Origin of the sequence: Pseudomonas sp. NPDC088429, assembly GCF_044753305.1 — a bacterium.
In the GTDB taxonomy this organism is placed as follows: Bacteria; Pseudomonadota; Gammaproteobacteria; order Pseudomonadales; family Pseudomonadaceae; genus Aquipseudomonas; species Aquipseudomonas rustica.
In genome coordinates this window covers 1-102,394 of the sequence record NZ_JBIVMX010000016.1, presented here as the reverse complement: position 1 = coordinate 102,394, position 102,394 = coordinate 1, and the positions used below count along the sequence as shown (strand labels likewise).

The window sequence follows — 102,394 nt, the reverse complement described above, 5'->3', positions numbered from 1 at the left end:
TATCAAGCGCGCCCGCGGCCTGGCCCTGCTGGCCTCCACCGCCAGCCACGGCCGCAGAGACCCGGCAGACGACAAGTAGCAAAGGATTGAATGCATGCGTGCCTTAGCTGAGTTCATCATGCGCGGCCGCATGCAGGCCACTCTCGTAGTGGCCGGATGTGCAACATTGCCGTTGTTGTATTGGTTGGGTGCCGCCGCCGGGAGCCTTGTGCTGCTGCGGCGCGGATTGACAGACGCCCTCGGTGTTCTGTTGCTGGGACTGCTGCCGGCCTTGGTCTGGTGGTTGTACGCCGATGATCCACGGGCACTTCTGGTGCTGCTGGGGTCTTCGGGGCTTGCGTTGATTTTGCGCGCAAGTGAGTCCTGGGTTCGTACGCTGCTGGCCAGCGTGGCAATAGGAGTGGTGTTTTCGGTGGTGCTCGGGGCGGCGTTTGCTGCCCAGATCGAGATGCTCGCGCAGGCCCTTATCAAGGTAATGCCCGCGCTTCTCGGTGAGACCTACAAGCAATTGTCGGTCGATGAGCAAGCGCGTTTCGCGTCCCTGATTGCACCAGTCCTGACCGGACTGATTGCGGCGTTGTTGCAGATCGTCAGCGTGCTGAGCCTGATTGTCGGGCGTCATTGGCAGGCGTTGTTGTACAACTCGGGTGGTTTTGGTCGCGAGTTTCGCGCCATACGGATCCCGCTGGGGCCGGCGATGTTACTGCTGGCGTTGATGCTTCTGGGCCCGAATCTCGGTGCACAGATGGCCATGTTGACGCCGTTGTGCAGTGTACCGCTGGTGTTCGCCGGACTTGCCTTGATTCACGGGCTGGTCGGGCAGAAGCGACTGGCCGGTTTCTGGCTGGTGGGGTTGTACGTCACGCTGTTGCTGTTCATGCAGCTGATCTATCCGTTGCTCGTGGTTTTGGCCATTGTCGACAGCCTGATTGATTTTCGCGGTCGTCACGTGTCGAAAGACACCGACAGCGCGAACGGTGAAGGTTAAAAGTTAGAGGATTTTCACATGCAACTGATCCTTCTGGAAAAAGTCACCAACCTGGGCAACCTGGGTGACAAAGTAAACGTTAAGGCCGGTTACGGTCGTAACTACCTGCTGCCTTACGGCAAAGCTACCGCCGCGACCCCAGCGAACATCGCTGCGTTCGAAGAGCGTCGTGCCGAGCTGGAAAAAGCTGCTGCAGACCGTAAAGCATCGGCTGAAAGCCGTGCTGCCCAACTGGCCGAGCTGGAAGTGACCATCACTGCCACCGCTGGCGACGAAGGCAAGCTGTTCGGTTCGATCGGGACTCACGACATCGCTGACGCACTGACCGCCTCCGGCGTTGAAGTGCAGAAGAGCGAAGTTCGTCTGCCGAACGGCACCATCCGCAACGTAGGTGAATTCGACGTGGCTGTGCACCTGCACGCCGAAGTTGAAGCCACCGTACGCGTTGTCGTGGTAGCAGCTTAAGCAACACCTGATCGGCTGGCGGCTTGCCCGTCAGACGGTTAACATCGGGCACGATCCTGTTTACAGGTCGTGCCCTTTGTCTTTCTGCAATTCCTGATTTTCAACCAAACTCAAGTGGCCATGAACGATATCTCCGCTCCCGAGCAATACGATCTGCAAACCGCTGCCCTGAAGGTGCCGCCGCATTCCATCGAAGCCGAACAGGCTGTACTCGGTGGTCTGATGCTGGACAACAACGCCTGGGAACGCGTGCTCGATCAAGTCTCCGACGGTGATTTCTATCGACATGACCACCGCCTGATCTTCCGTGCGATCGCCAAACTGGCCGATCAGAACTCGCCGATCGACGTCGTGACCCTTGCCGAGCAATTGGACAAGGAAGGTCAGACCTCGCAGGTGGGCGGCCTCGGTTACCTTGGCGAACTGGCGAAAAACACACCGTCCGTCGCCAACATCAAGGCGTATGCGCAGATCGTCCGCCAGCGTGCGACGTTGCGCCAACTGATCGGCATCAGCACCGAGATCGCCGACAGCGCCTTCAACCCGGAAGGGCGCACCGCCGAGGAAATCCTCGACGAAGCCGAGCGTCAGATCTTTGCAATTGCCGAGGCCCGGCCGAAAACCGGTGGCCCGGTAGGCGTGAACGATTTGCTGACCAAGGCAATCGACCGCATCGACACACTGTTCAACACCGACAACGCGATTACCGGCCTGTCCACCGGCTACACCGACCTCGACGAGAAGACCAGCGGCCTGCAGCCAGCTGACTTGATCATCGTTGCCGGCCGTCCGTCGATGGGTAAAACCACCTTCGCGATGAACCTGGTGGAAAACGCCGTACTGCGCAGCGACAAGGCCGTGCTGGTGTACTCCCTCGAGATGCCAGGCGAATCGCTGGTCATGCGTATGCTCTCGTCGCTGGGCCGCATCGACCAGACCAAGGTGCGTTCCGGTCAGCTAGAAGATGACGACTGGCCGCGCCTGACCTCGGCGGTCAACCTGCTCAATGACCGCAAGCTGTTCATCGACGACACCGCCGGTATCAGTCCGTCGGAAATGCGTGCGCGAACCCGGCGTCTGGCGCGTGAGCACGGTGACATCGGTCTGATCATGATCGACTACCTGCAATTGATGCAGATTCCGGGTTCCGGCGGCGACAACCGCACCAACGAGATTTCTGAAATCTCGCGTTCCTTGAAAGCCCTGGCCAAAGAATTCAACTGCCCGGTGGTGGCGCTGTCGCAGCTCAACCGTTCCCTCGAGCAGCGGCCGAACAAACGCCCGATCAACTCCGACCTCCGGGAATCCGGAGCGATCGAGCAGGATGCTGACGTGATCATGTTCGTGTACCGCGACGAGGTGTATCACCCGGAGACCGAGCATAAAGGCATCGCCGAAATCATTATCGGTAAGCAACGGAACGGGCCAATCGGCTTTATCCGCCTGGCGTTTATCGGTAAGTACACCCGTTTCGAAAACCTTGCGCCGGGCAGCTATAACTTCGACGACGACGAGTAATCTTCGGCGCCTGATCTGGCCTCTTCGCGAGCAGGCTCGCTCCCACATTTGGAATGCGTTCAAATGTGGGAGCGAGCCTGCTCGCGAATGGCGTCGGCACAATTTCCGACCACAGCCGTCGGAATTGGTCAAAATTTGTGCTATATTCCGCGCCCGCGAAATTCAATGAAAGCCAACACCGGTTATCGACATGCAAGCAGCCAAGCCGTTATTTGACTATCCAAAGTACTGGGCCGAATGTTTCGGGCCAGCGCCATTCCTGCCGATGAGCAGGGAGGAGATGGATGAGCTTGGCTGGGATTCCTGCGACATCATCATCGTCACCGGTGATGCCTACGTCGATCACCCGTCGTTCGGCATGGCGATCATCGGCCGGCTGCTGGAGTCGCAAGGCTTCCGCGTCGGGATCATCGCCCAGCCAAACTGGCAGTCCAAAGACGACTTCAAGAAGCTCGGCGAGCCGAACCTGTTCTTCGGCGTCGCGGCCGGCAACATGGACTCGATGATCAACCGCTACACCGCCGACAAAAAAATCCGTTCCGACGACGCCTATACACCGGGCGGTATGGCCGGCAAACGTCCGGATCGCGCGAGCCTGGTTTACAGCCAGCGCTGCAAAGAAGCCTACAAAAATGTGCCGATCGTTCTCGGTGGCATCGAAGCCTCCCTGCGCCGCATCGCCCATTACGATTATTGGCAGGATCGCGTGCGTAACTCGATCCTGATCGACGCCTGCGCCGACATTCTGCTGTACGGCAACGCCGAGCGCGCGATTGTCGAAGTCGCCCAGCGTCTGTCCTACGGCCACAAGATCGAAGACATCACCGACGTGCGTGGCACCGCGTTCATCCGTCGTGACACGCCGCAAGGCTGGTACGAAGTGGACTCGACGCGCATCGACCGTCCGGGCAAGGTCGACAAGATCATCAACCCGTACGTGAACACCCAGGACACCCAGGCCTGCGCCATTGAACAGGAAAAGGGCCCGGTCGACGATCCGCAGGAAGCCAAGGTTGTACAGATTCTGGCCAGCCCGCGCATGACTCGTGACAAGACCGTGATCCGCCTGCCGTCGATGGAAAAAGTCCGCGGTGATGCGGTGCTTTATGCCCACGCCAACCGCGTGCTGCACCTCGAAACCAACCCGGGCAACGCCCGCGCGCTGGTACAGAAGCATGGCGAAGTCGACGTCTGGTTCAACCCGCCGCCGATTCCGATGACCACCGAAGAAATGGACTACGTGTTCGGCATGCCTTACGCACGTGTTCCGCACCCGGCGTACGGCAAGGAGAAGATCCCTGCCTACGACATGATCCGTTTCTCGGTGAACATCATGCGCGGCTGCTTCGGTGGCTGCACCTTCTGCTCGATCACCGAGCACGAAGGCCGGATCATCCAGAACCGTTCCGAAGAGTCGATCATTCGCGAGATCGAAGAGATCCGCGACAAGGTGCCAGGCTTCACCGGCGTCATCTCCGACCTCGGTGGCCCGACCGCGAACATGTACCGCATCGCCTGCAAAACGCCGGAAATCGAATCCGCGTGCCGCAAGCCGTCCTGCGTATTCCCGGGCATCTGCCCGAACCTGAACACCGACCACTCGTCGCTGATTCAGCTTTACCGCAGCGCCCGTGCCTTGCCGGGTGTGAAAAAGATTCTGATTGCCTCCGGCCTGCGCTACGACCTCGCGGTCGAGTCGCCGGAGTACGTCAAAGAGCTGGTGACCCACCACGTCGGCGGTTACCTGAAGATCGCCCCGGAACACACCGAGGAAGGTCCGCTCAACCAGATGATGAAACCGGGCATCGGCAGCTATGACAAGTTCAAGCGCATGTTCGAGAAGTACACCAAGGAAGCGGGCAAAGAGCAGTACCTGATTCCGTACTTCATCGCCGCCCACCCGGGCACCACCGACGAAGACATGATGAACTTGGCCCTGTGGCTCAAGGGCAACGGCTTCCGCGCCGACCAGGTGCAAGCGTTCTACCCGTCGCCGATGGCCACCGCCACCGCGATGTATCACTCGGGCAAGAACCCGCTGCGCAAGGTCACTTACAAGAGTGACGGCGTGAATATCGTCAAGAGCGAAGAGCAGCGTCGTCTGCACAAGGCGTTCTTGCGTTATCACGACCCGAAAGGCTGGCCGATGCTGCGTGAAGCGCTGATCCGCATGGGTCGCGGCGACCTGATCGGTTCGGGCAAGGATCAACTGATCCCGACGCACCAGCCGACCACCGACAGCTACCAGAGCGCCCGTCGCAAGAACTCGACGCCGGCTGGCAGCCATAAAGTGGCGAAAGAAGGCAAAGAGAAGACCACCAAGATCCTCACCCAGCACACCGGTCTGCCGCCGCGTGCCAGTGACGGTGGTAATCCTTGGGACAAGCGAGAGCAGGCCAAGGCGGCGGCATTTGCCCGCAACCAACAGGCTGCGAAAGAGCGTAAAGACGCCGCGAAAGGCAAAGGGCCGAAACCGACCCGCAAGCCGGTCGTACCGCGCTAAAGCAAACGCCAACCTTCGGGTTGGCGTTTTTTTTGAGTCAAAAGATCGCAGCCTGCGGCAGCTCCTACAGTGGGATTCGCGTTTCCCTGTAGGAGCTGCCGCAGGCTGCGATCTTTTGATCTTCGCCACATTTAGGCGCAACTTCGCCTAACCATTTCCCCGCATCGCCCGATTTTGGTGCTGTACTGCCCTAAGCATTCCGGGAAAGCGCCCAGGCCTCTGCATGGCATAAGTCTTGCGCGCTTTCGAATACGCTTAGGCTCGCAGGAGGCACGCCGTGTCGATTCATGTCGCATTGCATCACGTCACGCATTACCGCTACGACCGCGCTGTCGAACTCGGCCCGCAGATCGTTCGCCTGCGCCCGGCTGCCCACAGTCGCACGCGGATTTTGTCGTATGCGCTGAAAGTCTCGCCCGAGCAGCATTTCATCAACTGGCAGCAAGACCCGCAGGGCAACTACCTCGCGCGGCTGGTCTTCCCGGAAAAAACCGACGAGTTGCGCATCGAGGTCGATCTGCTGGCCGAAATGGCCGTGTTCAATCCCTTCGATTTTTTCCTTGAGCCCTACGCCGAGAAAATCCCTTTCGCCTACGCCCCGGACGAACGCAAAGAGTTAGCGCCGTATCTCGAAACCCTGCCACTGACGCCGAAATTCAGAGCCTATCTGGACGCCATCGACCGCACGCCGCTGCCAGCGGTGGACTTCCTCGTCGCACTCAACCAGCGCCTCAGCGAAGACATCGGCTACCTGATCCGCATGGAACCGGGCGTGCAAACCCCGGAGCACACCCTCGAACACGCCTCAGGCTCTTGCCGCGACTCGGCGTGGTTGCTGGTGCAACTGCTGCGCAACCTCGGGCTGGCCGCGAGGTTTGTATCCGGTTATCTGATTCAACTGACCGCCGATGTGAAAAGCCTCGACGGCCCGTCCGGCACTGAAGTGGATTTCACCGACCTGCACGCCTGGTGCGAAGTGTATTTGCCGGGCGCCGGCTGGATCGGCCTTGATGCGACGTCAGGGTTGTTCGCCGGTGAAGGGCATATCCCGTTGGCCTGTAGTCCCGATCCGTCCTCGGCGGCGCCAATCAGTGGTTTGGTCGAACCCTGCGAATGCGTGTTCAGCCACGAAATGTCGGTGGAGCGGATCTGGGAGGCGCCGCGCGTCACCAAGCCTTACACCGATGAGCAATGGCTGGCGATTCAAGCGCTGGGCCGGCAGATCGATGCTGACCTGTTAGCCGATGACGTGCGCCTGACCATGGGCGGCGAGCCGACGTTCGTGTCCATCGATGACCCGGACGGCGCCGAGTGGAACACCGCTGCATTGGGCGAGGACAAGCGCCGTCTCTCTGCGGAATTGTTCCAGCGCATGCGCAAACACTACGCACCGAAGGGCCTGGTGCATTTCGGTCAGGGCAAGTGGTATCCGGGCGAACAACTGCCGCGCTGGTCGCTCAACTGCTACTGGCGCCGCGACGGCGTGCCGGTCTGGCACAACGATGCGCTGATCGCTGACGAGCAGCAGGATTACGGCGCCACAGGTGAATTGGCCGGGCGTTTCCTCGCCAGTGTCGCCGAACGCCTGAAATTGCCTACACGTTTTGTGTTCCCGGCCTACGAAGATAACTTCTATTACCTCTGGCGCGAGGGCACGTTGCCGAGCAACGTCAGCGCCGAAGACTCGCGTCTGGAGGAGCCGCTGGAGCGCGCACGCCTGCGCAAAGTCTTCAGTCAGGGCCTGAACAAGGTGATCGGCCAAGTGCTGCCGTTAGCGCGTACAGCCAAGGGTGATCAATGGCAGAGCGGGCGTTGGTACCTGCGCGATGATCATTGCCGTCTGGTGCCGGGTGATTCACCGCTGGGTTATCGCCTGCCGCTCGGTTCGCAGCCGTGGGTGAAAGCCGCCGAGTACCCGTTTATTCATCCACAGGATCCAAATCAGGATTTTCCCGAGCTGCCGCAAACCACCCAACTCAACCTTCACGGCGAACCGGCGACGTCTGATGAGCGCACGCCAAAAATCGACGAATCCGCCGATTGGCTGACCCGCACCGCGTTCTGTGCCGAAGCCCGCGAAGGGCGTTTGTACCTGTTCATGCCACCGCTGGAACGGGTCGAAGATTATCTGGAACTGGTCGCGGCCATCGAAGCCACCGCCGAAGAACTGCATTGTCCGGTCTTGCTGGAAGGCTACGAGCCGCCTAGCGATCAACGCCTGAGCAACTTCCGCATCACCCCCGATCCGGGCGTGATCGAGGTCAACGTGCAGCCATCGGCGACATGGGACGAGTTGGTCGAGCGCACCGAGTTCCTTTATGAGGAAGCGCGGCAAACCCGCCTGACCACCGAGAAATTCATGATCGACGGCCGCCACACCGGTACCGGCGGCGGCAATCACTTTGTGCTCGGCGGCGCGACGCCGGCGGATTCACCGTTCCTGCGTCGTCCGGATCTGCTGCGCAGCCTGATCAGTTACTGGCACAACCATCCATCGCTGTCGTACCTGTTTTCCGGATTGTTCATCGGCCCGACCTCACAGGCGCCACGCGTCGATGAGGCTCGCAATGATGCTTTGTACGAACTGGAAATCGCTTTCGCGCAGATGCCGGAGCCGGGCGAGGAATGCGCACCGTGGCTGGTCGATCGATTGCTGCGCAACTTGCTGATCGACGTCACCGGCAACACTCATCGTGCCGAGTTCTGCATCGACAAACTGTATTCGCCGGATGGCGCCACCGGGCGTCTCGGCTTGTTGGAGTTGCGCGCCTTTGAAATGCCGCCCCACGCACGCATGAGCCTCGCTCAACAATTATTACTGCGGGCGCTGGTCGCACGATTCTGGCGCGAACCGTATGCGCCGCCGAAACTGGCGCGCTGGGGCACTGAGTTGCACGATCGCTTCCTGTTGCCGCACTTTATCGAGCAGGACTTCGCCGACGTCATCGTCGAACTGAACAACGCCGGTTATCCACTGCGGGCGGAATGGTTCGCGGCGCATCTGGAGTTTCGTTTTCCCAAGGTCGGCGATTACGCCGTCAATGGCATCGAACTGGAACTGCGCCAGGCGCTGGAACCGTGGCATGTGCTGGGCGAGGAGGGCGCGGCGGGCGGCACGGTGCGTTATGTCGATTCATCGCTGGAGCGTTTGCAGGTCAAGGTAAAAGGCTTGCCGCCGCAGCGTTATCTGCTGACCTGTAATGGCATCGCGGTGCCGTTGCACCCGACCGGGCGCGTCGGCGAATTTGTCGCCGGTGTGCGTTACCGCGCCTGGCAACCGGCCAACTGCCTGCAACCGACGATACCCGTACATGCACCGCTGGTATTCGACCTGCTCGACACCTGGATGGGTCGATCACTGGGCGGTTGTCAGTACCACGTCGCGCATCCCGGCGGGCGTAATTACGAGACGCTGCCGGTTAACGCTAACGAAGCGGAGAGCCGGCGTATGGCGCGATTCTTCCGCGTCGGACACACGCCGGGGAAACTTCCTATACCGAAGGTGGAAATCACTGACGAGCTACCGATGACAATCGATTTACGACGTTTCCAAATCGTACGCGACGCTTAGATTTTTCGTATATCCGGGCGTCATGTGCCTGCGTTAGTCTGACCGTTCCTTGCTGTCTGCCGAGCTTTCCATGCCTGACCTGCTAGACCGCTACCCGCTCACGGCGGGCACTTATCACGAACTGCTCGACGGCAGTGGAGCGGTGCGCCCGCATTGGCAGCGGCTGTTCGATCAGTTGCAGCGCAGCAGCCCGGCGCAATTGCTGCAGCGGCAAGCGTTGCTGGCGCGGCAAATTCAGGAAAACGGCGTCACCTATAACGTCTATGCCGACCCCAAAGGCGCAGATCGGCCGTGGGAACTGGATCTGCTGCCCCATGTGATTGCGGCGGATGAATGGCAGCAGTTGTCGGCCGGGATCGCTCAGCGTGCGCGTCTGCTCAATGCTGTGCTGGCGGATCTTTATGGCCCACAAAAGCTGATCAGTGAGGGGTTGCTGCCGGCGGAACTGGTCTTCGGCCACAACAATTTTCTCTGGCCGTGCCAGGGCATTGCGCCACCGGAAGGGGCTTTCCTGCATCTCTACGCGGTGGATCTGGCGCGCACGCCGGACGGCCGCTGGTGGGTCACGGCCGATCGCACTCAGGCGCCATCGGGTGCCGGTTATGCGCTGGAAAACCGCACCATCGTTTCCCGTGCTTTCCCCGAGTTGTACCGCGACCTGAAGGTGCAGCATCTGGCCGGTTTTTTTCGTACGTTGCAGGAAACCATGGCCCGTCAGGCGCCCTGCGACGATGACGCGCCGCTGATCGTGTTGCTGACGCCTGGGCGTTTCAACGAAAGCTATTTCGAACATTTGTACCTGGCTCGCCAGCTCGGTTATCCACTGGTCGAGGGCGGCGACCTGACCGTGCGCGATGCCACGGTCTACCTGAAAACCCTCAGCGGCCTGCGTCGGGTACACGCGATCATGCGCCGGCTCGACGACGATTTCTGCGACCCGCTGGAGCTGCGCACGGACTCGGCACTCGGCGTGCCCGGATTGCTTGAAGCCGTGCGTCAGGGCCGTGTGCTGGTGACTAATGCGTTGGGTAGCGGCGTACTGGAATCGCCGGGGTTGCTGGGGTTTCTGCCGAAGATCAATCAATACCTGTTCGGCGAAGAACTGATCCTGCCATCGATTGCCACGTGGTGGTGCGGCGAGGCGCCGGTGTTGGCGCAGGCGTTGGAGAAACTTCCGGAACTGTTGATCAAACCGGCATTCCCCTCGCAAACCTTCACACCCGTGTTTGGTCGTGATCTGAGTGAAAAACAGCGTCATGCGCTGGCCGAGCGCATGCAGGCGCGACCTTACGCCTACGTCGCGCAAGAATTGGCTCAGCTGTCCCACGCGCCTATCTGGCAGGCTGAAAACGGTCAGTTGCAACCTCGGGCGATCGGCATGCGCATGTATACCGTGGCCAGTCGCGACGGTTATCGCGTGCTGCCCGGTGGCCTGACCCGAGTGGCCGCCGAGGCCGATGCCGAAGTGGTGTCGATGCAGCGCGGCGGCGCGAGCAAGGACACCTGGGTGCTGGGCGAACGACCGCCGAGCGGTGAGCAGTGGAAAACTCAGCGTAGTGTCGGCGTACATGACCTCGTCCGCCGCGATCCCTATTTGCCGTCGCGGGTGGTGGAAAACCTGTTCTGGTTCGGCCGTTATTGCGAGCGCTGCGACGACAGTGCGCGCTTGCTGCGCATCATGCTCGCGCGATATGTCGACGGCGATGACCCGCAAGCGTTGCAGGCTGCGGTCGATCTGGGTGAACGGCTGGCGCTATTGCCGGACGAAGGCGAATTGCCTGAACGCCTTTTGGCGGCATTGCTCGGCGAAGATTGGTCATTCAGCCTGCGCTCCAACCTGCAACGCTTGCAGTGGGCGGCTTCGCAGGTGCGCGGCAAACTTTCGCGGGAGAACTGGCAGGCGCTGGTCGAGTTGCAGCGCGAAGCGATGGAGCTGGATACCGACGAGCCGGACTTCGGCGAGTTGCTGGATTTTCTCAACCGACTGGTGATGTCGCTGGCGGCGCTGTCTGGGTTTGCCCTCGACGACATGACCCGCGATGAGGGTTGGCGATTTCTGATGATTGGCCGGCGCATCGAACGTCTGCAATTCCTCAGCAGCAGTCTCGCGGCATTTTTGCGCGGCGCCGGCGCTTTCGATCAGTCGGGGCTGGAATGGCTACTGGAACTGGGTAACAGCAGCATCACCTATCGCTCACGGTATCTGGCGGTGGCGCAATTGATCCCGGTGCTGGATCTGTTGCTGCTGGATGAGCAGAACCCGCACGCGGTGTTGTTCCAGCTGAAACTGGTGACGCGCACGTTGAAGCGCCTGAACGAGGATTTCGGTGCGCCGCGGGAGGCTGGGCTGCCGCAATTGGTCGAGCGGCTGGCGCGTTTCGATCTGAGCTGTCTGGAAAATCCGCTGTTCGGTGAAACCAGCGTGCGCGCCGCGCTCAATGGTCTGGCGGATCTGCTCCAAGAGATTGCCGAGGCCAGCGGGCAAGTGTCGGATCGTCTGGCGCTGCGCCATTTCGCTCACGTCGATGATGTCAGCCAACGCACGGTGTCCGTCTGATGAGCGCGCATTACCAGATCCTCCACGACACCTGTTATCACTACGACAGCCCGGTGTCGCTGGCGCAGCAATTGGCACATCTATGGCCGCGCGAGTGCACTTGGCAGCGCTGCACCGAACAAAAATTGCTGATCAGTCCGGAGCCGACGGCGCGCCGCGATGAACTGGATGTGTTCGGTAATCCGCTAACCCGACTGGCGTTCGAGCGCCCGCATGATGAATTGCAGGTGAACGCGCGGCTGACGGTGGAAGTGCTGGCGCGGCCGGTGCTGGATTTTAAGCAGTCGCCGGCGTGGGAGCAGACCCGCGATGCGCTGACCTACAGCAGCCTGCCGTTGTCCGCGGAGATACTTGAGGCGTGTCGATACCGCTTCCAGTCACCGTATGTGCATTTGAAACGCAGCTTCGTCGAGTTCTCGCAAAGTTGTTTCCCTGCGGGGCAGCCATTGATGCTCGGTGTGCAGGCGTTGATGCAGAAGATTTTCAGCGAATTCACCTTCGATGCCGAAGCGACCCAAGTGGCGACGCCGCTGGTAGAAGTGCTGGAGCGGCGGCGCGGGGTGTGTCAGGACTTCGCGCACTTGATGCTGGCGTGTGTGCGCTCGCGAGGTTTGGCTGCGCGTTATGTCAGTGGTTATCTGCTGACTCAGCCGCCACCGGGGCAGCCACGCCTGATCGGCGCCGATGCCTCGCATGCTTGGGTGTCGGTGTTTTGTCCGGTGCTGGGCTGGGTGGATTTCGATCCGACCAATAACGTGCAGCCGGCGCTGGAGCACATCACGCTGGCGTGGGGCAGGGACTTTTCAGATGTTTCGCCGCTACGCGGGGTGATCCTCGGCGGCGGCAACCACGATCCGGAAGTGCGCGTCACCGTAATGCCACTGGATTAACGCAGATCAAACTGTAGGAGTGAGCCTGCTCGCGATATCGGTGTGTCAGCAGCAAATATTTCAACTGGCACACCGCTATCGCGAGCAGGCTCACTCCTACAAGGGGAATTGGGGTGTTTCGGCAAGTGGGGCTGTGAGGGCCGGCAGTGAAACCGCCAGCCCCGTCACAAATCCGCAGGGTCTGATTCGATCATCAAACCCGGTGGGGTTCAGGCGTCAGGCGCCTGATCTTTCGGTGCTTCGGTTGCATCAACATCATCTTCCGGTGCCACTTCACCCTCAGGGTTCAGTGCTGCTTCTTCAGCGGTTTGCTTCTTGCGCTGAAGCTTTTCCTCTTTCTTCTGTTCCTTTGCCAAGTCGCGTTGACGTTTGGCGAAGGAGTAATTGGGTTTGGCCATGGGCGTTCCTCTAGGTCGAAGGTGAGGTTGAGCGGCGCGTATTCTGCCCTGTATCGACGTCCGAGGGTTAACCGGGTTTTTGATCGACCCACTTTGGCGTGACGGTCGGCTTCCAGTTATCCAGGGCGTCGAGCAGCGTTTGCGGCGATTCGCTCACTTGCAGCATGTCACGGTGTGGCGCGCGAACGAAGCCTTCGCCGACGATGTGGTCAAGAAAAGCAGTGAGTTTGCTGTAAAAACCGTTCACTTCGAGCAGACCCAGCGGTTTGCCGTGATAGCCGAGCTGGCCCCAGGTCCAGACTTCAAACAATTCTTCCAGCGTGCCGAGGCCGCCGGGCAGGGCGATGAACGCATCACTGAGCTCCGCCATCCGCGCCTTGCGCGCATGCATGCCGTCGACCACTTCCAGACGTGTCAGGCTTTTGTGACCGATTTCCTTGTCCATCAGGCTCTGCGGAATGATGCCGATCACTTCGCCACCAGCGGCCAGCGCGGCGTCGGCGACAATCCCCATCAAACCCACGGCGCCACCGCCGTAAACCAGCGTCAGTTTACGCTCGGCGAGGGCTCTGCCTAATGCAACGGCCGCTTCGGTGTAAGCCGGATCAGTACCGGCGTTGGCACCGCAAAATACACAAACGGATTTCAGAGACATGCTTTTCTCCTGGGTCAATCCGACACAGGGTAATGGCTGGCACGCCTCGATCCAAGGGCTAAACTTCGCGTTCCGGTGTTTCAAAGGTACCGCTGGCGCCACAGGCGTAGGCGGCGAGCAAACTGCACAACAGACCGTTAAAGAACATGACAGGCACTCCGTTTCAGTAGATGCGCCGATCATAGGGCGGGGCGGGAATTCTGGCCGTTAGATTGTGTCGATGAGTGTCATAGCCTGAAAGTTGTATACAATTTTTGACGCAAGTCATAGGAACTTGCGAAGATTTCAGGCAGTCTTTCCACCATTAGTGTTTTTGTTAACCCTGCCTTGGAGATTCACCATGTTTTCCAAAGTTGTTGCGGTATCCCTGCTGGCGCTGGCCAGCAGCCAATTGATGGCTGCCGAGTGCAAAACCACCGTTGACTCCACCGATCAGATGTCCTTCAACACCAAGGAAATCGTGATCGACAAGAGCTGCAAAACCTTCACCGTCGAACTGACCCACTCCGGCAGCCTGCCGAAGAACGTCATGGGCCATAACCTGGTGATCAGCAAAGAAGCTGACATGCAGCCAATCGCCACCGACGGCCTGGCCGCCGGCATCGACAAGAACTACCTGAAAGACGGCGACGCTCGCGTAATCGCCCACACCAAAATCATCGGCGCCAAAGAAACCGATTCGCTGACCTTCGACGTATCGAAGCTGGACGCCGCTGAAAAATACGGCTTCTTCTGCTCGTTCCCAGGCCACATCTCGATGATGAAAGGCACTGTGACGCTGAAGTAATCAGCCGCTTAAGCTTTAAAAAAACGCCGCTGCGAGGTTATCGCCGCGGCGTTTTTTTGTGGCTGGACTGGGTGTTTTTAGTGAAACATCAAGCATGGCCCACTGGTCGGAAAAGCATCGATACCTGTAATTTCTGACAGTAGACACAAATCTTGATCCTGAGTCTGATGGGTACGCACTCGCATCACCGGGCGCATCCATTCCGAAAAAGGAGTTTTCGTATGACCGATCAAGAGAAATTTCCCCACCCGCGTACTTCGATTAGCTCGCTGGATAAGATCGCGAAAGTGAGCTCGACTCGAATTGAAAGCATCACCAATGGTAAGGGCGAGCCCATCGACAATGGTGGCGTAACCGATAATTCTGATTTGTCATTCGTTGGATCGGCTCAACCAAGCCAGTACGCGCAAATTCTTGATAACGGAGTTGGGACGCACCCCGCCGTATGGGTGGACGAATACTGCCATTTCAGTGCCTTTTTACCCGATGAGGCAGCGGGGGAGCATGCATATACCGTTCAAACAATGGATGGTCATAAGTCGGATGTCTGGCGTGTTTACATTGGCAAGGCCACGGAAGCAGACATTGATTGGGTTAACGACAGCAATGGCAATCCAATCGAAAGAGGCGGGTTCACACGTGATACCGAGTTGAACTTCGTTGGCTTTGGGAGGAGCCACACGGAAGTGAAACTTTTCGATAACGGGAATTATCTTCAAACGCTTGCAGTGGGCGGTAACAGCCATTGGAGCGCCTTGGTTCAGCACCTGGTGACAGGGCTCCACCAGTTTACCGTGCTTGGGCCTGATGAAGTTTTATCCCGACCTTGGGTTATCGAGGTCAAAGAGTCAGCTCCGCTTGCGATCCAGTTCGTCATCGATTCAAATTTGAAGCTGCTTGGAAACCAGGAAAAAACAACCGCTAAGACGGTGACGTTTGTTGGCACGGCAAATCCGAATGAAAAAGGGTTTCTCTCTGACTACGACAATGACGTGGCTTCGATCCATGCAGACTCGAATGGAGTTTTCACAGTGACGGCTTATGATTTGGCAGAGAAGGTTCATACCTTCAGGATCAAGTCTGATAATGGTCGATTATCCGACCCTTGGACTGTTCGAGTTGTCGCGTCCTGAATTCAACAGAGGTTATCGAGTCAATAAAAAAGCGTCCCTTGGGACGCTTTTTGCTTTCTGTAGGAGCTGCCGAAGGCTGCGATCTTTTGATCTGGTTTTGAAGATCAGGATCAAAAGATCGCAGCCTCGTTTCACTCGACAGCTCCTACAGGCTCCGCCGCGACTTATGGGGCGAATGGCATCACACGTTTGTGATGGGTTTTGTTGTAGGTGTCGACAATGATTTTGATGGCTTCCTCGCGCACCGGCTCGCCGTGCAGGAACGCATCAATCTCGGCATACGTCACGCCATGCGACGCTTCGTCCGGTTTGCCCGGCGACAAATCTTCAAGATCCGCCGTTGGGACTTTCTCGACCAGCGATTCCGGCGCGCCGAAGCTGCGGGCAATCGCGCGCACCTGATTTTTCACCAGACCGCTCAGCGGTGCCAGATCGCAGGCGCCGTCGCCGAATTTGGTGAAGAAGCCCATCACCGCTTCCGCCGCGTGGTCAGTGCCGATCACCAGGCCGTGCGCTGCGCCGGCGATGGTGTATTGAGCGACCATGCGCATCCGCGCCTTGGTGTTGCCGAGCACGAAGTCCACCGATACTGCGTGTTTGCCTTCGAACGCGGCGACTTCGCTGGCCAGCGACTTCACGGCCGGGCCGATGTTGACGGTGTGGCGTTCGTCCGGGGCGATGAAATCCACCGAGGCTTGGGCGTCATGCTCGTCGAACTGAGTTTCGTACGGCAGGCGCACGGCGATGAATTTGTAGCTGTTATCGCCGGTCTGGTCGCGCAGCTCACGCATCGCGCGCTGGGCCAACAGGCCTGCGGTCAGCGAATCGACGCCGCCGCTGATGCCGAGCACCAGCGTCTTGAGCCCGGAATTGACCAGACAATCCTGAATAAAGGCGATGCGCCGGGCGACTTCGGCCTGCAGGGCTTTGTAGTCAGCGAACGGCGGTTGCACTTTGAGCTGTTCAGCAATCTCACGCTGTACGGCTTGCATGAATTCACTCCTTGCTAGATGAACTGGAATCGGCAGGAACCTGGAACACGTGTCGCAAGTAGGCGACGAAATTCGGGTCTTTGCAGTGGGACTTGCCTGGCTCGTCGGAGATCTTCGCCACCGGTTGGCCGTTGCAGGCAGTCATTTTAAGCACGATGCTCATCGGTTCGACACCCGGAATGTCACAGGTGAGGTTAGTGCCAATGCCGAAGCTGACGTTGATCCGACCGTGCAGCGCGCGGAAGATCTGCAGCGACTTGGGCAGGGTCAGGCTGTCGGAGAACACCAGCGTCTTGCTCATCGGGTCGATGCCGAGCTTGTGGTAATGCGCGATGCATTTTTCGCCCCACACCACCGGATCCCCGGAGTCGTGGCGTAAACCGTCGAACAGCTTGGCGAAGAACAGATCGAAATCGCCGAGAAACGCATCGGTGGTAATGCAGTCGGTGAGGGCGATCCCCAGCAAACCCCGGTACTCACGCACCCAACAGTCGAGCGCGGCGATCTGGCTGTCGATCAACCGTGGGCCGAGTTGCTGGTGGGCCATGATCCATTCGTGGGCCATGGTGCCCAGTGGTTTCATGTCGAGTTCGCGCGACAGGTGTACGTTGCTGGTGCCGACGAAACGCCCGGGGAAATCGTGCTTGAGCACGTTCACCACTTCTTCCTGCACGCGGTATGAAAACCGGCGGCGGGTGCCGAAATCGGCTACTTGCAGTTGCGACAATTCGTCGGCCGAGGCGTTGGCGGTCAGCCAGTCGAATTTGCGATAGAGCTGCTCGCGCGCCTGTTCGAGCACGGTTTCGCGGTAGCGATAGCGGTTGCGCACTTCGCTGACGATCGCCAGCAGCGGCACTTCGTAGAGGATCACATGCAGCCACGGCCCGCGCAGGCGGATGAACAGCTCGCCGTTCTCGATGCCGGTGTGCACGTAGCGCAGGTTGAAGCGGAACAGACCGAGGAATCGCAGGAAGTCCGGTTTCAGGAAAGAGATACGCTCAAGGAAATTCAGTTGATCGGCGCTCAGGCTCAGTTCGGCCAGACGCTCGATCTGATAGCGGATCTCGGCCAGGTACGGGCGCAGATCCTCGCTGTTGCGGCAACGGAATTCCCATTCGACTTCAACGTTGGGGTAGTTGTGCAGCACCGCCTGCATCATCGTCAGTTTGTAGAAGTCGGTGTCGAGCAGGTTCTGCACGATGCGATCGGCAAACACACTCTCGCTCATAAACGGTCTCCAGGTGCGCCGCGCTGTGGCGCGGTAAAAATCAATGGCGCTAGTGGCGCATATCAGTGGTGGGGATTGCCAGCGCTTTTTTGCTCTCGGGTGAAAGATCCTCTGAGGCCATGCATCTCAGTCCACAAAATTTAGCTATTTTCGGTTGCGCCTCAAGTGCAGCTTGAATGACTTGTTCGAGTTGTGCCCCGCTTTTTAAATAATCGGCCAGCAGGGAGTGTTTGGGTATCAGATTGATTTCAACTGCTTTAACCAAAGCAGCTCTGAGCATTTCTTGGGTTACGATTTTATACATGAATGACGCCTCCTTTGAAGGTGATCTGTTCCAGTGTGTCGACGCCGTCCTGAAGTAGCACGTACGCTGGAAGTATTAGTTTATAAAAATCAGAATCGTTAGTGCCCTTGAGGGTGACTAATGTGAAGGCCTCCAAAAGACCTGCGGAAGCGCGGATTCTGAAACAGGCATCTTCAAATAACTGATGGGGTGTGGCATGTGAGTCTATAAAGTATGTCGGCGTATCAGTTGCATTTGCTTTGAGGGGGTAAAAGCGATTCATGGGATAAACTCCTTCTGTTTGTTCTGGGCGTGACGGCTCGAAGAAAGCAGGGTTCTTGAGATTTTATTTTTAGGTGGATTTGATGTAGTAGCTGCAAAGCCATTAATTGATTTAATGACTTTGCATGTTCTGTTTAACGTTTGGCAGTCTGTTTACTGGTGCTCGAAGAAATAACGTTCTCGCTATGAGTATTTATGTCTGGGCAGCTATATCCCGGCGGCCAGGCCAAAAGATCGATATCCAGATCCGGGAATTTACTTGAGTCGAAAATGGGCTTCTTGATTCCGGCACGGCGTTGTTCGTCGTAGTCGCGCACAACACGCATGCTGATGTTGAAGAGCAAGAACATTGCTATCAGGTTAACAAGCGCGAGCAGCGTCATGGTGATGTCTGCAAACGCCAGAACAGTGGACAGGTCTTCGACGGAGCCCCAGTACACTAAAATCAATACCAGCGCACGGTACAAAAGCAGCGTCTTTCGAGGCTCACCCAAGATGAACCGCAAGCTGTTTTCTCCCAGGTAATAGTTGTAAAGCATCGCCGTGAATACGAAGAGCGCAAGCACGACGCTGATAAACATCCGTCCCCATTCCCCAACGACGGCGGCGAGCGAATTTTGTGCCAGCGCAATCCCGTCACCTTCAAATCCTGGTGTGTAGAAACCCGATAGCAAAATCAGTAGCGCGGTACAGGTGCAGATTATGAATGTATCGATGAAGACACTCAGGGCTTGTACGACGCCTTGTGCAACCGGGTGGCCGATCTTCGCTACTGATGCGACATTGGGAGCGCTTCCCAGTCCGGCCTCGTTGGAGAACACTCCGCGTCTCACCCCCATGATGATTGCGCTGCCCACCAGCCCGCCAAAGGCCTCATCCAGCCCGAACGCGCTGTTGATAATGGTCATGAGCATCGCCGGAACCTGGTCGAACTGCAGAACCATTACGTAGGCCGTCACGCTGATGTAGGCGAGAACTTTAATAGGTACCAGAAGGTCAGCAACTGCCGCTATGCGCTTTATCCCGCCAATGAAAACGACCCCCAGCAACAGCGCAAGTCCGAGCCCTGACCAGATCGGCGCCACGCCAAACGCATCTTTTAGTGAATGCGATACCGCATGCGATTCGAGGCCGTTGATCGCAAACCCAAAAGTCACCAGCAATAGTACGGCTGCGATCATGCCGAGCCAGCGCTTGTCCAGACCGTGCTGGATGTACCAGGACGGGCCCCCTCGGTAGAGGCCTTTGCCATCGCTACGCTTATAGAGTTGTCCCAGCGTACATTCGAAGAAACTGCTCGACATACCCAGAAGAGCAGTCATCCACATCCAGAACACTGCGCCGGGCCCGCCCATGCTTACCGCGATCCCGACACCGACGATATTTCCCGTGCCGACTCGCCCGGCAAGGCTGAGCATAAGCGCCTGAAATGAACTCAAGTGATGGCTGTTGCCGCGCCAACTGCCGAGTAATACGCCAAACATATGGGGGAAATACCTCAACTGAACAAATCCGGATCGGACAGTGAAGTAGCTTCCCAGGCCAAGCACTAAAGGTATTAATACCTTACCTGACAGAAAGTCGTTGATGATGTCTAGCATTCCAAGCTCCTTGCTTTGTTAGTGCTGGCGAATTAATGGTGTCGCCAGTCCTGAAGCCTTTCAGGAGTCGTAATATCCAGCCATATTTCATCCGATGCAATTTCGCAAGTTGCTCAAATGTGATGCTAGTTGCTGCTATGGTGAGTTCTCCTGGGTTCCTTGCTGAGTGATTTATGTGTGAATTTTTTTCCGCAAACTTGAGGTTTCTGTGTAGTCACTACAGATCTGTCGCAGAGGTCTGTAGGAAGGTTCGTATTAATCGTGGGCAATTTAATAAGTATCTTTGTGGGAATAGTATGCCCGCACCTTTTAACCTCAAGCGGATTTGCGATTTTTTTGGTGTGGAAGAATTTGAAATGCGCCTGCCAAGCGAGCAGTTCATTGCATTGATTGGCGTAAAAACCAGCAAAGCCAGGCTCTTCTTTGAAGAAACAGTGTCACAAAGAGTTTTGAAACACCTGCGCAAACAATCCTCACCAGAACTGAAGGCTCACACGGGGTATTACCACGAGTACTACTATGCGATGACTGAACCGGGTTCCATTCTGTGTTCACTTGTGCATGTGCGGGAAGAAGGCGATGACATAGTGTATGAACGAAATGAGCAGTTACAGATGTCTGGGGTAGAAGGTGGATTTGAACGATATCGATATAAAGGTGTTGCTTATTACCTGCGAGATCGCCTTTTTTTCGTAGATTATGAATCGCTGACTTCAAACGAAATCAGTCAAACTATTCTCATCCCAAGTTTCAAAAGCTGCATTACACGGTTAAATGGATTGAAGCTTGGCGTTTCGGCTGCTGATCATCGCGCGCCTTCCTGTTCAAGGGTGGTCTGGGAATATTTGGGACAGGAAATTGATCGGGCCGCAGCCTATCGTCGTGTCCGGTTGTACAACCCTGATGATTGCGCCATTGATGCCGATCTGCGTGCGCGTCTCGCCCAGGCTCAGGTTGTGGATGGCCTGTTTGTGATCGTATGACAAATTTTCGTGGGAGCTGCCGAAGGCTGCGATCTTTTGATGTTGGTTTTGAAGATCAAAAGATCGCAGCCTTCGGCAGCTCCTACAGGGGATTGTCGATCTGTTCGAGCATCCATTTGACGAAGTCGCGTACTTTGGGCACTTCCGCCGCATGTTCCGGGTACGCCAGGTAATAGGCGTCAGTGCTCGGCATCGCATGCTGCCAGGGAATGACCAGTTTGCCGTCGGCCAATTCCTCTTCCACCAGAAACCTTGGCAACAGCGCCACACCGCATCCCACTTGGGCGGCGCGAATGCACATATAAAAGGTTTCAAAACGTGGGCCGTGATAGCTGTGTTCGGTCTGGTAGCCCTGACTGTCGAACCAGTCGTGCCATGCCTGTGGGCGCGAGGCGTTTTGCAGCAGTACCAGATCGGTGAGTTGCGTCGGATCAGTGAACGGTTTCTCCGGCAGACTGCTCGGCGCGCACACCGGCACCAGTTCTTCGCTGAACAACTTCAGGCACTCAGTGCCCGGTCGCGAGCCTTGACCGTAATAGAAAGCCAGATCACTGCGCCCTTGCAGCAAATCATCGGCCTCTTGCTCGTTGCACAAATCCAGATGAATTGAAGGATGGCGCAAACGCCAGCCTTTCAGGCGCGGCACCAGCCAACGCGCGCCGAAGGTCGACGGGGTCGATACGCGTAGGACTTCGGTCTCGCCGCCGTAGGAACGCAGGTAATGCGTCGACATCTCCACCTGCGTGAGGATTTTTCGTACTTCCACCAAGTACAAATCCCCGGCCGGGGTCATCTGCAAACGTCGGCGCACGCGGAGGAACAACAAGTGTTGTAACAATTCCTCAAGCTGCGCGACCTGCTTGCTCACCGCACTCTGGGTCAGGTTCAGTTCCTCGGCGGCGCGGGTGAAGCTCAGGTGCCGGGTCACGGCCTCGAAGCATTGCAGGGCGGTGATCGAGGGCAAGTGGCGTTTGTTCAGCATGGCCGATCCTTTTCTTGTCTTTCTATGCTCAGCATGAATAAACGGAATGATATCTCGCGTAAAGGTCGTTTGTTGCCTCGCCATTGTGAAGCTACAACTAATGGCCTGCCCGGTCGTGAAATGGCGACCGCACACATTCAGTTTTTTGCTTGAGGAGTGACCCATGGTTGCCGCATTGCTTGATCGTCTTGGTGTGAACCCGGCCCTTTATCAGAACGGCAAAGTGCCGGTGCATTCGCCGATTGATGGCAGCCGCATTGCCGCCGTGAACTGGGAAGGACCGGCCGAAGTCGAGCAGCACATCAGTCGCGCAGATCATGCGTTCGAGCAATGGCGCAAGATTCCGGCCCCGCGTCGCGGCGAGCTGGTGCGTCAGTTCGGCGAGGTGTTGCGTGAATACAAGGCTGACCTCGGCGAACTGGTTTCGTGGGAGGCGGGCAAGATCACTCAGGAAGGTTTGGGTGAAGTGCAGGAGATGATCGACATCTGCGATTTCGCCGTCGGCCTGTCCCGTCAGTTGTACGGTTTGACCATCGCTTCCGAGCGTCCGGGCCACCACATGCGTGAAACCTGGCATCCGCTGGGCGTGGTCGGTGTGATCAGCGCGTTCAACTTCCCGGTCGCGGTGTGGGCGTGGAACACCACGCTGGCGCTGGTCTGCGGCAACCCGGTGGTGTGGAAGCCGTCGGAGAAAACCCCGCTGACCGCACTGGCCTGCCAAGCGCTGTTCGACCGTGTGGTGAAGAATTTTACCGATGCACCGGCGAATCTTTGCCAAGTGATCATCGGTGGTCGCGATGCCGGCGAAGCGTTGGTCGATGACCCGCGTGTCGCCCTGATCAGCGCCACCGGCAGCACGCGCATGGGCCGCGAAGTGGCGCCGAAAGTCGCCGCGCGTTTTGCCCGCAGCATTCTGGAGTTGGGCGGCAACAACGCGATGATCCTTGGCCCAAGCGCCGATCTCGACATGGCGGTGCGCGCGATTCTGTTCAGCGCCGTCGGTACCGCCGGCCAGCGTTGCACCACGTTGCGTCGCTTGATCGCCCATGAGTCGGTCAAAGAAGAAATCGTCACCCGCCTGAAAGCCGCGTACTCGAAAGTGCGCATCGGCCATCCGCTGGAAGGCAATCTGGTCGGCCCGTTGATCGACAAGCACAGTTTCGAAAACATGCAGGACGCGCTGGAGCAGGCGTTGAGCGAGGGCGGTCGGGTGTTTGGCGGCAAGCGCCAATTGGAAGATCAGTTCCCGAATGCTTACTACGTGTCGCCGGCGATTGTTGAAATGCCGGAGCAGAGCGATGTGGTGTGCAGCGAAACCTTCGCGCCGATTCTGTACGTGGTTGGTTACAAAGATTTCCAGGAAGCACTGCGCCTGAACAACGCGGTGCCGCAAGGGTTGTCGTCGTGCATCTTCACCACTGATGTGCGTGAGGCTGAGCAATTCATGTCGGCGGTGGGCAGTGATTGCGGGATCGCCAACGTCAACATCGGCCCGAGCGGTGCGGAGATTGGTGGTGCGTTTGGTGGTGAGAAGGAGACCGGTGGTGGGCGTGAATCGGGTTCGGATGCCTGGCGCGGGTACATGCGCCGCCAGACCAACACCGTGAACTATTCGCTGGAGTTGCCGCTGGCGCAGGGCATTACGTTCGACTGAGGATGGAGGAAAAGCTGAAAAGATCGCAGCCTTCGGCAGCTCCTACATAGGTGGCGCCAGGCTGCGGTTTTGTAGGAGCTGCCGAAGGCTGCGATCTTTTGGCGGCCCCACAAGCGCATTTGGTTAGGTTTCTGTTGGAGTCTGGCAATGCCGTTACGCGAAGAATGTCTGTGGGAAAAACTCACGCCGCAAAGGCCGGATAACACGGCGCTCAAGGGTGAAGTCAAAGTCGATGTCTGCGTGATCGGCGCCGGGTTTACCGGGTTGTCGGCGGCGCTGCATCTGTTGGAACAGGGCAAAAGCGTCTGCGTGCTGGAAGCGCATCGCGCCGGCCACGGCGGTTCCGGGCGCAACGTCGGATTGGTCAACGCCGGCATGTGGATTCCACCGGACGAGATCGAAGCCGGTTTCGGCGAAGCGGTCGGCAGTCAGCTCAATCGCATGCTCGGGGCCGCGCCCGCGCTGGTGTTCAGCCTTGTGGACAAGTACAACATCGATTGCCAGTTGCGCCGCGAAGGCACGCTGCACATGGCGCATAACGCCAAGGGCGAGGCCGATCTACGCAGTCGCGAGCAACAATGGAAACGTCGCGGCGCACCGGTCGAGCTACTCACCGGCAAGGCTTGCGAACAAGCCACCGGCACGCAAAAAATCGCCGCCGCACTGCTCGATCGTCGCGCCGGCACGCTCAATCCGATGGCTTATGTCACCGGGCTGGCGAACGCGATGCTCGGCCTCGGCGGGCAGATGTTCGACCATTCACCGGTCACTCGACTCGAGCGTCAGGGCGCGAAATGGTCGGTGCAAACAGAGCACGGTTCGGTGCTCGCCGAACAAGTGGTCATCGCCTCCAACGCCTACACCGAGGGCGACTGGACTGAACTCAAACGCAATTTCTTCCCCGGTTATTACTATCAGGTCGCTTCGGTGCCGCTGACCGAAGACGCTGCGCAGGAGATTCTTCCGGGTGGGCAAGGCTCGTGGGATACCCGCCAGGTGTTGAGCAGCATCCGCCGCGATAAAGAAGGGCGGTTATTGCTCGGCAGCCTTGGCAACGGTAATCAAAAACCGGCCTGGTTTCTCAAGGCCTGGGCCGACCGGGTGCAGCAGCATTACTTCCCGCAACTGAAACCCGTCGAATGGGAATGCACCTGGACCGGGCGCATCGCGTTTACGCCCGATCACCTGATGCGTCTGTTCGAACCGGCACCGGGGCTGGTCGCTGTCACGGGCTATAACGGCCGTGGCGTCACCACTGGCACGGTGGTCGGCAAAGCCTTCGCCGATTACTTGTGCAACGGCAATGCCGAGGCCCTGCCAATACCCTTTGCACCGATGCAGCCCTTGGCGGGCGTGGGCTTGCGCAGTTGCCTGTACGAGGCCGGGTTCTCGCTGTATCACGCGGGCCAGTGCCTGCGCATCGTGATTTGAGTGTTGAATTATGTTGCCGGAAGCGGCGCTTTTCGATGCAGCGACTAGCCTGTAATGGTGCGGGTTGTAGCAGTCCCGCACCAGCAGTGTGCAGTTCGGTGACGCGGGCTGTTACAGGCTGGTTGCACGTCGTTTGGTGCCGCGGTTGCAATGATGGCGCATGCGGGTTGCGCCTGAAAAAATAAATGGTTTCACCTTCCGCGGTTTAGACGGTTGCACGCCCAATGAAAATGGGAACGAAACAGTCGAAATAACAAGAAAGCAGCGACTTTTTGAAGAATAAAAAACCGATGGCACGGCCCTTGCTCTGCGCATTCAGTGAAGTGAAGTCGCAGTGCCAACTAAAAAAAACCTTGGAGCACCACCTCATGTCCCAGACGTTTTACAAGAAAGGCTTTCTGGCCCTCGCAGTGGCTACTGCGTTGGGTGTTTCTGCGTTTGCTCAGGCTGATATCAAAATCGGTGTAGCGGGTCCAATGACGGGCGCCAACGCGGCATTTGGCGAGCAGTACATGAAGGGTGCACAAGCGGCGGCCGATTCGGTCAACGCGGCAGGTGGCGTCAACGGGGAAAAAATCGTTCTGGTCAAAGGCGATGACGCCTGCGAACCGAAACAAGCGGTAACGGTCGCCAAGGATCTGGTCAATCAGAAAGTCGCTGGCGTGGTCGGCCACTTCTGCTCGTCTTCCACCATTCCAGCCTCGGAAATCTACGACGAAGCCGGCGTAATCGCGATCACCCCGGGTTCCACCAACCCGCAAGTGACCGAGCGCGGCCTCAGCGCCATGTTCCGTATGTGCGGGCGTGACGACCAGCAAGGCATCGTTGCCGGCGACTACATTGTCGACGTGCTCAAGGGTAAAAAAGTCGCGGTCATTCACGACAAAGACACCTACGGCCAAGGCCTGGCAGATGCCACCAAGGCTCAGTTGACCAAGCGTGGCGTGACCCCGGTCATCTACGAAGGCCTGACCCGTGGCGAGAAAGACTTCAGCGCCCTGGTCACCAAAATCCGCGCCGCCGGTGCCGACGTTGTTTACTTCGGCGGTCTGCACCCGGAAGCCGGTCCACTGGTTAAACAGCTGCGTACCGAAGGCCTGAAAGACGTGAAGTTCATGTCTGACGACGGCATCGTGACCGACGAACTGGTGACCACCGCTGGTGGCCCGCAATACGTTGACGGCGTGCTGATGACCTTCGGCGCCGACCCACGCATGCTGCCAGAAAGTAAAACCGTGGTAGATGCCTTCCGCAAAGCAGGCACCGAGCCAGAAGGCTACACCCTGTACGCCTACGCTTCGATCCAGACCCTGGCCGCTGCTTTCAACGGCGCCAAATCCAACAAGGGCGAAGACGCTGCCAAATGGCTGAAAGCCAACCCGGTGAAAACCGTTATGGGCGACAAAGCTTGGGACTCCAAGGGTGACCTGAAAGTCTCCGACTACGTGGTTTACCAGTGGGATGCGACCGGCAAATACCACCAGCTGGAAAAACAGAAGTAAGGGCTGACGCGATCAGTTGATCCCCACCGTTCCTTGTAGGAGCCGGGCTTGCCCGCGAAGACGGACTGACAGGCGACAACTTTGTTGAATGTTGAAATGCTTTCGCGGGCAAGCCTTGCTCCTACAGGGGGCGGTGGTGGTCAGGCTGATCGTGGCTGACATTGCTCCGACGTAAATCTGTATTTTCCCTAGAAGAGCCGCACGTCCACAGGCGTGCAGGTTCTCACTGCGTGAGATTGCGTTATGGATGGTATTTTCCTGCAGCAACTGGTCAACGGTCTGACCCTCGGGTCGGTCTATGGCCTGATCGCCATCGGCTACACAATGGTCTACGGCATCATCGGCATGATCAACTTCGCCCACGGCGAGGTTTACATGATTTCTGCTTACCTGGCGGCAATCAGTCTGGCTCTGCTGGCTTACTTCGGTATCGAATCTTTCCCGCTGCTGATGCTCGGCACACTGATCTTCACCATCGTCGTCACGGCGGTGTATGGCTGGGTCATTGAACGAGTCGCTTACAAACCCCTGCGCAACTCCACCCGACTGGCACCGCTGATCAGCGCCATCGGTATCTCTCTGATTCTGCAAAACTACGCACAGATCGCTCAAGGCGCGAAACAACAAGGCGTGCCAACCTTGCTGACTGGCGCGTGGCGTGTCGACATCGGCACCGGTTTCGTCCAGCTCACCTACACCAAGGTGTTCATCCTGGTCGCCGCGTTCCTCGGCATGGGCGTGCTGACCTATGTCATCAAGTACACCAAGCTCGGGCGCATGTGCCGTGCGACTCAGCAAGACCGCAAAATGGCCTCGATTCTGGGGATCAACACCGACCGCGTGATCTCTTACGTGTTCATCATCGGTGCCGCCATGGCGGCGTTGGCCGGCGTGCTGATCACCATGAACTACGGCACGTTCGACTTCTATGCAGGCTTCGTCATCGGCATCAAAGCGTTCACCGCAGCGGTACTCGGCGGGATCGGTTCGCTGCCGGGCGCTATGTTGGGCGGGATCATTCTCGGCATCTCCGAGTCGCTGTTCTCCGGTCTGGTCAACTCCGACTACAAAGACGTGTTCAGCTTCTCGCTGCTCGTACTTGTTCTGGTCTTCCGGCCGCAGGGCCTGTTGGGCCGTCCTCTTGTGTCGAAGGTGTAAGCGATGTCTTCAACCACCAAAAAAACCATCGATATCAAAAAAAGTCTGGTTGAGGCGATTCTTGCCGGCCTGATTGCCCTGATCGTATTTGGCCCGATTGTCGGCGTTGTGCTGGAGGGTTACAGCTTCAACCTCGAACCAACCCGCGTGGCGTGGCTGATCGGCATTGTCATGATTGGCCGCTTTGTCATTAGCCTGTTCCTGCAAACCCCCAAAGGCCTGAAAATTCTCGACAGCTTCGAGAGCACCGGGTCGGGTGTGCATGTGCTGCCCGCCGATCACAAATCGAGCCTGCGCTGGATCATCCCGCTGCTGATTGTGCTGGCTGTCATCGTGCCGTTTGTTTCCAACTCCTATTTGCTGGGCGTGGTCATCCTCGGGTTGATCTACGTGCTGCTGGGGTTGGGGCTGAACATCGTGGTCGGTCTGGCCGGTCTGCTCGACCTCGGTTACGTGGCGTTTTATGCCATCGGCGCCTACGGTCTGGCGCTGGGTTATCAGTACCTCGGTCTGGGCTTCTGGACGGTGCTGCCGCTGGCAGCGATCACCGCAGGCCTTGCCGGCTGCATCCTCGGTTTTCCGGTACTGCGCCTGCACGGCGACTATCTGGCGATCGTGACCCTGGGCTTCGGTGAAATCATTCGCCTGATCCTCAACAACTGGTTGTCGCTGACTGGCGGCCCGAACGGCATGCCGGCGCCACTGCCGACGTTCTTCGGTCTGGAGTTCGGCAAACGGGCGAAGGATGGCGGGGTGCCGTTCCATGAGTTCTTCGGCATCGCCTACAACCCGGACGTGAAGTACTACTTCATCTACGCGGTGTTGTTCCTCGTGGTATTGGCTGTGCTGTACATCAAACACCGTTTGGTGAAGATGCCGGTCGGCCGTGCCTGGGAAGCCTTGCGTGAAGACGAAATCGCCTGCCGTTCGATGGGCCTCAACCACGTGCTGGTCAAGCTTTCCGCGTTCACCATTGGCGCGTCGACGGCGGGTCTGGCCGGTGTGTTTTTCGCTACCTATCAAGGTTTCGTTAACCCGACCTCGTTCACGTTCTTCGAATCGGCACTGATCCTGGCCATCGTCGTCCTCGGCGGCATGGGCTCGACCATCGGCGTAGTGATCGCAGCCTTCGTACTCACCGTCGCCCCGGAACTGCTGCGCGGCTTCGCTGAATATCGCGTGCTGCTGTTCGGCATCCTGATGGTGTTGATGATGATCTGGCGACCACGCGGGCTGATCCGCATCAGCCGTACCGGGGTCACTCCACGCAAAGGTGCCATTCACTATGAGTGGACTGCGCCATGAGTGAAGTCGTACTCTCTGTTGAAAAACTGATGATGCATTTCGGTGGCATCAAGGCCTTGAGCGATGTCAGCCTGAAGGTCAAACGCAACTCGATCTTCGCCTTGATCGGCCCTAACGGCGCTGGCAAAACCACGGTGTTCAACTGCCTGACCGGTTTCTACAAAGCCTCCGGCGGCAAGATCGAGCTCAACGTGCGCGGCCAGCAGACCAACGTCATCCAGTTGTTGGGCGAGTCGTTCAAAGCGTCGGATTTCGTTTCGCCGAAATCCTTCCTCAGTCGCATGTACTACAAGATGTTCGGTGGCACGCACCTGGTGAACCGTGCGGGGCTGGCGCGGACATTCCAGAACATTCGTCTGTTCAAGGAAATGTCGGTGCTGGAAAACCTGCTGGTGGCCCAACACATGTGGGTCAACCGCAACATGCTCGCCGGCATCCTCAACACCAAGGGCTACCGCAAGGCTGAAAGCGACGCACTGGATGTTGCGTTCTACTGGCTGGAAGTGGTCGACCTGGTCGACTGCGCCAACCGTCTCGCCGGTGAACTTTCCTACGGCCAACAACGCCGTCTGGAGATCGCCCGGGCCATGTGCACGCGGCCGCAGATCATCTGCCTCGACGAACCGGCCGCCGGCCTCAACCCACAGGAAACCGAAGCGCTGAGCGCGATGATCCGGCTGCTGCGCGACGAGCACGATCTGACCGTGGTGCTGATCGAACACGACATGGGCATGGTAATGAGCATTTCTGACCACATCGTGGTGCTGGATCACGGCATCGTCATCGCCGAAGGCGGGCCTGAAGCGATTCGTAATGATCCGAAAGTGATTGCGGCGTATCTCGGCGCCGACGAAGAGGAACTGGTATGACGCAACCGATCCTCGAACTCAAAAACCTCGACGTGTTCTACGGACCGATCCAGGCGCTCAAAGGTGTTTCGCTGCAGATCAACGAGGGGGAAACCGTCAGCCTGATCGGCTCTAACGGGGCCGGTAAATCGACGCTGCTGATGTCGATTTTCGGCCAGCCGCGTGCAGCCGGCGGGCAGATCATTTATCAAGGCGTCGACATCACCCAGAAGTCCTCGCACTACATCGCTTCCAATGGCATCGCGCAGTCGCCGGAAGGACGGCGGGTGTTCCCTGACATGACCGTCGAGGAAAACCTGTTGATGGGCACCATCCCGATTGGCGACAAGTACGCCAAAGAGGACATGCAGCGCATGTTCGCGCTGTTCCCGCGACTGGAAGAGCGGCGGACGCAGCGGGCGATGACCATGTCCGGTGGTGAGCAACAGATGCTCGCGATTGCCCGGGCGTTGATGAGCCGGCCGAAGTTGTTGCTGCTCGATGAACCGAGCCTGGGCCTCGCGCCGATCGTGGTGAAGCAGATTTTTGCGACCCTGCGGGAGTTGGCGAAAACCGGGATGACGATTTTCCTGGTCGAGCAGAACGCCAACCATGCGCTGAAGCTGTCGGATCGGGCGTATGTGATGGTTAACGGCGAGATTCGCCTGACCGGTACCGGCAAAGAGTTGCTGGTGAATGAGGAGGTGCGTAACGCCTATCTGGGCGGGCACTGATTCTTCGCACGTTATACACAGCCCCGGCGACGCAAGTCCCGGGGCTTCTTATTACCCGCAATTCCCTGTAGGAGCTGCCGCAGGCTGCGATCTTTTGATCTTAAAAAACAACATCAAAAGATCGCAGCCTGCGGCAGCTCCTACAGGGAAAACGATTGCTCCGTCAAATTGTGGAAAACAAATCCGGCAAGCTACCAAAGCGCGACATAAAGACGCTGCAAATGGCTGTTTTTCCACAGTTTTGACTTGTCCCCGTTTGCTGTGGAGCTGGCTGTGAATAACGTGGGTGTATCTGGCTGCAGGCCTTGTAATCCGTGCCTTGCAAGGGTGTGGTTGTTTTTTGATCAGACGCTTTTGCCTGAGCGAGAGGCGCCAATGTCAACCTTTTTATAAGGCTGATAACGCAGTCGATATGCAGTGCGCCTGCCTGTGGATAAGTCTGTGATTAAACTCTGGAAAGACCTCGCTAAGCAGCGTAATTGCTGGCCTCGCGCAATCACTGTGTCGACCGCTTGGTCGTGCAAAATGCCCTGTCCCGCACATCTGCCGCTTCAGGGTCAAGCAAAAAACTTTCTGTTTCCCCCGCAAAGCCTTGTGCGGCGCGGCTTTGCGCGTTTCCACTTGCCCCCGGAAACTGTGGAAGGGACTGTGGATAACATGCGCGCACGTGGCTACAGGCCACGCCCTGTATAGCGCTGCCGCGGTTGATCATTTTTTGAGCTGAATCCGTCCGTGTAGGAGCTGCCGAAGGCTGCGATCTTTTGATTCTGGTTTTTAAGATCAAAAGATCGCAGCCTCGTTGCACTCGTCAGCTCCTACACATGGGTGGGTGTTGCCCGTGAGTGCAGGGCCGGGCATGCTGCTGGCTGATTTTCTATTCCAAGGGCTGCCTCGGTGGCCGAAGCAAGGAGAACACGATGTCCAACACCCTGTTTATCACCGGCGCAACGTCCGGTTTTGGTGAAGCCTGCGCCCGCCGTTTTGCCGAGGCTGGCTGGAAACTGGTGCTGACCGGTCGTCGTGAAGAACGCCTTAATGCGCTGTGCGCAGAATTGTCGAAGCAGACCGAAGTGCATGGACTGGTGCTCGACGTGCGTGATCGCAAGGCGATGGAGGAGGCGATAGCCAATCTCCCGCCATCGTTCGCCAAGCTGCGTGGCCTGATCAACAACGCCGGTCTGGCGCTGGGCGTTGATCCTGCGCCGAAGTGCGATCTGGACGATTGGGACACCATGGTCGACACCAACGTCAAAGGCCTGATGTACGCCACGCGCTTGCTGCTGCCGCGTTTGATCGCCCATGGCCGTGGCGCCGGTATCGTTAACCTCGGTTCGATCGCTGGTAACTACCCGTACCCGGGCAGCCATATCTACGGCGCGACCAAGGCGTTCGTTAAGCAGTTTTCGTTGAACCTGCGTTGCGACCTGCAGGGCACCGGCGTGCGCGTCAGCAACATCGAGCCGGGTCTGTGCGAGAGCGAGTTTTCGCTGGTGCGTTTTGCCGGCGATCAGGAGCGTTACAACGCGACATACGCCGGTGCCGAGCCGATCCAGCCGCAGGACATCGCCGAAACGATTTTCTGGGTGATGAATGCGCCGGCGCACATCAACATCAACAGCCTGGAATTGATGCCGGTGAGCCAGACCTGGGCTGGCTTTACGATTGAGCGGAACAAGGCCTGACACCGCGTTGAAGCCATTCGCGAGCAAGCTCGCTCCCACATTTGATCGCGGTCTCATGTGGGAGCGAGCTTGCTCGCGAAGGGGCCGTCACAGGCAATAAATCCCGATAAGGTAAACTCCCCTCGCAACAACCCAACCGCACCCCGCGGTTTTCAAGGTTTTTCGAGGAGTCAAAGTGAGTAACCGAGGTGAGCAGTCGCTGCTCAAACAATCGACCATTCTGATGTTCGCCGTGGCGATCGCCGGGATCGTCACCGGTTTTGTTTCTGGTTCGCAATCCATCCTTTTTGATGGTTTTTTCTCGCTGATCGCCACCTTCATCAAAGTCCTGATGCTGATCACTGCCAAGTTGATCGCCAAGGAAAGCAATCACCGCTTCCAGTTCGGTTTCTGGCATCTGGAGCCGATGGTGCTGCTGATCGAAGGCAGTTTCCTGCTGTTGATCGCGATCTATGCGTTTCTCAACGGTGTGTTTGGCATCATCAACGGCGGTCGTGAGATCGAGTTGGGCTTGGTGATCATCTACGCCGCGGTGTTTACCGTGGTCGAGTTCGCCTATTTCTTCTACGTCCGACAGCGTAACCGCAAGCTCAAATCGACCCTGATCCAGTTCGACAACATCAGCTGGCTGGTGGACGCGATGCTGTCCGTAGGCCTGTTGATCAGTTTCCTCGCGGCACTGCTGCTCAAATCCCAGGGTTATGGGCAGTGGGCGGTGTATGTCGACCCGCTGATCCTGATCGTGCTGGCGCTGACCATGTTGCCGCCGGCGTTCAAGATTCTTGGGCCGGCGTTACGCGATGTATTGGGCATCGCCCCGGACACGCTGGATGATCAGGTGCGTCAGGTGATGGAAGAGGCGAAGGCTGAGCATGGTTTCGACGATTACGTGTCGTACGTGCAGAAGCACGGCCGGGCGCGGTTTATCGAGATTCATGTGGTGTTGCTGGCGGACTATGCGCTGAACCATGTCGGGCAGCTGGATGCGTTGCGCGAGGAAATTTCGGCGAAGCTGGGCAAGCCGGATGCGGCGCGGTGGCTGACTATCAGCTTTACCGGTGACAAGAAGTGGATTGCCTGATGTAAACCTGATTGCTGTTGAGAACAGATTTGTGATGCAGGGGATTTAGGTAGAGAAGGGATTTACTGTAGAGAAGGGATTTATTGTGGCTAGGGGATTTATTGTGGCGAGGGGATTTATTGTGGCGAGGGGATTTATCCCCGTTGGGCTGCGCAGCGGCCCCGCTTTTTATCAGGGCCGCTTCGCGCCCCAACGGGGATAAATCCCCTCGCCACAGTAGATCTCCTCAGCACATTGGACTACGTTTGCCATGAGATCAGCGCAAATATTCAGCCAGACCGTGATAGCAAGTCGCAAGGTGATACGGCGTAGTCGAAGGCATGTCCTTGCGACTCACCTCACCCAGCTCATCCCGGCATTCATGCCAGCCACCGGCATGCAGAAACCGTTGCTGCAATGCCTGCAACTGACGCAACACCACCGCCTCGCTACCCTGACGCAACGTCAGCGCGCGCAAATATTCCGCCTGCGCCCAGATTCGTTGAGTCGAATCCTTCGGCTGGCCATCCTGTCGCAGATCGAGCATCGCCCGCACCGCGCCTGACGGCTGTTCCACGCCATGCTGCTCAGTAAACGCAAACGCCCGATCCAGCGCCGCGTGCAGTTTCGAACCGCGCAACAACGGCGACGACTCGAGCAGGAAATACCATTCGAACTGATGCCCCGGCTCGTACCAGTTATCCACAGCCCCCAGCGGTTTCTCCATCAACACGCCATATTGCGGATCGACGAAGCGCTTGTGCATGGCTGTGCATAACTCCAGCAACGCGGTTTGGGTCTGGGCATCTTCGCGAACGGCGAGCGTGGCGAGGAAGGCTTCGGCCAGGTGCATCAACGGGTTTTGCAGCGGGCCGGTTTCCAGGGTGATCCAATCGCGATCCAGGCACGCCTCGTATAAACCATCACCGGTGGCAAAGCGTCGACCAATGATTTCCAGCGCCGCATTCAACGTCGATTCGACCAGCGGATCGCCGGATTTGCCCCAGTAGTGCGCGCAGGCAAAAAGGATGAAGGCGTGGGTGTAGAGATCCTTGCGCTGATCCAGCGGTTTGCCCTGCGCATCGATGCTGTAGAACCAGCCGCCGTGGTCGGCATCGTGGAAGTGCCGTTGCAACGAGCGGAACAGCGACGCCGCGCGAACCTCAGCGTTATCCACAACCCCGATCAGACTGGAAAACAGATACAACTGCCGCGCGCACGCCATCGCGCGATAGCGTTGCGGTGGCAGGGGTTGATGCACGGCGTCCAGCGCCTCGTACGGCAGCGCCATGTCGGCGTTCCAGCCCGGGCCTTGCCAGAGTGGCACGATCACGTTGACGAAGTGCTGTTGCACAGCGCCGAACAGGGCGGTCAATTCAGGCAGGGAGGTGGAGCGGGAAGCGTGGGGCATGGGCGGGCGTCGTCACGGGCTGGGGCGATTGCGCGACATGGTAGCAGAGAGCATCAGTCGGGTGACGAACCTGTAGGAGCTGCCGCAGGCTGCGATCTGTTGATCTGGCTTTATAAAGTCAAAAGATCGCAGCCTGCGGCAGCTCCTACAGAAGATCAGGCGTTTAGCCGGCCAGCAGCCAGGCGCCGGTGATTGCCGAAGCCGCGCCTGCAACGCGCACCAACGGTGCAGCAGTTTGAGGCAGGAAACGCACTACGGCATAACCCGCCGCATGCAGTGCAGCCGTCGCCGCTACAAAACCAGCCGCATACGCCCACGGGCTAGTCATATCCGGCAATTCCAAGCCATGCGCGACACCATGGAACAACGCAAACACCGCTGTCGCCAGCACCGCCATCACCAGCGGCGGACGCACCGCCAATGCCACCGCCAGACCCAGCGCCAGTACCGACGCAGCAATCCCGCTTTCCAGCGCCGGCAGTTCCAGCCCTTCAAACCCGAGCAGGCCGCCCATCAGCATGGTGCCGACAAACGTGCACGGCAGCGCCCAACGCGCCGCGCCTTGTTGCTGCGCCGCCCACAAACCGACGGCAACCATTGCCAACAAATGGTCGAGGCCACCAATCGGGTGGCTGATGCCGGCGATCAAACCACTGTCGCCGTGGCCCGGGTGGGCGAAGGCCAGCGCCGGGGTCAGCAGCAGTGCCATGGCGCCCAGAATGCGTTTAAGTGTCATGAATAAGCTTCCTTGTTGATAAATAAATCAGGCTGCGGTCAGCAGGCCCTGGCGTTCGATGAAGGCGATGATGGCTTCCAGACCCTGACCGGTTTTCTGGTTGCTGAAGACGAACGGCTTGCCGTTGCGCATGCGTTTGGTGTCGCTGTCCATCATTTCCAACGAGGCGCCCACCAGCGGCGCCAAGTCGATCTTGTTGATCACCAGCAGATCGGATTTGCAGATCCCCGGTCCGCCCTTGCGCGGCAGCTTGTCGCCGGCGGAAACGTCGATCACATAGATAGTCAGGTCGGACAGTTCCGGGCTGAACGTCGCCGAAAGGTTATCGCCGCCCGACTCGACGAGAATCAGATCCAGCCCCGGGAAGCGCCGATTGAGTTGATCCACCGCTTCAAGGTTGATCGAGGCGTCTTCGCGGATTGCCGTGTGCGGGCAGCCGCCGGTTTCCACGCCGATGATCCGCTCCGGCGCGAGGGCTTCATTGCGCACGAGGAAATCGGCATCTTCGCGGGTGTAGATATCGTTGGTGACCACGGCGAGGTTGTAGCGCTCACGCAGGGCCAGACACAGGGCCAGGGTCAACGCGGTTTTGCCGGAACCGACCGGGCCGCCGATGCCGACGCGCAGAGGTTGTGTGTTCATTAATGGTTCTCCTAGGAGCGAAATAGGCGGCTGTACTGGCGCTCGTGGGCCATGCACGCCAGGGACAGGCCGAACGCGGCGCTGCCGATGTGTTCGGGATTGATTCGGGTCGCGTCCTGCTGCGCCTGTTGCAGTAATGGCAGCAATTCGCTGGTCAGGCGCTGGGCGGCTTGCTGGCCCAGCGGCAGGGTTTTCATCAGCACCGCGAGCTGGTTTTCCAGCCAACTCCACAGCCACGCGGCGAGGGCGTCTTGCGGGGCGATGCCCCAGGCGCGTGCAGCCAGCGCCCAGCACAAGGCCAGATGCGGTTCAGTGCATTGATCGAGAAAATCACGGGCAGGCGCGTCGAGCTCCGGCAAACCGTTGAGCAATTGCTGCAACGAATAGCCCATCTGCCGGCTTTCCAGATGCAACTCGCGGGTCTCGCGGCTGGCGCGATGTCTTTCGCAGAGGATCAGCAACTCGCTCCAGTTTTCATCCGCCGCCGCCTGGCAATGCGCAAGCAACAACGGCGCCTCAAAGCGCGACAGGTTCAACAGCAACTGATCGCTGATCCAGCGGCGGGCGTCGTCCGGGTTTTTCACCCGTTCGTTATCCACAGCCATCTCCAGACCTTGCGAATAGCTGTAGCCGCCAATCGGCAACTGCGGACTGGCCAGGCGCAGCAGCGCCCAGGCCGGATTCACAGGCGTACGCCGAACTGATGGAGTTTCGGCGCGTAGTTGAAGTCTTCGTCGCCGTGTCGTGAATGATGATGGCCGCCGCCATAAGCACCATGTTCCGGCTGGAACGGTGCTTCGATGGCTGAAACCTGCGCGCCCAATTGTTCGAGCATCGCCTTGAGTACGTAATCGTCGAGCAGACGCAGCCAGCCGTCACCGACCTGCAGGGCGACATGGCGGTTACCGAGGTGATAAGCGGCGCGGGTCAGTTCGAAGGCGCTGGCGCAGGTGACGTGCAGCAACTGCTCGGGGCGGGCGCAGACGCGGACGATGCGGCCATCTTCAGCCTGTAGGCATTCGCCGTCATACAGCGGCGGTTGGCCACGCTCCAAAAACAACCCGACGTCTTCACCTTCAGCACTGAAACAGCGCAGACGGCTTTTGCTCCGCGCTTCGAAGGTCAGGTGCAACTCGGCGGCCCAGACGGGTTGAGGGTCGATTCTGCGGTGAATCACCAGCATCGGAAAACTTCCAACTATGGACAATGGTTGCTCTAGAGCAAGGGGCTTGCCAATCGGACGAGATGTAGGAAATCCCTGTCGGAGCGTAGTGGATGTTTCAAGATGTTGCGGGGATTTGGAAGGTTTTGGTGCATGAAGGTTTTTACATGCACCAATTTGCAGCGGGCAAAAAAAGATCGCAGCCTTCGGCAGCTCCTACATGAAACGCAATCTCTGTAGGAGCTGCCGAAGGCTGCGATCTCTTGATCTTTACTCGGTACTGCCCAGACCCTGCCAGTGCTTCAGCCCGATAAAGATAAAACGCAGCTGCTGAGTGATCTTCGCCTGTGGCGTCAGATGCTCCGGCAGTGCTTCAGCGGGCGGGTCGATGATGTCGGGGAGGGTGGCGAACACCGATTTGACGATCAGATCAGCCATCACGCTCAGGCCGGCGGCATCGAGATGCTGAAGTTTGGGCATCATCGTCAGATCCGATGCAAGGTCGGAGCTGATGTTCTCGCGCAACCGACCAATGGCATGCCGTACCGGCAGCGAACCACCGTATTGCTCGCGGGCGAGAAACAGAAATTGCGAGCGATTAGCGCTGACCACATCGAGAAAGATCCGCACCGAGGCATCGATAATGCCGCCCATGACGAATTCGTTGTGGCGCACCAGGCGGATGGTTTCGCGGAAGGTCTGACCGACTTCACTGACCAGCACCAAACCCAGTTCGTCCATATCGGCAAAATGCCGGTAGAAACCGGTGGGCACGATCCCGGCGGTTTTGGTCACTTCGCGCAGGCTCAGGCTGCCGAATCCTCGGCCGCTTTCCATCAGGTGGCGGGCAGCGTCCATCAGGGCGTTGCGGGTCTGTTGCTTCTGTTCGGCGCGGGGCAGCATCGCAGGGTGTGTTCTTCGGCGGGACAAGCGCCGCACTCTAGCAAATCGGCTTTATCGGCGTCGAACGGCAGGACGGTGCAGCGGGGATTTTTGCGGGATGTTTTACCGGGGCCTGAAAAGTCAAAAGCCCAATCCGTCGATTGGGCTTTTTTTCTGGGCCACCATGGGCTCAGCTCACAGCGCTGTTGCGTTCGATCACACGATCACCACCACCTTCGGCAACAGCCTGGCCTTGTGGGGTTTTGTCGTAGCCGTCTTCAACCAGGCCTTTTTCTTCGAGGCGGTTGCGACCGTTTTCGGCGACAGCCTGACCTTGAGGGGTTTTGTCGTAGCCATCTTCGACCAGACCTTTTTCTTCCAGGCGATCACGGCCGCCTTCTGCTACAGCTTGACCCTGTGGAGTTTTGTCGTAGCCGTCTTCAGCGAGGGTGCCTTTGGTGTGGTCGGAGCCGTCGGCAGCAACGGTCTGGCTGAACACCGAGTAGCTGGTTTTTACTTGTGGAGTGGCTTGTTCGGCGGCAGGCAGAGCGAAAGCCGTGCTGGCCAGCATCGAGAGGGTAAGGCTAAGCAGTAATTGGCGTTTCATGATGGGTTGCTCCTTGGGAGGGCGATAAAGTGGGTACGAGGGCAATGCTACTCTCGATAAGTCGATATAAAAGTTCATAAACGCAATGGTAATAATCAACAGAATTGATTGTTCTGGCGGGAGGCTCTAGATCGGGCCTTTCAGAGCATCGGTTTTGCACCGAGGTGGGTATTTTCGACCCACTCGCGCCTCGCAAAAGTGCGGGTCGCGGTAACGCTGTTCGACTGATCGGTCAGAATCCACCCGGGTTTTTCCGTCTTAATCGGCTTTTCGGTTAAACCTGCGGGCCTTTTGCCAGTCACAGTTTTCATAGGGGCCGCTTTGGCCCGCCGTTTCAGCCTTTCACCGTGTTTTGGGTGAGGGGTCGTGATCAGGAGTTTTGTGCATGACGCGCACTGGAAAAATCTTCAGCTGGATCTTCGCCACCCTCGTGCTGCTACTGGCCGTGCTGGTATTGATCATCGTGTTCTTCGACTGGAACCGGATCAAACCGCCGCTCAACGCCAAAGTCTCGGAAGAACTGCACCGACCGTTTGCCATCAATGGCAACCTCGCGGTGATCTGGCAGCGCGAGCCGGATGAGGGTGGCTGGCGCGCCTGGGTGCCGTGGCCGCATGTGGTTGCCGAGGATTTGAGCCTGGGCAATCCGGACTGGTCGAAGAAACCGCAGATGGTCACCCTCAAACGTGTCGAACTGCGCATCTCGCCACTGGCGCTGCTGGCGCAACGCGTGGTGATTCCGCGAATCGACCTGACCGAGCCCAACGCCGATCTGCAACGACTGGCGGACGGCCGCGCCAACTGGGTGTTCAAGTTTGATCCCAAGGATCCGAATGCTGAACCGTCGAGCTGGGTGGTCGACATCGGCGCCATCGGTTTCGACAAGGGTCACGTCACCCTCGATGACCAGACCCTGAAAACCAATCTCGATGTGCTGATCGATCCGCTGGGCAAGCCGATTCCGTACAGCGACATCGTTGGCGACAAAGCGGCGAAAACCGCGCAGGACAAGGGCGGCGCGCCGCAGGACTACGCGTTTGCGCTCAAGGTCAAAGGCCAATACCACGGCCAGAACCTTACTGGCCAGGGCAAGATCGGCGGATTGCTGGCCTTGCAGGACGCGAGCAAACCGTTTCCGCTGCAAGCCCAGGCGAAGATCGGCGACACCCGCATCGAACTGGCCGGCACCCTGACCGACCCGATGAATCTCGGTGCCCTTGATCTGCGCCTGAAACTGGCCGGCGACAGCCTCGGCAATCTCTATCCGCTGACCGGCGTCACGTTGCCCGATACGCCACCGTATTCCACCGACGGTCATTTGATCGCCAAGCTGCATGACGCCGCTGGCGCGAAATTCACCTACGAAAAATTCAACGGCAAGATCGGCAACAGCGACATCCATGGCGACCTGACTTACGCCGCTAGCCAGCCGCGACCAAAACTCAGCGGTGCGCTGGTTTCCAATCAACTGCTATTCGCCGACCTTGCGCCGCTGATCGGCGCCGATTCGAATGACAAGCAAAAGGCCCGTGGCGGCGACAGCAAGCAACCGGCGGATAAAGTGCTGCCGGTCGAGGAGTTCAAGACCGACCGCTGGCGCGCGATGGACGCCGATGTCGAGTTCACCGGTAAACGCATCGTCCACAGCGAGAAGCTACCGTTCAATGACCTCTATACGCATCTAGTGCTCAACGACGGCGAACTGAGCTTGCAGCCGCTGCGCTTCGGCGTCGCTGGCGGCAATCTCGATGCACAAATCCGTCTCAACGGCCGCACCGAACCGATGGAAGGCCAGGCCAAACTCACCGCGCGCCGCTTCAAGCTCAAAGAGTTGTTCCCGACCTTTGAACCGATGAAGACCAGTTTCGGTGAGCTGAATGGCGACGCCGATATCAGCGGTCGCGGCAACTCTGTGGCGAAATTGCTGGGCGGCGCCAACGGCAAGTTGAAGATGTTGATCAACGACGGCGCGATCAGCCGTGAATTGATGGAGCTGGCCGGGCTTAACGTCGGTAACTACGTGGTCGGCAAAATCTTTGGCGACAAGGAAGTGAAGATCAACTGCGCGGCGGCGGATTTCGATATCAAAACCGGTCTGGCGGCCACGCAGCTGTTTGTCTTCGATACCGAGAACGCGATCATTTATATCGATGGCACGGCGAACATGGCCACCGAGCAACTAGATCTGACGGTGACGCCGGAATCGAAGGGCTGGCGTTTGATTTCCCTGCGTTCGCCGCTGTACGTGCGCGGCAAGTTCATCAAGCCGGACGCCGGTGTTAAACCAGTGCCGTTGCTGTTGCGCGGTGCGGGGATGGTGGCGTTGGGCGTGATTGCGGCGCCGGCGGCGGGGTTGCTGGCGTTGGTGGCACCAAGTGGCGGCGAGCCGAATCAGTGCGCGCCCCTGCTGGAGCAGATGAAGGAAGGGAAAGCGCCGGTAACGGTTAAACCTACCAAGTAATCGGGCAAGATCAAAGGATCGCAGCCTTCGGCAGCTCCTACGCCGATCGTTCCCACGCTCTGCGTGGGAATGCCTCTACAGACGCTCCGCGTTGGCATTAAAAAGGCACGCAGAGCGTGCCGGGCTGCATTCCCACGCGGAGCGTGGGAACGATCAGTTAATGCATTCTCATGTAGGAGCTGCCGAAGGCTGCGATCTTTGTGCTTTTGTTGCGGCCTCTTCGCGAGCAGGCTCGCTCCCACATTGGAATGCATTTCAAATGTGGGAGCGAGCCTGCTCGCGAAGGCGATTTATCAGGGTTTAGAGGTCGTTCAGGATGTCGGCCATGTCATCGGCGTGCTCTTCTTCTTGCGCGAGGATGTCTTCGAAGATGCGCCGTGTGGTCGGGTCTTTCTCGCCGATGTACTGAATGATCTCGCGGTAGCTGTCGATGGCAATCCGCTCAGCGACCAGATCCTCGTAAACCATCTCTTTGAGGGTGTTCCCGGCCACGTATTGCGCGTGGGACATTTTCGACAGCAGGTCGGGATTGAACTCAGGCTCGCCGCCCAATTGCACGATGCGCTCGGCCAGACGGTCGGCGTGCTGGGCTTCCTGGGTGGCGTGTTCGAGAAATTCTTCGGCGGCCACATGGGCTTTGACGCCGTTGGCCATGAAATAGTGGCGCTTGTAGCGCAACACGCAGACCAGTTCGGTGGCCAGCGATTCGTTGAGCAAGCGCAGCACCTCCTCACGGTCAGCGCTGTAGCCTTCAGTTACAGCACCGTTCTCGACGTGTTGGCGCGCACGTTCGCGCAGTGTTTGAACATCTGACAGATGCAGGTCGTCGCTCATTTCGATCTCCAGGAGGCTAATCCGATGGGCGCCACGTTCTGCGGCCGTGGTCGCTACCCAAGTTGTGAGTCATGAGCGAAGCAAAAAGTTTTATGCAATTTGCGCAGGCCTCGGCGTCAACCCCGACAACGCCGCCTCCTCGCGCAACCACGCAAAAAATGCGCGCACCGGCGGATGTCGTTCGCGGCCCGGCACACACAACGCGCTGTACCCGGCGCCATCGACCACAACGTCGGCTTTGTAAGGCACCAGCAGACCACTGGCGACACTTTCCGAGACCAGAATATTGCTTGCCAGCACCAGGCCTTGCCCGGCGATCGCCGCTTGCAGGGCGTAATGTTCTTCGTCGTACTCGCGGTTCGCCGGCGACTGTTTGAGCCAGTTTTCGCCAGCCTTTGCGCACCACGCTTGCCAGCCATGGGCGTAGAGCTTGGAGTTATGCCAATGCACGCTGATCAATGTTGGCGTGCGCCGCGCGGCCAGTGCCACTTGCTCCGTCGAGCCGTAGACGCCGAAGGATTCATCGAACAGGCACAAGCCATACAGGTTCGGATAGTCGTCGAGGCTGTAGCGCAGCACCAGATCGACGCTGGCGTCCTGATGCAAATCGATAACTTCGCAATGGGTATCCAGGCGCACGTTGATGTTCGGATGCTGTGCATAAAAACGTCCGAGACGCGGCACCAGCCATAACGCCGCGAAGGCTGCGGTGGTCGACAGCGTCAGGCTGCTGACGCTGCGTTGCGGGCGCAGGGTGTCGACGCTTTGCGCCACTTCCAGCAGCGCCCCGTGCAGGCTGCGAAACAATCGCTCGCCACCCTCGGTCAGGCGTACCTGGCGCGGCAGGCGTTCGAACAGAGCAAGCCCGAGCCAGTCCTCCAGCGCACGAATCTGATGGGAAATCGCCGTCGGCGTCACCGACAACTCTTCGGCGGCCGCTTTAAAGCTCAACAAACGTGAAGCAGATTCGAAAGCGCGCAGGGCGGTCAGCGGCAGCGAGGCGAACATTGAAAACTCCACGGATGAAAACAATTCATCCCGACTGATTTTTGCTCATTTGTTTAGACGTCATGGCGAGCTTCAAGCTGCAAGCCACAAGCTGTTTGATTCTAGTCCGGAGAATGTACAGATGAGCAATATTCTTGTGCTGCATGCCAGTCCACGTGGTGATCGTTCCACTTCGCGCCGTCTGGCGGAAAGTTTTCTCAGCGCCTGGCAGGTGCGCCATCCGCAGGCTCAAGTCACTCGCCGTGAAGTCGGGCGGGCATTGATTCCGGCAGTCAACGAAGCGTTCGTCGCCGCAGCGTTTTACCCCGAGCCCGACAACCGGCCTCTGTCGATGCAGGCCGATCTGGCGCTCAGCGATCAACTGGTCGGCGAATTGTTCGATCATGATCTGCTGCTGATTTCCACGCCGATGTACAACTTCAACGTACCCAGCGGGCTCAAGGCCTGGGTCGATCAGATCGTGCGGCTGGGCCTGACCTTCGATCACACGCTGGACAACGGCGTCGCCCAATACACGCCGCTGTTACAGGGCAAGAAAGCCTTGATCGTCACCAGTCGCGGCGGATTCGGCTTCGGCCCCGGTGGCGAACTGGAAGCGCTGAACCACGCCGATCCATGGCTGCGCACGGCGCTGGGTTTCATCGGCATCAACGATGTCAGCGTGGTCGCCGCCGAAGGTGAAGAATCCGCCGAACGCAACTTCGCGGTGTCGGTGGCCGAGGCCGAGCAGCGTTTGCTCGACCTTGCCCGGGAGTTCTAGGTGGCCTGGGTGTTCCTGCTGATCGCTGCCGGTTTTGAAGTCACCTTCGCCATGGGCATGAAGTACGCCGAAGGTTTCACCCGGCTGTGGCCGTCGCTGATCACGGTGATCGCGGCGATCGGCGGGATTTACTTTCTGACTTTGGCGATGCGCGAGTTGCCGGTGAGTATTGCTTATCCGATCTGGACGGCCATCGGCTCGCTGGGCACGGTGTTCCTCGGTTTTGCCTTGCTCGGCGAGAGCCTGACGCTGGTCAAACTGCTGTCGGTGGGGCTGATTGTGGCGGGGGTAGTGGGCCTGAAGTAGGCTGGTCGATGAGTTGTCATCATCAGGGAGGATGCTTGGCGGGCGTTTTGCAGGCCTTGCATCCACTCACCGACCACAAGGATGTTTGCCCATGTCCACGCGTTATCCGCTGGTGCTGGTTCCGGGCATGCTCGGGTTTGTACGTTTAGTGCTCTATCCGTATTGGTACGGAATCGTCAAAGCCTTGCGCCGTGGTGGTGCGACGGTGTTTGCGGTTCAGGTGTCGCCGCTCAATTCGACTGAGGTGCGGGGCGAGCAACTGCTCGCGCGTATCGATGAGATTCTGCGCGAGACCGGCGCGCAGAAGGTCAACCTGTTCGGCCACAGTCAGGGCTCGTTGACGGCGCGCTATGCCGCGGCGAAACGCCCGGATCTGGTGGCGTCGGTCACGTCGGTGGCGGGGCCCAATCATGGTTCGGAGCTGGCGGATTATCTGGAAAAACATTACCCGGCGGACAGCGCCAAGGGGCGTCTGCTTGAGGCGTTGTTGCGTTTTTTCGGGTGGCTGATGGCGGTGCTGGAGACCGGTTATCGCGGGCCGGGATTTCCGGTGGATGTCCATGCTTCGCACCATTCGCTGACCACGGCGGGCGTGGCGCTGTTCAACCAACGTTATCCACAGGGCTTGCCGCAAACCTGGGGCGGGCATGGGCCGGAGGAGGTTAACGGCGTGCGTTATTACTCGTGGTCGGGGACGTTGCAGCCGGGCAAGACCGATCGCGGCGGCAATCTGTTTGACGGGACCAATCGCAGTTGTCGCTTGTTCGCGAAAACCTTTGTGCGCGAGCCGGGGCAGTGCGACGGGATGGTCGGGCGGTACAGCTCGCACCTCGGGACGGTGATTGGCGATGATTATCCGCTGGATCATTTCGACATTGTTAACCAGTCGCTGGGGCTGGTGGGCAAGGGCGCGGATCCGGTGCGGTTGTTTGTTGAGCACGCGGCACGCCTTGAGGCAGCGGGGCTTTAGGGGCGAACAACAAGATCAAAAGATCGCAGCCTGCGGCAGCTCCTACATGATGTTGAGGCGTTCACATAATTTGTGTCCGACACCCAACCTGTAGGAGCTTCCGCAGGCTGCGATCTTTTCCATCAGGCAACGCTGATTCGACGACCCAACACCGTCGTCCAACGCTCAGAAAGTATCACCCCACCCAACGTCAGCAATCCGCCCACCAAGTGATACATCGCCAACTGCTCCTTCAACACCACCGCCGCAATCAGCGCAGTAATCAATGGCAGCAAATTAAAGAACAATGTCGTCCGGCTCGGCCCCAGGCGTTGCACCGCCTGCATCCACGCCAACGGCGCAACCATCGAAGCCAGCAGGCACGCATACAACACCAGCGGAGTGTTCTGCAGGGTCAAACCGGTTTTCGGCGAAGCGACATACAGCGGAAACAACACGACAATCGCCACCAGCACCTGCAAATACAGCAACACCAGCGGCGGTAAGCGCAGCTGCCATTTCTTCAGCAGCGTGCTGTAAATCGCGTAAGCCAGCGTCGCGATTAACATCATCGCATCGCCCATGTTCAGGCCGTGTTGCAGCAACGCGCCAAGGCTGCCCGACGACACCACCACCAGCACGCCAGCAAACGACAGCACCGCGCCGACCAGCGCACCGGCGGTCAGACGTTGACCGAGGCTGATGATTGCCATGGCCAGCGACATCAACGGCATCAGCGACAAAATGATGCCCATGTTGGTCGCGGTGGTCAGGGTCGCCGCGAAGTAAGCGAGGCTCTGATACACCGCCATGCCGAGTACGCCGAGGACGAAGATCTTGCCCAGATTCGGGCGGATCTGCGGCCAGTGCGCGATCACCGCTTTGAGCATGAACGGGGTGAACAGCAAACCGGCGAGCAGCCAGCGATAGAAACCGATCTCGGCGGGGAAAATCGCCCCGACCGCCAGTTTGTTGATCACGGTATTGCCGGCCCAGATAAAAATCGCCAGCAGCGGAAACGCGTATTGCATGAGTTGAAACCAGTACGTTGATGAGTCGCAATTATCCCTTGTCTGGATGCAGGCCTATACTTCGAACCGGACAACCTGCCTCTGAAACCGGACAGCATGAACAGTAAACACATCGATCTGCTGGATTTCAGCGAGCTGCCGTCGGCGGTGTACTTCCGTTATGCCGATTTCAACGCCCACGAATTCGCCGCGCCGCACCGCCATCCGTGGGGCACGCTGGAATACGCTGCGCACGGCGTGCTGCACATGGACGTCGACGGCAGTCGCTTCATGTCGCCGCCGCAATACGCGGTGTGGGTGCCGCCGCAGGTCGAGCACAGTTTTTACAGCCATCAACCGGTCAACTATCGCGCGGTGTGTCTGGATCCCAAGGTCTGCGCCGATCTGCCCCGACGCGCCTGCACGCTGGCGATCAGCGACATTCTCAAAGCGATCCTCAAGGACTTCGCCGCGCGCGATGTGAAAATTCCTCAACTCGATGCCGATCAACGACTGGCGCAGGTGTTGGTTGATCAACTGCAACAGGCGCCGGTGCACGAGTGTTATCTGCCCTACGCGAGCAGTCCGGGTTTGCTGGCGATCCTCGAAGCGTTGCAGGCCGAGCCTAGCAACAACCAGCCGCTGGCGCATTGGGCGGCGCAAGTGCATGTCAGTGAGCGCACGTTGGCGCGTCAGTTTGTACGGGAGTTGGGGATGAGTTTCGGCGAGTGGCGTCAGCGTCTGCGTTACCTTGCGGCGATCGAAGCGTTGGAGGGTCAGCGTAGCGTTCAGGAAATAGCCTTTGATCTTGGCTATAGCAGTGGCTCGGCGTTTATCGCCATGTTTGCGCGACAGGCGGGCTGCACGCCGGAGCAGTATCGACGCAGCCACTGGGAAGGCAGGAAGGTGTAACAAGCTTTGACTACACTCCTGCAGAGGCCGCACCCATCGGTGCGGCGACAAGGAGAAAACTCCATGAAGATGTTGCGTGTGCCTTTGTTGATGATTGGTTTGCTCCTGTGTTCCCAGGGCTTCGCCGCCACGGCGCAGCAAAACAAGATGACCACCTGCAATGCCGATGCGACCGCCAAGAGTCTGAAAGGCGATGAGCGCAAAACCTTCATGAGCACTTGCCTCAAGGCAACGCCTGCGGCTAACGACGGCAAGCAACTGACCCCGCAGCAGCAAAAAATGACCACCTGTAACGCCGATGCGAAAACCAAAGCGCTGACCGGCGATGCGCGCAAGGCGTTTATGAGTGATTGCCTGAAGAAAAAATAAGAGCAAAAGATCGCAGCCTGCGGCAGCTCCTACCTGAGACCGCGATCCTGTAGGAGCTGCCGCAGGCTGCGATCTTTTCGGCGCGACGAGGCACCCGGGCCTGTGCTCGCTTCGGCGCCGGAACGCTGGCAGACTGCCCATCCTTTTACGCCGTTCGTTTTGAGGCTGTATGCCAACGTTTTCTGAGCGTCATGTAGTGTTCTGGGTCAGTTGCATCATCATTTTCGGCGGTTTGCTGCTGGTGCTGCCGCTGCGCTTGTTGCCGAGCCTGCTCGCCGGCTTGTTGGTGTTCGAGCTGGTCAACATGCTCACCCCGCAACTGCAACGGTTGATTGAAGGTCGACGTGCGCGCTGGCTGGCAGTGGCGTTGCTGGGGACGTTGGTGGTCAGTGTGCTGGCGCTGCTCTTTGCCGGCGCGATCAGTTTCCTGTTGCACGAAGCGGAAAACCCGGGCGCCTCACTGGATAAATTCATGGGCGTGGTGGATCGTGCGCGCGGGCAACTGCCGCCGTTCATCGACGCTTATCTGCCCGCCAGCGCCGGTGAATTCCGCGTGGCGATTGGCGAATGGATGAGCAAGCATCTCTCCGAGCTGCAACTGGTCGGCAAGGATGCAGCGCACATGTTCGTGACGCTGCTGATCGGCATGGTGCTCGGCGCGATCATCGCCCTGCAGCGCGTGCCGGACGTCACCAAACGCAAACCGCTGGCGGCGGCGCTGTTCGACCGTCTGCACCTGCTGGTTCAAGCGTTTCGCAATATCGTTTTCGCGCAGATCAAAATTGCCTTGCTCAACACCTTCTTCACCGGGATCTTCCTCGCGGTGATCCTGCCGATGTTCGGCGTGAAGCTGCCGTTGACCAAAACCCTGATCGTGCTGACCTTCTTGCTCGGTCTGCTGCCGGTAATCGGCAATCTGATATCCAACACGCTGATCACCATCGTCGGCCTGTCGCTGTCGATCTGGGTGGCGGTGGCGGCGTTGGGTTATCTGATCGTTATCCACAAACTTGAATACTTCCTGAATGCGCGCATTGTCGGCGGGCAGATCAGTGCCAAGTCGTGGGAGTTGCTGCTGGCGATGCTGGTGTTCGAGGCCGCGTTCGGCCTGCCGGGGGTGGTGGCGGGGCCGATTTACTACGCGTATTTGAAGAGTGAGTTGAAGCTGGGAGGAATGGTTTAACAGCAGCTTCGAGTTGCAAGCTTCAAGCTACAAGTAAAAGCAGAAGCCAGAGCCGCAGAGGCTCTTGCTTTTGCTCTTACTTGCCGCTTGCCGCTTGCCGCTTAAAGCTTGCAGCTGCCGTTAAACGCCATAGCGTTTGCGGGCTTCAATCGCCAAACCACTACCAATGCTGCCAAAGATATTCCCTTCAACATGCCGCGCATTCGGCAGCATCGCCGAGACGCTGTTGCGCAGCGCCGGAATCCCGCTCGAACCACCCGTGAAGAACACCGTGTCGACCTGATCGACCGCCACACCGGCATCGTTCAACAGCTGCGTAACACTGCCGCGTACCCGCTCCAGCAGCGCATCGATCGCCGATTCAAACAGCGCGCGGCTCAATTCCACGCTCAACCCGGCCTCGATCCGATCCAGCGGCACATGGCGACTGTCGGTGTGGGTCAGCTGGATTTTGGTTTCTTCGACTTCCATCGCCAACCAGTGGCCGGCGCGTTGTTCGATCAACTTGAACAGGCGATCGATACCGCCGGTGTCTTCGATGTCGTAACGCATGCTGCCCAGCGCCAGGCTGGATTTCTGCGAATACACCGAGTTGATGGTGTGCCAGGTCGCCAGGTTCATGTGGTGGCTGGTCGGCATGTAGGCGCCGCTCTTCATGCGGCTGCCGTAGCCGAACAGCGGCATCAGGCCTTGCAGGCTCAGTTGTTTGTCGAAGTCGGTACCGCCGATGTGCACGCCGCCGGTGGCGAGGATGTCATCGTGACGGTTGTCGACACCGCGACGCTCGGGCGACAGGCGCACCAGCGAGAAGTCAGAGGTACCACCGCCGATGTCGACGATCAGCACCAGCTCTTCTTTTTCGATGGTCGACTCGTAATCGAAGGCCGCAGCGATTGGTTCGTACTGGAACGACACTTCCTTGAAACCGATCTTTTTGGCTACGTCGACCAAAGTGTCTTCAGCTTCCTGGTCAGCCAGAGGATCGTCATCGACGAAGAACACCGGACGACCCAGCACCACTTGCTCGAATTCCCGACCGGCGGCGGTTTCGGCGCGGCTCTTCAACTGGCCGATAAACAGGCCGAGCAAGTCCTTGAACGGCATCGCCGTGCCGAGAACGCTGGTGTCGTGCTTGATCAGCTTGGAACCGAGCAGGCTTTTCAACGAGCGCATCAGTCGGCCTTCATAGCCTTCCAGGTACTCGTGCAGCGCCAGACGACCGTAAACCGGGCGGCGTTCCTCGATGTTGAAGAAGACCACCGACGGCAGGGTGATCTTGTCGTCTTCCAGCGCGATCATCGTTTCCATGCCGGGGCGCAGCCAGCCGACGGTGGAGTTGGACGTGCCGAAGTCGATGCCGCAGGCACGGGCTGGAGAGGCGTCTTTCATGTCTTTCGGTTCCGGTCAAAAAAACGGCCGCGCAGTGTATGTCAGTGCGCGCCAGAATCGAAGGCCGGTCATCAGCTATTTCGCGACTAAACTGGTTGAAAATCGCAGCTTCGCCCCAAACTTGCTGGCATGGGCCGGCAGAACCACCGGCGGTCACAAGAACCGCCGTCCACTGCCGATAAACTTCTGCTGCGCCACCCGGTCACAACTTTGAGATCGGTCAACCTGGCACGCGCGAATCGGCGCATGCTTGGCAACGGCGCGAAATCGATAACGGATGGTGATTCCTTCAATGGACTTCAAAGACTATTACAAGATCCTCGGCGTGGAGCCGACAGCAGACGACAAGGCAATCAAGGCGGCCTATCGCAAGCTGGCGCGCAAATACCACCCCGATGTCAGCAAGGAAAAAGACGCCGAAGAGAAATTCAAGGACGCGTCGGAAGCCTATGAAGCGCTGAAAAGCGCCGACAAACGTGCCGAGTACGACGAGTTGCGCCGTTATGGCCAGCACGGTCAGCCGTTCCAGGGGCCACCGGGCTGGCAGAGCCGTGGCGGCTTTGGTGGCGGCGGTCAGGACACCGGCGACTTCTCGGACTTTTTCAGTTCGATCTTCGGCAATCGCGGCCCCGGTTTCGGTGGCGGTGAAGGTCGGCAACAACGCAGTGCAGGGCGCCGAGGGCAAGACGTGGAAATGGAACTGCCGATCTTCCTCGAGGAGACGCTGTCGAACGAATCGAAGAAAGTCACCTTCCAGGTGCCGCAATACAACGCCAACGGCCAGCACGTCAGCAACACCACGAAAAGCCTGAATGTGAAGATTCCGGCGGGCGTGACCGACGGCGAGCGCATCCGTCTCAAAGGCCAGGGCGCACCGGGCGTCGGTGGCGGGGCGAATGGCGATCTGTACCTGACCATTCGTTTTGCGCCGCACCCGAAATTCGATGTCGAAGGCGACAACCTGATCATCACGCTGCCGCTGGCACCGTGGGAGCTGGCGCTGGGCACCGAAGTGGCCGTGCCGACCCTGACCGGCAAGATCAACCTCAAAGTGCCGGCCGGCAGTCAGAATGGCCAGCGCATGCGCGCCAAAGGACACGGTCTGAAAAACAAGGCTGGCGAACGCGGTTTCCTGTTCGTGCAGCTTAAAGCGGTGATGCCGAAAGCGTCCGACGACGAAGTCAAAGCGCTGTGGCAGGAACTGGCGAACAAAGCCGCCTTCAATCCGCGAGAGAACTTCTAAATTCGACGACGGAGTAGCCCATCATGAGCAGCCCCCTGATCGTTCAACTGGACCTGGCAGAATTCTGTGAGGCGGCCGATCTGTCGGACGTCTACGTGATCGAAATCGTCGAACACGGCATCCTCGAACCTCAGGGCGCGCAGCCCCGGGAATGGCGCTTCACCGACTACGAACTGGCCCTGGCCAAGCGCGCCGCCAAGTTGCGGCGCGATCTGGAGCTGGAGTGGGAAGGCGTCGCGCTGGCGCTGGATCTGCTGGAAGAGGTTCGCGAATTGCGCGCCGAGAACCGCATGCTCAAACAACGCCTGGCACGCCTGGTAATCGAATAACCCCCCTGTAGGAGCTGCCGAAGGCTGCGATCTTTTGATTTTGTTTTTAAAGACAAGATCAAAAGATCGCAGCCTTCGGCAGCTCCTACAGGGTTCGCGGTAACACTACGCTAAACCGCGTGCCGTCAGCCTCATTCGAGCTGACTTCAATCGTCCCGCCATGGGCATTAACCACTTCCCTGACAATAAACAGGCCCAATCCGAGACTGGTCGAAGGCTGCCCCAGTTCTTCATCGGCGCTGCGCACCAGCGGATCGAAAATTGTCCCTAAGGCATCCTCCGGAATCGGCGTGCCGAAGTTATGCACCGACAGGCACACCGCGTCCGCCTCATCCTGCAGGGTCAGCGTCACCTGTTGCGTGTTCGATCCATGCTGCAGCGCATTGCCGATCAGGTTTTGCAGCAGTTGATCAATGCGCCCCGCGTCCCACACACCTCGCGTATCACCGTCAATGTGCAACACCGGTGAGCAATTCGGGTTGCCGGCACACGCCTCGGCAATCGCCGCCCGCGCCGCCTCGGCCAGATCCATCGGCGCCGGTTCGATCGGCAGACTCTTGCCGAGGCGACTGCGCACCAGCTCCAGCAAATCACTGACCATCGCCGCCATGTGCCGGGCGCCGCGCTTGATGTTGTGGGCGCAGACCAGCGCATCGTCTTGCAGCGCCGCTTTGCGCAACAACAATTCGGTGGACATGCTCACCGCTTGCAGCGGCGCGCGCAGGTCGTGGCCGAGAATCGCCAGAAAGATGTCCCGCGAACGATTGACCTGTTCTGCGTAGGCCGCCGTCGATTCGGCCAATGCTTCATCGATGGCTTCATTGAAACGAATCATGTCCTGAAAGTAGGTCATGTCCGGCGCTTCGAGGCTGTCGACCCAGCGGCGGATCACGCAGGCGCGCAAATGACGAAACTCCGAGGTCATCTGCACCAGATCAAAACCGACGGTGTGGCGCAATTCACCATGGCTGGCGCCGGCCTGATCGAGGCTTGGGGTTTTCTCCGGGCCGTCGCCCTTGGCTTTGGCAGCCTGTTCGTCGGGACTTTGCGGTTTGTTCATGTCGCGAGCGGCGGCCAGCAAAATGGCTTTGGCGTGGTCACGCAAGCCTTCGGCGTCCATGTACTCGGCAGCGGGCGTGATGGTGGCGGCGAACTGCTCCCACTCCGCGACGATGGGATCCACGTTGCACACGATGAACTCGGAAAGACGCATGAGCGGTTACCTGAGCATGAATCGATGGACGGCGATTCGAATATTAGCCCCTCTGGCGAGAAATACACGACCGCTGGTGCCCGGCTCCCGGGGAATTTTTTTGGGTGCGGTACATATGTATTTTCGGCTCTTCAATTACTGCGGGATTAAGGGGGTTTCAGCGTTTTGTTGAGCAGTATTTTGGTTTTTTGTTTTTTCTCGTCATCCGTAATCTGAGCCCAGGTTAATGGATGACGAGATTGTGAAAATGGATGCTCCAACGAATAATTTGCCGATAAATAATGGCCCGCACCACGCCGTAATAACCGCGCTTATCCCCGATGCGATAACACAAGCGCCGCCCCATCGACTTCAAGCACTTGAAGCAAATCTGAATGTTGCAGTGTCGTTGGCGTCATGGCCGCTGGCGGGGCGCAAACTTTTGAAACAACAGGTCGATGCACATTGGCGAAATCAGCGTGAAGTCGATTCGACGTTGAATACGCTCCAACAGAGCATCGAAGACTTCGCCCGACCTTTGCTGACCCAGGCACTGAAAAACCAGATGAACATTGATCTGGATGTCGACCAGGCGATGCTCAGGCTGTACGTCCCGGACAAAATTATCTTCGGCATCGACCGCGGTGCAACGCGATCTCGACACTCGTCCTTGCTTGCCGCGGCGCTGCATAATTTCGAGCAGGCCGAGACGGTTGCCGGATACTTTCGCAGCGGCTCCGGTGTGTACGTCGCTGACGCTGATGGCGCACCGGTGCAGCACGCGATTACGGTCGGCGAGTTCGCCAGCCTTTGTCGCTCGCTGGACATCGGCGCGCAGTACCAGCGACATCTCAAGGCATTGTTGCTGCCTGACGAGGCGGACAAGCGATCGACGCTGAGGATGCAATCGGTGGCGGCCGAGAAATCGGCATTTGAAGTGGCTGCGTCGATTGCCGGCATGAACGGCGATCTGAGCATTCATGGTCAAGCGGTCGTCAGCGATGTGCTCAATGGGCAACCCCGCATCAACTTTCACGATCGCCCGCTGCAAACCCATCGCCTGCGGCTGATGGGCATGGAGTTGTCAGGGATTGTACTTTTCAGCGCCGTGGCGGAAAAAAGCGAAACAGAAAAGTTTCTGTTGGGGTTAATCCCGGAAGAGCTTCAGTTCCTGTTCGATTGGTCGAGACGTATCCCCGGGTTAAACGACAACCTGTATGAGAAATATAAAGTTCTAAGTGATGTATTTGCCAATGGGCCGGGCGCTCTGACCGATGAGATTTCACGGCGTAATGATTTCTATGATCAAAGTATTCTGACCGGGCCGTTGATTGCCTACATTCCCGAAGATCCGGTCAACCCGCTAAAAGAATATGCTTCGCTGACGGTCTTCATGAAAGCGTTGGCGACGCAACTGCTTGGTCAATCGTATCAGCAGTTTTTCAGCAGATTTGTCGCACAAAAAGACCAGCCGAAATTCTTCAGGCGCGTCAATGAGCGTCTCAAGGAAATCACCTGGCACCAGCGCGAACCTCTGGACATGGGGCCGTGGTGGCGGGAAACAGCGGTTGAAAATCCCGATGCCGAGCCCATTACCGTGCCGATTCAGGACGATATTTGGGAGCATCTGTTCCTTCGCAAGCGTGACAAGGCGATCAGTGATGCACGCGTGGTCGCGGTGCCGACGGGCGACGAAGACGCGAAAACCCGCTGGAACCGACTGCTCAGTTACCTGGACGTCGGCTGGAACGTTTTCAACTTCGCCGTAATGTTAGTGCCCGGCGTGGGCGAGGTGATGCTCGGCGTGATGGTCGCGCAATTGTTGGCAGAGTTTGCCGAGGGCATCGAAGACTGGAGTCATGGCGACAAAGAAGAGGCTTGCGCGCACATCAACAGCGTCATCCTCAACTTTGCGCAATTGGCGCTGATGAGTGCCGGGCATGTTTTGCCCAAAAGCCCAGTCGCGATCAAACCCTCGCCGTTTATCGACAAGCTCAAAGCAGTTGCTTTGGCAGATGGCAGCAAAAAAATGTGGAACCCTGATCTCGCGCCTTACGAGCACAAGCTCGCGTTGGCTGAGGGAAACTTTGCTGATGAATCGGGTTTGTATCCACATCAAGGCAAGCGGGTTCTGCACCTGGAGGGTAAGCAATATGTGGTGAAAGAAGATCCGCTGAATGGCCGTTTCCGTCTGCAACACCCGACCCGCGCCGACGCTTATGCGCCGACGATTGAACACAATGGTGCGGGTGCCTGGAAAAGCGAAGTGGAGCAGCCCCTCGAATGGGAAAAAGCACAACTATTGCGCCGACTCAACCCGCTGGCCGCGACGTTCAGCGAGCCGGCGCTGGAGCAAGTTATAAAGGTCAGCGGCATCGAAGAAGACGTGCTGCGCCGGCTGCATGTAGAGCACGAGCTGCCACCCGCATTGTTGACCGATACTCTGAATCGTTTCGATCTTTACGTCTCGATCAGTCGGTTTGGCGAGCAGATCCGCAGTGGCCATGTCAGCAACCATCTGACCGGTTATTTGCCGGGGTTGATGACGGAACTCCCGCACTGGCCCGAGACAAAAGCCATCACGCTGAAAGACCCGTTGCCGACTGACCGGGCAGCGGTCACCTATGGCAGTTCCACCGCCACGCCAACCGACACACTGACTGTCACTCAAGAAGAATTGCAGACTGGTAGATTTGAAACTCGGGTGCTGGATTTTCTGAGCGAAACGGAAACAGAAGCATTACTTGGCCGTGCCATCTCCACCAACAAGATCGTACGCGTTCAGGCATTGCGCGAAGCATTGGCGCTGCGAGCGAGCAAACGCAGTTCGCGGGTGTTCGAGTCGCAGTACAAAACGTCTGATGTCTCTGCTGATTTCCGTGCGCGCAGGTTGCAAAGCGATTATCCCGACCTGCCGTGCATTGTGATCGAACAAGTGCTCAAGGAGGCGGATCCGCAAAATGTGCGGGTCTTTGAAGAGAGCGGGCAAATTACGCTCAAGCTGCGTCAGCAACTGCGTGCCGCAGGCGGCAGGGTTCGACTGAATCGTGCCTACGAAGGCCTTTATCTCGAACACCTGGAAAATGCCGACAGCCGTCGATTGGCGTTGTGCTCGATGGAGAGCCTGCCGGGCTGGTCGTCAGAGGTGCGCATTGAAGTTCGTGAGCTGTCGTTCACTGGCCCGCTTCAATCCAGCGTTGGAGCGCCGGATGCACCAATCCGCAAAGTATTGATCGTTGATGAGAGCGGTCTGTTCAGTGCGCGCGATGACCAGGGGCTGCATTTGCACGGCGCAGAAAATATCTACAGCGCTGTACTGCATGCGTTGCCCGATGCGCAGCGTCAGGCACTGGGTTACGAAATCACTCAGGGTGAATTGCTCAAACAGGCCATTCAGCGTTCACCGCTGAGCCATGCACAGTTCGAGAAAGTTCTGTTGGACAACCCGCTGCGCAAGCCGGCTTACGATCCGGAAAACATGCGCCTGCGTGGCGGCATGCAGGGTTATCCGATGCGCCCTCAAGGGGGGTCGGGTTTCCAGCGGCGCATTGGCTCGTTGTATCCCGCCTTCACCGATGCAGAGGTGGAAACGATGCTCAACAGTTTTGGCGAAAACGTAGTGGGCCAGCGTATTGCGGCGCTCGAGCGCGAGTTCAGCACGTTCAACCTGGCCTTTCAGCGCTGGTTGAATGATATGAGCCTTGCCTACCGTTTCAGCCCCGAAGGCGTGGCGGAGTGGACGTCGCGCAACAAGGTCTACCACCTGCTTCGTCAATGTTGGCAACGTTCCGGGCCACTCGGGCCCCCGGCCCCCGGGATCATCCGGGCGCAGGCGTTGAACCTGAGCGGCGTGCCAATGGATCGTCATTTACTGCGCATGCCCCGGCTCAGCGCCAGTTTCGACCATGTCACCTCATTGAGCTTGCAAAATGGCCAGCTATTAAGTGATCAGCAAGATTTTCTGGGTAGCTTCCGCCAGTTGCGCGATCTCGATCTGTGGAAGAACCGCTTGAGCGACTTGCCCGAAGTCATCAGCCACATGCCTTACTTGCGTGTGCTGACGCTCTCGGATAACCAGATCGCATTGACGGCCGAAAGTGCTGCGCGGCTGCGGGCGATGAGCCGGTTGCATGTGCTGAAACTGGATGGCAATCCGCTTGGACGGGTGCCGGACATCAGTCAGATGCCGGCGTTGTTGATACTGACGCTGGACAGCACTGGCATCGATACCTGGCCCATCGGCCTGTTTGCCAGACAACGCCCGCGTAACCTGTATCTGGATTTGCGCTTTAACCAGATCAGCGAGCTTCCAGAGGTCGCGCCGGGTTCGGTGTATGCCGAATTGATCGCGCGCACGAATGTCAGTCGTGACGCTTTCCATTTGTCTGCGGAGAATCTCGAAAAGCTCAAACAGTACATTGAGTCTGTCGGGCTCGACCCCGACCGCCCGTATCCGTCGCGGGGTACCATTGACAGCTCGCTCTGGGATGTCGGTATCACCGAGGCGCAATGGAATGCCTATCAGCCATTCTGGGACGAGGTTGAGGACGAGTTCGGCTCGGAACCCTTTTTTAACGAGTTGCGCAAACTGACCGCTTCCGCCGATTTCCGAGCCGCCGATCTCGGCTACAGAACCGACCTTACCGCCAAGGTCTGGCGAATGATCTTCGCCATGAACGAGAACACCCTGCTGCGCGAGAAGATTTTCGCCGAGGCCGTTGCATCCACTACCTGTGCCGATGCCGGCGCGCAGTTTTTCAATGCTATGGGCGTCGAGGTACTGATTCACGAAGCGTACGGGCTGATCAATACCGATCTGGTGGAGGCCGAACTCGTCGCGTTGGCCCGTGGCAAATCACGGCTCGATGAATTGGCTCAGATCGCCCGACAACGGGTGGCGGATCGTTTGAAAGCGGGGGAGACCTTCCGTCGCGAAAACGCTGACGGTGTTACCGGCACCATCGATGAAGTAGAGGTTCATCTGGCCTATATGACCGATCTGGCGGAACGACTGGATTTACCGTGGCAATCACGCGGAATGTTGTTCCGAAAAATCGCCGGGGTCACTGAGCAGATGATCGAGGACGCTTATCAGCGAGTGATCGCCTTGGAGGAAGGTGAACTGCTGGCGCCACGGATTCTTGAACAGCCCTTGTGGCAGCGCTTCCTCAAGCGTACTTATCGCAAAGAGTTCGATGAACTGCTGCTGTCGCTCAAGGATGAGGACGATATGGCGCAATTTGAAGCGTTGCAAACGCTGGAGAAGACCCTGACGCAAAAAGCGATAGATCGCGCGAAGCTGCAGACGGTTTATCCGCCGTTCACGGTGAAACCGTAAACAGGCCTGGAGGCGCGATAACGCCTCCAGGCTTTTTTTTGCTGCTGTGGCTTAAAACAGAAAGTAACGCTGCGCCATCGGCAGCGTTTCCGCCGGTTCACACCATAGCAATACACCGTCGGCCTTGACCTGATACGTCTGCGGGTCGACGTCGATGTTCGGCAGGTAATCGTTGTGGATCAGATCGGTTTTCTGCACATCGCGACAACCTTTGACCACGGCGATTTTTTTCTTCAAGCCCAGCGTTTCGGGCAACCCGGCGTCGTGCGCAGCCTGGCTGATGAAGGTCAGGCTGGTGGCGTGGAGCGAGCCACCGTAACTGGCGAACATCGGGCGGTAGTGCACCGGTTGTGGGGTTGGAATCGAAGCGTTGGCGTCGCCCATCAAACTGGCGGCAATCGCACCACCCTTGAGAATCAGCGTCGGTTTCACGCCGAAAAACGCCGGACGCCAAAGCACCAGGTCGGCCCATTTGCCGACTTCGATCGAGCCGACTTCGTGGCTGATGCCATGGGTGATCGCCGGGTTGATCGTGTACTTGGCGATGTAGCGTTTGGCGCGGAAGTTATCGTTGCCTGCGCCGTCCTGCGGCAGTGGGCCGCGCTGTTTTTTCATTTTGTCGGCGGTCTGCCAGGTGCGCGTGATGACTTCGCCGACGCGGCCCATGGCTTGACTGTCGGAGCTGATCATCGAGAACGCGCCGAGGTCATGAAGGATGTCTTCGGCGGCAATCGTTTCGCGACGGATGCGGCTTTCGGCGAACGCGACGTCTTCGGCAATGCTCGGGTCGAGGTGGTGGCAGACCATCAACATGTCGAGGTGTTCGTCGATGGTGTTGCGCGTAAACGGTCGGGTCGGGTTGGTCGAGCTCGGCAGCACGTTGGGGAAACCGCAGGCCTTGATGATGTCCGGCGCGTGACCGCCACCGGCACCTTCGGTGTGGTAGGTGTGGATGGTGCGACCCTTGAATGCGCCAAGGGTGGTTTCGACGAAACCGGATTCGTTGAGGGTGTCGGTGTGGATCGCCACCTGCACGTCGAACTGGTCTGCGACAGTCAGGCAGTTATCGATGCTCGCCGGGGTGGTGCCCCAGTCTTCGTGCAGCTTGAGGCCGATGGCGCCGGCCTTGACCTGCTCGATCAGCGGTTCCGGCAGGCTGGCGTTGCCCTTGCCGGTGAGGCCGATGTTCATCGGGAAGGCGTCGGCGGCCTGAAGCATGCGCGCCAGGTGCCAAGGGCCCGACGTGCACGTTGTGGCGTTGGTGCCCGTGGCCGGGCCGGTGCCGCCGCCGATCATGGTGGTGACGCCGCTCATCAGCGCCTCTTCAATCTGCTGCGGGCAGATGAAGTGGATGTGCGTGTCGATGCCACCGGCGGTGAGGATCATGCCTTCACCGGCGATGACTTCGGTGCCGGCGCCGATGGCGATGGTCACGTTGGGCTGCACGTCCGGGTTACCGGCCTTGCCGATGGCGGCGATGCGACCGTCCTTGAGGCCGACGTCGGCTTTGACGATGCCCCAGTGGTCGATGATCAGCGCGTTGGTGATCAGCGTGTCGACGACTTCGGCGGCCAATAGCTGGCTCTGGCCCTGACCGTCGCGGATGACTTTGCCGCCACCGAATTTCACTTCTTCGCCGTAGGTGGTGAAGTCTTTTTCGACCTCGATCCACAGCTCTGTGTCGGCCAGGCGCACCTTGTCGCCGACGGTGGGGCCGAACATGTCGGCGTAGGCTTGACGGGAAATCTTCATGCGGAGTCCTTCAGGAAAATAGTGGTGAGCCATAGACCCTCACCCTAGCCCTCTCCCAGAGGGAGAGGGGACTGTTCGCGGTGGGTCGGCTATCGGTGATCGGCTCCCTCTCCCTCGGGAGAGGGCTGGGGTGAGGGGCAGCGGTGCACGCAGATGTCAGAGATCACCCATCACTCTTCCGGCAAACCCAAACACCCGCCGATGCCCGGCGTAATCCACCAACTCAACTTCACGACTCTGCCCCGGCTCAAAACGCACCGCCGTCCCCGCCGGAATATTCAGGCGCATGCCACGGCTGGCTGCGCGGTCAAACGCCAGCGCGTCGTTGGTTTCAAAAAAGTGATAGTGCGACCCCACCTGAATCGGCCGGTCGCCGCTGTTGGCGACTTTCAGGCTGATGGTGCGGCGATCAACGTTGAGTTCGATATCGCCGGGCTGGATCTGATACTCGCCAGGAATCATCACTGGGCTCCTTGCAGAATCTTGTAATAGAGGGCGGTCGGCCGATAGGTGCCGTTCGGGTCGCAGGCGTAATCGGGGATGGCACCCGCGCGGGTGTAACCCAATGCCTGATAGAAATTTTCGGCGGGCGAGCCCGCTTCGGTGTCGAGGTAGAGCATGCCGCGCTTGTGCTTCGGCGCTTCGAGTTCCAGCGCGCTCATCAATTGCTGACCGAGGCCGCGACGCCGCGCGTCTTCGCGCACCAGCAGTTTCTGCACCTCGGCGCGGTTCAAACCGTTGGCCTTCTGACACAGACCCAACTGCACACTGGCCAGCACTTCTTCGTCTTTGACCACCACCCAGAGCAGCACGCTGCCCTTGTTGACGTTGTCCTGAACCTCATCGAAATATGCGCGCGCCTGCACCGCATCGAGGTCGGCCATGAAACCGACGCTGGCGCCATAACCCACTGCGTCGAGCAGCAAATCGATCAGGCCCTGACGGTAGTGGGCAAAACTTTCAGCATTGACGCGGCGCAGTTGGGCGGCGTTCATCGGTGTCACTCCTTGATGGCTTCAGGCGGCTCCGCGCCAGGATTGAGGGTCAGTTGCATGAATGTCAGGTCGAGCCAGCGGCCGAACTTGGTGCCGACTTGCGGCATCTGCCCGGTGGTGATGAAACCGGCGCGCTCGTGCAGACGAATCGAAGCAGCGTTGCCGCTTTCGATGGCGGCGACCATCACGTGCTTGTCGCAGGTCTTCGCCCGTTCGATCAGCACAGTCATCAGTTGCGGGCCGAGGCCGTTGCCGCGTTGGTCGCTGCGCACATACACCGAGTGCTCGACGGTGTGGCGGAAACCGTCGAACGGCCGCCAGTCACCGAACGAAGCGTAGCCGAGCACAGTGTTGTCGGCGTCGACGATCACCAGAATCGGATAGGCCTGTGCCTGACGCGCGCTGAACCACGCCTGGCGGTTGCCGAGGTCGACGGCTTGTTCATTCCAGATCGCCGTGGTGTTGAGCACGGCGTCGTTGTAGATGTCGCGGATCGCCGGCAGATCGGCGTGAACGGCATCGCGAATGGAGTAAGTCATGGCGCGGCCTCAGACGATCGGTTGGTGGACGGTGACCAGTTTGGTGCCGTCGGGGAACGTCGCTTCGACCTGAATCTCCGGGATCATTTCCGGGATGCCTTCCATCACTTGTTCGCGGCTGAGCAGGGTAGTGCCGAAGTGCATCAACTCGGCGACGGTCCGACCGTCACGCGCGCCTTCGAGCAGCGCAGCGGAGATGTAGGCCATGGCTTCCGGGTAATTGAGTTTCACGCCGCGCGCCAAACGCCGCTCGGCGACGAGGCCGGCGGTGAAGATCAGCAGCTTGTCTTTTTCGCGTGGGGTCAGGTCCATTGTGGGAATCCAATATCGGCAGTTAAAAATGATGTCGTACACCCTGCAGGAGCTGCCGCAGGCTGCGATCTTTTGATCTTGATCTTTAAAAACAAAATCAAAAGATCGCAGCCTGCGGCAGCTCCTACAGGGGAATGCATTTCAGGTGTTCCAGATTCGGGGTGGCTGGGCTTCGCGGCCCAGCAGCACCGGGCGTAGCAAGCGCCATAAATCGATCAGCCACGCACGGGCGAGCAATGCTTCGTTAGCCAGACACCGGGCAACCAACAGCCCCGGCAATTGCGTCAAATCCCCGCGCACGTCATGCCCCAGCGAACGACAACGCTCCAGCAACTCAGCATCAATCTCACCGGTGACCAACAACGTCGCAAACACCGGATGACCATCCAGCCCGATCGGCGAATCAAGCAAACCGTCGTCACCGACAATGCGCTGGCGCTCATGCCAGAGCAATCGGCCGTCGCGGCGGATATCCAGATGCGCCTGAAAATGCCCGCGATCAAAACGCTCGCCACTGGCCGGACGACCCAACGCCACCACGTCCCAATAAAACAACCGCGCGTCACCTTCAAGATCAATCGAAGTGCTCAGTTCAGCCTGGGCGGCGCTGTAGACGATGGTTTCCTGCGGCAGCCATTCCAGCGTCGCGCCGGCCGCCACTTTAAAGTCGAGTTTCTGATAAGCCGGGCCACCGGCGCGATACCACTTGGCCGCGCCGGGGCTGGTGATCTGCGCCCAGGCCTGTTGCTCGACGCGCACGCTGATGTCGAGGCGATCACCGCCGGCAATTCCGCCTGGCGGATGGACGATGATGTGCTGGCAGACCTCGGGGCCTTCGGCGTACAGGTGCTTTTGCACCCGCAGCGGGCCGAGGTGCCGGCGCTGAACCGGACGTGTGCAATCGCCGAAACGCGCGTAAGCGAGTTCCAGCTCGGCGTGCCAGCTCGGGGTAAACAGGGCAGGTGAAACAGTCGAATTCATGGTTTGTAATTATCGTTAGGAAGCTACAGATTAGATCGTTGCCTTAGATCGTGACCAGCCCGCGCACGCCTTCGGCCTCCATATTTTCGCCGCGACCCTGCTGCACGATCTCGCCCCGGGACATCACCAGGTACTGATCGGCCAGCTCCGCCGCGAAGTCGTAGAACTGCTCGACCAGCAAAATCGCCATGTCGCCGCGCGCCGCGAGTTTCTTGATCACCGCGCCGATCTCCTTGATCACCGAGGGTTGAATGCCTTCGGTGGGCTCATCGAGGATCAATAAACGCGGACGGCTGGCCAATGCGCGACCAATCGCCAATTGCTGTTGCTGACCGCCGGAGAGGTCACCGCCGCGCCGCTGCTTCATTTGTAGCAGCACCGGGAACAATTCATAAATGAAACTTGGCACTTCTTTGGCTTCACTGCTGGGAAACCGCGACAGGCCCATCAACAGATTTTCCTCAACGGTCAGGCGGCCGAAGATTTCCCGACCTTGCGGCACGTAAGCGATTCCGGCGTGAACCCGTTGATGCGGCTTGAACGTGGTGATCGGTTTGCCTTCCCAGTTCACTGCGCCTTCTTTGGCGGGCAGCAGGCCCATCAGGCATTTGAGCAGGGTGGTTTTGCCGACGCCGTTGCGCCCGAGCAGGCAGGTGACGTCGCCGACTTTCACGTCGAACGAGAGACCGCGCAGGATGTGGCTACCGCCGTAGTACTGGTGCAGCTTGTCGACTTGCAGCATGTCCAAAATCTCCCCGGTGATCGTTCCCACGCTCTGCGTGGGAACGCATCCCGTGACGCTCCGCGTCACATAACGGCGGACGCAGAGCGTCCATGGCGGCATTCCCACGCAGAGCGTGGGAACGATCTATTCGCAAACCTTAGCGGCCGAGGTAAACCTCGATCACGCGCTCGTTTTCCTGCACTTGCTCAAGCGAGCCTTCCGCCAGCACGCTGCCCTGGTGCAACACGGTCACATGGTCGGCAATCGAGCCAACAAAGCCCATGTCATGCTCCACCACCATCAGCGAATGCTTGCCCGCCAGGCTCTTGAACAACTCAGCGGTGAACTCGGTTTCCGCATCGGTCATCCCCGCCACCGGCTCATCGAGCAGGAGCAATTGCGGATCCTGCATCAGCAACATGCCGATCTCGAGAAACTGCTTCTGCCCGTGGGACAACAACCCTGCCGGGCGATTGACCGAGGTGGTCAGGCGAATCGTCTCCAGCACTTCGCTGATGCGATCCTTCTGCTCACCACTTAACCGCGCACGCAAACTGGCCCAGACCGACTTGTCGGTTTTCTGCGCCAGTTCGAGGTTTTCAAACACGCTCAAAGCCTCGAACACTGTCGGCTTCTGAAACTTGCGACCGATGCCGGCCTGAGCAATTTGCACTTCGCTCATTTGCGTCAGATCCAGCGTTTCGCCGAACCACGCCTTGCCGTGACTCGGGCGGGTCTTGCCGGTGATCACGTCCATCAGCGTGGTCTTGCCCGCACCGTTGGGGCCGATGATGCAGCGCAATTCGCCGACGCCGATGTACAGATTCAGATTGTTCAGTGCGCGAAAGCCATCGAAGCTGACGCTGATGTCTTCGAGTGTGAGAATGGTGCCGTGACGTGTGTCGAGGCCCGGGCCGACGCGTTGACCGAGGCCGATCGAGTCGCGGCTGGTGCCGGCGTCCTTGTTCGGCTCGACAGGAAAAAAGGCTGGTTCCAACATGAATTCAGCGCTCGCTGTGACTCTCATTGTTCACCTCGTTTCTTCAGCAGGCCGATCACGCCTTTGGGCAAGTACAGCGTCACGACGATGAACAGCGCGCCGAGGAAAAACAGCCAGTATTCCGGGAACGCCACGGTGAACCAGCTCTTCATGCCGTTGACCACCCCGGCACCGAGCAACGGGCCGATCAGCGTGCCGCGCCCGCCAAGGGCAACCCAAACCGCCGCTTCAATCGAGTTGGTCGGCGACATTTCGCTCGGGTTGATGATCCCGACTTGCGGCACATACAACGCACCGGCCAGACCACACAACACCGCACTCAAGACCCACACGAACAACTTGAAACCGCGCGGGTCGTAGCCACAGAACATCAAGCGGTTTTCCGCATCACGCAATGCGGTCAGCACGCGGCCAAACTTGCTCTGCGCCAGGCGCCAGCCGATGAACAGGCTCGCCACCAGCAACAACACCGTGGCCAGAAACAGCACCGCGCGGGTGCCCGGTTCAGTGATGCCGAAACCGAGAATCGTGCGGAAATTGGTGAAACCATTGTTGCCACCAAACCCGGTCTCGTTGCGGAAAAACAGGAGCATGCCGGCGAAGGTCAGGGCCTGGGTCATGATCGAGAAATACACGCCTTTGATCCGCGAACGGAAGGCGAAGAAACCGAACACCAGCGCCAGCAATCCCGGCGCCAACACCACCAGACACATCGCCCAGACGAAGCTGCTGGTGCCGCTCCAGTACCACGGCAATTCGCTCCACGACAGGAAGGTCATGAACGCCGGCAGACCATCGCCGGCAGCCTGACGCATCAGGTACATGCCCATCGCATAACCGCCAAGGGCGAAGAACAGACCGTGGCCTAGCGAAAGCAAACCGGCGTAACCCCAGACCAGATCCAGCGCCAAAGCGACGATGGCGTAACAGAGGATTTTGCCGACCAGCGTCAGGGTATACGCCGAGATGTGCAGCGCATTGTCGGGCGACAACAACGACAGCAGCGGCAGGGCGATTAGCAGGGCGAGGATTACCGCACCGATGGCAATGGTGACTTTCGGCCCGGCCTTTTGCGTGGCCGTGACTAACAGAGGCTGGTTCATCAGTCGATCACCCGTCCTTTCAGTGCGAAGAGGCCTTGCGGACGTTTCTGGATAAACAGAATGATCAGCGCGAGGATCAGGATCTTGCCGAGCACCGCACCGATCTGCGGTTCGAGAATCTTGTTGGCGATGCCCAAGCCAAATGCCGCGAGCACGCTACCGGCCAACTGGCCGACGCCGCCGAGCACCACGACGAGGAACGAGTCGATGATGTAGCTCTGGCCGAGGTCCGGGCCGACGTTGCCGATCTGGCTCAGCGCCACACCGCCGAGGCCGGCAATGCCCGAGCCGAGGCCGAAGGCGAGCATGTCGACACGACCGGTCGGCACGCCGCAGCAAGCCGCCATGTTGCGGTTCTGGGTGACGGCGCGGACGTTGAGGCCGAGGCGGGTTTTGTTCAGCAGCAGCCACGTCAGCACCACCACGAACAGTGCGAAAGCGATGATGACGATGCGGTTGTACGGCAGCACCAGATTCGGCAGCACTTGAATACCGCCGGACAGCCACGCCGGGTTGGCGACTTCAACGTTCTGCGCGCCGAACAGCAGGCGCACCAGTTGAATCAGCATCAGGCTGATGCCCCAGGTGGCGAGCAGGGTTTCCAGTGGTCGGCCATAGAGGTGACGAATCACCGTGCGTTCCAGCGCCATGCCGATCGCGGCGGTAACGAAGAACGCCACTGGCAATGCGATCAACGGATAAAACTCGATGGCTTGCGGTGCGTAGCGCTGGAACATCAACTGCACCACATACGTCGAGTAGGCGCCGAGCATCAACATCTCGCCGTGGGCCATGTTGATCACGCCGAGCAGGCCGAACGTGATCGCCAGACCGAGTGCCGCCAACAGCAGGATCGAGCCGAGGGACATGCCGCTGAAGGCCTGACCGAGGATCTCGCCGATCAGCAGTTTGCGTTTGACTTGAGCAAGGCTGGTTTCGGCGGCGGTGCGCACCGTGGCATCGGCTTCGACGCCGGGTTCGAGCAAACCTTCGAGGCGCGTACGGGCCAGTGGATCGCCGGTTTCGCCGAGCAATCTCACCGCCGCGAGGCGCACGGCGGGGTCAGTGTCGACCAGTTGCAGATTGGCCAGCGCCAGGCTCAGGGCGGCATGGACGCTGTCATCTTTTTCGCCAGCGAGTTGCTGGTCGAGGAATTTCAGCTGCGCGGGTTTCGCGCTTTTCTGCAATTGCTGCGCGGCAGTCAGACGGATTTTGGCGTCGGCGGCGAGCAATTGATGGCTGGCCATGGCGGTGTCGATCAGACCCCGCAGGCGATTGTTCAGGCGCAGGGTTTTTGGCTGGCCATCGATGGTCAACTCGCCTTGTTGCAGGGCGTTGATCAGTTCGATACGCGCCGGATCGGGCTGCGCGGCCCAGGTTTCCAGAAGCTTGGCCTGTTGCACGGGATTGGCCGCGACGAAGTCTTCGGCATCGCCGGCGTGGGCGAGCATTGGCAGCAACAGTGCGATGGCACAGATAAAGCGGTAGAGAGCAGTGGGCATTGGTGGTGTCCTGTTCAACCGCCCCTCACCCTAACCCTCTCCCGGAGGGAGAGGGGACTGACCGAGGTGTATGGACGATATTTTGCGACCTGCGAATTCGAGTCGAACTCAAGCTTTGAAAAGCATGAAGATCGGCTCCCTTTCCCCCTCTACCCCTTGGGGGAGAGGGTTGGGGTGAGGGGGAAAAGATCTCCGCCTCACCACAAAACCCAAGTCAGACTCAGTTGCTCTTCACCGCATAATCCGGCTTCTTGTCGTTGCCCTGAATGAACGGGCTCCACGGTTGCGCACGGATCGGCCCTTCGGTCTGCCACACGACGTTGAACTGACCATCGGCCTGAATCTCGCCGATCATCACCGGTTTGTGCAGGTGGTGGTTGGTCTTGTCCATGGTCAGTGTGTAGCCCGATGGCGCCGCAAAGGTCTGCCCGGCCAGCGCTTCACGTACCTTGTCGACGTCAGTGGATTTGGCTTTCTCAACCGCCTGAGCCCACATGTGGATACCGACGTAAGTGGCTTCCATCGGGTCGTTGGTCACGGCTTTGTCCGCGCCTGGCAGGTTGTGTTTCTTCGCGTAGGCTTTCCAGTCAGCGACGAATTTCTTGTTCGCCGGGTTCTCGACGGATTCGAAGTAGTTCCACGCCGCGAGGTTGCCCACCAGTGGTTTGGTGTCGATGCCGCGCAGTTCTTCTTCGCCGACCGAGAACGCCACGACTGGTACGTCGGTGGCTTTCAAACCCTGGTTGGCCAGTTCTTTATAGAACGGCACGTTGGAGTCGCCGTTGACGGTCGAGATGACCGCAGTCTTGCCACCGGCGGAGAATTTTTTGATGTTGGCGACGATGGTTTGATAGTCGCTGTGACCGAACGGCGTGTAGACCTCTTCGATGTCCTTGTCGGCCACACCTTTGGAATGCAGGAACGAACGCAGGATTTTGTTGGTGGTGCGCGGATAAACGTAATCGGTGCCGAGGAGGAAGTAGCGTTTGGCGCTGCCGCCTTCTTCGCTCATCAGATATTCCACCGCCGGGATCGCTTGCTGGTTCGGCGCGGCGCCGGTGTAGAAGACGTTCGGCGACATCTCTTCGCCTTCGTATTGCACCGGGTAGAACAGCAGACCGTTGAGCTCTTCGAACACCGGCAGCACCGATTTACGTGACACGGAAGTCCAGCAGCCGAACACCACGGCGACCTTGTCCTGAGTCAGCAACTGCCGGCCTTTCTCGGCGAACAGCGGCCAGTTCGACGCAGGATCAACCACCACCGGCTCAAGCATCTTGCCGTTGACGCCGCCCTTGGCGTTGATCTCGTCGATGGTCATCAGCGCCATGTCTTTGAGCGACGTTTCGGAGATCGCCATGGTGCCGGACAACGAATGCAGAATCCCGACCTTGATGGTCTCGGCGGCCTGGACAGTCCAGGTCATGCCCATCGCGGCAATCGATGCCGTGAGTGTGAAAGCCTTGATCAAACTGCGACGCTTCATTGTGCGATCTCCATGAACATTTGAAGTTTTTTTGGTTGGCAGATGCGGACGACTGAAGGCTGTTTTGCAAGGGCTGTGCCCGGTCGGGTTCAGGCAGGAAAATGTCGTGTTAGAGCGCTTGCGCGGTTTTGCGCTGCACCACGAAGGGACGCGCAGGGCGCGTTGGTGCATGCGGTCGCGCCACTTTGGGGCGAGATCTGCTGGCCGACAAAAAACAAATGTCTTGATCGTTCCTACGCTCTGCGTGGGAATGCAGCCGTGGACGCTCCGCGTCCAAAGATCAAAAGATCGCAGCCTTCGGCAGCTCCTACAGGGAGGAGAAATCTGTGGAGGGTCAGCGGCGGCGCATCAGGCCGATGAAGAAGAGGCCGCCGATGGCAGCAGTGGCGATGCCGATCGGCAAGTCTTCCGGCGCGATCAACGTGCGCGCTGCGACATCGACCCAGACCAGAAAGATACTGCCAAGCAGCACGCACGCCGGCAGCAAACGCCGATGCTCGGCACCGACCAGACGCCGCGCGATGTGCGGCACCATCAGCCCGACAAAACCGATCGAGCCACTGATCGATACCAGCACACCGGTCATCAACGAGGCGATGACGAACACACGCAAACGCACCGCGCGCGCATTCAAGCCAAGGGTCACGGCGGTCTGCTCGCCGGCCATCAATGCATTCAACGGTCGCGCCATGCCCAGCAGCAACATCAAACCGAGCAGCACGCTGGCCGCTGGCACCGCGAGCAATTCCCAGCGCGCCAGCCCGAGGCCGCCGAGCATCCAGAACATCACCGCCGAACTGGCGCGATGGTCGCCCATGAACAGCAGCAGATTGGCGATCGCCATCATCACGAACGACACCGCCACGCCACACAGCAGCAGGCGGTCACTGTCGAGTCGGCCATGGCGACTGGCAATCGCCAGCACCACCAGCATGCTCAACAGCGCGCCGATGAACGCGGCGATCGGCAAGGTCAGCAGCCCGACAATTTCGCCGACGTGCAGCACCACGATCACCGCGCCCAGCGTGGCCCCAGAGGTGACGCCGAGCAGATGCGGATCGGCCAGCGGATTGCGCGTCACCGCTTGCAGCACCGCGCCAATCAGCGCCAGCCCGGCACCGACCAGCGCACCGAGGAGCATGCGCGGCACGCGAATCAGCCAGACGATATGTTCCTGTCCGGCGCTCCAGTTCACCTCGCCAACACCGAAGGCCTTGTGCAGCAAAATCCGCCACACCACGTCCACCGGCACCCGCGCCGGGCCGAAGCCGAGCGAGACCACGCACGACACCAGCAACACGGCGCCGAGGGCGATCAGCAGCAAGGCATAGCGACGGTTGATCATTCGCCGTGGAAACCTTTGGCCAGGGTTTCAACGGCCAACACGTTGTCGATGCCCGGCGTGGCTTGCACATACGGAATAACGATGAAGCGCTGGTTCTTTATCGCATCGACCGATTGCAGCGCTTGGTTATCGAGCAGGAACTGGATCTTCTGCTCCGCGGTAATTTCGCTGTAGTCGACGATCACGATTACCTGCGGATTGTGCTCGACCACGGTTTCCCAGTTGACCCGCGTCCAGCTCGCGTCGACGTCATCGAGAATATTGCGCCCGCCCGCCGCTTCGATCAGTGCTTGCGGCATGCCGAGGCGGCCAGAGGTCATCGCGCGGTCTTCGCCGCTGTCATAAAGGAACACGCGCGGCTTTTCCGCCGGCAGGTCTTTGCGCACGGCAGCGACTTGCGCCTGCATGTCGGCGATCAAGGCATTGGCGCGATCCTGCACGTCGAAGATTTTGCCGAGGTTGCGCAGGTCGTTGTAAGTGTCCTCCAGCGTCGCCGCCGGGCGCTTCATCACGAAAGCGCAGGACTCGGTCAACTCGTAGACATTGATACCCAGCGGTTGCAGGGTTTGCGGCGTCAGGTCGCCGCCGACGCGCATGCCGTAATCCCAGCCGGCGAAGAAGAAATCGACGTTGGCATTGAGCAGGGTTTCCACCGACGGGTACTTCGCCGCGAGCTCCGGCAGTCCGTCGAGCAGCGATTGCATCTCGGGTGTCACCGACTTCCAGCCACTAACGCCGCTGTAGCCGGCCATCCGCGATTTGAGGCCGAGGGCGAGCATCATCTGGGTCATGTTGATGTCGTGGCTGACTGCGTGTTTCGGCGCTTCCTTGAAGGTCACTTGGCGGTTGCAACTGTGCACGGTCAGCGGGTATTTCGTCGATTCGGCCAAAGCCTCGGCACTGCACAACAGAAGAGCGACGCAAAGCAGGGAACGCAGGGTCATGGTCGGGTTATCCAGGTGATTCGCGGGTAGCCGTGGAGGGGATGCGCGTCGATCAACGCCTCGACGCCGAATACCTCGCGCAGCAATTGTTCAGTGAGGACTTCTTGCGGCGTGCCGCTGGCGACGATGCGGCCGTGATCGATCACGTACAAACGGTCGCAGAACGCTGCGGCCAGATTCAGGTCGTGGATGCTGGCGAGGGTGCCGATCTTCAGGCGTTTGACCAGTTGCAGCAGTTCGAGCTGATAGCGCGGGTCGAGGTGATTGGTCGGCTCGTCGAGGATCAGCAGTTGCGGTTGTTGAGTCAGGGCGCGGGCAAGAATCACCCGCTGCTTTTCGCCGCCGGAGAGGGTGGCGAAAGCGTGGTCTTCGAAGCCTTCGAGGCCGACGGATTTCAGCGCTTGAGTGGCCAGATCGCGGTCTTCCCGGGTGTCGCCGTCGAACAGACGTTTGTGCGGCGAGCGGCCCATGGCGACGACCTCCTCGACGGTCAGGCCGAAGGCATCGGGGAATTCCTGCAAGACCACGGCGATGCGTTGCGCACACCAGCGTGAGGACTGTTTCCAGACGTTGTGGTGATCGAGTTTTACCTCACCGCTTTCCGGCGGGCTGAAGCGATAGGCGCAGCGCAGCAGACTGGTTTTGCCGCTGCCGTTGGGGCCGATCAACCCGACGAACTCACCGGCGGCCACCTGCAACGAGGCGTCACGCAGCTGGAACTGGTGATGACAGTGGCCGTGGCCCAGCGGTGTCCAGGCGAGGTCGGTGAGGGTGAGTGAGGTCATGCGGATCCGCTGTGATGTCGATGATTGTGGTGGTTCAGTGAGATTTTTTCCCCCTCACCCCAACCCTCTCCCCCAAGGGGTAGAGGGGGAAAGGGGGCCGATCTTCATGCTTTTCAAAGCTTCAGTTCGACTCGGTATTTCAAGTCGGTGCAACTTGCCCAAACACCTCGGTCAGTCCCCTCTACCTCTGGGAGAGGGCTAGGGTGAGGGCAAGGCCTTTCAATCAAAAGGTGTAATCAGCGCTGACAAAAAACGAGCGCGGTTCGCCAAGGATCCACTGCTGCCCCTCATTGTATTGGCTTTGCGCATACCGGCGGTCAAACAGGTTGTTCACCTGCAAGCCCAGCGTCGTGTTGCGCAGCGCTTGCCACGACAACGTCGCATCGACCACGGTGTAACTCGGCAGCTCGTTGCGGTTGGCCATGTCGGCGTAACGCGCATCAACATACCGCACACCGGCGCCGGCCTTGAGATCATCGCTAAGCGCTTTGTTCAGCCAAAGGTTGGCCGTACGCCTCGGTACGTCCACCGGGCGATTGCCGTTGTACGACAGCGTCTGGCCGTTCACCACCTCCGAGAAATCGTCGTACTTGGCCTTCACGATCGCCGCGTTCGCTTGCAGTTGCCAGGCGTGCGGCAATTGCAGATCAAGGCTCGCTTCCAGACCGTTAGACGACTGCTGACCCACTTGCTGTTTGAGCGTCGGGTTGCCCGGATCATCGGTCAGCAGCTTCTTCTTGACGATGCGATACGCCGCCAATGTGAACTCGCCGCGCTGATCCCAGAATAACTGCTTCATGCCGACTTCAGTCTGGCGTGCCGTCGACAGATCGTATTGCTGCTGGCTTGGGCTCAGAGAAATCAGCCCGCCAATACCGTCGGTGCTGGTCGCCATCTGGCCGTAGAACGAGGTGTCCGGCGTCAACGCAAACACCAGCCCGGCCTTCCAGTTGTTGCCGGTCAGGGTCTTGTCGCTCTGACTGCCATCGAGCAGATTATTGCGATCGACGTGCACGTAATCGCGGCGCACACCGGTCACCAGCGACCAGCGCTCACTCAGTTGCGTGCGGTTCTCGGCGAACACCGACAGCTGTTTGGTGGTGCTGTCGAACTGATCGCGATAAGGGTCGGCGCTCTCGAAAGTGCCGGCTTGCGGGTGATACAGATCCACGGCCTGGCCATTCGGCAACACGTCGTTGAACGGTGAGTTGCTGTTGAGCTGGAAGCGGATGCGGTTGTACTCGACGCCGCTGACGGTCTGGCTGTCGAGGCCGAACAGCGAGTGTTTGAAGGTGAAGGTCTGACGGTCGCCAACCTGTTCCTGCTTGTGACCGATGCCGAAATAACCGCTGCGGCTCAATTGCTGCGTGCCCGCGTCGAAGTTGTAGTTCTCGGCGTTCTGCCAGCGGCGCTGGGCTTTGAGGTAGTACAACTCGTTGCTGGCGCTGACCGAGTCGTTGATCTGCCAGTCGCTGGTCAGACGCGTCCACTGATCGTTGTAGTGCTGTTTGTCGTCGCGCACGTTGTAGTTTTTGTTGCGCAAACTGTCCTGCAAATGGCCATTGATCAACGGCGTGCCGAAGTAGTTTTGCGGGTGCTGATCGCCGTAATCGTGGGCGAGGGTGAACGCCAGATCTTCGCTGGCCTGCCAGCGCAGGGCCGCGCTGATGAAGTCGCTGGAGGCGTCGCCGTGATCGATCCAGCCGTGGCTGCGCAGACGATTGAGATTGAGGCGATAGCTCAACGTATCGCTCAGTGAACCGCCGCTGTCGAAGGCCTGCTGTTGGCTGTCGTAAGAGCCGTAACCGACGCGCAGATGATTTTCGATGTCGCCCTCGAATGGCTTCTTCGGAATAACGTTGACCACCGCCCCGGTCGCGCCTTCGCCGTACAACACCGACGCCGGGCCACGCAGCACATCGACACGCTCCACCGACCAGGTGTCGACCGGGAACGTGACGGTGCCCATGCCGGTGTACATGCGGTTGCCGTCATACAACTGCATCACCGAACTCTGCCCGGTGAAACCGCGCGCCTGCAACGATGTGCCGCCATCGCCCGGCGTCCCGGTGCGGCTGATGCCGGTGCTGCGCGACACCGCGTCCTGCACGCTGCGATCGCCGCGTGCGCGGACTTGCTCGCCGCTGAGGCTTTCAACGCTGGCCGGGGTTTGCATGGCGCTGAGGTTCAGCCGCGAACCGGCGGTGGTCGGCGTGGTGAGGCTGACGGTTGCATCGTCAACGGCGGGCGCGCTGATGGTGCCGGTGGGCAACGTCAGGGGGGCGCTGTCGGCGTGGGCATTGTTCATGGCGAACAGGCAGAGGCTGGACAAGAGGTACTTGTTCATCGGTACGGTGAATCACTTCATCAAATGAAAAGCCCACAACTTGTGGTCGTGGGCAGAATGGCAAATTCGCGTTATACAGTAACACTAAAAATTGCCGGCATATAAGCCCCGGCAGTCTATAGAGCTGTCTAAATCGCGCATCTCGCCTGCTTCATGATGAAGTTGAGGCAGATTCAGGTTGGCGACCAAACCGCGACAGCAGCAGTCGATCCAGCAACCACACCACCACCAGCGAAGCCCCCACCAGCGGAAAAATCACCGCCAGCGCGAGCATGATGACCACGCCGGTTTTCCATTTCGGCAGGTCATGCCGCAGCGGTGGCACGCCGAATTTGCCCTGTGGCCGACGCTTCCACCAGATCACCACGCCGCTGACGGCGCTGAGCAGAATCATCAGACAGATCAGCAACACGACGATCTGATTGAAGGTGCCGAACATCTTGCCTTCGTGGAGCATCACGCCGATTTCGGTGGCGCGGGCAACCGTGCCGTATTGTTCGAAACGCACATCGGCGAGGACTTTGCCGGTGTATTGATCGACGTGCAGGGTGGCGTCGTTGCGCGGATCGTCGGCGAACACGGCGATGGTGAACACGCCGGTGGCGGTGGTCGGCAGGGTGATGCTGTAACCCGGTTCGACCTTGCGCGCGGTGGCGATGTTTTGCACGTCTTGCAGGCTGATGCTCGGTGCCGCCGGGCCAGCGTTGGCGCCGCCGTGGGCCATGTGTTCGGCGTGGTCGCCGGACATCGGCATCGGCGTGTTTTCCATCGCCCAAGGCACGGTCTGGCGGGTGGCGCTGTTAAGGGTTCGCGCTTCAACATCGGAGGTCGGCACGTTGTCCCACATCGCTGCCGGGAACACGTTCCACACTTGCGCGTATTGCTTGCCCCAGAAACCGGTCCAGGTCATGCCACTGAGCAGCATCACCAGCAGCAATGTCGCGCCCCAGAACCCGGTGACCGCGTGCAGATCCCGCCACAACACACGACCGCGACTGTTCAGCCGTGGCCACAAAATGCCTGCTGCCTGACCGCGCGGCCACCACAGGAACAACCCGGACACCACCAACACCACGCCCCAACCGGCGGCCATTTCGATGAGACGGTCACCGACGGTGCCGATCATCAATTCGCCGTGAATCGCGCGGGCGATGGCTTGCAGGTTTTGCTTGGCGTCTTGTTCGCCGAGGATGTCGCCGTGGTACGGATCGACGAACACGTTGAGTTCGTGACCGGCGTTGGTCACCACAAATTGCGCGCTTCGTTCGGCGTTGACCGGCGGCAGGTATTGGGTGACCTGGCCTTGTGGATAAGCGCTTTTTACCCGTTGCAGCAAGTCATCGGCCGGGACGCTGTGATGACCGGCGGGGACGTTGAGCAGGCTGCTGTACATCAATGAATCGAGTTGCGGTTTGAACAGGTAAATCATGCCGGTCAGGGCCAGCATCACCATAAAAGGGGCGACGAAGAGCCCGGCGTAAAAATGCCAACGCCAGGCCAGGTTGTAGAAATTCGGTTTGGGCTGATTCATCACGTGTGCTCCGCTTGGCGAATTTTTTTAGATCAAGAGATCGCAGCCTTCGGCAGCTCCTACAGGGGTACATGCGGGCTGCGATCTTTTGACTTTCTTGTTAGAAACTCATGTCCACCTTGGTCCAGAGCGTGCGCCCCGGTTCGTTGATGGCTTGCGGGTCGTTGGCCGGGTAGCCGAATCCGGCGTTGCCCGCCAGGTTCAAGTGTTCGGCGTAAGCCTTGCCGAACAGGTTGTCGACGCCGCTGCTGACCTTCCAGTTTTTGTTGATCCGGTAGGCACCGTTGAGTGAGAACACGCCGAAGCCCGAACTCTTGTCGTAATCCTTGCCGACCACGTTGCCCTTGTTCTGGTCGATACGGTTTTGCGCGGCAACCACCCTCCACAGTGCGCCGGCGCTCCAGTTGTCTTTGGTATAGGTCAGACCGAAGCGTGCATCCAGCGGCGGCATTTGCGGCAGGGCCGAACCGTCGCTGCTGTTCTTGCCCCAGGCGTAGGCCAGGGTCGCATCGGTCTTCCAGTTGTCGGTGAGTTGATACGCGGCACCGAGTTCACCGCCCATGATTCGCGCGTCGATGTTCTCGGCGCGCGAGGTGCTCATGCCCATCATTCCCGGGGTGTAATCGAAGAGGATGTAATCGCGCACCACGCCGATGTAGCCCGAGGCCCAGGCTTCCAGATCGGCGCTCTTGTAGTTCACGCCGAAATCGAACTGCGTGGTTTTCTCCGGTTTGATCGAATCGAACGCGTTGAGCGAACCGACCGGGCCGCTGCTCGCCGAGAACAGCTCCCAGTAATCCGGAAAGCGCTGCGCGTGACCGAGGCCGGCGTAGAGCGTGGTCGGGCTGTCAGCGAGGTCATGCTCGTAGCGCACGAAGCCGCTGGGCAGGGTATCGGCGCGGGTGTCGTCGGCGGTCGGATTGGGGCGGGTCATCATTCCCGAGCCGGTGGTTTGCCGATAATCCTTGGCCGAGGCGCGGTCGACGCGGGCGCCGGTGATCAGCCGATCGCGGTCGGCGGCGTACCAGGTCATTTCACCGAACACGCCGTAGTTATGGAAATCGGCGTCCTTGGTGTAGGGCAGATCTTTGTAGGTGTCGACGCCCATTGAACTGCGCTGGCGATGCTCGTTGGTCTGCGCGTCGAGGCCGGTGATCAGTTGAATATCGGCCCAACGCCAGGTCGCTTTGATCCGCGCACCGAGGGTGCGACGGTCGACATTGGACGCCATGGGCCCGGCCATCATGCCGGTGCCCGACGGCGTGCGCAGGGTGTAGTTGTCCATCACATGGTCGGCGTAGTTGTAGTAGACCTGCGCTTCGAGTTTCTCCAGCACGTCGGTGATGTTGGATTTTTCGAAGCGCAGGCCGAGGCTTTCACGCAGGAACTGCGAGCCGTCCATGCCGCGCCCAGCGTAGCGCGCTTCGCCGTCGCCCTTGCCGGCGGTGAGTTCGATCAGGGTGTCGGCATCCGGCGTCCAGCCGACCGCGACGTCGCCGTTCCACTTGTCGTAGCGCGAGGCGACGATGTCGTTGTTGCCGTCGCGGTAATCGTCGGAATGCGCGGTGTTGCCGATCACGCGCACGTAACCCAACGGGCCACCGGCAGCGGCATCGACAACCTTGTCGAAGCGTCCGTGAGAACCGGCCAGAACGCTGGCGTTCACCCGCGTGCCGAGTTCGCCGAAGCTCTCCGGTTCACGATCAAACAACACCGTGCCCGCCGAGGCGCCCGGGCCGTAAAGCACGGTTTGCGGGCCTTTGATCACGGTGAGTTTGTCGTAGGTTTCCGGCGAGATGTACGAGGTCGGCGCGTCCATCCGGCCCGGGCAAGCGCCGAGCAGCATGCTGCCGTTGGTGAGGATGTTCAGACGCGAGCCGAACATGCCGCGCAATACCGGATCGCCGTTGGTGCCGCCATTGCGCACCAGCGCGAAGCCCGGAATGGTTTTCAGATAATCGCCGCCGTCACTCGCCGGCACTGGTTGGCGTGGATCTTTTGGGTTGGTAACGATGGTCAGCGGTGAGCTCGGCGCGATCGCGGTGATCACCGTTGGACTCAGTTCTTCGTTGTAGCCGGTGTGATCATCGGCCAACACCAACGGGGACAGCAGGACGCCGCAAAGTACGGCGCTAGCGTGCCTGAAACGAATCCGTGATTCGTTCAAAGCGAAGGATGCCGGGGCGGAACCCGAGCGTGAAACAGCAGCAAACCTGGACATGACAATTTCCATCAAACAGTCGTAAACGACACGGCCGGCAGCCTGAAGCTGTCTTCTCCACCGTGTGCAATCAAAGGTGCGTGTTTACGTGGCGATGGGCGGGGCGCGGGTGCGGGCGCCGGGGAAGAAGGTTTGCCGGGCGTGGCCCAGGCGCGGGGAGGGCGGAGTGAAAGTGTTGAGTGGCGGGATGTTGAAGGCGACGAAATCGCCGCCGCCGGTCAGTGCCGGGCAATTGAACAGCAGGCTGCAATAGCCGCATTTTTCCCACAGCACGTGGTGCGAGGATTGTGGCGGGCAATGTTCGGCGCTGGGTTTCGCGTCTTGTCCGGAGTGATCCATCCCCGGCATGTCCATCGACATGTCCATGCTCATTGGCATGGAGGTCGAGGCGTGTTGATCCATCGGCATCGACTGAGAAATCAGTGGGCCGATGAAAATCATCAACATGGCGAACAGGGCGATCCAGCTGCCGCGAGTCAGGTGTTCAGTCTGACGGCGTGGCGCGGAGGGCCTGGCGCTCAGCGGGCGCATGGGCGGAATCTGCCGGAAGACTTACTGAGCGTGCGCGTGAGCCTGCGTGGTTTCCGGGGGCTTCTTCTGCACCGAAACTTCGACGGTGACGTCGCCGGCCTTCTCGAAATGCAGCGTCAGCGGGAATTGCTTGCCGTCCGTGAGCAGGCTGCGCTCGGTCGGGTTGAGCAGCATCACGTGATAGGCCATCGGCGCAAATATCACGTTGCCGCCAGCAGGGATTTCCACGCTCGGCACCTGCTGCATCTTCATCAGATCGCCCTGCATCACATGCTCATGCAACTGCGCTTGGGGGGCGATCGGCGAGTCGACGCTGAGCAAGCGGTCAGCCGTTTTACCGCCGTTGTGAATCACGAAATACGCCGCTACGGTCGGCGCATTCGGTGGCAACTCCTGCGACCACGGGTGGGCGATTTCAATCTCGCCAGCCTTGTATTCGTGGGCATTGGCGAAGCACGCGGGCAACAACAGCGCAGCGATGACGATGAATTTGTTAAACATGGCAGTTCTCCAGAACGATTTGAAACGCAGGTCAATTGCGAGAACAAATCAAACCAGAGGAGAGGCGCGGGGATTGAGGCTCGGCCATTGCTGGCGCGGAGTAGGGGTTTGCAGCGAGAGCGGCGCGACGCTGTGATTGCTTTCATAGCGGGCGAAATACAGCTGCGGCGAATGGCCCGGCAACGCCACCAATGGCGCAGAACCCGAGCAACACCAGCAATGCTGCATGTTGGAATGCGTGTCGTTGGCCGGCGCTTTTTGATCGGTAGCGCCGATGTTGATCGCCACCATCTTCGTCCCGCTGCCGGTGCAGAAACTGCTCCACAGCAACTGTTCGGCCGGTGAATTGGCCGCCTGCGCCATCGCCCCCGTCATCGGCATGGCGAGCATGTTGAACAGCACTGCAAAGCAGGCGATCCAGGCAAGTGCTAGCCGTTGTCGGTTCATCGGAGAGATCCATTGGGTGGGCGATCAGGCGCGGGCTATTTAGCCTGATCAGGGCCGATAAGTAAAAAAGCGTCGTGCGGTTTGGTGTCGCAGCGTTTTTCAATACGCTACGGCATGCAGCCTCATACCGAGCGCCTTCATGACTTTCATGATAGTTGCGAATTCAGGGTTGCCAGTGCTACTCAGCGCTTTATAGAGACTTTCGCGACCCAAACCTGCATCCCGTGCCACTTGCGTCATGCCTTGAGCGCGGGCGATGTCATTGAGCGCTGCACGGATCAGAACGCCATCGCCTTCATCGTCGTCAAAACAGGCGTCTAGATATGCCGCCATGTCCTCGGGAGTTTTGAGGTATTCGGCAGCGTCAAAACGGGCGAATTCTTCGGTCATGATTCACTCCTCATTTCCGATGTTATGCGCCATCTGCACGGCGCGTTTGATATCTCTCTTTTGTGTCGATTTGTCGCCCCCGATCAACAGCAGATAAACCACTTCGCCTTTACGTGTGAAGTACATCCTGTAACCAGGGCCGTAATGAACGCGCATTTCATAAACGGTATCACCCACAAACCCGCAGTCGCCAAAGTTGCATGTTCAGCTGCCTTGAGTCTGGAGATGATTCGGCCTTTACCGATGATGTCTTTCAAGGAGTCGAGCCATTCGGAAAACAGGCGGGTTCGTTCAACGACGATCATTCTGAATCGTATTCCTTGGGATACAAGCTGGCAAGCCGCTTTTCTTGGCTGTCTGCTTGTCGGGATTAAAGGAACCGAAGTATTGGGGGAAGGTGTAGTGAAGAACAGTCGGCTGCGTCCTCAAAAATTGCAGGCAAATTCGCAGAAATATTGAAAGTCAGGAAAAGTCTTGCGTCGTCAGGGCCGCGAGGACTTCAGACGCCGACCCAAACTCCCTATCAACCCCCGGCAACACCGGCCGCTTCAACACCAGCACCGGCACTCCACGCTCGCGTGCCACTTCCAGTTTCGGCTCGGTCGCAGTGCTGCCGCTGTTTTTGCTGATCAGCACATCGATTTGCCGGCGTTCGAACAAGGCGCGTTCATCGTCGATCAGGAACGGCCCGCGCGCGCCGATGACTTCGCAGCGTTCGTTGCCGGGATAAACGTCGAGGGCGCGCAGTGTCCAGAATTGCTCGGCGGGGATTTCGTCGAGATGCTGCAACGGTTCTCGGCCAAGGGTAAACAGCGGACGGCGGAAGGGTTTGAGGGCACTGATCAGCTCTGCCCAGTCGCTGACTTCGCGCCAGTCATCGCCCGCTTGCGGCTGCCACGCCGGGCGGCGCAGGGCCCAGCACGGGATACCGGTCAGATGCGCGGCGGTGGCGGCGTTCTGGCTGATTTGTGCGGCGTAGGGGTGCGTGGCGTCGAGCAGCAGGTCGATGCCTTCCGCGCGAATAAACTGCGCCAGACCTTCGGCACCGCCATAACCGCCGACGCGCACCTGACAGGTCAGATCGGTCGGCACACGGCCGACACCGGCGAGGCTGTAAATGTGCCCCGGCCCCAGCGTGCGTGCGATCGCGAGTGCTTCGGTGACGCCGCCGAGCAACAGGATTCGTTTACGCATCGAGGGGTTTGACCAGATCAAGCAGCGTGATCGGCAACGCTTGTCGCCACGTATCAAACTCGCCCAGCGGCTGCGCCTGCGCGACATGAATGCGCGTCAGCTCACCGCCGAAACGTTCGCGCCAGCTCATCAGGGTGACTTCACTTTGCAGGGTCACGGCGTTGGCCACCAGACGCCCGCCGGGTTTGAGCCGTTCCCAGCACGTTTCAAGCACGCCCTCACGGGTGACGCCGCCGCCGATGAAAATCGCATCCGGGCGCTCCAGACCTTGCAGCGCTTGGGGAGCCTTGCCGCGAATCAACTGCAAACCGGGCACGCCCAACGCATCGCGGTTGAGCTCGATCAAATGCTGACGACCGTCATCGGCTTCGATGGCCAGCGCGCGGCAGCTCGGATGTGCGCGCATCCATTCGATGCCGATCGAGCCGCTGCCGGCACCGACGTCCCAAAGCAATTCCCCGGGCGTCGGAGCGAGGCGGGCGAGGGTGATGGCGCGCACGTCGCGTTTGGTCAGTTGGCCGTCATGTTTGAACGCCGAGTCCGGCAGGCCGGCAAGGCGCGACAAGCGTGGCGTGTTGGCGTCGGCGCGGCATTCGATGGCGATCACGTTGAGGTCGGCAGTCGAGGCAAGGTTCCAGTCGTGGGCGCTGGCGTCGATCCGTTGCTCGGCATCGCCACCCAAGTGTTCGAACACGCTCATGCGACTCGAACCAAAGCCGCGTTCACGCAGCAATTGCGCAACCGCCGCCGGGCTCTGTCCGTCATTGCTCAACAGCAGCAACCGCACGCCGCTGAACAACTGCGCATTGAGCGCTGCCAGGGGCCGCGCCACCAACGACACAATGCTCACTTCCTGCAACGGCCAGCCCAGCCTTGCCGCCGCCAGCGAGCAGGACGACGGTGCGGGCAGAATCAGCATTTCATCACTCGGCACCTGCCGCGCCAGGCTGGCGCCGACGCCGTAGAACATCGGATCACCGCTGGCCAGCACACAGACCGCTTCGCCGCGCTGCTCAAGCACCGGCGCGAGAGAAAAGGGGCTTGGCCACAACTGGCGTTCGCCGCGAATGCACACCGGCAGCAAATCCAGCTGACGCTGGCCACCAATAATCCGCGAGGCGTTCATCAGGGCGCGCCGGGCGTTTTTACCAAGGCCTTTAAAGCCATCTTCAGCGATGCCTACAACCGTCAGCCAAGGGGCCATACCTTCCTCAATCGTGTGCTTGCCATTATCCGGCGACATGATAGCGCGATGGCCGCCAACTGACTGCTTTCAATCTGTTAATTGGCGAACGGACACTAATTGTTTTAGTTGCTTTTATTGGAATTGTTTTGAGGTTGTTATTCTCAGTGCAATGAACTGCCGTTTAAAGATGAACAGGCAGTGATAATGAGTGCCAAGCAAGGTGCGTTAAATATACAGGAGTGTAGATATGAGTGAGATACAGCGGGCTGCAAGTACTTTGACTGATGGCGGTGCTTCAGTCGTAATGGGAGGCAATTTACTGTCGTTTCTCTCGGGTGTGGCCAAGGCAGATCAACGGTTTATTAAAGACAGTATGCGCTGGGCGGAGTTTAGAGCGGATCAACGCCATAACAGAAAACATGAACCTGCAGCATGGTTCGAATTTTACTCTGGCGTCCTGTGGTCTGTTGGCTGGGGGTTGGAATACGAACCGGTAATTGTTGCCGACAAAAAATTCACGGGAAACTTGTTGGACAAGTGGGCGAAATCGGTGTCGACGCTGATAAGTCGATCAAAAATTGCCGCAATGAAAGAGACCTTTCAGTTACTTGAGGTTAGCCCGGCTGGAATCGATGTGTTATCCGATGGCGCGCGCGCATGGGCAGACTTTCGTTTTTCCCCAGCACAATACAATGCGCAAAAAGAGTTGGAGATCGTGATTAGCAACGTGCGTTTTCTGCAAACTGACTGGAGTTCGAATTATCTATTCTGGACGGTACAGCACACCGGTGCGCAACTTGATATCCAGTCCAGGCGCTTTGCAATCAAACCGCGACAGATGGAAGAGTATCGCGCACGGTTAAGCGAAGCGGTGCTTGAAATGCGTACGGCGGAAATTGAACTGACGCGTTAAATCGTGGCTGGTGATGGAACGATTTTTAGCGTTGGTGTGACAGCTGAAATGAATTGAATGGAACGAAAGTTGATTAATTTTAAACGTGGGGTTAATTTGGTTTTACGCCAAGACGGCGTTTAAATAATTGCAGGGAATCAATAGTAATGAATGAATTAAATGAACAGGTAACTTCTGCTGCTCAACGTGTTGCATTAATTACGGAGTGCAATGAGTTTGTCGCGGCACAACCAGTAATGCATGCGCGCACCGTTCGGGCCGCTGCGAACTTGCCGATTGACAAGGATGAACTGAACGCCGCCATCATGGGGTCGGGTATCGCAGGTTTTGATGCGAGCATGTCCAAGCGCAGCAAGCGTATAGTCAAGAATACGTACATGTATGCCGACCTGGTGGCCTTGCTCAAATTTCCGGCGGCCAGTCAGAAAGAACAGCGATACAACGAGTTCATGCGACTGATGAAATTGACCGGATGGTTCGCCTTCAGCCAGCCGTATAATCGCTACAGTGCTTCTTCGCAAAAGCTCACGATGGACAATGTTGCCTTGACCATTATTCATGCGGCAGTGGGTGCAGCCATTGGCCAAGGCCAGACAGCATTGAAGGTACTGTCGACTGTCGCCGATGCAACCATGGATGCACTGAAGAACGAGCCTGAAGCATTGAAGCTTTTTGAAAACAACTCGAAGAAAGCCGAAGGTGGCAACTTCTGCATGTCCAGCGCCCTGGAAGATACCGACGGTGGCATTACCCTGGCCGTTGCAGCCGTGCAATACCTCGCCACTGCACAACCGACCAAAGTGTTGTTTATCGAGTGGGCCACTTCGGCAGTTGAAATCTATAACGGCGCGGCCACCATGCACATGGATGAAGAGGATTACTTGATGGTCGAGCCGCTGATTGTCAAAGCGCTGACCGAGCAGCGTGAAAAAGCGCTGAGCTATGAGTTCGGTACGAAGGCCTGAGTTTAAATAAAGCCAGAGACGCGAGTCTCTGGCTTTCCAGGAAGCTGAAAATGAACACAGGATTTAAAACTTTCGTCTGCGCCGGCGCGGTCATTCTGGTGGCGGACGAATTATCCGCAGCAGACCGATCCGATAGCCTCGATGCGCTGCTGTATGCTCAAACAGTCGCCGCCCATAAAGTGTCCGATGGCCGCGACGTTGAATCATGGGCCCACGCTAATAAAATGGCATTGAGAGCCACCGGTGCCCTGTTGCTGGACAACCCAGGCGTAAATTTTCCGGCGCCTTTACCTGAAAGCTTTACCGTGTTGGAGTTGGCAACCAGACTTCTGCACAGCTGGATTCCCGCGACGGTCACACGCTTGTGCGCTTCAGCGATCGAGTTGCAGTTGAAGCAAGTCTCCGCCGCGGTTGCTAATCAGAGTATCCAGCCACATGTTTTGTTGGAGGGGAATTGCATCAGATTTATGTTGGGCTTTGTTTCTTCCGGGATCGCGGTATCGACTGTGGTCGTGTCTTTTGAAGTTGCAGAAATCGTCGTCGATAATGTGCTTTATCATCGTTTCAATAACAAAAGTATCCAGGGCCGCGTGTTTGTCGAAGGCTACAAAGCGCTGATCGATCCCGAGGATTATGGTTTTTCCCGGGCCAAGGTTATCTCGTTACTGGGCGAGCGCCGCCAAGAGCAAATCATCGCGTTGGCCTGAAATGCCCGCGAGGGCAATGCCCGTCGAGGGATATGTCTTGCAAAACCGACGGGCAGACTTTTCATGCCGGTGAACAAAGCAGGCATAATACCGCGCCTTTCCCTCGCAACCGGTTCGCCCCTTGAACGAACGCCCGATGTCCACTGCCATACGCCCCTCGGCTTGTCCGGGGTTGCTGCGTATCGTTCAGGCATTGGATGGGGGGATCTGTCGGATCAAACTCAACGGTGGCTCGATCAGTGCCGATCAGGCAGATGCGGTGGCGGATGCGGCACAACAGTTCGCCAGCGGCGCCATCGAGGCGACCAACCGCGCCAATCTGCAGATTCGCGGGATCGGCGCGCAGTCCTCTGCATTGATCGACAACCTGTTGGCTGCCGGCCTCGGCCCGCGATCCGCCGCCGGCGACGACGTGCGCAACCTGATGCTCAGCCCGGCTGCCGGGATCGACCAGCAGATGCAATTCGACACTCGTCCGCTCGCCGAACAGATCCTCGATACCCTGCAAAACCATCCGCGCTTTCATGAGTTGAGCGCCAAGTTCGCCGTGCAACTGGACGGCGCTGAAGCCTTGGCGATGCTCGAACACCCGCATGACCTGTGGTTGTCGGCCTTCAAAAGGGACGGCGAGACATTGCTGGCATTCGGTCTGGCCGGTTGCCCGACGGATCGTGCGCTTGGTGCGGTGGCACTGGACAACGGCCATGCGCTGGTGGTCGCGGTGCTCGAATTGTTCCTTGAACTGGCGCGCCCTGAGCAAACGCGGATGCGCCATTTGCTCAGCGAAATGACGCCTGAGCTGTTTCTTGAAAAACTCGCTCAGCGGGTCACCCTGCAAGCTGTCAGCGATTGGAAGCGAACGCCGGCAGCGGACAATCTGCACATCGGCGTTCATCCGCAAAATACCTCGGATTTGGTGTACATCGGCGCCGTACCAGCGCTCGGTCGTCTCGATCCGACGATGCTGCGCGGTGTCGCACAATTGGCTCGCCAGTTCGGCAACGGCCACCTGCGTTTCACCCCGTGGCAAAGCCTGTTGCTGCCCGACGTCAAAATCACTGACGCCGCCGAGGTGCTGCAAGGCCTCAAGCAACTCAACCTGCTGACCGAGCCGAGCGAACCGCTGTCGCGCCTGATTGCCTGCACCGGTTCCAACGGCTGCGGCAAAGGCCTCGCCGACACCAAACAGGACGCCCGCCATCTGGCGACGCTGCTGCCCTCGGCGCTCAGCGTGCACCTGTCCGGTTGCTCGCGCTCCTGCGCCGCCGCGCACCATGCGCCGGTGACGTTGCTGGCGGTCAGCCCCGGTCATTACGACCTCTATTTTCGCGATGCAACGCTGCCGGGTTTCGGCGCGTTGCACGCACGCAATCTTACTATTGAAGCGGCCGCGACCCTGCTCGACGCCCGCTCCCGGAGCCCCCTTGATGCTTGATTACATTCGCGACGGTCAGGAGATCTATCGCAACTCCTTCGCGATCATTCGCAGCGAAGCCAACCTCGTGCGAGTCCCGGCCGATCTGGAAAAACTCGCGGTGCGGGTGATTCACGCCTGCGGCATGGTCGAGGCCATCGACGGTCTGCAGTTTTCCGAAGGCGCGGGCAAGGCCGGGCGCGAGGCGCTGGCCGCCGGTGCGCCGATTCTGTGTGATGCGCGGATGGTCTCCGAAGGCGTGACCCGCGCGCGCCTGCCGGCCAACAACGAAGTGATCTGCACCCTGCGCGATGACAGCGTGCCGGAGCTGGCGCGCGAGCTGGGCAACACTCGTTCCGCCGCTGCGCTGGAACTGTGGCGTCCGCACCTTGAAGGCAGTGTTGTGGTGATCGGCAACGCGCCGACTGCGCTGTTCTATCTGCTGGAAATGCTCGATGCCGGCGCACCAAAACCGGCGCTGATTCTGGGCTTCCCGGTCGGCTTCGTCGGCGCCGCCGAATCGAAAGCGGCACTGGCCGCCGACAGCCGTGGCGTGCCGTTCGTGATCATGCAAGGCCGCCTCGGTGGCAGCGCCATGGCCGCCGCCGCCGTCAATGCCCTCGCCACGGAGATTGAATGATGCAGGCTAAAGGACGTTTGATTGGCCTGGGCGTCGGCCCCGGTGATCCGGAACTGATTACCGTCAAGGCGCTGCGCTTGCTGCGCGAATCGCCGGTGGTCGCGTACTTCGTCGCCAAGGGCAAAAAGGGCAACGCGTTCGGCATCATCGAAGCGCACCTGCAAGAAGCGCAGAACCTGCTGCCGCTGGTGTATCCGGTGACTACCGAAGCATTGCCGGCGCCGCTTTCTTACGAACAAGTCATCAGCGATTTCTACGATGAAGCCGCCGAAACCGTCGCCGCGCATCTCGATGCCGGTCGCGATGTCGCGGTGATTTGCGAAGGTGATCCGTTCTTCTACGGCTCCTACATGTACCTGCACGATCGCCTCGCCACGCGCTATGAAGCGCAAGTGGTGCCGGGCGTTTGCTCGATGCTCGGTGGCGCTTCGGTGCTGGGCGCGCCGTTGGTGTATCGCAATCAAAGCCTGTCGGTGCTCTCCGGCGTGTTGCCCCATGAAGAATTGAAGCGACGTCTGGCCGATGCTGACGCCGCCGTGATCATGAAGCTTGGGCGCAACTTCCCGAAAGTGCGTCAGGTGCTGGAAGAACTCGGTCTGGCCGAGCGCGCGCTGTATGTCGAGCGCGCGACCATGGCCAATCAGAAAATCGTGCCGATGGATCAGGTGGAGCCGATGTCCTCGCCGTACTTCTCGCTGATCATCGTGCCGGGCGAACGGTGGCAGGGCTGATGACTCACTCAATACCCGCGATCGTCATTCTTGGTCAGGCCAGCCTGGCCACGGCCCGTCGCATTCAGCAGGTCTATCCGGCGGCGCAGATCCACGGCCTCGCCGGGCGCGTTGAAGGCGCCGACTGCAGCTATCAGGAATTCGGCGCGACCTTGCGCGATCTGTATCAGCACAACACGCCGATCATTGCCCTGTGTGCGGCAGGCATCGTTATTCGCACACTGGCGCCGCTGTTGCTGGAGAAGGGCGCCGAACCTGCCGTGCTCGCAGTGGCTGAAGATGGCAGCGCGGTGGTGCCGCTGCTCGGCGGCCTCGGCGGGGTGAATGTCATGGCGCGGGAAATCGCTGCCGGACTGCAAGTGACGGCGGCGATCACCACCAGTGGCGAATTGCGTTTCGGTACCTGCCTGCTCAATCCACCCAGCGGTTATGCGCTCGCCGATCTGGAACTGGGCAAGCGTTTTGTCTCCGACCTGCTAGCCGGGCACAGCGTGCGTATTGAAGGCGAGGCGCCGTGGCTGGATCAGGCGCAACTGCAGGAAGATCCGCAGGCGCAGCGTTCGATTCATGTCAGCAGTGCTGAGCGTGAAGCCAGCGCCAACGAATTACTGATTTATCCGCGCAGTGTGGCGGTGGCGGTCACTGCCGACGTTGCCGATCTACCGAGCGCCGTTCGCAAAGCATTGCAGCAAGCAAAAATTGCGCTGCAGTCGCTGGCGTGTCTGGTCGCCGCTGACAGTGAAATGGCTTCGGCGAACTTGCGTGATGCAGCGCTTGAACTGGGCGTGCCGTTGCGATTTGTCGCGGCGCAAACTGATCTCGAAGCATTGGCACTTAATGCCGTACCTTCAGCGAGCATTGTGACCGCAAACAACCTTGCCATCGCGATTGCCGAGCAGCCGCTGGACGTTGCTCATGTCGGCCGCCCACGCGGTCGTCTCGCCGTCATCGGTCTTGGCCCCGGCGCTGCCGAACTGATGGTTCCCGCCGTCAAAGCCGAACTGGCGCGTTGTACCGATGTGCTCGGCTACGAAACCTATGTGCGCATGGCCGGCCCGTTCCGCGACGATCAAGTGCAGCATTGCACCGACAACCGCGAAGAAATGCAGCGCGCGCGTCATGCTTTCAGGCTGGCAGCTGAAGGTCGTTCGGTGATCGTCGTTTCTTCGGGCGATCCCGGCGTGTTCGCCATGGCGGCGGCGGTGCTCGAAGCGCTGCACGAGTCGGATGATCCCGCCTGGCACAGCGTCGATCTGGAAATTCTTCCCGGCGTTTCCGCTTCGCTGGCCACCGCCGCACAGGCCGGTGCGCCGCTGGGGCACGACTTCTGTGTGATGTCGCTGTCGGACAACCTCAAACCATGGTCGATTATCGAGAAGCGGTTGGATCTGGCGGCGGAAGCGGATCTGGCGCTGGCGTTCTACAACCCTATTTCCAAGGCGCGGCCATGGCAGTTGGGGCGAGCGCTGGAAATCGTCGCGCAACACCGCACGCCAGAAACGCCAGTGGTTTTGGGGCGGGACATTGGCCGACCGGGGCAAACATTGCGCACCACCACGCTGGGCGCGCTGACACCGGATCAGGTGGACATGCGCACGATGGTGCTGATCGGTTCGTCCACCACTTGCACCTTTCCTCGCGCAACTGGGGGTGATTGGGTTTACACGCCGCGCTGGTATGGCGAGAAGCCAAAAGGCTGATGCAAAAAAAGCGGCTCTTCGGAGCCGCTTTTTATTTCTGCGTTTACCAAGGGTTCAGATCAGGGCACCAGATAACCCTTCACCCCGGTGAAGATGATTTGCGCCGCCAGCGCGCAGACGAACAATCCCATCAAACGGCTGACAATCTGCAAGCCCTGATCACCGAGAATTCGCTCGATGCGGTTCGACAGATAGAGCACCACGCCAACCGTGAAGCTGGCCAGAATGATGCTGAGAATCGCCGTGAGCTTATCGTCCCAGTGCGGCTGGCTAACGCCCATCACCAGCAAGGCACCGATGGTGCCGGGGCCGACGGTGATCGGAATGGTCAGCGGCACGATGGTCACGTCCTGTTGGACATTGTCTGCCTGCACCGCCGATTTACCCTGCGCCATGCCCAGTGCCGAGATAAAAAGCACGCTGCCGGCGCCGATGCGGAACGCATCCACGGTAATGCCGAAGACATCGAAAATCACTCGCCCGAACAGGTACAGCAAGACGCTGGAAATCAGCGTGGCGGCGGCGACTTTCCAGGCCAGGCGCCGTTGTTCCTTGCGCGAGTAGCCACGGGTCAGGGTAATGAAGCACGACAACACGAAGAACGGGCTGTAAAGCACCAGCATCTTCAGGTAAACGCTGAACAACACGTGGAGCATGGTGCTGGCTCACTGGCGAGGGTAGTCGTGGGGGAGTCTAACAGGCGTTACGACGGTTGGGTTGTCGCGCGATTCTGCTGATCACGCTCAGCCACCCAATGCTCGATCAACTCGCGCAACTGCGACAATTCCACCGGTTTGGACATGTGCCCGTCCATGCCGGCCTGACGCGCGCGCTCTTTGTGTTCGGCAAGAATGTGCGCGGTCAGCGCGACGATCGGCGTGCGGATGCGCTGGTTGCTGACTTCCCAGGCGCGCAATTGTTGCGTCGCCGAGAAGCCATCGAGAATCGGCATTTCGCAGTCCATCAACACCAGATCGTACCGCTGCGCTTTCATCGCTTGCAGGGCTTCTTCGCCGTTGCTGGCAGTGTCCGGTTGCAGGTTGAGCTTGCCGAGCATGCCGCGAATCACTTTGGTCGAAATCGTGTTGTCTTCGGCGACGAGGATGCGGAAATCGCTCGGCACTTTCGCTGCCGTGGCGGCGGTGACCACTTGCGGCTGGAACACCACCTGACCTTTGTTGCGCTGGTTTAGTTCGTCCGCCAGCGTGGTCTTGAGGGTGTAGCCGGCCACCGGTTTGGCCAGAATGCGTTTGATCCCCGAGTTGCGCGCGATGATCTTGCTCGGCGCGTTGCTGATGCCGGTGAGCATGATCAGCAGAATGTCGTGATTGAGGCTCGGGTCTTCCTTGATCTTCGCCGCGAGCTGCATGCCGGTCATGCCGGGCATGTTCTGATCGAGCAACACCACATCGAAATAATCGCGCAGGTGCGCTTTGGTGCGCAGCAGGGCCAGCGCTTCCTTGCCCGACGGCACGGCGCTGACATTCAAGCCCCAGGCGCTGCATTGCTGCACCAGCACTTTGCGGCAGGTGTCGTTGTCGTCGACCACCAATACGCGCGCGCCTTGCAATGGGCTGTCGAGATCGGAGGTCGGGTGTTCGAGACGATCCGGATCCAGCGGCAAAGTCAGCCACAACGTGCTGCCCTGCGTGGCGCCGCTCTTGATGCCGAATTCACCCTGCATCAAACGAATCAGTTGTCGCGCGATGACCAGCCCGAGATTGCCGCCCAGACGATTCGCCGAGAGGAAGTGTTTGCTGTGCAGTTCGGCGTGCATCAGCGCATCGCGTTCTTCCTGCTCCATCGGCGCGCCGCTGTCCTGCACGGCGATGCGCAGACGCGGTTTGCTGCTGCGCTCGTCGAGGGCAACGACGATCAGCACTTCGCCTTCTTCGGTTTTCTTCAGGGCGTTTTCCAGCAGGCTGAGCAAGGTCTGGCGCAAGCGGGTCGGATCGCCGCTGATGACGCGCGGGACTTGCGGCTGAATGAAACTGATCAGTTCGACGTTCTGCTGTTCGGCCTTGGCGCGGTAGATGCTCAGGCAATCGTCGATCAACGCATTGAGATCGAACTGCACATCGTCCAGTTCGATTTGCCCCGACTCGAGTTTGGAGATGTCGAGAATCTCGTTGATCAGCGTCAGCAGTTCGTTGCCGGCGCTGTGGATGGTCTGCACGTAGTCACGTTGCTTGACCGACAGCGGCGTGCCGAGCAGCAGTTCAGTCATGCCCAGCACACCGTTCATCGGCGTGCGGATTTCGTGGCTGATCTTGGCGAGGAATTCGGCTTTGGCGTTGATCTCGGCGTTGCTCGCGGCGAGGTCGCGGCTGACGCTGAAACGGCTCTCGGTGATGCTGCGCTGACGTTCGCCGAGGGCGATGCTCATCAACAGACCGCTGACGCAGATGAACGCCATCAGCGTCATGATCAAGCCTTGCGGCGACACCAGTGTCAGCCCCAGCAGCGCCGGCAAAATAATCAGCGTGCCGATGTTGAACACCACCATGGCCGCCACGAACAGACGCGCCGGGCGATAACCTTTTTGCCAGTGATAGACGCCGACGAACAACATGCTCAGACCGGCGAGTGCCACCAATGCGTAGGTGATGATGTTCAGCGGCAGTGTATTGACGAACAACAGCAGCAGGCTGCAGATGACAATGAACAGGATGTCGGCCATCAGCAGCTTGTTCAGCGGGTGCGGGCCGAGCGGGCCGAAGAAGCGATAAGCAAACATCAAACCGGCGGGGGCGGTCAGCAGCAGCGCCAGATAAGCGCCCGGCGTCTGGATCGCGTGCCAGTTCGGCAGCCAGGGCCCGAGCAGATTGAGCAAGAGCAACAGGCTCAAGCCCAGCAGGCCTTCGCAAACTGCCAGCCACAAGCTGCTGCGTGAACGCGAATAGCTGTAACGCACCACGTTATGCAGCAGGAGCATGGCGAGGCAGCCGAACAGCAAACCGAAAATCAGCGAATGGTTTTGATTGGCCGCGCTCATCACGGCCGATTGCAGGGTGATGTGCGGACGCAATTGATGGTCGGAGACCATCCGTAAATAAACGTCGAGGGGTTTGTCGCTTTGCGGCAGGGCGAGCATGAAGTCGCTGCTGGGCAACGGTCGTTCGGCCTGCGGTTGCTCGGTGCCGGTGTTGCGTTGCTCGATCAACTGGTCGCCGTCGAGCACGTACAGATTGAGCTGCGACAGGTCGGGGGCAAAGATGCGCAGCACTTGTTCGTGCTTGCCCGGCGCCAGTCTGAAGCGCAGCCACAGTGCACCATCGGGCTCGGACGCGGTGAGGCGCTCAAGGTCGATGGGGCTGAATTGATTGGTATAGCGAGCGGAGCGGATGTCGCTCAGTTGCAGATTGCCCTGATCGTCGAGCAATACCGACCAGCCACTGCCTTGTGCGGCCTGGGCCGGAAGCATGCAGAGCAAGGTCAGCATCGTGACGGTGAAGCTTATGGCAATCCTGAGCCAGCGCACGGCGAAATCCCTTCGTAGGTTGATGCCAGAATATAACGATGCGCCGCGGCGGAACAGCCCGGCGAGGAACGGTATCCCTCGCCGGACTTGATGAACAGCTTATTCCTGAATTTCGCCACGTTCACGGGCAATGGCGCGGTAGCCAATGTCCTTGCGGTAGAAGCTGCCTTCCCAGTCGATGGCTGCTGCCAGCTTGTACGCTTGCTGCTGCGCTTCACCGACGCTTGCGCCCATTGCGGTGGCGCAGAGTACGCGACCACCGGCGGTGACAACCTGGCCATCCTTCAACGCAGTACCGGCGTGGAAGACTTTGCCTTCCAGCTTCGCCGCTGCGTCGAGACCGTTGATCGCCGCGCCCTTGGCGTAGTCGCCCGGGTAGCCGCCAGCGGCCAGTACGATGCCGACGCTCGGGCGTGGATCCCACTGTGCTTCAACCTTGTCCAGCGCTTGCGCCAGAGCGGCTTCGACCAACAGCACCAGGCTCGATTGCAGACGCAGCATCACCGGTTGGGTTTCCGGGTCGCCGAAGCGGCAGTTGAACTCGATGACTTTCGGGTTACCGGCCTTGTCGATCATCAGACCGGCATAAAGGAAACCGGTGTAGACGTTGCCTTCCTCAGCCATGCCGCGCACGGTCGGCCAGATCACCAGATCCATCACGCGCTTGTGCACGTCGGCAGTGACCACCGGGGCAGGGGAGTAAGCACCCATGCCGCCCGTGTTCGGGCCGCTGTCGCCGTCGCCCACACGTTTGTGATCCTGGCTGGTGGCCATCGGCAGCACGTTTTTGCCGTCGACCATGACGATGAACGACGCTTCTTCGCCGTCGAGGAACTCTTCGATCACCACGCGCGAACCGGCGTCACCGAAAGCGTTGCCAGCGAGCATATCGCGCACGGCGTCTTCGGCTTCGGCCAGGGTCATGGCGACGATCACGCCTTTACCGGCGGCCAGGCCATCGGCCTTGATCACGATCGGTGCGCCTTTTTCACGCAGATAAGCCAGGGCCGGCTCGATCTCGGTGAAGTTCTGGTAATCGGCGGTCGGGATCTTGTGACGGGCGAGGAAATCCTTGGTGAAGGCTTTCGAGCCTTCCAGCTGTGCAGCGCCGGCAGTCGGGCCGAAGCAGTCCAGACCACGGGCGCGGAACAGGTCAACGACGCCAGCCACCAGCGGCACTTCCGGGCCGACGATGGTCAGGGAAACGTTTTTCTCGGCGAAGTCGGCCAGTTGCTCAAGGGCCAGCACGTCGATGGCGACGTTTTCGCACTTGGCTTCAATGGCGGTGCCAGCGTTGCCCGGTGCAACAAAAACCTTCTGCACGCGCGGATCCTGAGCCACTTTCCAGGCCAGAGCGTGTTCACGGCCACCGCTGCCAATGATCAAAACATTCATTTCAAAAACCTCAAAAATCTGTGGGGCGCTACCAGACCTCAGCATTCAAACCCTGTAGGAGCTGCCGAAGGCTGCGATCTTTTGATCTTGCTCTTTTAAAAGACAAGATCAAAAGATCGCAGCCTGCGGCAGCTCCTACATGGCTCCTGCATGCAGAGGGAGCGAAAAATCAGTGACGGAAGTGGCGCATGCCGGTGAATACCATGGCGATGCCGGCTTCGTCAGCGGCGGCAATCACTTCAGCGTCACGCATCGAGCCACCTGGCTGGATCACCGCAGTGATACCGACCTTGGCCGCGTTATCCAGACCGTCGCGGAACGGGAAGAACGCGTCCGAGGCCATCACCGAACCGGCGACTTGCAGACCAGCGTGCTCAGCTTTGATCGCAGCGATACGCGCCGAGTTTACGCGGCTCATCTGGCCAGCGCCGACACCGATGGTCTGACGGTTCTTGGCGTAGACGATGGCGTTGGACTTAACGTACTTGGCAACTTTCCAGGCGAAGATCAGGTCATGGATTTCCTGCTCGGTCGGCGCACGTTTGGTCACGACTTTCAGGTCATCGGCGCTGATCATGCCGATGTCGCGGCTCTGTACCAGCAGGCCGCCGTTGACGCGCTTGTAGTCCCACGCTGCAGCGCGGTCAGCCGACCACTCGCCGCAGGCCAGCAGGCGCACGTTAGCTTTAGCCGCAACAATGGCGCGGGCTTCTTCGCTGACGCTTGGGGCGATGATCACTTCAACGAACTGACGCTCGACGATCGCCTTGGCGGTCTCGGCATCCAGTTCACGGTTGAAGGCGATGATGCCGCCGAACGCCGACTCGGTGTCGGTGGCGTAGGCCAGTTCGTAGGCCTGACGAATGCCGCCTTCAGCGTCCGGGCTCACCGCAACACCGCACGGGTTGGCGTGCTTGACGATGACGCAGGCTGGCTTGACGAAGCTCTTCACGCATTCCAGCGCGGCGTCGGTGTCGGCCACGTTGTTGTACGAGAGTTCTTTGCCTTGCAGTTGGGTCGCGGTGGCGATGCCGACTTCAGCCGGTTTGGCTTCAACGTAGAACGCCGCGCTCTGGTGCGGGTTCTCGCCGTAGCGCATTTCCTGCGCCTTGATGAACTGGCTGTTGAAGGTGCGCGGGAATTCGCTGCGACCTTCAGTGCTCAGGGTTTCAGCGGCCTGATTCACGGTGCCCATGTAGTTGGCGATCATGCCGTCGTAGGCAGCGGTGTGTTCGAATGCCTTGAGCATCAGGTCGAAGCGCTGAGCGTAGGTCAGGCCACCGGCCTTGAGGCCTTCCAGCACGCTGGCGTAATCGCTGGCATTCACCACTATCGCGACGTCTTTGTGGTTTTTCGCTGCCGAACGCACCATGGTCGGGCCGCCGATGTCGATGTTTTCGATCGCGGTCGGCAGGTCGCAACCTGGCTTGTTGATGGTGGCTTCGAACGGGTAGAGGTTAACGGCAACCAGATCGATCGGCTTGATGCCGTGCTCGTTCATGATCGCGTCATCGATACCGCGACGACCGAGGATGCCGCCGTGGATTTTCGGGTGCAGGGTTTTCACCCGACCGTCCATCATCTCGGCGAAACCGGTGTAATCCGCGACTTCCACTGCGGCAACACCGTTGTCGCGCAGCAGCTTGAACGTTCCGCCGGTGGAGAGGATCTCGACGCCCAGAGCTTCAAGCTCCTTGGCGAATTCGAGGATCCCGGTCTTGTCGGAAACGCTGATCAAGGCGCGGCGGATCGGCAGGCGGGTAGTCTGGTCGGTCATCTCAATTTCCATCAAAAGCAAAGGAAGTCAGCAAAAAAGGCGACCGTTTTTTACGCGGGCGCCTTTCTGGTTTGATTGAATGCTTACAGCAGATCGTACTGCTTGAGTTTCTTGCGCAGCGTGCCTCGGTTGAGACCGAGCAGCTCGCTGGCCTTGGTCTGGTTGCCCTTGACGTAATTCATCACGCTTTCGAGCAGGGGCGCCTCGACTTCGGAGAGCACCAGGTTGTACACATCCGTGACGGACGCGCCCTCAAGGTGGGCGAAATAATTGTGCAGCGCCTTCTCGACACTCCCGCGAAGGGTCTGACCTTCTTCGCTCGGGGTATTGAGGTGCTGTTTCAAATTCACGTTGTCGCTCACGGGTGCTGTTCCACTCACTAAAGTCTCGGTCATCATCGTCATGCGGCCACCCCTTCTTCGTCCCCTGTCAGGCTCTTGTAATGCTCGGCGAAGAACTCCCGAACATTGGCGCATTGTGTTTCCGTACCATCCAAACGATTGAAGTGGGCGCGAAACTCCTTGGCGCCCGGCAAGGTTGCGAGATACCAGCCCACATGCTTGCGCGCAATGCGCACGCCCATCACATCCCCATAGAAAGCGTGAAGTGCGGCCAGATGCTCTAGCAGTATGTGTTCCACTTCGACCAACTGCGGCGCCGGCAATTTCTCGCCCGTGCGCAGGTAATGATCGATCTCGCGAAAAATCCATGGCCGCCCTTGAGCGGCGCGGCCTACCAACAGGCCATCGGCTCCGGTCGCGTCGAGCACGTAACGGGCCTTCTCCGGCGAATCAATGTCGCCATTGGCAAACACCGGAATCGACACGGCCTGCTTGATCGCGGCAATCGTGTCGTATTCGGCTTCACCTTTGTACAGATCGGCGCGAGTGCGGCCATGCACTGCCAGCGCGGTGATCCCGGCCTGCTCGGCGATCTTCGCCACGGTCAGACCGTTCTTGTTGTCGCGATCCCAACCGGTGCGGATCTTCAGGGTGACCGGCACATCAACCGCAGCCACAACGGCCTGCAGGATCTCGGTCACCAGTGCTTCATCTTTCAACAGCGCGGAACCGGCGGCCTTGTTGCAGACCTTCTTTGCCGGGCAACCCATATTGATATCAATAATCTGTGCGCCCAGCTCTACGTTGGCCCGGGCTGCATCCGCCAGCATCTGCGCGTCGCCACCGGCAATCTGTACCGAGCGTGGCTCGGGATCGCCTTCGTGGATCATGCGCATGCGCGACTTGCGGGTGTTCCACAAGCTCATGTCGCTGGTGACCATTTCCGAGACTACAAGCCCTGCGCCTAAACGCTTGCACAGCTGACGAAAGGGCTGATCGGTGACGCCCGCCATCGGGGCGAGAATCAAGCCGTTCTGCAATATGTATGGGCCGATGCGTACCGCCGACATAGGACTTCCCTGAAGTGGGGCCGGATCATGAGAGTTCGAAAAAGGGTTGGCATGATACCCGCTCTCGATGACTGGATAAAGGCTGAATTGAACAAAATCTGAACAGTTATTCTGTTATTGCCAGCGGTTTGGTTGCCCGCTGCTCAGTCAGAAAACTGCCGTCAATCGAGAAACGGTGAAGCGATTCACTCGGGCGAGTGAAAACTCAGGCTGTAATTCACCGCTTTCGGGCCTGGATCGAGAATATCCAGCGCAATGTGGATCGGCGTCTGTGGTGGCATTTCCGCCAATCCTTCGAGATCACCGCTCAGGTATTCGCCGGGTTTGAACCGACGACTGGCAATCAAGTGACCGTTGAGGTCGGCGAAACGCAGTTCCAGCAGCGGAAACGGCTGCGAGAACGTCGCGCGGTTATAGATGATCGCGTCGACCACCAAGGCACCGCTGAACTCCGGATGGCTGCGCACCACCAGATTGCTGCTTTTAATGCGGGCAATGTCGACTTTCGACGGCACGCTGCAGCCGATCTGCGGGCAGATCTCCTGGAACCATGGTCGGTATTGATCCTGCCGCGCCAGTTCGTCGAAATGGTAAGCAACGTACTGCGCGCCGAGACCGCCCGCCGCCAGCAGCACCAACAACAGCCAAAGCATCCGCCGGCCCCACGGCGAGCGGCGCTTCTGCCAGTCGAGTTGCAGCGGGTCGTCGGTCAGATCCTGCAGGACTTCGGCGCGCACGCCGGGGTCTGCGCGGTCACGCTTTTTGCGCAACGGGGTGATCGTTGGCAGGTCGTCGTCTTCGCTGTCGTCGCTGGCGGAAAAACGTTCGCGACGGGCGTTCGGATCGATCGGGTCGTGCAGGCGCAATTGCGGGATGGCCGGCTCATCGTCGAGATCCACCGGTTCCAGCGACAACGAAGGCTCGGTGCGCGCGGATTTCACCGGCTCGATGTCGACAACTTCTGGCTCGTGTTCTTCGTGCTCTTCGTGTTCGGCAGCGTGCTCATCAGCGCGTTCGCTGAACAGAGTATCGCGCCAGACCGTTTCATCCGGCTCAGGGCTGTCGCGGCGGGCGCTCAGGGAATCTTCGCGTTGACGACCGAATTCGGTGGTCGGCTGGATTTCCCGTTGTTCGAGGCGGGCGAGTTCTTCGTCCAGATCGAGGCTGTCGAGATCAAGCTCGGACGCGCTCCATTGTTTTTGGCTGATGGCGCGCGGTGCGGGCGGCTCGATGATGGGCGGCGGCTCGATAACGGGCGCGGCCTCGACAATCGGCGCAGGCTCGACAATCGATGGCGCGACCGGCGTCACCGCGTCCTTGCCGGCGTGTTGTTCCAGCAGCTGTTTGGCCGCGTTGAACACTTGCAGGCAGGAGCCGCAGCGAACCACCCCGCGGGCCACGCTCAATTGAGCATGGCTGACACGGAAACTGGTTTGGCAATGCGGGCACTGGGTGACGAAGCTGTCGGTCATGCGGCGATCCGGATTGTGCAGGCGGTCATATTAGCGCCGACGGCCGGTGATGCGCACCCAGCCATCGCGATTGGCGATCGGGTCGAGGTCGAAATCCTGCGCGTAAGCGGCGGCGACTTCATCACCTTGCTCGGCAAGAATGCCCGACAACGCCAGACGGCCACCGGATTTCACCAGGCTGGACAGTTGCGGCGCCAGCGAAACCAGCGGGCCGGCGAGAATATTGGCGACCAGCACATCAGCTTGCACCTGCGGCAGATCTTCCGGCAGGTACAGCGGGAACAGTTCATCAGCGATGTTGTTGCGCCCAGCGTTGTCGCGCGATGCTTCCAGCGCCTGCACATCGATGTCGGTGCCGACCGCTTCTTTCGCGCCGAGCAGCAGCGCGGCAATGGCCAGAATCCCCGAGCCGCAGCCAAAATCGAGCACGTTGCAGTCTTTCAGATCCTGACCGTCGAGCCATTCCAGGCACAGTGCGGTGGTCGGGTGCGTGCCAGTGCCGAAGGCCAAACCCGGATCGAGCAGCAGGTTGACCGCGTCAGGCTCCGGCGCGGCGTGCCAGCTCGGCACAATCCACAGGCGCTGACCGAAACGCATCGGCTCAAAACCGTCCATCCAGCTGCGTTCCCAATCCTGATCTTCGATGACTTCGCTGTGATGCTCGGGCAGCGGGCTGCCGGTCAGCAGTTCGAGATGGGCCAGAACCGGTGCCGGTTCGGTGCCGCCTTCGAACAGCGCCAGCAGATGCGTGTGCGCCCACAGCGGGGTGGTATTGAGTTCCGGTTCGAAGATCGGCTGATCTTCAGCGTCCATGAAGGTCACCGACACAGCGCCCACTTCAAGGAAAGCGTCTTCGTAGGTTTCGGCTTGTTCCGGGCTGATGGCGAGACGTACTTGCAGCCAAGGCATGGCGGGCACCTTTGAAAAATATTGATTGCAGCCTAGCGGCCGGCGAGAAGCGCGCAAGTTTACGCGAGCGCGCGGCAGAACACGAACATGGTTGAAGATCAAAAGATCGCAGCCTTCGGCAGCTCCTACAGGGGATTTATGTCGTTTCTGGATTGTTCATTGACGTTGAGCCATTGCTGGCCTTTGGTCGTCAGCCGATAGCGTTGTAGTCGGCTGTTTGGCTGTTCGGGAAGCGTCATCTCCAAGGCATCAGCAGCGAGGGCCGGCAGAATGTATGCCTTGCGGAAGTGGTCGGCATTTTTCAAATGCATGGCGTCTTGCAGTTCTCGTCTGCTCATTTCACCGGAAACCACTTTGAGTAATGCAGCGACTTCCATGGTGACTTCCATGGTGACTTCCATGGTGGAGTGTCCAGCCGCGCTTTTTGCTTTGATTGTCTGCGGGTGGGCAGGCAGTCGAACAACATAGGAAATGCGCTCGTCATCGGTTTCAAAGAGTGGAGGAGGTGAGCCGTTATTGGTCATGACCTTAAGTATTTTGGGTATTCCCGTCGACCGGCCCTCGGTCAAATCCAGCTCTTTGAGAAACTCGCCGATTCGCCGGTTACGATAACGACGACTTACCGCTCGCCCCAGCCGCAGGTCTTCCATTCGTATCGAACGGTCTGGCCCCGGAAAGCTCAGAATCACAAGCTCTGTCTGGCTGATGCGCACCTCAATAGGCTCTCGTTCCTCATATGAACGGTGGTAAACCGCATTGACCAGTGCTTCCTCAATCGCCGTGAACGGGAAATTCCATACGCGAGTGGCCTCTGCTCGGTCTGCATGCTTGATGACCGTTTCATGCAGAAAGTTGCGCTGAATATAGGCCAAGGCTTCGCGAGTGATTGAGGCGAGTGGGCCTTTGAAGACCTTTTCATCAAAGCGATCACCGTCGCTTCCTTCCGGGAACCATAGGACATCGATTTGTGTGCCGGGAAAAAAGTGATGGGGCGAGTCATTGAAAAACATCAGTCCTACGTTTTTTGGCCACGGTGATTCCGTTGGGCCGCCCACAATGTTCATTTGCCGGCCGAGTGCTTCAGTGGATAAATCATCTGCGTCCTCGGCGAGGGCGCTGCCAATTTCCTGCAGAAAGCCATGCATCAACGGTTTGGAAAGATCAGTGACGCGAGCGCCAAGGTTGAAGCGATCATCAAACGGGACTTTGGCGGCAAGGCTCAAGAGTTCGTGTTCGATTTCACCTTTTGCTTCGACGGTGCTGCTGTAGCGACGGATGTAATAGTGCAGGCTTCGATGTTTGGCGGTTACTGCGGCGGGGGCTTTGTAAGGGCGGTTTTGTCCGCCTGGGGCCCACAGTACGATGAGCTTGCGGGACTCGACTTCTTCCACACTCAATACCGGGAAGTAGGCGGGTCGAATAGATTGGCATGCAGCTAACAGTTCGAGTTGAATCTTGTCGATATCTTGATCGGCAATGCCTTGTGGAGGAAATAGCGGTACGCCGTGCTCATCACACTCCTGACCAATGACGATATAACCACCACCCAGGTTTTCGAAATCATTGGCGAATGCGCAGAGCGTGCGAATGATCGGGTCAGGGTTCCAGCCTTTTTTGTACTCGATGCGCTCACTTTCGACCGTGCGCTGACGCAATAAATCGTTGAGATTGATAGGGAGTTTTTGAGGCATGGGCTGACTCTGTTTTCGTCAGCACGGTGCTGGCAAGTCCGCGATTATAGGCAGCCTGCACAGGCTACTGCCCGCCAGTAATGTTTCAAAATGACAGTATGAAACCTGCAGAAACAACAAAGCCGCCCGAAGGCGGCTTTGTCTGGTGCGGGCTGAAGCTTAGTGCTTCTCGCCAGCCAGCTTGTGCTCGAGGTAGTGAATGTTCACACCGCCCTTGCAGAAGCCTTCGTCACGAACCAGATCACGGTGCAGCGGGATGTTGGTCTTGATCCCGTCAACCACGATTTCGTCCAGGGCATTGCGCATGCGCGCCATGGCTTCGTCGCGGGTCGCGCCGTAAGTGATCAGCTTGCCGATCAGCGAGTCGTAGTTCGGTGGAACGGCATAGCCACTGTACAGGTGCGAATCGACGCGAACGCCGTTGCCGCCTGGAGCGTGGAAATGCTTGACCGTACCCGGGCTCGGCATGAAGGTTTTCGGGTCTTCAGCGTTGATCCGGCATTCCAGCGAGTGACCGCGGATTACCACATCATCCTGAGTGAACGACAGCTTGTTGCCAGCGGCGATGCTGAGCATCTCCTTGACGATGTCGATGCCGGTGACCATTTCCGAAACCGGGTGCTCCACCTGAACACGGGTGTTCATTTCGATGAAGTAGAAACGACCGTTCTCGTACAGGAACTCGAAAGTACCCGCGCCGCGGTAGCCGATGTCGATGCACGCCTTGACGCAGCGAGCCAGTACTTCTTCGCGAGCCTTCTCGTCGATGCCCGGTGCCGGCGCTTCTTCGAGAACTTTCTGGTGACGACGTTGCAGCGAGCAATCGCGGTCGCCCAGGTGGATCGCATGACCCTGGCCGTCGGACAGCACCTGAACTTCGACGTGGCGCGGGTTGGTCAGGAATTTTTCCAGATACACCATCGGGTTGCCGAACGCCGCGCCAGCTTCGGTGCGGGTCAGTTTGGCGAAGGCGATCAGGTCTTCTTCCTTGTGCACAACGCGCATGCCGCGACCACCACCGCCGCCAGCGGCTTTGATGATCACCGGATAGCCGACTTCACGACCAATGCGCAGCGCCGTTTCTTCGTCTTCCGGCAGTGGGCCGTCGGAACCTGGAACGGTAGGAACGCCCGCTTCGATCATCGCGTGCTTGGCCGATACCTTGTCGCCCATCAGGCGAATGGTTTCGGCTTTCGGGCCAATGAAAGCGAAGCCGGAGTTCTCGACTTGCTCGGCAAAATCGGCGTTTTCCGCGAGGAAACCGTAGCCTGGGTGAATGGCGGTAGCGCCAGTCACTTCAGCGGCAGCGATGATGGCCGGGATGTGCAGGTAGGACTGAGCGGCAGACGCCGGGCCGATGCAGACGGATTCGTCTGCCAGACCCAGGTGCATCAGCTCTTTGTCGGCCTTGGAGTAAACGGCGACGGTCTAGATGACCAAATCATTGCAGGCACGCACA

Annotated in this window: 89 protein-coding genes and 2 pseudogenes; 37 read left to right on the top strand and 54 right to left on the bottom strand. The window is 59.1% G+C overall.

Annotated elements, in window-relative coordinates:
- Positions 1–94 precede the first annotated feature (94 nt).
- The 7 genes from ACIP66_RS11610 to ACIP66_RS11580 all read left to right on the top strand — a co-directional run bounded on the left by ACIP66_RS11610 (position 95) and on the right by ACIP66_RS11580 (position 12,492).
- Positions 95–988: a hypothetical protein gene (locus ACIP66_RS11610; RefSeq protein ID WP_400648129.1), complete on the top strand. Its 894-nt coding sequence runs from the start codon at positions 95–97 to the stop codon at positions 986–988.
- A gap of 18 nt (positions 989–1,006) precedes the next feature.
- On the top strand, positions 1,007–1,453 hold the full coding sequence (gene rplI, locus ACIP66_RS11605) for a 50S ribosomal protein L9 (protein ID WP_042557398.1): 447 nt from the start codon (positions 1,007–1,009) through the stop codon (positions 1,451–1,453).
- A gap of 120 nt (positions 1,454–1,573) precedes the next feature.
- Entirely contained in the window at positions 1,574–2,971 is a 1,398-nt protein-coding gene (dnaB, locus tag ACIP66_RS11600) for a replicative DNA helicase (protein WP_053116810.1), read from the top strand.
- Between the two features lie 190 nt (positions 2,972–3,161).
- Positions 3,162–5,474, top strand: coding sequence for a YgiQ family radical SAM protein (locus ACIP66_RS11595; RefSeq protein ID WP_400648125.1), 2,313 nt, complete (start codon positions 3,162–3,164; stop codon positions 5,472–5,474).
- Positions 5,475–5,751: 277 nt separating this feature from the next.
- Positions 5,752–9,045 carry a DUF2126 domain-containing protein gene (locus ACIP66_RS11590; RefSeq protein ID WP_400648123.1) on the top strand — a complete coding sequence of 1,098 codons (3,294 nt, stop codon included), beginning with the start codon at positions 5,752–5,754 and terminating at the stop codon, positions 9,043–9,045.
- Positions 9,046–9,115: 70 nt separating this feature from the next.
- Positions 9,116–11,602 carry a circularly permuted type 2 ATP-grasp protein gene (locus ACIP66_RS11585; RefSeq protein ID WP_400648120.1) on the top strand — a complete coding sequence of 829 codons (2,487 nt, stop codon included), beginning with the start codon at positions 9,116–9,118 and terminating at the stop codon, positions 11,600–11,602.
- Positions 11,602–12,492 (top strand): transglutaminase N-terminal domain-containing protein, encoded by an 891-nt coding sequence (locus tag ACIP66_RS11580; RefSeq protein ID WP_400648118.1) that lies wholly within the window; start codon positions 11,602–11,604, stop codon positions 12,490–12,492. Before ACIP66_RS11585 ends, ACIP66_RS11580 begins: the two co-directional genes overlap by 1 nt.
- Before the next feature lie 209 nt (positions 12,493–12,701).
- On the opposite strand, the gene ACIP66_RS11575 is transcribed toward ACIP66_RS11580, so the two are convergent.
- Both ACIP66_RS11575 and ACIP66_RS11570 read right to left on the bottom strand, forming a co-directional pair.
- Entirely contained in the window at positions 12,702–12,890 is a 189-nt protein-coding gene (locus ACIP66_RS11575; protein ID WP_034151625.1) for a hypothetical protein, read from the bottom strand.
- Positions 12,891–12,957: 67 nt separating this feature from the next.
- Positions 12,958–13,545 carry a TIGR00730 family Rossman fold protein gene (locus ACIP66_RS11570; protein WP_053116783.1) on the bottom strand — a complete coding sequence of 196 codons (588 nt, stop codon included), beginning with the start codon at positions 13,543–13,545 and terminating at the stop codon, positions 12,958–12,960.
- A 340-nt stretch (positions 13,546–13,885) separates the two neighbouring features.
- On the opposite strand from ACIP66_RS11570, the gene azu reads away from it, so the two are divergent.
- Together azu and ACIP66_RS11560 are read left to right on the top strand one after the other, a co-directional pair.
- On the top strand, positions 13,886–14,332 hold the full coding sequence (gene azu / locus ACIP66_RS11565; RefSeq protein WP_053116784.1) for an azurin: 447 nt from the start codon (positions 13,886–13,888) through the stop codon (positions 14,330–14,332).
- A gap of 221 nt (positions 14,333–14,553) precedes the next feature.
- Positions 14,554–15,465, top strand: a complete 912-nt coding sequence (locus ACIP66_RS11560; protein ID WP_400648114.1) for a hypothetical protein — start codon at positions 14,554–14,556, stop codon at positions 15,463–15,465.
- Positions 15,466–15,629: 164 nt separating this feature from the next.
- Here the strand turns inward: ACIP66_RS11560 and nadE are convergent, their stop codons facing one another.
- The 5 genes from nadE to ACIP66_RS11535 form a co-directional block, all read right to left on the bottom strand.
- Positions 15,630–16,457 (bottom strand): ammonia-dependent NAD(+) synthetase, encoded by an 828-nt coding sequence (nadE, locus tag ACIP66_RS11555; RefSeq protein ID WP_212544911.1) that lies wholly within the window; start codon positions 16,455–16,457, stop codon positions 15,630–15,632.
- Between the two features lie 4 nt (positions 16,458–16,461).
- Complete coding sequence (pncB, locus tag ACIP66_RS11550; protein ID WP_400648110.1) at positions 16,462–17,685, bottom strand: nicotinate phosphoribosyltransferase; 1,224 nt, start codon at positions 17,683–17,685, stop codon at positions 16,462–16,464.
- 49 nt (positions 17,686–17,734) lie between these two features.
- A complete protein-coding gene (locus tag ACIP66_RS11545; protein ID WP_053116788.1) occupies positions 17,735–17,989 on the bottom strand; it encodes a hypothetical protein in 255 nt (84 codons plus the stop codon).
- The gene (locus ACIP66_RS11540; RefSeq protein ID WP_400648108.1) at positions 17,982–18,251 is read right to left on the bottom strand and encodes a hypothetical protein; all 270 of its coding nucleotides are present in this window, start codon (positions 18,249–18,251) and stop codon (positions 17,982–17,984) included. Before ACIP66_RS11540 ends, ACIP66_RS11545 begins: the two co-directional genes overlap by 8 nt.
- Positions 18,252–18,384: 133 nt before the next feature.
- Positions 18,385–19,851, bottom strand: coding sequence for an alanine/glycine:cation symporter family protein (locus ACIP66_RS11535; RefSeq protein ID WP_400648106.1), 1,467 nt, complete (start codon positions 19,849–19,851; stop codon positions 18,385–18,387).
- A gap of 173 nt (positions 19,852–20,024) precedes the next feature.
- Here ACIP66_RS11535 and ACIP66_RS11530 point away from each other — a divergent pair, with 173 nt between their 5' ends.
- Positions 20,025–20,834 carry a helix-turn-helix domain-containing protein gene (locus ACIP66_RS11530; protein WP_400648103.1) on the top strand — a complete coding sequence of 270 codons (810 nt, stop codon included), beginning with the start codon at positions 20,025–20,027 and terminating at the stop codon, positions 20,832–20,834.
- 82 nt (positions 20,835–20,916) lie between these two features.
- Here the strand turns inward: ACIP66_RS11530 and ACIP66_RS11525 are convergent, their stop codons facing one another.
- Positions 20,917–21,816, bottom strand: coding sequence for a LysR family transcriptional regulator (locus ACIP66_RS11525; protein WP_282358615.1), 900 nt, complete (start codon positions 21,814–21,816; stop codon positions 20,917–20,919).
- Between the two features lie 163 nt (positions 21,817–21,979).
- Here ACIP66_RS11525 and ACIP66_RS11520 point away from each other — a divergent pair, with 163 nt between their 5' ends.
- From ACIP66_RS11520 to ACIP66_RS11480, 9 genes are all read left to right on the top strand, one after another.
- The gene (locus ACIP66_RS11520) at positions 21,980–23,470 is read left to right on the top strand and encodes an aldehyde dehydrogenase family protein (RefSeq protein WP_053116793.1); all 1,491 of its coding nucleotides are present in this window, start codon (positions 21,980–21,982) and stop codon (positions 23,468–23,470) included.
- Positions 23,471–23,617: 147 nt separating this feature from the next.
- Positions 23,618–24,901 (top strand): NAD(P)/FAD-dependent oxidoreductase, encoded by a 1,284-nt coding sequence (locus ACIP66_RS11515; RefSeq protein WP_400648098.1) that lies wholly within the window; start codon positions 23,618–23,620, stop codon positions 24,899–24,901.
- A 368-nt stretch (positions 24,902–25,269) separates the two neighbouring features.
- A complete protein-coding gene (locus tag ACIP66_RS11510; RefSeq protein WP_212549843.1) occupies positions 25,270–26,403 on the top strand; it encodes a branched-chain amino acid ABC transporter substrate-binding protein in 1,134 nt (377 codons plus the stop codon).
- Between the two features lie 243 nt (positions 26,404–26,646).
- Complete coding sequence (locus ACIP66_RS11505; RefSeq protein WP_400648095.1) at positions 26,647–27,561, top strand: branched-chain amino acid ABC transporter permease LivH; 915 nt, start codon at positions 26,647–26,649, stop codon at positions 27,559–27,561.
- A 3-nt stretch (positions 27,562–27,564) separates the two neighbouring features.
- Complete coding sequence (gene livM / locus ACIP66_RS11500; RefSeq protein WP_400648092.1) at positions 27,565–28,866, top strand: high-affinity branched-chain amino acid ABC transporter permease LivM; 1,302 nt, start codon at positions 27,565–27,567, stop codon at positions 28,864–28,866.
- Positions 28,863–29,735: an ABC transporter ATP-binding protein gene (locus ACIP66_RS11495; RefSeq protein WP_053116798.1), complete on the top strand. Its 873-nt coding sequence runs from the start codon at positions 28,863–28,865 to the stop codon at positions 29,733–29,735. The genes livM and ACIP66_RS11495 overlap by 4 nt, the downstream gene beginning before the upstream one ends.
- Positions 29,732–30,448, top strand: coding sequence for an ABC transporter ATP-binding protein (locus tag ACIP66_RS11490; RefSeq protein ID WP_053116799.1), 717 nt, complete (start codon positions 29,732–29,734; stop codon positions 30,446–30,448). The genes ACIP66_RS11495 and ACIP66_RS11490 overlap by 4 nt, the downstream gene beginning before the upstream one ends.
- A gap of 917 nt (positions 30,449–31,365) precedes the next feature.
- Positions 31,366–32,130 (top strand): SDR family oxidoreductase, encoded by a 765-nt coding sequence (locus ACIP66_RS11485; protein ID WP_400648088.1) that lies wholly within the window; start codon positions 31,366–31,368, stop codon positions 32,128–32,130.
- Positions 32,131–32,305: 175 nt separating this feature from the next.
- Positions 32,306–33,211, top strand: a complete 906-nt coding sequence (locus tag ACIP66_RS11480; RefSeq protein ID WP_400648085.1) for a cation diffusion facilitator family transporter — start codon at positions 32,306–32,308, stop codon at positions 33,209–33,211.
- Between the two features lie 256 nt (positions 33,212–33,467).
- On the opposite strand, the gene ACIP66_RS11475 is transcribed toward ACIP66_RS11480, so the two are convergent.
- The 7 genes from ACIP66_RS11475 to ACIP66_RS11445 form a co-directional block, all read right to left on the bottom strand.
- Complete coding sequence (locus ACIP66_RS11475; RefSeq protein ID WP_400648082.1) at positions 33,468–34,601, bottom strand: AGE family epimerase/isomerase; 1,134 nt, start codon at positions 34,599–34,601, stop codon at positions 33,468–33,470.
- Between the two features lie 163 nt (positions 34,602–34,764).
- A complete protein-coding gene (locus tag ACIP66_RS11470; protein ID WP_400648079.1) occupies positions 34,765–35,337 on the bottom strand; it encodes a HupE/UreJ family protein in 573 nt (190 codons plus the stop codon).
- Between the two features lie 27 nt (positions 35,338–35,364).
- Positions 35,365–35,979 carry an urease accessory protein UreG gene (ureG, locus tag ACIP66_RS11465; RefSeq protein ID WP_053116815.1) on the bottom strand — a complete coding sequence of 205 codons (615 nt, stop codon included), beginning with the start codon at positions 35,977–35,979 and terminating at the stop codon, positions 35,365–35,367.
- Between the two features lie 11 nt (positions 35,980–35,990).
- Positions 35,991–36,665: an urease accessory protein UreF gene (locus tag ACIP66_RS11460; protein ID WP_400648077.1), complete on the bottom strand. Its 675-nt coding sequence runs from the start codon at positions 36,663–36,665 to the stop codon at positions 35,991–35,993.
- Positions 36,662–37,162 carry an urease accessory protein UreE gene (gene ureE / locus ACIP66_RS11455; protein WP_400648074.1) on the bottom strand — a complete coding sequence of 167 codons (501 nt, stop codon included), beginning with the start codon at positions 37,160–37,162 and terminating at the stop codon, positions 36,662–36,664. Before ureE ends, ACIP66_RS11460 begins: the two co-directional genes overlap by 4 nt.
- 249 nt (positions 37,163–37,411) lie before the next feature.
- Positions 37,412–38,044, bottom strand: a complete 633-nt coding sequence (locus tag ACIP66_RS11450; RefSeq protein WP_400648071.1) for a TetR family transcriptional regulator — start codon at positions 38,042–38,044, stop codon at positions 37,412–37,414.
- Between the two features lie 169 nt (positions 38,045–38,213).
- Entirely contained in the window at positions 38,214–38,630 is a 417-nt protein-coding gene (locus ACIP66_RS11445) for a hypothetical protein (RefSeq protein WP_053116819.1), read from the bottom strand.
- A 385-nt stretch (positions 38,631–39,015) separates the two neighbouring features.
- Here ACIP66_RS11445 and ACIP66_RS11440 point away from each other — a divergent pair, with 385 nt between their 5' ends.
- Positions 39,016–41,091 (top strand): AsmA family protein, encoded by a 2,076-nt coding sequence (locus tag ACIP66_RS11440; protein WP_400648067.1) that lies wholly within the window; start codon positions 39,016–39,018, stop codon positions 41,089–41,091.
- A 300-nt stretch (positions 41,092–41,391) separates the two neighbouring features.
- Here ACIP66_RS11440 and ACIP66_RS11435 read toward each other — a convergent pair whose 3' ends face one another.
- Positions 41,392–41,925: a bacterioferritin gene (locus ACIP66_RS11435; RefSeq protein WP_134175811.1), complete on the bottom strand. Its 534-nt coding sequence runs from the start codon at positions 41,923–41,925 to the stop codon at positions 41,392–41,394.
- Between the two features lie 90 nt (positions 41,926–42,015).
- On the bottom strand, positions 42,016–42,945 hold the full coding sequence (locus tag ACIP66_RS11430) for a LysR substrate-binding domain-containing protein (RefSeq protein WP_400648064.1): 930 nt from the start codon (positions 42,943–42,945) through the stop codon (positions 42,016–42,018).
- A 109-nt stretch (positions 42,946–43,054) separates the two neighbouring features.
- Between ACIP66_RS11430 and ACIP66_RS11425 the strand changes: the two genes are divergently transcribed.
- The 3 genes from ACIP66_RS11425 to ACIP66_RS11415 all read left to right on the top strand — a co-directional run bounded on the left by ACIP66_RS11425 (position 43,055) and on the right by ACIP66_RS11415 (position 44,969).
- Entirely contained in the window at positions 43,055–43,693 is a 639-nt protein-coding gene (locus tag ACIP66_RS11425; protein ID WP_400648061.1) for an FMN-dependent NADH-azoreductase, read from the top strand.
- Positions 43,694–43,999: a multidrug efflux SMR transporter gene (locus ACIP66_RS11420; RefSeq protein WP_053116824.1), complete on the top strand. Its 306-nt coding sequence runs from the start codon at positions 43,694–43,696 to the stop codon at positions 43,997–43,999. It begins immediately after the preceding gene.
- Positions 44,000–44,090: 91 nt separating this feature from the next.
- Positions 44,091–44,969, top strand: a complete 879-nt coding sequence (locus tag ACIP66_RS11415; protein WP_400648058.1) for an alpha/beta fold hydrolase — start codon at positions 44,091–44,093, stop codon at positions 44,967–44,969.
- Positions 44,970–45,091: 122 nt separating this feature from the next.
- Here the strand turns inward: ACIP66_RS11415 and ACIP66_RS11410 are convergent, their stop codons facing one another.
- Positions 45,092–45,979, bottom strand: a complete 888-nt coding sequence (locus tag ACIP66_RS11410; RefSeq protein ID WP_400648056.1) for a DMT family transporter — start codon at positions 45,977–45,979, stop codon at positions 45,092–45,094.
- A gap of 96 nt (positions 45,980–46,075) precedes the next feature.
- On the opposite strand from ACIP66_RS11410, the gene ACIP66_RS11405 reads away from it, so the two are divergent.
- From ACIP66_RS11405 to ACIP66_RS11395, 3 genes are all read left to right on the top strand, one after another.
- Entirely contained in the window at positions 46,076–46,870 is a 795-nt protein-coding gene (locus ACIP66_RS11405; protein WP_400648053.1) for an AraC family transcriptional regulator, read from the top strand.
- Positions 46,871–46,933: 63 nt separating this feature from the next.
- Positions 46,934–47,239, top strand: coding sequence for a PsiF family protein (locus tag ACIP66_RS11400; RefSeq protein WP_053116829.1), 306 nt, complete (start codon positions 46,934–46,936; stop codon positions 47,237–47,239).
- Positions 47,240–47,408: 169 nt separating this feature from the next.
- A complete protein-coding gene (locus ACIP66_RS11395) occupies positions 47,409–48,422 on the top strand; it encodes an AI-2E family transporter (protein WP_053116830.1) in 1,014 nt (337 codons plus the stop codon).
- A gap of 120 nt (positions 48,423–48,542) precedes the next feature.
- On the opposite strand, the gene ACIP66_RS11390 is transcribed toward ACIP66_RS11395, so the two are convergent.
- Entirely contained in the window at positions 48,543–49,811 is a 1,269-nt protein-coding gene (locus ACIP66_RS11390) for an Hsp70 family protein (RefSeq protein ID WP_400648049.1), read from the bottom strand.
- On the opposite strand from ACIP66_RS11390, the gene ACIP66_RS11385 reads away from it, so the two are divergent.
- From ACIP66_RS11385 to ACIP66_RS11375, 3 genes are all read left to right on the top strand, one after another.
- Positions 49,810–50,025 (top strand): hypothetical protein, encoded by a 216-nt coding sequence (locus tag ACIP66_RS11385; RefSeq protein ID WP_053116832.1) that lies wholly within the window; start codon positions 49,810–49,812, stop codon positions 50,023–50,025. The two genes, ACIP66_RS11390 and ACIP66_RS11385, sit on opposite strands and share 2 nt — an antisense overlap.
- Positions 50,026–50,103: 78 nt before the next feature.
- Positions 50,104–51,054, top strand: a complete 951-nt coding sequence (locus ACIP66_RS11380; RefSeq protein WP_400648046.1) for a DnaJ C-terminal domain-containing protein — start codon at positions 50,104–50,106, stop codon at positions 51,052–51,054.
- Between the two features lie 23 nt (positions 51,055–51,077).
- A complete protein-coding gene (locus ACIP66_RS11375) occupies positions 51,078–51,383 on the top strand; it encodes a chaperone modulator CbpM (protein WP_053116834.1) in 306 nt (101 codons plus the stop codon).
- A gap of 85 nt (positions 51,384–51,468) precedes the next feature.
- Here the strand turns inward: ACIP66_RS11375 and ACIP66_RS11370 are convergent, their stop codons facing one another.
- Positions 51,469–52,596: a sensor histidine kinase gene (locus ACIP66_RS11370; protein WP_400648042.1), complete on the bottom strand. Its 1,128-nt coding sequence runs from the start codon at positions 52,594–52,596 to the stop codon at positions 51,469–51,471.
- Between the two features lie 382 nt (positions 52,597–52,978).
- Between ACIP66_RS11370 and ACIP66_RS11365 the strand changes: the two genes are divergently transcribed.
- Positions 52,979–57,913: a dermonecrotic toxin domain-containing protein gene (locus tag ACIP66_RS11365; RefSeq protein WP_400648039.1), complete on the top strand. Its 4,935-nt coding sequence runs from the start codon at positions 52,979–52,981 to the stop codon at positions 57,911–57,913.
- A gap of 51 nt (positions 57,914–57,964) precedes the next feature.
- Here ACIP66_RS11365 and ureC read toward each other — a convergent pair whose 3' ends face one another.
- From ureC to cbiE, 24 genes and pseudogenes are all read right to left on the bottom strand, one after another.
- Positions 57,965–59,665 carry an urease subunit alpha gene (ureC, locus tag ACIP66_RS11360; RefSeq protein WP_212549830.1) on the bottom strand — a complete coding sequence of 567 codons (1,701 nt, stop codon included), beginning with the start codon at positions 59,663–59,665 and terminating at the stop codon, positions 57,965–57,967.
- A gap of 156 nt (positions 59,666–59,821) precedes the next feature.
- Complete coding sequence (locus ACIP66_RS11355; protein ID WP_159815229.1) at positions 59,822–60,127, bottom strand: urease subunit beta; 306 nt, start codon at positions 60,125–60,127, stop codon at positions 59,822–59,824.
- Positions 60,127–60,660 (bottom strand): GNAT family N-acetyltransferase, encoded by a 534-nt coding sequence (locus tag ACIP66_RS11350; protein ID WP_053116839.1) that lies wholly within the window; start codon positions 60,658–60,660, stop codon positions 60,127–60,129. The genes ACIP66_RS11355 and ACIP66_RS11350 overlap by 1 nt, the downstream gene beginning before the upstream one ends.
- Positions 60,661–60,665: 5 nt before the next feature.
- Positions 60,666–61,199 carry a GNAT family N-acetyltransferase gene (locus tag ACIP66_RS11345; RefSeq protein WP_400648035.1) on the bottom strand — a complete coding sequence of 178 codons (534 nt, stop codon included), beginning with the start codon at positions 61,197–61,199 and terminating at the stop codon, positions 60,666–60,668.
- A 9-nt stretch (positions 61,200–61,208) separates the two neighbouring features.
- Complete coding sequence (gene ureA / locus ACIP66_RS11340) at positions 61,209–61,511, bottom strand: urease subunit gamma (protein ID WP_008085431.1); 303 nt, start codon at positions 61,509–61,511, stop codon at positions 61,209–61,211.
- 141 nt (positions 61,512–61,652) lie between these two features.
- Positions 61,653–62,492 carry an urease accessory protein UreD gene (locus ACIP66_RS11335; RefSeq protein WP_400648031.1) on the bottom strand — a complete coding sequence of 280 codons (840 nt, stop codon included), beginning with the start codon at positions 62,490–62,492 and terminating at the stop codon, positions 61,653–61,655.
- 43 nt (positions 62,493–62,535) lie between these two features.
- A complete protein-coding gene (gene urtE, locus ACIP66_RS11330; RefSeq protein WP_400648028.1) occupies positions 62,536–63,234 on the bottom strand; it encodes an urea ABC transporter ATP-binding subunit UrtE in 699 nt (232 codons plus the stop codon).
- Positions 63,235–63,373: 139 nt separating this feature from the next.
- A complete protein-coding gene (gene urtD / locus ACIP66_RS11325) occupies positions 63,374–64,243 on the bottom strand; it encodes an urea ABC transporter ATP-binding protein UrtD (protein ID WP_008078129.1) in 870 nt (289 codons plus the stop codon).
- A complete protein-coding gene (urtC, locus tag ACIP66_RS11320; protein ID WP_212549827.1) occupies positions 64,240–65,319 on the bottom strand; it encodes an urea ABC transporter permease subunit UrtC in 1,080 nt (359 codons plus the stop codon). Before urtC ends, urtD begins: the two co-directional genes overlap by 4 nt.
- Positions 65,319–66,821 carry an urea ABC transporter permease subunit UrtB gene (urtB, locus tag ACIP66_RS11315; RefSeq protein WP_400648023.1) on the bottom strand — a complete coding sequence of 501 codons (1,503 nt, stop codon included), beginning with the start codon at positions 66,819–66,821 and terminating at the stop codon, positions 65,319–65,321. The genes urtC and urtB overlap by 1 nt, the downstream gene beginning before the upstream one ends.
- A gap of 220 nt (positions 66,822–67,041) precedes the next feature.
- Positions 67,042–68,307 carry an urea ABC transporter substrate-binding protein gene (urtA, locus tag ACIP66_RS11310; protein WP_053116878.1) on the bottom strand — a complete coding sequence of 422 codons (1,266 nt, stop codon included), beginning with the start codon at positions 68,305–68,307 and terminating at the stop codon, positions 67,042–67,044.
- 334 nt (positions 68,308–68,641) lie between these two features.
- On the bottom strand, positions 68,642–69,652 hold the full coding sequence (locus ACIP66_RS11305) for a FecCD family ABC transporter permease (protein ID WP_400648021.1): 1,011 nt from the start codon (positions 69,650–69,652) through the stop codon (positions 68,642–68,644).
- A complete protein-coding gene (locus tag ACIP66_RS11300) occupies positions 69,649–70,596 on the bottom strand; it encodes an ABC transporter substrate-binding protein (RefSeq protein ID WP_400648018.1) in 948 nt (315 codons plus the stop codon). Before ACIP66_RS11300 ends, ACIP66_RS11305 begins: the two co-directional genes overlap by 4 nt.
- Positions 70,593–71,381 (bottom strand): ABC transporter ATP-binding protein, encoded by a 789-nt coding sequence (locus ACIP66_RS11295; protein ID WP_400648016.1) that lies wholly within the window; start codon positions 71,379–71,381, stop codon positions 70,593–70,595. Before ACIP66_RS11295 ends, ACIP66_RS11300 begins: the two co-directional genes overlap by 4 nt.
- Before the next feature lie 223 nt (positions 71,382–71,604).
- Positions 71,605–73,728 (bottom strand): TonB-dependent receptor, encoded by a 2,124-nt coding sequence (locus ACIP66_RS11290; RefSeq protein WP_400648014.1) that lies wholly within the window; start codon positions 73,726–73,728, stop codon positions 71,605–71,607.
- A gap of 151 nt (positions 73,729–73,879) precedes the next feature.
- On the bottom strand, positions 73,880–75,259 hold the full coding sequence (locus ACIP66_RS11285) for a PepSY domain-containing protein (protein WP_282357202.1): 1,380 nt from the start codon (positions 75,257–75,259) through the stop codon (positions 73,880–73,882).
- Between the two features lie 100 nt (positions 75,260–75,359).
- Positions 75,360–77,480, bottom strand: coding sequence for a TonB-dependent copper receptor (locus ACIP66_RS11280; RefSeq protein WP_400648012.1), 2,121 nt, complete (start codon positions 77,478–77,480; stop codon positions 75,360–75,362).
- A gap of 84 nt (positions 77,481–77,564) precedes the next feature.
- Complete coding sequence (locus ACIP66_RS11275) at positions 77,565–78,011, bottom strand: DUF2946 domain-containing protein (protein ID WP_400648010.1); 447 nt, start codon at positions 78,009–78,011, stop codon at positions 77,565–77,567.
- A gap of 21 nt (positions 78,012–78,032) precedes the next feature.
- Complete coding sequence (locus ACIP66_RS11270; protein WP_400648008.1) at positions 78,033–78,512, bottom strand: copper chaperone PCu(A)C; 480 nt, start codon at positions 78,510–78,512, stop codon at positions 78,033–78,035.
- A gap of 48 nt (positions 78,513–78,560) precedes the next feature.
- Positions 78,561–78,959, bottom strand: coding sequence for a DUF2946 domain-containing protein (locus tag ACIP66_RS11265; protein ID WP_400648006.1), 399 nt, complete (start codon positions 78,957–78,959; stop codon positions 78,561–78,563).
- 99 nt (positions 78,960–79,058) lie between these two features.
- A complete protein-coding gene (locus tag ACIP66_RS11260; RefSeq protein ID WP_400648004.1) occupies positions 79,059–79,349 on the bottom strand; it encodes an addiction module antidote protein in 291 nt (96 codons plus the stop codon).
- Between the two features lie 3 nt (positions 79,350–79,352).
- Positions 79,353–79,654, bottom strand: a pseudogene (locus ACIP66_RS11255) (type II toxin-antitoxin system RelE/ParE family toxin).
- 157 nt (positions 79,655–79,811) lie between these two features.
- Positions 79,812–80,543: a cobalt-precorrin-6A reductase gene (locus tag ACIP66_RS11250; protein ID WP_400648002.1), complete on the bottom strand. Its 732-nt coding sequence runs from the start codon at positions 80,541–80,543 to the stop codon at positions 79,812–79,814.
- Positions 80,536–81,747, bottom strand: coding sequence for a precorrin-6y C5,15-methyltransferase (decarboxylating) subunit CbiE (gene cbiE / locus ACIP66_RS11245; RefSeq protein WP_400648000.1), 1,212 nt, complete (start codon positions 81,745–81,747; stop codon positions 80,536–80,538). Before cbiE ends, ACIP66_RS11250 begins: the two co-directional genes overlap by 8 nt.
- Positions 81,748–81,976: 229 nt before the next feature.
- On the opposite strand from cbiE, the gene ACIP66_RS11240 reads away from it, so the two are divergent.
- The 7 genes from ACIP66_RS11240 to cobJ all read left to right on the top strand — a co-directional run bounded on the left by ACIP66_RS11240 (position 81,977) and on the right by cobJ (position 88,799).
- A complete protein-coding gene (locus tag ACIP66_RS11240; RefSeq protein WP_400647998.1) occupies positions 81,977–82,642 on the top strand; it encodes a hypothetical protein in 666 nt (221 codons plus the stop codon).
- 146 nt (positions 82,643–82,788) lie between these two features.
- Positions 82,789–83,607: a hypothetical protein gene (locus tag ACIP66_RS11235; protein ID WP_400647995.1), complete on the top strand. Its 819-nt coding sequence runs from the start codon at positions 82,789–82,791 to the stop codon at positions 83,605–83,607.
- A 50-nt stretch (positions 83,608–83,657) separates the two neighbouring features.
- Complete coding sequence (locus ACIP66_RS11230; protein WP_400647992.1) at positions 83,658–84,314, top strand: hypothetical protein; 657 nt, start codon at positions 83,658–83,660, stop codon at positions 84,312–84,314.
- Positions 84,315–84,450: 136 nt separating this feature from the next.
- Positions 84,451–85,749 (top strand): precorrin-3B synthase, encoded by a 1,299-nt coding sequence (gene cobG, locus ACIP66_RS11225; RefSeq protein ID WP_400647990.1) that lies wholly within the window; start codon positions 84,451–84,453, stop codon positions 85,747–85,749.
- On the top strand, positions 85,742–86,368 hold the full coding sequence (locus ACIP66_RS11220) for a precorrin-8X methylmutase (protein ID WP_400647987.1): 627 nt from the start codon (positions 85,742–85,744) through the stop codon (positions 86,366–86,368). Before cobG ends, ACIP66_RS11220 begins: the two co-directional genes overlap by 8 nt.
- A complete protein-coding gene (locus ACIP66_RS11215) occupies positions 86,365–87,099 on the top strand; it encodes a precorrin-2 C(20)-methyltransferase (RefSeq protein WP_370872600.1) in 735 nt (244 codons plus the stop codon). Before ACIP66_RS11220 ends, ACIP66_RS11215 begins: the two co-directional genes overlap by 4 nt.
- Positions 87,099–88,799 carry a precorrin-3B C(17)-methyltransferase gene (cobJ, locus tag ACIP66_RS11210; protein ID WP_400647983.1) on the top strand — a complete coding sequence of 567 codons (1,701 nt, stop codon included), beginning with the start codon at positions 87,099–87,101 and terminating at the stop codon, positions 88,797–88,799. The genes ACIP66_RS11215 and cobJ overlap by 1 nt, the downstream gene beginning before the upstream one ends.
- A gap of 59 nt (positions 88,800–88,858) precedes the next feature.
- Here the strand turns inward: cobJ and ACIP66_RS11205 are convergent, their stop codons facing one another.
- From ACIP66_RS11205 to accC, 10 genes and pseudogenes are all read right to left on the bottom strand, one after another.
- The gene (locus tag ACIP66_RS11205; protein WP_400647980.1) at positions 88,859–89,455 is read right to left on the bottom strand and encodes a MarC family protein; all 597 of its coding nucleotides are present in this window, start codon (positions 89,453–89,455) and stop codon (positions 88,859–88,861) included.
- Positions 89,456–89,502: 47 nt separating this feature from the next.
- A complete protein-coding gene (locus ACIP66_RS11200; protein ID WP_212549808.1) occupies positions 89,503–92,280 on the bottom strand; it encodes a hybrid sensor histidine kinase/response regulator in 2,778 nt (925 codons plus the stop codon).
- A 99-nt stretch (positions 92,281–92,379) separates the two neighbouring features.
- Complete coding sequence (purD, locus tag ACIP66_RS11195; protein WP_400647977.1) at positions 92,380–93,675, bottom strand: phosphoribosylamine--glycine ligase; 1,296 nt, start codon at positions 93,673–93,675, stop codon at positions 92,380–92,382.
- 169 nt (positions 93,676–93,844) lie between these two features.
- Positions 93,845–95,452, bottom strand: coding sequence for a bifunctional phosphoribosylaminoimidazolecarboxamide formyltransferase/IMP cyclohydrolase (gene purH, locus ACIP66_RS11190; RefSeq protein WP_053116902.1), 1,608 nt, complete (start codon positions 95,450–95,452; stop codon positions 93,845–93,847).
- Positions 95,453–95,535: 83 nt separating this feature from the next.
- A complete protein-coding gene (gene fis, locus ACIP66_RS11185; protein ID WP_003221275.1) occupies positions 95,536–95,856 on the bottom strand; it encodes a DNA-binding transcriptional regulator Fis in 321 nt (106 codons plus the stop codon).
- On the bottom strand, positions 95,853–96,863 hold the full coding sequence (gene dusB / locus ACIP66_RS11180; RefSeq protein ID WP_400647973.1) for a tRNA dihydrouridine synthase DusB: 1,011 nt from the start codon (positions 96,861–96,863) through the stop codon (positions 95,853–95,855). Before dusB ends, fis begins: the two co-directional genes overlap by 4 nt.
- Before the next feature lie 185 nt (positions 96,864–97,048).
- Positions 97,049–98,335: a DUF3426 domain-containing protein gene (locus ACIP66_RS11175; protein WP_400647969.1), complete on the bottom strand. Its 1,287-nt coding sequence runs from the start codon at positions 98,333–98,335 to the stop codon at positions 97,049–97,051.
- 30 nt (positions 98,336–98,365) lie between these two features.
- Positions 98,366–99,244, bottom strand: coding sequence for a 50S ribosomal protein L11 methyltransferase (gene prmA / locus ACIP66_RS11170; RefSeq protein WP_053116905.1), 879 nt, complete (start codon positions 99,242–99,244; stop codon positions 98,366–98,368).
- Between the two features lie 125 nt (positions 99,245–99,369).
- A complete protein-coding gene (locus ACIP66_RS11165; RefSeq protein WP_400647965.1) occupies positions 99,370–100,935 on the bottom strand; it encodes a Fic family protein in 1,566 nt (521 codons plus the stop codon).
- 159 nt (positions 100,936–101,094) lie between these two features.
- Positions 101,095–102,393 (bottom strand): annotated as a pseudogene (gene accC, locus ACIP66_RS11160) (acetyl-CoA carboxylase biotin carboxylase subunit).
- Position 102,394 lies beyond the last annotated feature (1 nt).

Coding starts and splice junctions, on each gene's coding strand:
- ACIP66_RS11610 (WP_400648129.1), top strand. CDS start 95: ATGCGTGCCTTAGCTGAGTTCATCATGCGCGGCCGCATGCAGGCCACT.
- rplI (WP_042557398.1), top strand. CDS start 1,007: ATGCAACTGATCCTTCTGGAAAAAGTCACCAACCTGGGCAACCTGGGT.
- dnaB (WP_053116810.1), top strand. CDS start 1,574: ATGAACGATATCTCCGCTCCCGAGCAATACGATCTGCAAACCGCTGCC.
- ACIP66_RS11595 (WP_400648125.1), top strand. CDS start 3,162: ATGCAAGCAGCCAAGCCGTTATTTGACTATCCAAAGTACTGGGCCGAA.
- ACIP66_RS11585 (WP_400648120.1), top strand. CDS start 9,116: ATGCCTGACCTGCTAGACCGCTACCCGCTCACGGCGGGCACTTATCAC.
- ACIP66_RS11580 (WP_400648118.1), top strand. CDS start 11,602: ATGAGCGCGCATTACCAGATCCTCCACGACACCTGTTATCACTACGAC.
- ACIP66_RS11575 (WP_034151625.1), bottom strand. CDS start 12,890: ATGGCCAAACCCAATTACTCCTTCGCCAAACGTCAACGCGACTTGGCA.
- ACIP66_RS11570 (WP_053116783.1), bottom strand. CDS start 13,545: ATGTCTCTGAAATCCGTTTGTGTATTTTGCGGTGCCAACGCCGGTACT.
- azu (WP_053116784.1), top strand. CDS start 13,886: ATGTTTTCCAAAGTTGTTGCGGTATCCCTGCTGGCGCTGGCCAGCAGC.
- ACIP66_RS11560 (WP_400648114.1), top strand. CDS start 14,554: ATGACCGATCAAGAGAAATTTCCCCACCCGCGTACTTCGATTAGCTCG.
- nadE (WP_212544911.1), bottom strand. CDS start 16,457: ATGCAAGCCGTACAGCGTGAGATTGCTGAACAGCTCAAAGTGCAACCG.
- pncB (WP_400648110.1), bottom strand. CDS start 17,685: ATGAGCGAGAGTGTGTTTGCCGATCGCATCGTGCAGAACCTGCTCGAC.
- ACIP66_RS11545 (WP_053116788.1), bottom strand. CDS start 17,989: ATGTATAAAATCGTAACCCAAGAAATGCTCAGAGCTGCTTTGGTTAAA.
- ACIP66_RS11540 (WP_400648108.1), bottom strand. CDS start 18,251: ATGAATCGCTTTTACCCCCTCAAAGCAAATGCAACTGATACGCCGACA.
- ACIP66_RS11535 (WP_400648106.1), bottom strand. CDS start 19,851: ATGCTAGACATCATCAACGACTTTCTGTCAGGTAAGGTATTAATACCT.
- ACIP66_RS11530 (WP_400648103.1), top strand. CDS start 20,025: ATGTGTGAATTTTTTTCCGCAAACTTGAGGTTTCTGTGTAGTCACTAC.
- ACIP66_RS11525 (WP_282358615.1), bottom strand. CDS start 21,816: ATGCTGAACAAACGCCACTTGCCCTCGATCACCGCCCTGCAATGCTTC.
- ACIP66_RS11520 (WP_053116793.1), top strand. CDS start 21,980: ATGGTTGCCGCATTGCTTGATCGTCTTGGTGTGAACCCGGCCCTTTAT.
- ACIP66_RS11515 (WP_400648098.1), top strand. CDS start 23,618: ATGCCGTTACGCGAAGAATGTCTGTGGGAAAAACTCACGCCGCAAAGG.
- ACIP66_RS11510 (WP_212549843.1), top strand. CDS start 25,270: ATGTCCCAGACGTTTTACAAGAAAGGCTTTCTGGCCCTCGCAGTGGCT.
- ACIP66_RS11505 (WP_400648095.1), top strand. CDS start 26,647: ATGGATGGTATTTTCCTGCAGCAACTGGTCAACGGTCTGACCCTCGGG.
- livM (WP_400648092.1), top strand. CDS start 27,565: ATGTCTTCAACCACCAAAAAAACCATCGATATCAAAAAAAGTCTGGTT.
- ACIP66_RS11495 (WP_053116798.1), top strand. CDS start 28,863: ATGAGTGAAGTCGTACTCTCTGTTGAAAAACTGATGATGCATTTCGGT.
- ACIP66_RS11490 (WP_053116799.1), top strand. CDS start 29,732: ATGACGCAACCGATCCTCGAACTCAAAAACCTCGACGTGTTCTACGGA.
- ACIP66_RS11485 (WP_400648088.1), top strand. CDS start 31,366: ATGTCCAACACCCTGTTTATCACCGGCGCAACGTCCGGTTTTGGTGAA.
- ACIP66_RS11475 (WP_400648082.1), bottom strand. CDS start 34,601: ATGCCCCACGCTTCCCGCTCCACCTCCCTGCCTGAATTGACCGCCCTG.
- ACIP66_RS11470 (WP_400648079.1), bottom strand. CDS start 35,337: ATGACACTTAAACGCATTCTGGGCGCCATGGCACTGCTGCTGACCCCG.
- ureG (WP_053116815.1), bottom strand. CDS start 35,979: ATGAACACACAACCTCTGCGCGTCGGCATCGGCGGCCCGGTCGGTTCC.
- ureE (WP_400648074.1), bottom strand. CDS start 37,162: ATGCTGGTGATTCACCGCAGAATCGACCCTCAACCCGTCTGGGCCGCC.
- ACIP66_RS11450 (WP_400648071.1), bottom strand. CDS start 38,044: ATGCTGCCCCGCGCCGAACAGAAGCAACAGACCCGCAACGCCCTGATG.
- ACIP66_RS11445 (WP_053116819.1), bottom strand. CDS start 38,630: ATGAAACGCCAATTACTGCTTAGCCTTACCCTCTCGATGCTGGCCAGC.
- ACIP66_RS11440 (WP_400648067.1), top strand. CDS start 39,016: ATGACGCGCACTGGAAAAATCTTCAGCTGGATCTTCGCCACCCTCGTG.
- ACIP66_RS11435 (WP_134175811.1), bottom strand. CDS start 41,925: ATGAGCGACGACCTGCATCTGTCAGATGTTCAAACACTGCGCGAACGT.
- ACIP66_RS11425 (WP_400648061.1), top strand. CDS start 43,055: ATGAGCAATATTCTTGTGCTGCATGCCAGTCCACGTGGTGATCGTTCC.
- ACIP66_RS11415 (WP_400648058.1), top strand. CDS start 44,091: ATGTCCACGCGTTATCCGCTGGTGCTGGTTCCGGGCATGCTCGGGTTT.
- ACIP66_RS11410 (WP_400648056.1), bottom strand. CDS start 45,979: ATGCAATACGCGTTTCCGCTGCTGGCGATTTTTATCTGGGCCGGCAAT.
- ACIP66_RS11405 (WP_400648053.1), top strand. CDS start 46,076: ATGAACAGTAAACACATCGATCTGCTGGATTTCAGCGAGCTGCCGTCG.
- ACIP66_RS11400 (WP_053116829.1), top strand. CDS start 46,934: ATGAAGATGTTGCGTGTGCCTTTGTTGATGATTGGTTTGCTCCTGTGT.
- ACIP66_RS11395 (WP_053116830.1), top strand. CDS start 47,409: ATGCCAACGTTTTCTGAGCGTCATGTAGTGTTCTGGGTCAGTTGCATC.
- ACIP66_RS11385 (WP_053116832.1), top strand. CDS start 49,810: ATGTCTTTCGGTTCCGGTCAAAAAAACGGCCGCGCAGTGTATGTCAGT.
- ACIP66_RS11390 (WP_400648049.1), bottom strand. CDS start 49,811: ATGAAAGACGCCTCTCCAGCCCGTGCCTGCGGCATCGACTTCGGCACG.
- ACIP66_RS11380 (WP_400648046.1), top strand. CDS start 50,104: ATGGACTTCAAAGACTATTACAAGATCCTCGGCGTGGAGCCGACAGCA.
- ACIP66_RS11375 (WP_053116834.1), top strand. CDS start 51,078: ATGAGCAGCCCCCTGATCGTTCAACTGGACCTGGCAGAATTCTGTGAG.
- ACIP66_RS11370 (WP_400648042.1), bottom strand. CDS start 52,596: ATGCGTCTTTCCGAGTTCATCGTGTGCAACGTGGATCCCATCGTCGCG.
- ureC (WP_212549830.1), bottom strand. CDS start 59,665: ATGAAGATTTCCCGTCAAGCCTACGCCGACATGTTCGGCCCCACCGTC.
- ACIP66_RS11355 (WP_159815229.1), bottom strand. CDS start 60,127: ATGATTCCTGGCGAGTATCAGATCCAGCCCGGCGATATCGAACTCAAC.
- ACIP66_RS11350 (WP_053116839.1), bottom strand. CDS start 60,660: ATGAACGCCGCCCAACTGCGCCGCGTCAATGCTGAAAGTTTTGCCCAC.
- ACIP66_RS11345 (WP_400648035.1), bottom strand. CDS start 61,199: ATGACTTACTCCATTCGCGATGCCGTTCACGCCGATCTGCCGGCGATC.
- ureA (WP_008085431.1), bottom strand. CDS start 61,511: ATGGACCTGACCCCACGCGAAAAAGACAAGCTGCTGATCTTCACCGCC.
- ACIP66_RS11335 (WP_400648031.1), bottom strand. CDS start 62,492: ATGAATTCGACTGTTTCACCTGCCCTGTTTACCCCGAGCTGGCACGCC.
- urtE (WP_400648028.1), bottom strand. CDS start 63,234: ATGCTGCAAGTCGACAAGCTGCACCAGTACTACGGCGGTAGCCACATC.
- urtD (WP_008078129.1), bottom strand. CDS start 64,243: ATGAGAGTCACAGCGAGCGCTGAATTCATGTTGGAACCAGCCTTTTTT.
- urtC (WP_212549827.1), bottom strand. CDS start 65,319: ATGAACCAGCCTCTGTTAGTCACGGCCACGCAAAAGGCCGGGCCGAAA.
- urtB (WP_400648023.1), bottom strand. CDS start 66,821: ATGCCCACTGCTCTCTACCGCTTTATCTGTGCCATCGCACTGTTGCTG.
- urtA (WP_053116878.1), bottom strand. CDS start 68,307: ATGAAGCGTCGCAGTTTGATCAAGGCTTTCACACTCACGGCATCGATT.
- ACIP66_RS11305 (WP_400648021.1), bottom strand. CDS start 69,652: ATGATCAACCGTCGCTATGCCTTGCTGCTGATCGCCCTCGGCGCCGTG.
- ACIP66_RS11300 (WP_400648018.1), bottom strand. CDS start 70,596: ATGACCCTGCGTTCCCTGCTTTGCGTCGCTCTTCTGTTGTGCAGTGCC.
- ACIP66_RS11295 (WP_400648016.1), bottom strand. CDS start 71,381: ATGACCTCACTCACCCTCACCGACCTCGCCTGGACACCGCTGGGCCAC.
- ACIP66_RS11290 (WP_400648014.1), bottom strand. CDS start 73,728: ATGAACAAGTACCTCTTGTCCAGCCTCTGCCTGTTCGCCATGAACAAT.
- ACIP66_RS11285 (WP_282357202.1), bottom strand. CDS start 75,259: ATGAATCAGCCCAAACCGAATTTCTACAACCTGGCCTGGCGTTGGCAT.
- ACIP66_RS11280 (WP_400648012.1), bottom strand. CDS start 77,480: ATGTCCAGGTTTGCTGCTGTTTCACGCTCGGGTTCCGCCCCGGCATCC.
- ACIP66_RS11275 (WP_400648010.1), bottom strand. CDS start 78,011: ATGCGCCCGCTGAGCGCCAGGCCCTCCGCGCCACGCCGTCAGACTGAA.
- ACIP66_RS11270 (WP_400648008.1), bottom strand. CDS start 78,512: ATGTTTAACAAATTCATCGTCATCGCTGCGCTGTTGTTGCCCGCGTGC.
- ACIP66_RS11265 (WP_400648006.1), bottom strand. CDS start 78,959: ATGAACCGACAACGGCTAGCACTTGCCTGGATCGCCTGCTTTGCAGTG.
- ACIP66_RS11260 (WP_400648004.1), bottom strand. CDS start 79,349: ATGACCGAAGAATTCGCCCGTTTTGACGCTGCCGAATACCTCAAAACT.
- ACIP66_RS11250 (WP_400648002.1), bottom strand. CDS start 80,543: ATGCGTAAACGAATCCTGTTGCTCGGCGGCGTCACCGAAGCACTCGCG.
- cbiE (WP_400648000.1), bottom strand. CDS start 81,747: ATGGCCCCTTGGCTGACGGTTGTAGGCATCGCTGAAGATGGCTTTAAA.
- ACIP66_RS11240 (WP_400647998.1), top strand. CDS start 81,977: ATGAGTGAGATACAGCGGGCTGCAAGTACTTTGACTGATGGCGGTGCT.
- ACIP66_RS11235 (WP_400647995.1), top strand. CDS start 82,789: ATGAATGAATTAAATGAACAGGTAACTTCTGCTGCTCAACGTGTTGCA.
- ACIP66_RS11230 (WP_400647992.1), top strand. CDS start 83,658: ATGAACACAGGATTTAAAACTTTCGTCTGCGCCGGCGCGGTCATTCTG.
- cobG (WP_400647990.1), top strand. CDS start 84,451: ATGTCCACTGCCATACGCCCCTCGGCTTGTCCGGGGTTGCTGCGTATC.
- ACIP66_RS11220 (WP_400647987.1), top strand. CDS start 85,742: ATGCTTGATTACATTCGCGACGGTCAGGAGATCTATCGCAACTCCTTC.
- ACIP66_RS11215 (WP_370872600.1), top strand. CDS start 86,365: ATGATGCAGGCTAAAGGACGTTTGATTGGCCTGGGCGTCGGCCCCGGT.
- cobJ (WP_400647983.1), top strand. CDS start 87,099: ATGACTCACTCAATACCCGCGATCGTCATTCTTGGTCAGGCCAGCCTG.
- ACIP66_RS11205 (WP_400647980.1), bottom strand. CDS start 89,455: ATGCTCCACGTGTTGTTCAGCGTTTACCTGAAGATGCTGGTGCTTTAC.
- purD (WP_400647977.1), bottom strand. CDS start 93,675: ATGAATGTTTTGATCATTGGCAGCGGTGGCCGTGAACACGCTCTGGCC.
- purH (WP_053116902.1), bottom strand. CDS start 95,452: ATGACCGACCAGACTACCCGCCTGCCGATCCGCCGCGCCTTGATCAGC.
- fis (WP_003221275.1), bottom strand. CDS start 95,856: ATGACGATGATGACCGAGACTTTAGTGAGTGGAACAGCACCCGTGAGC.
- dusB (WP_400647973.1), bottom strand. CDS start 96,863: ATGTCGGCGGTACGCATCGGCCCATACATATTGCAGAACGGCTTGATT.
- ACIP66_RS11175 (WP_400647969.1), bottom strand. CDS start 98,335: ATGACCGACAGCTTCGTCACCCAGTGCCCGCATTGCCAAACCAGTTTC.
- prmA (WP_053116905.1), bottom strand. CDS start 99,244: ATGCCTTGGCTGCAAGTACGTCTCGCCATCAGCCCGGAACAAGCCGAA.
- ACIP66_RS11165 (WP_400647965.1), bottom strand. CDS start 100,935: ATGCCTCAAAAACTCCCTATCAATCTCAACGATTTATTGCGTCAGCGC.